We start from the raw sequence: 113068 nt of genomic DNA on the forward strand, positions 1-113068 counted from the left end.
CAGCACCGGAATCAGCACCGCGGTCAGCAGCACCAGCACCACCGCGATGCCGTCGACACCCAGGGTGTAGCCGGCACCGAACGCAGGGATCCACTGATGCTTTTCGACGAATTGGTAAGGCGCGCCACCGGTCTTGAACCCGACCGTGACGACGATGGCCGCCGCCAGGGTCAGGATGCCGAAGACCAGACCGGTCCACTTGGCGAGCTGTCGAAGTCCGGGCGGCATCAGGATGATCAGCACGGAGCCGGCCAGCGGCACCAGCCACAGCACGCTCAGCCATGGAACGCTATTCACCAGCGCCGCTCCCTTTCATCGCCTGCCACCGCGTCGTCGCCGGCACGAATCACCACAGCCGCACCGCCAGGATGAGCGCGACCACCAGCACCGCGCCCGTCAACATCGACAATGCGTAGTTGCGGGCGAAGCCGGTTTGCAACCCCCGCAGCCGATTTGACGTCGAGCTGACCAGCGCGGCCAGCGCGTTGACCGAGCCGTCGACACCCGCGTTGTCGACGTCGACGAGCGCGCGAGTCAGTTGCGCACCGGGGCGCATGAAGACCTCCTCGTTGAAGGCGTCGCCGTAGAAGTCGCTGCGTACCGCCGTCGTCAACGCCGACACCGACAGCGGGGCCACCCGCGGGATCGGTATCTTCGCGTACAGCCGATAGGCCACCGCGATGCCGATGATCACGACACCCAGCGCCAGCGCGGAGCTGACCCAGGCCGGGAACGCGTGGGTCACTTCCTCGTGCTTTCCGACGACCGGTTCCAGCCAGCTCTGCAGGGTGCCGCCCACCGCCAGCAGGCCACCGGAGAACACCGAGCCGACGGCGAGCAGGATCATCGGCCACGTCATCAGGGCCGGCGCCTCATGTGGATGGGCGCCTGGGCCCCAGCGCTTTTTGCCGAAGAAGGTCATCAGCATCACCCGGGTCATGTAGAACGCGGTGACGCCGGCGCCCAATAGCGCGGCGCCACCCAGCAGATAACCCTGGGTGCCACCGGCGGCCAGCGCCGCCTCGATGATGGCGTCCTTGGAGAAGTAGCCCGCGAAGGGCGGCACGCCGATGATCGCGAGATAGCCCAGGCCGAACGTGACGAACGTAATGGGCAGCGCCGCACGCAAACCGCCGTAGCGGCGCATGTCCTGTTCCTCGTGCATCGCGTGAATCACCGCGCCGGAGCCGAGGAACAAACCGGCCTTGAAGAAACCGTGGGTGAGCAGGTGCATGATCGCGAAGGCGTAGCCGGCCGGGCCCAGGCCGGCCGCCAGCACCATGTAGCCGATCTGGCTCATCGTCGACGCGGCCAGCGCCCGCTTGATGTCGTCCTTGGCGCAGCCGATGAAAGCTCCGAGCAGCAGCGTGACCGCACCCACGATGACCACGGCCAGTCGCGCGTCCGGGGACAGGTTGTACAGCGGGTTGGACCGGACGATCAGATACACACCTGCGGTCACCATGGTGGCGGCGTGGATCAGCGCCGACACCGGGGTGGGACCCTCCATGGCGTCACCCAGCCAGGCCTGCAGCGGGACTTGGGCGGATTTGGCGCACGCGCCCAGCAGCAACAGCAAACCCATGGCGGTCAGCGCGCCATGATCGGCTGCCGGCGCGCCGGCGAACACGCCGGCATAGGACAGCGTGCCGAAAGTGCTGAACATCAAGAACATTCCGAGGGCCAGCCCGGCGTCGCCGACCCGGTTCATCACGAACGCCTTCTTGGCCGCGGTGGCCGCCGTCGGCTTGTGGTACCAGAATCCGATCAGCAGGTAGGAGGCCAGGCCCACGCCCTCCCAGCCGACGTAGAGCACCACGTAGTTGTCGGCGACGACCAGCAGCAGCATCGATGCCAGGAACAGGTTGAGGTAACCGAAAAACCTTCGACGGTCTACGTCTTCAGCCATATAGGCGACCGAATAGATGTGGATCAGTGACCCGACCCCGGAGATCAGCAGCACGAAACACACCGACAGCTGGTCGATCTGCAGCCCGAGGTCCACTTGGAGCTGGCCGACGGGAATCCAGCTGAACACCTTCTGGTGGATGACGCGGTCGTCGGCGGCGCGGCCGAGCAGCTCGCTGAGCAGGCTCAGGCCCACCCCGAACGCCGCGAGGGCGGTGGCGCAGCCCAGCCAATGCCCCCACCGGTCGGTGCGTCGCCCGCCGAACAGCAGGATCGCGGCGCCGGCCAATGGCAGCGCCACCAGCAACCAGGTGTATTGAGTCATCTTGGCGTCGTCAGCCTTTGAGTAGGTTCGCGTCGTCGACGGATGCCGATTTGCGGGTACGGAAGATGGTCATGATGATGGCCAGGCCGATGACCACCTCGCAGGCGGCGACCACCATCGTGAAGAACGCGATCATCTGCCCGTCCAGATGCCCGTGCATCCGCGCGAACGTCACGAAGGCGAGGTTGACCGCGTTGAGCATCAGCTCGACGCACATGAACATGACGATGGCGTTGCGGCGCAACAACACACCGGAGGCCCCGATGGTGAACAGCAGTGCCGAAAGGTACAGGTAATTAGCCGGATTCATGACGTACCGCCTTGGGAGAGAGTCGGGCTCGGCTCGGTGGACGGAGTCCGCTTGCCGTCGGCGCCGCGACTCCGCAGCAGCGGCGACACCGAAAGCTTCGAGTACGAGCCGTCCGGCAGCAACGCGGCCACGTCGACGGCGTTGTGGCGTGCGTATACACCCGGGTTGGGCATCGGGGTGGGGTGCCCGCCCGCCTGGAATCGCTCCTGGGAGAGCTCGCGCTGTGTCTTGCGGCGCTCGAAGCGCTCGCGGTGTGCCAGCACCATCGCACCGACGGCCGCGGTGATCAGCAGCGCGCTGGTCAGCTCGAACGCCCACAGGTAGCGCGAAAAGATCAGTGCCGCCAGCCCTTCCACGTTGCCGTTGGCGTTGGCGGTGGTGAGTCCGGCGAATCCGCCGGTGCTCAGGTTGCCGATGGCGGCGATCAGCAGAATGCCGAACCCCATGCCCGCCGCCACCGCGGCGATCCGCTGACCGCGCAGCGTCTCCTTGAGCGATTCCGCCGAGTCCACCCCGATGAGCATCAGCACGAACAAGAACAGCATCATCACGGCGCCGGTGTAGACCACCACTTGAACCACGCCCAAGAACAGCGCGTCCTGAATCATGTAGAAGACCGCCAGGATGATCATGGTCATCGCCAGGAACATCGCCGAGTACACGGCGTTGACGGCGGTGACCACCCCGATCGCGCCGAGCACCGCCAGGACGCCGAGCACCCAGAAGGCGACCGCCTCGCCGGTGGACGTGCGGACGATGGTGTCCGGCGCGAAATTCGATGCCACGACGACGGCGTGGTCGGCCAATCCGGTCACCGGGATTCTCCGGCCTGCTGGGTTTCCCGCAACCCGTGCGCGGTCACATTGCCCTGGTAGTAATCCTTGTCGGTGGCGCCGGCGGTCCTGGGGTGCGGCGGCGCGAGCATGTCTTGCAGCAGTGGCGCCAAGAGCCGGTCCTTCTCGTAGATGAGGTCCGCACGGTTGTCGTCGGCCATCTCGTAGTCATTGGTCATGGTCAGCGCCCGGGTGGGGCACGCCTCGACGCACAGTCCGCAGCCGATGCACCGCAGATAGTTGATCTGGTAGACCCGGCCGTAACGTTCCCCGGGCGAATACCGGAGTTCCTCGGTGTTGTCCGCTCCCTCGACATAGATGGCGTCGGCCGGGCAGGCCCAGGCGCACAATTCGCACCCGATGCATTTCTCCAGACCGTCCGGGTAGCGGTTGAGCTGGTGACGGCCGTGGTAGCGCGGCATGACGGGGCCCGGCTTCTCCGGATACTCCTCGGTGACGTTGCGTTTGAACATCGATCCGAACGTCACGCCGAATCCGGCAACGGCGTCCAAGAATTTAGCCACGTGCTTCCTCCTTGCTCGCCGCCGCCAGGGACTTCATCGGCAGCGGCGGTGTCGGGAATACCGGGGTGGGGCGTTCCGCGGCCGGCAGCTTCTTCGCCTCGCGGCGCATCTGTTTTTCGAGCGCGCGAATGCCCGGCGCGCTGAACGGCTTTCGCAGCAACAGCACCAGCGCGGTGGCGAACACGACGCTGCTCGCCACCAGGACCGGGGTCCAGTGCTGGAAGCCCTGGTTGCGCAGCGTGCGAATGACGGCGGCGATCAGCACCCAGACCAGCGAGGCCGGGATCAGCAGCTTCCAGCCCAGCCCCATGAACTGGTCGTAGCGCAGCCGGGGCAGCGAGGCCCGCAGCCAGAAGTAGATGAACAGGAAGGTCCACATCTTCGCGGTGAACCACAGCACCGGCCACCAGCCGGTGTTGGCGCCCGCCCACATGTTCAGCGGCCACGGCGCGTGCCACCCACCGAAGAACAACACGGTGGCCAGCGACGACACCGTCATCATGTTGACGTACTCGGCCAGCATGAACATCGCGAACTTCAGCGACGAGTACTCGGTGTGGAATCCCGCGACCAGCTCACCCTCGGCCTCGGGCAAATCGAAAGGCGCCCGGTTGGTTTCGCCGACCATCGAGATCAGGTAGATCACGAACGAGGGCAAGAGCAGGAACACGTACCAGACCCGGTCCTGGGCTGCGACGATCTGCGACGTCGACATCGAGCCGGCGTAGAGGAAGACCGCCGCGAAGGAAAGCCCCATCGCCACTTCGTAGGAAATCACCTGGGCCGTGGAGCGCACCCCGCCCAGCAGCGGGTAGGTGGACCCGGAAGCCCAGCCGCCCAGCACGATTCCGTACACACCGATCGCCGACAGCCCCAGGATAAACAGCACCGCCACCGGCAGGTCGGTCAGCTGCAGCGGTGTGCGGTGCCCGAACACCGACACGACCGGACCGAACGGGATGAACGCGAACGCGGTGAAGGCCGGGATCGTGGAGATGACCGGCGCCGCGAAGTAGACGAACTTGTCGACGCCGCCCGGGGTGATGGTTTCCTTGAGCGCCAACTTGATTCCGTCGGCCAGGCTCTGCAACGCACCCCACGGTCCGACCCGGTTGGGCCCGGGTCGCAGCTGCATCCAGCCGAGGATCTTGCGTTCGAGCAGAATCGCCACCAGCACGTTCAACATGAGGAACGCGAAGATCGCCAGCGCCTTACCGAGCACCAACCACCAGGTGTCGTGCCCGAACGCGGTCAACGCTGTCATGAGCCGACTCCGATCTTGACTGTGCTACCGACCGATACGCCGAGTTGGCGGTGCACCGCCGAACCGGGTGAGTTCACCGGAAGCCACACCACCCGGTCGGGCATGTCGGTGATCACCAGCGGCAGGCTGATGGATCCGTGCGAGGTGCTGACGGTGACGGCGTCGCCCTCGGCAGCGCCGATCTCGGCCGCCGTATCGGCGGACAGCCGGGCGACGGATGCGCGCGCGGTTCCCGCCAGATGCGGCTCGCCGTCTTGTAAACGGCCGTTGTCCAACAGCATTCGCCACCCCGCCAACACCGCCTCGCCCGCCGCGGGTTGGGCCGCCTCGGCGGCCGCGACGTCCGGGCTCGCGGCGCGCTTGCCGTCCCACCCTCGCAGCGCGGCCAGTTCTTCGCGGGCGCTGGCGGCGGTGGACATGCCCAGGTACACGCCCATTTCGTCGGCAAGCGTGTCGAGCACCTGGTGGTCGGATTGGCTGGCGTCCTGAGTGGTGCGCAGCGCGGCCTCGAACGGCCGGAAGCGGCCCTCCCAGTTGACGAATGCGCCGGCCTTCTGCGTCGTCGACGCGACCGGGAACACGACGTCCGCGCGTTCGGTGACCGCGCTGTGCCGCAACTCCAAGCTGACCACGAAGCCGACGCCGTCCAGCGCCGCCAGCACCGCTTGGGGGTCGGCGAAGTCGTTGGGCTCGACACCGCCTACGAGCAGGGCCCCCAGCGTGCCGTCGGCGGCGGCGGCGACGATTGCGTCGGCGTCACGTCCACTGCCGGAGGGCAATTCGGAGACGTGCCATGCCTGGGCGATTTGCGCCCGGGCGGTGTCGTCGTCGACCGGCCGGCCACCGGGCAGCAGCCCCGGCAGCGCACCGGCTTCCAGGGCGCCCCGCTCGCCTGCGCGACGCGGCACCCAGACCAGGCGGGCGCCGGTGGTGTCGGCGAGCCGGGCCGCGGCCGACAGTGCGCCCGGCGCCGTGGCCAGCCGTTCGCCGACCATGATGACCGCCCCCGCGGTGGAGAGCAGCTCGCCCACCTCGCCGCCGGCCAACCCGTCCAGTGCCGAAGCTTCGGCGCCGGGAACGGTTTTGATCAGCCGCCCGGACATCTTGGTCAGCGCGCGGGTGGCGAAAGGTGCGATGGCGTAGACCGGCAGCCCGTGCTTGCGGGCCGCCTTGCGCAACCGCAGGAAGACGATGGGCGACTCGTCTTCGGGCTCGAATCCGGCCAGCACGACGACCGGCGCCCGCTCCAGATCGGCGTAGCTGACGGAAATCGGTTGGCCGGCGATCCGGGCGGCCAGGAAGTCGGCCTCCTCGGCCGAGCTCGGACGCGCGCGAAAGTCGATGTCGTTGCTGTCCAACACGATTCGCGTGAACTTGGAGTAGGCGTAGGCGTCCTCCAAGGTCGCCCGGCCGCCGACCAGGACGCCCGTGCGGCCACGCGCCGCTTCGAGGCCCTTCGTCGCGACGGCGATCGCGTGCGACCACGACGCCGGTTGCAGCGAGCCGTCGGCGTCGCGGATCAGCGGAGTGGTGAGCACGTCGGCCTGGGTCGCGTAGGTGAACGCCCACCGGCCCTTGTCGCAGTTCCACTCCTCGTTGACTTCGGGGTCGTCGCCGGCCAACCGGCGCAGCACCTTGCCGCGGCGGTGGTCGGTGCGCTGCGCGCATCCGGAAGCGCAGTGCTCGCAGACGCTTGGGCTGGAGACCAAGTCGAACGGACGGGCCCGGAACCGGTACGACGATCCGGTCAGCGCGCCCACCGGGCAGATTTGCACGGTGTTGCCCGAGAAGTAGGAGTCGAAGGGTTCGTTCGCGTAGATGCCGACCTGCTGCAGGGCGCCTCGTTCCTGCATGTCGATGAAGATGTCGCCGGCGATCTGCTCAGAGAACCGGGTGCAGCGCGCGCACAGGATGCAGCGCTCCCGGTCCAGCAGGACCTGCGACGAGATGTTGATCGGCTTGGCGAACGTGCGCTTGACGTCGGTGAAGCGAGAATCGGCGCGGCCGTTGGACATTGCCTGGTTCTGCAGGGGGCACTCGCCGCCCTTGTCGCACATCGGGCAGTCCAGCGGGTGGTTGATGAGCAGCAACTCCATCACACCGTGCTGCGCCTTGTCCGCGGCCTCGGAGGTGAGCTGGGTGCGTACCACCATGTCGTCGGTGGCGACGGTGGTGCACGACGCCATCGGCTTGCGCTGACCTTCGACCTCGACCAGGCACTGCCGGCACGCGCCGACCGGTTCCAGCAGCGGGTGGTCGCAGAACCGAGGGATCTGAATGCCCATCAGTTCGGCGGCCCGGATCACCAGAGTTCCCTTGGGAACGCTGATCTCGTTGCCGTCGATGGTCAGCGTCACCATTTCCGGCGGACGCACCTCGTCGCCGGTTTCGGTTTTGGCCGCGCTAGTCATCGAGTCCTAACCTTTCGCGCCGTCGCGCTCCGCCGTCAGCATGGAGTTCCGTGGATCGAAGGGGCACCCGCCGCCCTCGACGTGCGCGACGTATTCGTCGCGGAAGAACTTGATCGACGACATCACCGGGCTGGCGGCCCCATCGCCCAAGGCGCAGAACGACTTCCCCAGGATGGTGTCGGAGATGTCCAACAGCTTTTGGATGTCTTCGTCGGTACCCTTGCCGGTTTCCAGCCGCTCGTAGATCTGGTCCAGCCAGAAGGTGCCCTCGCGGCACGGCGTGCATTTGCCGCACGATTCGTGCTTGTAGAAGTAGGTCCAGCGCCGCACGGCACGCACCACGCAGGTGGTCTCGTCGAAGATCTCCAGCGCCTTCGTGCCCAGCATCGAGCCGACGCCGCCGACACCCTCGTAGTCCAGCGGCACATCGAGGTGCTCGTCGGTCAGCAGCGGGGTGGACGACCCGCCGGGTGTCCAGAACTTGAGCCGATGCCCGGCCCGCACGCCGCCGGCGTAGGCGAGTAACTCCCGCAACGTGATTCCCAGCGGGGCCTCGTACTGACCGGGCCGGGCGACATGGCCGGACAGCGAATACAGCGTGAAGCCCGGGGATTTCTCGGTGCCCATCGAGCGGAACCAGTCCACGCCGTTGCCGATGATCGACGGCACGCTCGCAATGGTCTCGACATTGTTGATCACCGTCGGGCAGCCGTAGAGTCCGGCCACGGCCGGGAACGGCGGGCGCAGCCGCGGCTGACCGCGGCGGCCTTCCAGCGAATCCAGCAGCGCGGTTTCCTCGCCGCAGATATAGGCGCCGGCACCCGCGTGCACCACCAGCTCCAAATCGAAGCCCGAGCCGTTGATGTCACGGCCCAGGTAGCCGGCGGCGTAGGCCTCGGCCACCGCGTTCTGCAGGCGGCGCAGGACCGGCAGCACCTCCCCGCGCACATAGATGAACGCATGACTGGCCCGGATCGCGTACGAGGCGATGATGACGCCCTCGACGAGGACGTGGGGCGTCGCCAGCATCAGCGGAATGTCTTTGCACGTACCGGGTTCCGACTCGTCGGCGTTGACCACCAGGTAATGGGGTTTGGCGGCCGCGCCGGTGTCGCCCTGCGGGATGAACGACCACTTCGTCCCCGTCGAGAATCCCGCGCCGCCGCGCCCGCGCAGCCCGGAGTCCTTCACCATCCCGATCACCGCGTCGGGCTCCATCGCCAGCGCCTTCTTCATCGCCTCGTAGCCGCCGTGGCGGTGGTAGGTCTCGAGGGTCCAGGATTCGGGATCGTCCCAGAACCGGCTGATGACCGGAGTCAGCGGCGTCGCCTGATTGTCAGAAGTCGTTGTCATTACTGGCCTTCCGGCGCGCTGGGCGCCTCCATGCCGAGTTCCTGGGCGACCTTCAGGCCGGCCAGGGTGGCCGCGCCGGCGCCGCCCTGGCCCTGGTCGGGGCGTTCGTCGGGCAGGCCGGCCAGGATGCGCGATGTCTCGCGGAAGACGCACAGCGGGGAGCCCCGAGTGGGCGACTTCGGCTCACCGGAACGCAGCGAGTCGACGAGTTCGCGCGCCGACTCCGGCGTTTGGTTGTCGTAGAACTCCCAGTTCACCATCACCACGGGCGCGTAGTCGCAGGCGGCGTTGCACTCGATGTGCTGCAGCGTGACCGAGCCGTCGGCGGTGGTCTCGTCGTTGCCGACGCCCAGATGTTCCTTCAGGGCATCGAAGATGGCATCGCCACCCATGATGGCGCACAACGTGTTTGTGCAGACACCCACCAGGTATTCGCCGGTGGGGCCGCGCCGATACATGGTGTAGAAGCTCGCAACCGCGGACACCTCTGCCCCGGTGAGCCCCAGCTGCTCACCGCAGAAATCCAGGCCCGCGGGTGTGAGATAGGAATCCTGGGCTTGCACCAAGTGCAGCAACGGCAACAGCGCCGAACGCTTGTCGGGGTAGCGGCCCATGATCTCTTTGGCGTCGACCTCCAGCCGGGCCCGCACCTCGGGCGGATACGTCTTGGGCGCGCCCTCGACGACGAACGCGTTGGGCTCCTCGGGCGGTGGGCCGAGCCGGATGAAGACCGGCTGCCCCTGCGGCCCGGTCATCGGTCCACCCCGCCCATCACCGGGTCGATGCTGGCGACCGCGGTGATCAGGTCGGCGACCATTCCACCTTCGCACATCGCCGCGACCGCCTGCAGATTGGTGAACGAGGGGTCTCGGTAGTGCACTCGGTAGGGCCGCGTGCCGCCGTCGCTGACCATGTGCACGCCCAGCTCCCCGCGCGGCGATTCGACCGCCGTGTAGACCTGGCCTGCCGGGACCCTGATGCCCTCGGTGACCAGTTTGAAATGGTGAATCAACGCCTCCATGGAGCCGCCCATGATCTTGGCGATGTGTTCCGGCGAGTTGCCCAAGCCGTCGGGCCCCACCTTCAGGTCGGCCGGCCAGGCGATCTTGCGGTCCTCGACCATGGTCGGGCCGGGCTTCAGCTTGTCCAGACACTGCTCGACGATCTTGATCGACTCCCACATCTCGTTGACGCGAATCATGTAGCGCCCGTAAGCATCACACGTGTCTTCGGTGATTACGTCGAATTCGTAGTTTTCGTATCCGCAGTACGGTTCGCTCTTGCGCAGATCGTGGGGCAGTCCGGTGGCGCGCAGGATGGGGCCGGTGATGCCCAACGCCATGCAACCGGTCAGATCCAGATATCCGACGTCCTGGGTGCGGGCCTTCCAGATGGCGTTCTCGTTGAGCAGACCGCCCATGTCGCGCAGCACCTGCCTGAGTTCCTTGAGACCTTCGACGATCTCGGCTTCCGCGTTGGGCGGCAAGTCCTGCGCCACACCCCCGGGGCGGACGTAGGCGCTGTTCATTCGCAGGCCGGTGATCGATTCGAACAGGGTCAGGACGATCTCGCGTCCCCGGAATCCGACGAACATCGGCGTCATGGCGCCCAGTTCCATGCCGCCGGTGGCCAATGCCACCAGATGCGACGAGATCCGGTTGAGCTCCATCATCATCACGCGGATGACGTTGACCCGCTCCGGAATCTGATCGGTGATACCGAGCAGCTTCTCCACACCCAGGCAGTAGGCCGTCTCGTTGAAAAACGGTGCGAGATAATCCATTCGGGTCACGAACGTGACACCCTGGGTCCAGTAGCGGTATTCGAGGTTCTTTTCGATGCCGGTGTGCAAATAGCCGATGCCGCACCGGGCGTCGGTGACCGTCTCGCCCTCGATCTCCAGGATCAGCCGCAACACCCCGTGCGTGGAGGGATGCTGGGGCCCCATGTTGACGATGATGCGTTCGCCGGGATCGACAGCGCGGGCGGCTTCGACGACCTTGTCCCAGTCCTGGCCGCCGGCGACCACGAAGGTCTCGCCGGCGCCGTCGTGCGTCGCTTCGGTGGTAGTGCTCATCAGTTGTACGCTCTCCGCTCGTCGGGCGGGGGTATCTGCGCGCCTTTGTATTCGACGGGAATCCCACCGAGGGGGTAGTCCTTGCGCTGGGGATGCCCGTGCCAGTCGTCCGGCATCTCGATGCGGGTCAGCGACGGGTGCCCGTCGAAGATGATGCCGAAGAAGTCGTAGGTCTCCCGCTCGTGCCAGTCGGTGGTCGGATAAATCCCGAACAGCGAGGGAATGTGCGGATCACCGTCGGGCGCAGACACTTCCAGGCGGACGCGGCGATTGTGCGTGATCGACTGCAACGGATATACCGCGTGAAGTTCGCGTCCCGTCTCGTGCGGGTAGTGCACCCCGCTGACGCCCAGGCACATCTCGAAGCGCAGTCGCGGGTCGTCGCGCAGCCGGTGGGCGACCTGCTCCAGCGCTTCGCGCCGGACGTGCAGGGTCAGTTCGTCGCGGTACACCACCACTTTTTCGATGGCGTCGGTGAATTCGACGTTGTCCTTGCTCAGCGCGGCGGCCAGTGTGTCGACCACCTCGTCGAAGTAGCCGCCGTACGGTCGTGGGCTGCTGCCCGGGAGCAGGACTTCGCGCACCAGCCGCCCGTATCCGGACGTGTCACCGGAGCCCTTGACGCCGAACATGCCGCGGCGCACGTCGATGACTTCTTCGTCGGTGCGGCTGAGTGCTTCTTTGGGGTCTTGGTCAGGTGAGCTCATCGCAGCAGTCCGCGCATCTCGATCGTGGGCCGGGCCGACAGCGCCGCCTGCTCGGCTTCGGCGATGGCGGTTTCGCGGTTGACGCCCAGCGGCATCTCCTGAATCTTCTCGTGCAGCTTCAGGATTGCGTACAGCAGCATTTCGGGTCGCGGCGGGCAGCCGGGCAGGTAGATGTCCACGGGAACCACGTGATCGACGCCCTGCACCACCGCGTAGTTGTTGAACATCCCGCCGGATGATGCGCACACGCCCATGGCCAGCACCCATTTCGGCTCGGCCATCTGGTCGTAGATCTGACGTAGCACCGGAGCCATCTTCTGGCTGACCCGCCCGGCGACGATCATCAGGTCGGCCTGCCGGGGCGTTGCCGAGAATCGCTCCATGCCGAACCGGGCGAGGTCGAATCTTGGCCCGGCCGTTGCCATCATCTCGATGGCGCAGCAGGCCAACCCGAATGTCGCCGGCCACAGTGAGTTCTTGCGGACGTAGCCCGCGACCTTCTCGACAGTGGACAGCAGAATCCCGCCGGGCAGCTGTTCCTCAAGACCCACGTCCTACCTCAATCCCACGTCAGGCCGCCGCGGCGCCACACGTAGGCGTAGGCCACGAAAACCGTCAGCATGAAAATCACCATTTCGACCAGAGCGAAGGTGCCCAGCGCGTCATAGCTGACGGCCCACGGATACAGGAACACGATTTCGATGTCGAAGACGATGAAGAGCATCGCGGTGAGGTAGTACTTCACCGGAAAGCGCTGCCCGGCCGTCGCATGCGGGCCGCTCACCGACGTCTCGGTGGGTTCGATTCCACACTCGTACGCCGACATCTTCGACTTGTTGAAACGTGACGGGCCGGCCAGGCTCGCGATCGCCACCGAGCCCACGGCAAAGGCAGTGGCAATGGCGCCTAGCACCAGGATGGGTATGTAGACGTTCAACTCGCTCCATGATCCGTCGTACGAGCCGCCTGCAGCGGCCAGGCGGTAACCGGGCTGCTGTGACGAACCGGGCCGCAGGCCCGTCACAGTGATTTACAACATAGCGGCGCGGGCCGCGGCGCGCTTGCCCGGGGTACGCGTTTCCAGCATCGGCGGCGCAGTGTCGCGCTGTGCCGCGCAAACTCGATAGCCGTTGCAACCAACCCTCGCCGCCGCACTCGAGCTGCCGCACCGGCTGCTCGGTCAACACCAGCAAAGGCGCCGCTGCGCCGATCGCTGCGGCGGTCAAGATCAACGGCGTCGCCAGCGCGGATGGCCCGTCGTCAGCAACGTCGCACCGGCGACGGTCGGCTGGTCGATTGGGGCCGGTTATGTCAGCACTGCCGCCTTGAACGGGCGGAAGTGAACGCCCGCGGCAAAGACGCGGCGTCGACTAAATCAGCGAACCGGGGCCCGCAGCAGGTTCAATACCGTGCGGCCCAGCAGGATGGGGTCGATGGGATGCGGCACAGCGCCCTCGGCGCGCGACCAGGAGGCCAGCCACGCATCGTCGGGCCGCCCGGTCAGCACCACCACGGGTGGGCAGGTCTCGAGTTCGTCTTTGAGCTGCTTCGCGATTCCCATGCCGCCGGTCGGGGTGGCCTCGCCGTCCAGGATGGCCAAGTCGATGCCGCCCTTGTCCATCGTCGCAATCACCATGGGCCCGGTAGCCACCTCGACATAGCTCAGCTCGGGCAGATCGGGGTGCAGTTGCTTGCCCAGCGCCCGCATCACCCGTTCGCGGGTTTGCACATTGCTGCTGTAGACGAGGATCCGCAGGGCGACGGTGGAGTCGGACACGGTGCAGATGCTACTGGTGTCATACCGGGTTCAGCGGGGTGCCCGCAGAAATGTTCATTGCGATACCCGCACGAAGATGGCATCCGCCGCGACCGTCGCCGTCGAGCTCATCATGCCGGCCCGGTTCCAACCCAGGCCGAACCGGTCCCGATCGAGCTTTGTTTCGCCGGTGATTCGGATCGAGCCGTCGTCGAGTTCGGAGATCGTGACGGGCAGGGGGATCTCCGCGGTGACGCCCTTGATCGTGAAGGTGGTGTGAAGGTCGGCGGACTTGCCCTTCGTCGGGTGCACGGCGGTGACGACGACGCTGATCTCCTTGAAGCGTTCGACGTCGAAGAAGTCGGCCGAGCGCAGGTGCTTGTCGCGACGGCCGATGCCGCTGTTGAGCGAAGCCGCCCGGATGTCCACGCGGCCGAAAACCGCTCCCTGGCCGCTCAGTTCGCCCTCGCCGGTGAAGTCGGTGAAGCGGCCTTTGACGTTCACCAGGCCCCACATGTTCCTGATCTTGAACGTGATGGCCGAGCGATCCGGGGCCAACTTCCACACGCCGGCCATGTCGGGATCGTGAAGCAGTGTCTCCAACGTCGTCATCGTCACCCCCAATGTGTCGTGGCGAATGTAGCGCTAGTTCATCAGCGGCGCGATCCCGGCGGGATCGAAGTATTCGTCGATCCGCTCGATCAGGCCGTCCGCGCCCACCCGGATCACGATGCAGACCCGCAGCGAGATCGACTGCCCGGCATGCCCGGTGGCATGCAGGATGTGCTGCTGAACGAAGCCCCGAACGGATCCGTCGTCGAAAAGCTGCCGGTCCAGGATCTCGTAGCGACGCTGCGTGGTCGCGCCGATGAACCAGTCGATCACCCGCATCGCGCGGGCCTTGTCGTCGTCGCGCCGCGAGCCGACCCGCCACACCGCGATGTCGTCGCTCCACATCGCGTCAACCGCGGCGACATCGCCTCGCTCGATCGCCGTGAACAGCCGGTTGGCCGCATCGAGGACCGTCTCGGTGCTGGAAGCGGGCATGTCTGGCTCCTATCTGATCGCCGAGCTATTCGCTGTCGTATCCGGGGTGGGCGACGGCCAGCCGGCGTCGCACCAGGATGCGCAGGCAGGCGGTGACCTGCTCCGCTCGCCCGTCCATGTCGCCGGCCCGGATCGCGGCGGCCAGCTGTTCCTCGTCGGCGAAACCCATGGCGGCCAGCGCCGCGCGGGACTCCGCCTCGCTGTCGTCGAGGAGCTCACGCTCGACGATGCGCAGTGCGTTGGCCGCGACCCGGGCGTGGAAACTGACCTGCCCTTCGGTCGCACCGCGCACGTCGTTTTCGAGGAATTCGGCGACCGCGGCAACGAGTTCGGCGGCCAGCGGGCGGCCGTATGCGCCTTTCACGGGGCCGCCCGGCCCCGATTGCCCGCCTCCTCCTCGCGCCGCCGCGCGGCGCGCATCGTCGGCGGGCGCGAGCAGGTTGAGCAGGTCCCACTCGGTCTCGCAGACGCGACGTCCGATGGTGGCCAACTCGACCGAGCGGTTATGCCCGCTCAGGTGCCGTTCGGCCTGGAAGCGGCAGATGACACCCCAGCGCAAGGTGGACAGCACCAGCCACCAGTGAAACGCCACTCGGTCGACCGTAGTCGCGCTGGCCTGCTCGTAGGCTCGCAGGAAGCTTTCGATGCTGCCCAGGCCGCCGGCGCCGAGGCCGGCCGGTGCGCCGAATCGCCAGGCGCGGATGCAGAACCACGCCAGGTCTTCGTACGCCTGTCCGACGTGCACCAGCTCCCAGTCCAGCACCGCGGCCAGGTTGGATCCGTCGACGATGAGGTTGCCCATCCGAAAGTCCCCGTGTACCAACACCGTCGGCAATGGTTTTGGACGGTGGGCGGCCAGCCAGCGGAACCCCCATTCGAATGTTGCGGTGGTGTCGCCCATGTCGTCGAGGCGTTGACGCCATTCGTCGAGTTGGTCTTCGTGGGTCAGGTCCGGAATGCCTGTGTCGGCGCGGTGAATGGCGGCCACCGCCTGCGCGCACTGCTGCAGCAGGCGCGCGCGGGCCGGGTGTCCGCCGGCGGCGTCGAGCTGACGCTGGATGCGCCGCACGATGGTCTCGCCCTTGATCTCGTCACAGATCAAGTACGGGTTACCCAGTGCGGCAGGGGAATTGTCGGCGATCAGCACGTGGGGGACCGGCGCCCCGGCGGCAGCCGCGGCGGCCTGCGTCCTGGCTTCCAGCTCCATGCCGGCGTGTACATCGTCGGGTGGGCCGGTGCGCAGGATCAGTGCGCGACGCTGCGCGTCGGTGACGGCCTCGAAGGCCCAGGTGGTCCGGCTGGCGCCACCGGTCAACGCGCGTAGGTTCTCGACGGCGGTGTCGGCGCCGAGGGCCCCGGTGAGCACGGTGGCCAGTTTGGCGCCCAGTTCCGCCGAGTCGGTGTCCATCACTTGTTGCCGAATTTGAACAGGCGTTGCGCCACCCGGCGGATCTGAATCTCCTCCGCTCCCTCGGTGATCCGGTAGCGACGGTGATGGCGGTAAATGTGTTCGAACTGCTCGTGGCGGCTGTAGCCGAGGCCGCCGTAGACCTGCATCGCCCGGTCGGCGGCGTCGCAGACCAGCCGGTTGGCGCGGTAGTTCGCCATCGAAACTTTGTCGGAGACCTCCATGTGGTGGTCGCGGTCCAGATGCCAGGCGGCGTACTGCACCAGCAGCCGCACCATCTGTGCTTCCGTCGCCAACTCGGCCAGCGGCCACTGCACGGCCTGATTGACCGACAGCGGCTTGCCGAACACCTTTCGGCCTGCGGCGTATTCCGCGGCGCGGTCGATGCAGTACTGTGCCGCGCCCAGGCTGCTCGCCGCCTGCCGAATCCGGTTCTCGTGCAGGAAGGTTTGCGCGACCTCCAGGCCCTGATCCACCTCGCCGAGCACCGCGTCGGCGGGAATGCGAACGTCGGTCAGCTCGACTTCGCCGTGGTCGGTGGGCATGTTGAAGGTCCACCAGTAGTAGGGGACGTTGAATCCGGGCGAATCGGTCGGCACCAGGAACGCGGTGATGCCCCGCGCGGCTCCAGGTTCGCCGGAGGTGCGTGCGAAGACCAGGTCGTGGGTCGCGCGGTGCACTCCGGTGTTGAACCGCTTGGAGCCGTTGATCACCCAGCTGTCGCCGTCGCGTTCGGCGTGCGTCTCCAGCCAGGTCGCATCCGATCCGTGCTGCGGCTCGGTCAGGCCGAACGCCATGGACCGTTTCCCGGTGATCAACGCTTCCGACCACTGCTCGCGCTGCTCCTCGGTGCCGAACCGCTCCATCATGATCACCTGCGGGAAGTTCCCGACGATCGACGATTCGTTCTGCAGGTCGTTGTGCAGGCCAAGGCCCTTGTGCGCCAGGTGCTCCCGGATGACGGCCATGTCGACGTTGGTGCCGTCGCGGCCACCGAGTGACGCCGGCAATCCGTAGCGCAGCCAGCCGGCCTTGTCGGCTCGCCTGCGCATCTCGGCGAGCAGATCCTCCCACTCGCGCGTCGGGATGCCGTCGTTCTCCCAGTCGGTGCGCGCGTGCTCGCGACGCTGATCGAAGTACTGCATATTCTCGCGTTCCAGCGGCTTGATCTCGGCCTCGATGAACTCATCCATCTCGGCAAGCAGTCCGGGAAGGTGCTCTGGCAAAGTGAAATCCACGGTTATCTCCTCGCGATTCTCGCGTTACGCACCATAGACAGTCTTCTTCCACACCGTCGATAGCGTGGCGATGGCGTCTTCGTCGCTGATCTCCATGCCGAGGCCCGACTGCCCGACGAAGACGGTGGTGAAGTTCTCGAACAGCAGCGCGATGGCCGCCGCCGTGTGTTGCGGGTTGAGCTCGGCGCCATAACCCTGTTCCTGCGCGTGGCGAACCGATGCGGCCACGATGTCCACTCCGAAGCGCCGAAACTCGTTCTGCACGGCGGCGAACCGCTGTTGGGTGGCGGCCAGCTGGGCCACCGCGATCATGATGCCGATGTTCTGCTTGAACATGTTCCAATAGCCGGTGACCACCGAGGTGAAGAACGCGTCGTCGTCGGGCGAGTCCGGCAGGTGCACGCTCAATCCGGACGGCGTCACCACCTCGTGCAGGAACGATTCGGCCAGGGCGGCCAGCAGGTCTTCCTTGTCGGTGAAGTATCGGTAGAAGACCGCCGGCGACTTTCCCGCGGCCGAGGTGATGTCGGCCAGGGTGGTGCCGTGAAAGCCCCGTTCGGCGAACAGCTTCCGGGCGGCCTGCTCGATGGCCTGCCTGGTCTGGCGGCCTTTGGCGGTCAGCTCGCGATTCGCCTCCGGGGCGGACATCAGTTCCGCATCCGGTCACCGGCACGCAGCAGGGCGCTCGGCAGGTCGTGTCCCACCAGCGACTTCGCCACCTCGGCCGCGCCGATGGCGGCCTGCAGGTCGACGTCCACGTCGAAACCGCTGTCGCGCAGCAGGTATACGAGGTCCTCGGTGGCGATGTTGCCGGTGGCGCCGGGGGCGAAGGGGCACCCGCCCAGGCCGCCGACCGAGGCGTCCAGCCGCGTCACCCCGGAGTTGACCGCGGCGTAGGCACTGGCCAGACCCGAGCCGCGAGTGTTGTGGAAATGCCCGCCCAGCGGGAGGTCGCCGAGCACCGGAAGGAGTTGTGCGACAAGCGAACTCACTCGACCCGGGGTGGTGGTGCCGATGGTGTCGGCGATCGACAGGCGGTCGGCGCCGCGGTCGCGGGCGGCCGCGGCGATCTCGAGCACCCGCTGCGGCGGGGTGGGCCCTTCGAAGGGCGAGTCCCAGGCGGTGGCGATGACGACCTCGACGGTGACGCCGCTGTCGTGTGCGATCGCGACGATCTGGTCGATCTGGTCGGCGGCCTCGGTGCTGGTGCGCCCGACGTTGGCCTTGCTGAAGGTGTCGTCGGCGGCCACCACGTATTCGATGGAGCGCAATCCCGCGGCGACGGCCCGCTTGGCGCCATTCGGGCTGGCCACCAGCGCCGAGAATGCGATGTCGGGGTAGTCATGCAGATGAGCGGCCAGCTCGGCGGCGTCAGCCATCGACGGCACCTTGGTGGGGGAGACGAACGCGGTGACCTCCACCTCGCGAACGCCGGTTGCCGCCACCGCGGCCAGCAGTTCGAGCTTGCCAGACAACGGGATTGGCGCCTCGATCTGCAGACCGTCGCGCAGGGCCACTTCTCGAATCTCGATGTGTGTCACAGCACCTCCTCGGCGCGCAGCTCTTCGAGCTCCTCGGCGGTCTTGCCCAGCAGCCCGATGTAGACGTCGTCGTTGTGCTGGCCCGGCCGCGCGGGACCGGCATTGCGGACTCGGCCCGGCGATTCCGAAAGCACCGGCACGATGCCCGGTCCCAACACGTTGCGCTGCACGCGCTCGTCATAGTGCTCCACCAGCATGCCGCGCGCCCGCAGCTGCGGGTCGTTGACCACTTCGGCGACCGTGTTGATGGGGCCCGCGATCACCCCTGCGGCGGAGAGGATTTCGATGATCTCGCCGGGCTGGCGTTCCGCGGCCCACGCCCCGATGATGTTGTCGAGTTCGTCTTGATTGCGACCCCGGGCGACGTGTGTGGCGAACCTGTCATCGGTGGCCAGCTCCGGGCGGCCCATCGCCTTGCACAGCCGGGCGAAGACCGTGTCCTGGTTTGCGGCGATCACCACCCAAGAGCCGTCGCCGCTGCGGTAGATGTTGGACGGGGCGATGCCCTCCAGCCGGGTGCCCGAGGGTCCGCGCACCACCCCGCCGGCGTCGTAGTCGGGAATGGTGGATTCCTGTACGGCCAAACACGATTCGGTCAACGCGACGTCGACCACCTGGCCGCGCCCGGTGACGCTGCGTCGGTACAGCGCGGCCAGCGCGCCCTGCGCGCCGAACATGCCGGCCAGGCTGTCACCGAGCGACAGGGCCAGCCGGGGCGGCGGTCCGCCGGGAAACCCGTTGAGGTGCCGCAACCCGCTGGCCGCTTCGGCGACCGAGGCGTAGCCGGCCTTGGTGGCGTCGGGACCGGTCTGCCCGTAGCCGGACACCCGGACCAGGATGATGCCCGGATTGCGTTCGGACAATACGTCGTAGCCCAGGTTCCACTTCTCCAGGGTGCCCGGACGGAAGTTCTCCACCACGATGTCGGATTTCTCGACGAGATCGCAGAACAGTTCGCGGCCGCGGGGATGGCGCAGATCCAGCGTGATCGCCTTCTTGTTCCGCGCGTGCACCGTCCAGAAGACGTGCTGCCCGTCGATTTCGGCTTGACCCCAGGTGCGCAACGGGTCCGGCGCTTTGGGCAATTCCACCTTGATGACGTCGGCGCCCATGTCGCCGAGGAGCCGGCCGGCGAAGGGCCCGGCGATCAGGGTGCCCAGTTCGAGCACCCGAACGCCGTCCAGCGGACCGGCTACATCGATGCGCCGCTCCTCTCCCCCGCAAGCGGGAGGTACCCCCACATCGCTGCGCTCTGCATCGTCGCCGGCGGAAGTCATTCTTGGTCCGCGAAATCGTGCCGGATCAGCCAGTCGGTGACAATAGTGACTGCGGCCCGCAGCGCTTCGCGCTGGTCCGGGCCCGCGTAATAGTGTGTGGCGCCGGGGATTTCGTGCATCTCCTTATCGTCGTGTCCGATCGCCTCGAACAGCCGCCGGGTGTGGCTGGGCGTGCAGGCGTCATCCGCGAGGTTACCGATCACCAGCGCGGGGATCGCGATATCGGGCCCGCAGGCCACCGCGTCGCCGCGGGCGTCGTCGTAGCTCCACTGCGACAGCCAGCCGCGCAGCGTGGAGAACCGGGCCAGCCCGACCGGACTCATGTTCACCACCTGAGGATCCCCCAGGTAGCAGGTGCCGGGTTTGCGTTCGTTGGGATCGACGGCCGGATCCAGCCAGCGTGGGTCGGCCATGGTGCCGTGCACGACGAAACCGAACTCGTCGTCGGGGCGGCCGGCGGCTTTCAACTCGCCCAGCTTGCCCTTGACCCATGCGGTGATGCGGCGGTTGCGGTCGATCTGCGCCTGCCGGTAACGGTCCAGGAATTCTTGGCTGTAGGGCGGCTGATTGGGGTTGTCGGGGTTGTACAGGTCCAGCTCGGGATCGCGCTTGGTGGGGTCGGTTTCGTCGAGGATCGACGCGTCCAGCCATTCGGTCAGCGTGCTGTGGCGGCTGATGTGCGCGGCCAGCAGCATGATGCCGTCGGCCGCGGGCAGGTCGAGCTTGGTCAGGTCGGGTCCGTCGCCGGTCGGGCTGGATGTGATGGTCGGGTTCTGCGCCTGCTGCTGGTAGAACACCGACAGCGAACCGCCTCCACTCCATCCCGCCAGCACCACCTTCTGGTAGCCGAGCCGCTTCTTGGCGTCCTTGATGCACTCGCCGAGATCCTCGACGACCTTCTCCATCAGCAGTGCCGAGTCGGTGCCGCGGAAGCGGCTGTTGCAGTAGATGACGTGATGGCCGGCCCGCGCCAGCGCGTTGATCATCGGTAGGTAGGCGCCGCCGCCGATGGGATGCATGAAGACCAGCACGGTGTCCGACGGCTTGTCCTTGGGCTTGAGCAGGTAGCTCTCCAGCACGGTGATCTCGGCCAGGCCGCCGTAGACGTCTCGTACACCGGAATTGTTCTGAAAGGCAACGAGATAGGGGATTCGCTCGTATTCGTGCTTCATCAGTGTTGTCCTAGGTCGTGGGCGAGCACTTCGGCCGACGGGGTCAGTCGCCGGCGAGTGTCGATGGCGATCACCTGCCAGTCGACGCGGGAGTAGTCGTCGAATTTGCGACGCGCCCGTTCTCGCGCCTTCTCCGGCGCGCCGTGATGAACTCCTTGCGGCGCATGCGAAATCAAACCGGGCGGCATCGGGATGCCGTAGAGCGAGCCGCCATGGAAGAAGGCGATCTCGTCGTAGTCGACGTTGCGGTGATACCACGGCGTGCGTTCGGTGCCGGGGATCCCCTCGGCCGGCTTGGGCAGGAAGTTCATCACGTAGACACCGGTGGCCTGCATGAAAAGGTGGACCGTCGGCGGCAGGTGAACACTGTCGGAGGTGACCACGTTGTAGTCGGCGATGTTGAAAGTGAACGCGAAGTTGTCGCCGCGCCAGCCCTCGACATCGAGCGGATTGTGTTGGTAGAAGAGCGTTGTCGGGCCGCCCTGGTGGATGAGCCGGACCTCGAAGTCGCCGTCGGCGTCGTCGGCCGGCGCCGGCTCGGGGATGACGATTTGCGACGGGTCGAAGGGGAAGTGGCGACCCAGCGCGCCGGGCGGCGGCACCCGGAATTCGTCGGTGGCCTCGATCATCAGCATCGTCGTCGCACTGTCGGGGAATTGGCGCCAGGTGCATGCCTTCGGGATGTACAGCCAGTCGCCCTCCCGATAGCGCAGCGGCCCGAATTCGGTCTCGGCCAGGCCGCTGCCCTGATGCACGAAGCACAGCAGGTCGCCGTCGACGTGACGGACGAAGAACGGCATCGGCTCGTGGCGACGGCTCAACAGGATTCGGCAGTCGTCGTTGCTGAACATCAGCAGCGGCCCGCCGTCGGCTTCGGTGGCATCGCTGGGCTTGAGCTCGCTGGATAGCACGTCGATGGGACGCAGCGGCCCGACCGATCGATAGGCGGTGGGGTCGTGGCGCCGGTAGAGGTTGGCGGTGCGGCCGGTGAATCCGCCCCGGCCCAACTCGTCGTCCTTGAGGCCGTCGAGGTCGGCGTGCAGGCGGCGCGGCGTTCGGCCTTTTCGCAGGTGCACAAAGGATTCCATGGACGGTTCCTCCGATGGGGACCACTGGGTGGCGATCTTGGTCGACAAAACTGAAAGTGACATTACTTTCTCTTTTTGACAGGCACAAGGCCCGACGGGCGGGCGCCTACCGTCTCCCGTTACGCGTTCGTCACAAGCGCCATACGCGCCTCCGCCGGACGGGGCATGCGGTGCGCCCACCTCGCAGCGACAACACCCAAGCGCACGTATCCGAGACAAGACAGTCGCTACGAGGCGGGCAAACGGTCGAGTGCCTCGCGGCGAAACCGCTGTGGCGGCTGGGACGAAGCGCGGCGGCTAACCCCGGACGCGCAGCACGACCTTTCCCTTGGCGCTGCGGTTCTCCAGCGAGGCGACCGCGGTCGCGGCTTGCTCCAGCGGGTAGGTGATCGGCTCGGGCGGGGCCAGCTCCCCGGAGGTGAGCAATCGCTCGAGTCCGGCCCACTGCTCGTCCAGCGCGCCGGGATGCGTCCCCGCCCAGGCGCCCCAACCCACGCCAACCACGTCAACATTGTTGAGCAGCAATCGATTTACCTTGACAGTGGGTATCTCGCCGCCGGTGAAGCCCACGACCAGCAGGCGCCCGCCGGGAGTAAGCGAGCGCAGGGAATCGGTGAACCGGTCACCGCCGACCGGGTCGACGACGATGTCGACGCCACGGCCATGGGTCAACTCCTTCACCGCGTCCTTGAAACCGTCGGCCAGCACCACATCGGTCGCGCCGGCCGCCGTGGCGATGTCGGCCTTGTCCTGCGTGCTGACCACGGCGATCGTGCGGGCCGCGCCCAGCGCCGGCGCCAGTCGCAGCGCCGAGGTCCCGATGCCGCCGGCCGCGCCGTGCACCAGAACCGTCTCGCCGCGCTGCAGCCGACCCCGGACGGTCAGCGCGAAGTACACCGTCAGGTCGTTGAACAGCAGGCCGGCGCCGGCCTCGAAGCTGACATTGTCGGGCAGCTTGAACACCCGGTCGGGGGCCAATACCGCGACCTCGGCCATGCCGCCCGACAGCATCGTGAGGCCGACGACCCGGTCTCCCTCGCGCACGTTCGCGCCATCGGGTGCCGACCGGACCACGCCGGCGATCTCGGCGCCGAGCACGAACGGCAATTCCGGGCGGTATTGGTAGAGGCCGCGGGTGAGAAGGGCGTCGGGGAAGGCCACCCCGGCGGCGTGCACGTCGACGACCACCCCCTCGCCCGACGGTTCGTCGATCTCGGTCAGCTCGACCGCGTCTGGGCCATCGAGCCGAGTCACCTGTACCGCGCGCATGCCACGAGAGCCTACTGGCCGCTCAAAATCCGCCGGCGACCCGCACCACGGCCCGGCCGGAGAATTTGCCGGCGCGCACTTGATCGATGACTTCGACGACGTCCTTCACGTCGACCTCGCTGACCAGCGAGTCCAGGTGAGGTGGCCGCAAGGAATCGCCGAGCCGGGCCCACAATTCGCGGCGCGGTCCGATCGGCATCAGCACCGAGTCCATGCCCAGCAGCGCGACCCCGCGCAGGATGAACGGCAGCACCGTGGTGTGCAGGGCAGGACCGCCGGTGAGGCCGCTGGCCGCCACGGCCCCGCCGTAATCGACGTTGCTGAGCACGTCGGCCAGCGTCGCACCGCCCACACAGTCCACTGCGCCGGCCCACCGCGCCTTCCCGAGCGGTCGTGGCTTGGCGTCGGGATCGGCGGGCAACCGGCCGATAACCTCAGCGGCGCCAAGGGCTTTGAGCCGGTCGGCCGCCTCGGCCTTGCCGCTCGACGCGACCACCTGATAGCCGGCGGCCGCTAGCAGGTCCACGCTGACCGAGCCGACGCCGCCGGTGGCTCCGGTGACGACAACGGGACCGGCGTCGGCCGCGATGCCCCAGTCGATCAACGCCTGAACGCTCATCGCGGCGGTGAAGCCGGCGGTCCCGATGGCGGCGCCCTCATGCGGACTCAGCGCGCCGAGCGAGACCACCTGGTCGGCCGGCAGTCGCACGTATTCGGCGTAGCCGCCGTGGTGACCGGTGCCGATCGCATACCCGTGCGCCAGAACCCCATCGCCCACGGCGAAGTCGGGAGACGTCGAGTTCACGACCTCACCGGTCAGGTCGATGCCCGGCACCACCGGGTAGTCGCGCACCACGCCGCCACCGGGCGTCAATGCCAGCGCGTCCTTGTAGTTGACGCTCGAATACAGGACCCGGATGGTCACCTCGCCGGGGGGCAGGTCGTCAGGACGAAGCGTCTCGACCGACGCGGTTATCCGGTCACCATCTTGTCGCGCGACGAGCGCCTGAAAAGTGTCCATCTTTCGACGCTAACCCGACCGCCGACCAATGCGGCACCACCCACCCTCGCCGAACGTGTACTCACGGCGAGAAATCAGCAGAAATCTCGCCCTGGTTACACGTTCGGCGCGGAACGCGGAAGCTCGCGAGTCACTTGAGCTCGGATGAAGACAGCCCCAGCAGGCGGCGGGCGACCACCAGCTGCTGAATCTGTTGAGTGCCTTCGAAAATGTCCAGGATCTTCGAGTCGCGCGCCCACTTCTCCAGCAGCAACTGCTCGGAATAGCCTGCTGTGCCTGCCAATTCGACGGACTTGAGCGTGACGTCGGTGACCATCCGGCCGGCCTTGGCCTTGCTCATCGAAGCCTCTTTGGAGTTCGGGATCTTGTTGTCGGCCTGCCACGCCGCCCGCAGGGACAGCAGGTAGGCGGCCTCCCAATCGGCTTCCATGCGGATGAACTCCGCCGCGGCGGCGCTCTGGGTGTGTGAAGGCTTGTCGTAGGAGATCTCCACGCCGGCCTCGGTGAGGATCTTGCGGATCTCCTCCAGGGCGGCGCGGCCGACACCGACGGCCATGGCGGCAACGATGGGCCGGGTGTTGTCGAAGGTCTCCATCACTCCGGAAAAGCCCTTGCCCACCTCGATTTCGGGGTTGCCGAGCAGGTTTTCCTTGGGAATGCGGGCATTGTCGAACCGGATGACCGCGGTGTCGGAACCCTTGATGCCGAGCTTGTGCTCGAGCCGTTCGACCGTGACACCCGGGTGCTCGCGCGGCACGACGAACGACTTGATCGCCGCGCGGCCCGCCGCCTTGTCCAGCGTCGCCCACACCACGATGTGGGTGGCGCGCGATCCGGCGGTGACGAAGATCTTCTCGCCGTTGATCACGTACTCGTCGCCGTCCAGGGTGGCGGTCGTGGACACCGCCGCCGAGTCCGATCCGAAGCCCGGTTCGGTGATGGCCATCGCCGCCCACACCTTGCCCAGGCGTTGCAGCTGTTCCTCGTTAGCGACGGCGGAGATGGCCGCGTTGCCCAGTCCCTGATAGGGGACCGACAACATCATCGCCAGGTCGCCCCAGCTGGCCTCCAGCGTTTGCAGCAGCGCGGCCATGTTGGCGCCGTTGTGGTTTTTGTCCCGCTCTTCGTCCTCGCCGCCCAGCGCGTTCGCTCCGGCGAATTCGATTGACTCCGAGGCGCCTTCGAAGAGGCTGAATAGCGTGTCCAGCTCGACCGGGTAGGCGTGCTCCTTGAGGTCGTACTTGCGGGCGATCGGGCGCATCAACTCCGCGGCGCCCTGGTGCGTCTTCGTCGTCACCGCCTGCATCTTGCGGGGAAGTTCCAGATTGATTGCCATGATTGAACTTTCAGCTCGAATTGAATAACGACTCAGATGACGACGACACCCTCGGCAACGCCGATGGCCCGCAGGTCCCGGTACCAGCGTTCGACCGGGTGCTCTTTGGTGTAGCCGTGGCCGCCGAGCAGCTGAACGCCGTCGAGGCCGATCTGCATGCCCTTGTCGGCGCCGAGCCGCTTGGCCAGCGCCGCCTCGCGGACGAACGGCAGACCTTGCTCGGCACGCGCGGCGCCGCGCCAGGTGATCAGCCGCAGCCCGTCCAATTCGATGGCGATGTTGGCGCACATGAAGGCGACCGCCTGGCGGTGGGCGATCGGCTCACCGAAGGCCTCGCGTTCCTTCACGTACGGGACGACGTAGTCGAGCACCGCGTGCGAGGTGCCGACGGTAAGTGCGGCCCAGCCCAGTCGGGCCAGCGCGATCGCCTCGGAGTAATCCTCGTCGGTCGCCTCGTCCTCACCGAGCCGCGCGCTCAGCGGCACCGTCACCCCGGAGAGTTCGACCTGGCCCAGGGCAGCCGCACGAATCCCCATGCTCGGATCCGCCTTCACGGTAAGGCCTTTCGTCGACGACTCGACGATGAACAAGGCCGGTTTGCCGTCCAGCTGCGCGCCGACGATGAAGAGCTCGGCATCGGCAGCGGCCGGGACCAACGACTTCACCCCGTCCAGGCGGTAGCCGCTCGGTGTGCGCACCGCGGTGGTCTTCAGCCGGGTGGGGTCGAAGAGCGGTTGCGGCTCGGCGATGGCCACGCACGCCTGGGGCACGTTCTCACCGGCGAACTCGGGAAGGTACGTGGCCTGCTGGTCGGCGCTGCCCCAATGGGTCAGCGCCGAGGCCACGCCGCCCGGGGCCAGCAGCGGTAACGCCAGACCCATGTCGCCGTAGGCCAGCGCCTCGGCGACCAGCACATTGGTCACGCTGGACCGGTGTGCGGCGATGCCGTCGAAATCCTCGGGGATGTTGATCGCCGTGATGCCCAGCTCGGCGGCCTTGGCGATCAGCTCGTGCGGGTAGGTGATCGCTTCGTCTGCGTCGTGCGCGGCGGGCCGCAGCACTTCCTCGGCGAACTCGTCGACAGTTTCGACGATCATCTTCTGCTCGTCGTCAGGCGTCAGGTCGAAGTAGTCCTTGCCGCTGGACTTGAGCCGGGTTGGTCCGCCGCGCAGGTTCTGGATGCGCTTGAACTCCCGAGACGAGGTGGCGGCGGTGGAGAAGACAGTCTTCGTCCCGTAGCGCAGCGCGCGGTTCAGCGGGTCACGCAGCTGATATTTGTCCAGGAACTCCTGACCGACGAGCGGGGTGATCAGCGCGATCGCGATGTCGACGCCAGTGCGTTTGTGCGTTTGCAGGCCGACAGCGGACTTATGGTCGCGCCGTTTGGCGCGGGAGCGGGTGGATGTCTGTTTGGAACCGGAACCGGTCATTTTCAGCAGCCTCAGGTCGTTGGGCGTTGCGGATACCGCCGATCTTACTCCGGAGTAAGATCGGAGAGAACACTTGTTAACTAATTCACAGCGAGGCTGTCGAGCACCTGCTGCTGCAGCAGGCCGTTGGTGGCCACGGCGCTGCCGTGATGCGGTCCCGCGGTGCCGTCCAGGGCCGTCAGCGTCCCGCCCGCCTCGCGCACCAGGATGTCGAGCGCAGCGAGATCCCACACCGACACCTCCGGTTCTGCGGCGATGTCGACCGCGCCTTCCGCGAGCAGGCAATAGGACAGAAAGTCACCGAAGGCGCGCACCCTCCAGACGGTGTCGGTCAGCGCGATGAATCGATCCCGAACGCCCAGCTGGGCCCACCCGGACAGGCTGGAGAACGAGAGACTCGCCGAATTCAGTTGTGCCACTGAGGAAACCGAGAGCCGGCGCGGAGGAGCATCGTTGACCGCGACGAAAGCGCCCCGGGCGTGCGCGGCCCACCACCGCCGCTGCAATGCCGGGGCGCTCACGGCGCCGACGACGGGAACACCGTCTTGGAGCAATGCGATCAAAGTGGCCCACACCGGCACCCCGCGGACAAAATTCTTGGTGCCATCGATCGGGTCGATGATCCACTGACGGCCGGTGAAGGTGGTGTCCCCGCCGAACTCCTCGCCGACGATGCTGTCGTCCGGCCGTTCGCGCCCGAGCTCCTCGCGCAGCTCGGTCTCCACTGCGCGGTCGGCGTCCGTCACCGGCGTCAGGTCGGGTTTGGTGTCGACGCGCAGGTCCAGCGCGCCGAATCGCGCCGAAGTCAACGTATCTGCGCGGTCGGCCAGCGTCAGTGCCAGCGCCAGGTCGTCCTGGCTTATCTGCACCGCTCCTCCTCATCGCTTCGTTCTGCATCGTCGTCGGTGCGGCTCATGACGCAGTCTTATCACGGCCCTACCATGGCCCCGTGTGGGAATTCGGACTGTTGCTCTTGCTGATGGCCGTGCTGGCCGTGTTTCTCGTTCAGCGGTTCGTCCCACGCGGCCCGCGGGGCGAGGTGCTGAGCGGCACGTTGCTGGTGACCGGCATAAGCCCCCGCCCCGACGCCACCGGCGAGCAGTTCGTCACCATCGCCGGCGTGATCAATGGGCCCACCGTCAACGAGCACGCCGTGTATCAACGCCTGGCCGTCGACGTGAATCAATGGCCGACCATCGGCCAGCTGTTCCCGGTGGTGTATTCGCCGAAGAATCCGGACAACTGGCGATTCGCTCCCGCGGAACCGCCTGCCGCGCCCGGGCCGCCCGCGCCACCCGAATCGCCGCAGCCGCCCGCCCGTTAGCGGTCAGCCGGCCGCGGGCGGGCGAGTCGTCACCATGATCCGCCTGCCGTAGCGGGGGACCACAAGCGTCGCCCGCCTGGCGGTCCCTCCCGGTACCCCGGGTATGCCGGGCGTCCCGGACCCAGATCGGGCCGCCGCTTCGGTCGTCGCCAGGCCGGACACGCCGTTGCCCGGCGATGCCGCGACGGGGTTGCCGGTCGCGGCGGCCCAGCCGGCGGGCACCGACATCGAGCCGATCCGTCCGGCACGGGCGAGCACCGCGCTGACGTTGCCAACCCCCGACGGGGCGCCGCTGAGCGCAGGCGCCTTGGGAAGCGCGGACGGGACCGCCGCGACGTTCGGCAAGATGCCCAAGTTCTTGTCGGCCTGGATGATTCCGGCAGCGGTCCCCTCCGAAGTGAAAAGGGATCTGAACGCCGTTGAGGTCCCCTGGATGGTGTCAAAGATCCGGAACAGTTGGTCTTGCCTCGAGAGAACAATTCCCCCAGGCGATCCCGACGTCGCGCTCGAGCCCGAGGCGTTGGCGGTGGCTCGAGCGACGGCGTCTCGCTGAGCCCTTTCCCCATCCAGAGTGGTGGTTTGGCGCGGGGCGACGAACGGCGAAACTTGGGCCGCCGCGGCTGAACTGGCGGAATAGCCGTACATCGCAGCGGCGTCCTGAGCCCAGTATTCGGCGTACTGGGCTTCGGTGGCCGCGATGGCCGCGGTGTTCTGGCCGAAGAAGTTCGTTGCGACCAGCGTCGCCAGTTGGGTGCGGTTGGCCGCGACCGCGGACGGGGGCACGGTTATGGCGAAAGCGAGCTCGTAGGCCGCCGCCGCCATCCGCGCCTGCATGGCCGTCTGTTGTGCACGTTCGGCGGTCGCATGCAGCCACGCCACATAGGGGGCGGCGCCGGCCGCCATCGCGTGGGCTGCGGGTCCCTGCCAGGACAAGCCGGTCAGGCCGGACAGCACCGATTCGTATACCGCGGCGGTGGTGCCCAACTCGGCCGAGATCGAGTCCCAACTTGTCGCGGCGGCCAGCAGCGGGCCCGACCCTGGGCCTGCGTACATCCGGCCCTAGTTCACCTCTGGCGGAAGAAAGCCGAAATCCATTGTCCTACAGCTTCATGGGCTGCGTGTAGCGAAGCTGCCGGCGACGAAGGGTCAGTCCTGTGGCCGACGGCAGTTGGTGGGCTGGTGGCACGTCACCCGGCGGCTGGCGGGCGTGGCATCACCGTGAGCCGCACGCCGTAGCGGGGTGGGGCACCCGCCCCGGCCGATCGGGCGGCGCCGCCGCCTGGCATGCCGGGGTAACCGGGATACCCGGAAGCCATCGGCTCTTCGGTCCCCGGCAACGTGGTGAAGCCGGCGGGTTCCAGCGGCGAGATATGGGTGCTCGTGGGTGCGGACCAACTCGCGGGCACCGACATCGGCCCGATTCTGCCGGCGTGCGAGAGAGCCGCGGTGACATTGCCCAGGCCACCGCCGAGTCCCGACGTGGCGCCGCGGAGCGCGGGCGCTGCGAGCGCGGGAGCGAGATTGGCCGCGGCCGCGCCGGGCTTGGCGAGAATGCCCAAATTGTTCTCAGCCCCGATGATGCCGGACACGAATTGCTCCATGTTGTACGGAGCGCTGAAACCCAGGCCCGTTCCCTGAATGGCGTCAAGGACCGCAAAAGCGGGCCGCCCGCCCCCGGCCGCTCCCAGATTCGGCGCCGCTTGCACCTGCGGCTGCTGGGGAGAAACCGGTGAAAACGCTTGTGTGGCAGCCTTAGTCGCGCCAGAGTTGGCGTTGGCCGTGGCCACGGCGGCGTTCTGCGCGCCCACCCCGGACTCGTTGATGGACTTGTGCGCGGTCGCGAACCGGGGCAACTGGGTCGTCGCCGACGTCGACGCCACGGAGTAGCCGGCCATGGCAGCCGCGTCCCGAGCCCAGAAGTCGGCGTACTGCGCCTCGGTGTCCGCGATGGCGGCGGTGTTCTGACCCACGATGTTCGTCGCCACCAGCGCTGCCAACAGCGTGCGGTTGGCGGCGATCAGCGGCGGGGGCACCGTCATCGCATACGCCTGCTCGTAGGCCGCCGCGGCCGTCCGCGCCTGCATGGCTGTCTGTTTCGTCTGCTCGGCGGTCGCTTGCAGCCAGCCCACGTACCGGGCGGCCGAGTACGCCATCGACTCGGAGGCGGGGCCGCGCCACTGTAGGTCTAGGCCCGCGAGCACGGATTGGTACGCCTCGGCGGTGGAGGCCAGTTCGGCCGACAGCGCATCCCAGCTTCCGGCCGCGGCCAGTAGCGAGGCCAATCCGGGGCCGGTATACATTCGGGCCGAATTGATTTCGGGTGGAAGAAAAGTCCACTCCATGTGTGATACATCCCCTCGAAGTGTGGATTTCGGGCAAACGCCACCGACGCCGGCGCCAGCCGCATCGGCGTGTCTGGAAGATATTTGGGCCGCCCGCTGATTCGCATGTGCGCCTGCGGCGCACGGCTCACCCCGCGTCAGGTGAGACGGCAGCCCAGCGCGATCGCACCACGCCCGCTGGGCGGGCAGCGTGGCACTTATCGGGTCGGGGGAGCGTGCGCGCAGGGCATTGCGAAGACTTTCGTTTTTTGGGCCCTTCAAAAGTCGCAAATGCGGCCGATGCCGGCGGGGTTTTGCTTATTTCACGAAGCGGGCTAGGTAAAATTCATCTTTTGTTAACCTTTTGTTAACCTCAGTCCAGAACCCGTCTCGCACCGGTCGTACAGCGAAAGCGGTTGCCATGCTTGGCGTTCCGGCGCCGTCGGCCAGGCGTCTGAACAGATGCTCTCGTGATCACCCGCGATGGTTGAGGTTGTCGACCACGCCCTGCAGCATCTCGGGATGCCGCAGGAACGGGGTGATGATGTCGACGGGCAGCGGGAAGACGACGGTCGAGTTTTGATCCGCCCCCAGCTCCAGCAGCGTCTGCAGGTAACGCAACTGCAGCGATGCCGGGCTCTTCGACAGGGTCTCCGCGGCTTCGCGCAGCTCCTCGGATGCCTGCAGCTCGCCACGGGCGTTGATGACCTTCGCGCGGCGTTCGCGCTCGGCTTCGGCCTCGCGGGCCATCGCCCGCTGCATCGACTCGGGGATCTCGACGTCCTTGATCTCCACGACGCGCACCTGGATGCCCCAGGGCTCGGTCTGTTTCTCGATGATCGTGCGCAGATCGCTGTTGAGATCCTCCCGGTGGGCCAGCAGCGTGTCCAAGTCAGCCCGGCCGAGCAGCGAACGCAGTGTCGTCTGAGCGATCTGCGACGTCGCCACCGCGTAGTTTTCCACTGCCAGAATCGCTTTCAGGGGTTCCATCACCTGGAACATCACGACGGCGTTGACGCGCGCGGGCACGTTGTCCCGGGTGATCACCTCTTGCGGCGGTATGGTCAGCGTCACCAGGCGCTGGTCGACCCGGATCATCTTGTCCACCAGCGGAATCAGGAACCGCAAGCCGGGGCCATACAGTGGGCGCGCGTGTCCCATCCGGAAAACGACTCCGCGTTCGTACTCACGCAGCACTGCCAGCGACCACGTCGCCAACACGGCAAGCAAAACTATGCCGGCGACGATCAGGCCGACGATGGGGGCAGTCATGTCGTGTTGTCCTCCTTGCTTTTCCAGCCGCCCCACCGAGTGGAGTACCGGTCGATTGCGGCGGCCACCTGGTCTTCGATCGCGGTGCGGTGCGGCAGGTGTTCGGGCGCGTTGGACGGGGTGTTCCAGAGGTGGCGGGCGAGCGGCGCTCCGAGCAGCGCGACCACCAGCACGCTTGCCGTGAGGACCAGCATGTCGGAGGCCGAGTGGTTGGCTACCAACGTCGCCAGCGGCAACACGATCCCCAGTCCGGCCACGGCGCAGGCGATTCCGCGGTGAAACCGTCCGGCGTCCGAATGTGGCCAGGGATCGACCTCGCGGCTTATCTCACGACCGTGCTTGGAGGTGGTGCAGTCGGATTTGACGGGACAGCTGTTACAGACCACCGGCAGTGCGCGATACCGCATGACCCGATGCTTCGGGTCGAAGGAGGTCGGCCACAACCAATGATTCTGCGGGCATACCCATGCATCATGGTCGGGCCGGTAGGTGAATCGGCCTGTGCGCCAGCGGGCTGCGTGCGCCGAAGCCCGTCGGGCCATTGCGTCGAAACTCCAGCCGACGGCCAGCAAGGCGAGTGAATACCCGGCGATCATCCACACCGAGGTCGTCGGCGCGGTCACCGGTCAATCCCTCGCCGGCACCGCGGCACCGGTTTCCGGCTCGGTCGGAGCCTGCGAGTACAGCGGGTTTTCCGGCAATTCGTCGACAGTCGTACCCGACCGGAAATTGCGCAGCGCGGTCCAGGCGATCCAGACAAACGGCACCACGCCGCCGACGATGAGGATGACGTCGCCCGGTAGCCGGAGCCACTCCAGTACGGCGTTGCCGGGCTTCGTGATGTAGCCGAGCGAGCGCGCCTCGAAGTAGCCGTCGTTGACCGAGTGGAAGAGTTGCAGCACCCCCAGCGGCAGCAAGGTGGCGAATACCATCCACGCCAGGCCGATGTTCATGCACCAGAACGAGATTCGTGCCAGCTTCTCGGGCCACTTGTCGGGTGGGATCACGTAGCGGAAGGCGAACATGGCCAGGCCGACTGCGAGCATGCCGTAAACGCCCATCATCGCCGCGTGCGCGTGGTTGGCCGTCAACGCGGTGCCGATCTGGTAGTAGGACACCACCGGCAGGTTGATCAGGAATCCAAAAATGCCTGCCCCCAAGAAGTTCCAGAATCCCACCGCGACCAGGAACATGACCGCCCAGCGGTGTGGGAACGGATTGGCGTCGCCGGTCTGTTGGCGCGCACCGAGTTGCAGGAAGGCCCACGCCTCTACGGTCAGGAAGGTCAGCGGAATGACTTCGGCCGCCGAGAAGAACGCGCCCAGCGCCATGTGCTCCACCGGTGTCCCAGAGAAGTACAGGTGATGCATGGTGCCGATGACACCGCCAGCGGAGTACAGGATGACGTCGAGGAAGATCACGCCCAGCGCGATCCGCTCCCTTACCACGCCGAGCAGCACGAACATGTAGGCCACCATCACGGTGGTGAACAGCTCGAGGAAGTCCTCGACCCACAGGTGCACGACCCAGAACCGCCAGAAGTCGGCGACGGTGTAGTGGGTGTCGCTGCCGGCCAGCAGGCCCACCGCGTAGAAGCCCGGGATGGCCAGGCCGGAGAAGAAGAACAGCCAGGGCATGTTCATCTTCGACTCACCCTTGAGCCTGCTGCGGATGCCGCGCCAGATGATGGCAATCCACAGGAACATGCCGATGATGAGCAGGATCTGCCACAGGCGCGGCAGGTCAAGGTACTCCCACTGCTGGGAGAACAGCCCGCCCGCGGGGATCACGCCGTAGATGGACAGTGCCTCGCACGTCAGCGACCCGAACACCACCACGGCGACCGCACCCAAAAGCACGTACGCCAATAACGCTTGGCGTTTGGGCTCGCGACGGGCGATGAACGGCACCAAGAAGATGCCACCGGCCAGGAAGGCCGCTGCCGTCCAGAACAGCGACAGTTGCAGGTGCCAGGTGCGGGCCAGGTTGTAAGGCAGCACGCGGGCCAAATCCAGCCCGAAGAAGTTGGACAGATCGGCCCGGTAATGCTCGGCCGCGGCCCCCAGCAGCGTTTGGGCCAGGAACAGCACCGACACGATCGCGAAGAACCAGATGCAGGCGCGCTGCGCCGGCGTCAGGCTCACCTCACCGGGCTGGCGGAAGGACAGGGTGGACGACTCGGCGCTGTGCCAGCCGACCTTCTGGCTCCAGCGGCCATAGACCGCGAACATGATCCCGATGCCACCCAGCAACGCGATCAGCGATAGCGCCGACCAGACGATCACCGCGGCGGTGGGACCGTTGTCGACGCGCGGTTCGGCCGGCCAATTGTTGGTGTAGGTGTACTTGTGGCCGGGACGTTCGGCCGCCGCGGCCCAGGCCGTCCAGGCGAAGAACGCGGTAAGGTCGCGGATCTGCGCCTGATCGGTGATCATGTGGGGCAGCAGCCCGTACTTGGTTGAGTTCTCGCCGAAGTAAGCGGCGTACTGGCTCTGGATGTGGTCGAACGCCACGACTTGGCGATCGGTGAACACCAACGTCTTGGAGTCGGGGTTATAGCGGTTGGTGCGGAATTCGGTGACCACGCGCTCGTGTGAATCGGTGACGCCCTGCGCGCGGAGTTGACTGGCCACGTCGTCGGTTGCCGTGCGCAGGTATTGGGCCGTGTAGTCCGGCCCCAGATACGCGCCGTGGCCGAGTACCGACCCGTATTCCATCAGTCCGCGCGCCTGGTAGAGCTCTTGGCCCTTGGTGATGTCGTTGCCGGTGAACAGGACCTGCCCCGATTCGGTGACCACCTTGTCCGGCATCGGCATTGACGCCGTGTAGGTCCGGTACGCCAGAATCCCCATCACCAGAAAACCGAATATCATCACCAGGGCGACGCCCTGGAGCCAGCCTTTCCCGATCAGCGGTTGCGACGATGGGGACCTCGGCGACGACGAAATCTGTTGAGCAGTCATCCGAGATCTCCTGTCCAGGCGATGGGCGGTACCGCCGGGCGTCTAGCGAGACGCCACTTAAACATCAATTGGTCTTGTGCCGCGGTGGCAATTGTAGGGTCCACCATTTCGGGTTCAAAGGGTGTTTTCGTAGGGACCAAAGTCCCCGATCCGGGGACCAATGCCTCTGGGGAAGGGGGGCCGCCGGCCAATACCGTGTCAGGTAAAGCGACGAACAGTTGCCCCGCTCAAGCAGAGGAGAAGGCGATGAGCAGCATTCAGTCAGCCCCGGCCGTCGTCGTCGGTGTCGACGGATCAAGGGCGGCAATACATGCGGCGTTGTGGGCCGTCGACGAGGCGATCAGCCGAGACATCCCGCTGCGTTTGGTCTACGTCATCGACGCGCTTCACGCGTCCGGTACTTCCGAAAGCCTGCACAGCATCGCCCGCAACGCTCTGTATGACGCCTATCGGGCCGTCGATGCCACCGGGAAACAGGTCAAGATCGAATCCGAGGTGCTGTGGGGCCGCCCGCTCACCAAGCTGATGCAGGAGTCCAGGTCGGCGGCGATGATCTGCGTCGGTTCGATCGGGCTCAACCACGCCTGCCGCACCGGGGGTACCGTCGCGGCCGTTCTGGCCGGATCGGCCCTATGCCCGGTCGCGGTGATTCACCGGGCCCCGGGCGGCCCGGCGAGCCTCCGGATCACCGGGGTCGCCGCAAAAGTGGACAATGGCATGGTGCTGCGACATGCGTTCGAGGAGGCGAGGCTGCGGTCTGTTCCCCTGCACGTCATCGCCGCGCACGCCGCCGAGGCACCCGATGACCTCGACGACGGGAATCGTTTGGCGCAAAGGCAACTGGATCGCCGGTTGGCCCGTTGGACGCCGCTGTACCCGGACGTCCGGGCCGAGTCGACCGTCATCCGCGAAAGCGTCTCCCGCTATCTGACCGGTAAGGCGGACCGCGGTCTCTTGTTTGTCACCGACTCGCATACCGCCGACGAGGTGTGCGGTGCCTACAGCGCGGGTTGCTCGGTGCTGACGGTGCGGTGCGGCAACTTGTAAGGGAGTGGGCTTGGTAAAGATCTTCCTGGTCGACGATCACGAGGTGGTGCGGCGTGGGCTGATTGATCTGCTCGGCGCCGATTCCGAACTTGAGGTTGTCGGTGAAGCGGGCTCGGTCGCCGAGGCGATGGCCCGTATTCCGGCGGCGTGCCCGGACGTGGCGGTGCTCGACGTTCGGTTGCCCGACGGCAACGGCATCGAGTTGTGCCGAGATCTATTGTCGCGCATGCCGGATCTGCGCTGCTTGATCCTGACGTCGTACACGTCCGACGAGGCGATGCTGGACGCGATCCTGGCCGGCGCCAGCGGATATGTCGTCAAGGACATCAAGGGAATGGAATTGGCGCGCGCGGTCAAAGATGTCGGCGCGGGCCGATCCCTGCTCGACAATCGCGCCGCGGCCGCGCTGATGGCGAAACTGCGCGGGGCCACCGAGAAGCACGACCCGTTGTCCGTGCTCACCGAGCAGGAACGGACGCTGCTGGGCCTGCTCAGCGAGGGCTTGACCAACAAGCAGATCGCCGACCGGATGTTTCTTGCCGAAAAGACGGTAAAAAACTACGTGTCTCGGTTGCTGGCCAAGCTGGGCATGGAGCGCCGCACCCAAGCCGCGGTATTCGCAACCGAATTGAAGCGCTCGCACCCAGCCGGTGGATGACGTGGCGGGCGTGGCAGAACAAGGTGGCCAAGGGATGCGGCCGCTGCGCGACACGCTATCCCAGCTACGCCTTCGTGAGCTCTTGATCGAAGTCCAGGATCGCGTCGGACAGATCGTCGAAGGCCGTGACCGTCTCGACGGTCTGCTGGAAGCCATGCTGGTGGTCACCTCCGGGCTCGAGCTCGACGCCACGCTGCGTTCGATCGTGCAATCGGCGACCAATCTGGTCGACGCCCGCTACGGTGCCCTGGAAGTCCACGGCCGGGACAACCGGGTGCTGCATTTCGTTTACGAGGGCATCGACGAGGACACCGTGCGGCGCATCGACCACCTGCCCCAAGGGCTGGGCATCATTGGCCTGCTCATTGATGAACCCAAACCGCTACGGCTGGAAGATATTTCACGCCACCCCGCCTCGGTCGGTTTTCCGCCGCACCACCCGCCGATGCGGACTTTTCTGGGCGTGCCGGTCCGCATGCGCGACGACGCGTTGGGCACCCTCTACCTGACCGACAAGACCACCGGGCAACCGTTCAGTGACGACGACGAGGTGCTGGTCCAGGCACTGGCCGCGGCCGCGGGCATCGCCATCGCCAATGCCCGGCTCTACCAGCAGGCCAAGGCCCGGCAGAACTGGATCGAGGCCACCCGTGACATCGCCACCGAGTTGCTTTCGGGCACCGAACCCACGACCGTGTTCCGCCTGGTGGCCGAGGAGGCGCTGAAGCTGACCGGGGCAGATGGGGCGCTGGTGGCCATTCCAGTCGACGAGAAGACGTCGGCGGCGGATGTGCTGGAACTGCTGGTCATCGAAACAGTCGGCGACGCTGGGGGTTTCGCTGTCGAGCGAACCATTCCGGTCGCGGGCAGCGCGCTGGGAGAGGTGTTCGTCAACGGCACTCCTCGCCGCGTCGACCGTATCGATTTGGACGGCCGGGAAAAGAGGGGGCCGGCGCTGGTGCTGCCGTTGCGGGCCGCCGAGGCCGTCGCCGGTGTCGTGGTCGTGCTGCGCTGGGACGGCTCGTTCAGCGACGAGCAATTCGAGATGATGGCCGCGTTCGCCGATCAGGCCGCGCTGGCCTGGCAGCTGGCCACCTCGCAGCGCCGGATGCGTGAACTCGACGTGCTCGCCGACCGCGACCGCATCGCGCGCGACCTCCATGATCATGTAATCCAGCGGCTCTTCGCCGTCGGCCTCTCGTTGCAGGGCACGGCTCCCCGGACCCGCGAACCCGAAGTGCAACAAAGGCTTTCGGAGGCAGCGGATGATCTGCAGGCCGTCATTCAGGAGATCCGGACCACCATCTTCGACCTGCATGGCGCCTCTCAAGGAATCACCCGGCTGCGGCAACGCATCGATGAGGTGGTGGCGCAATTCGCCGGTTCGGGATTGCGCAGCACCGTGCAATACTTCGGTCCTCTGTCGGTGGTCGACACGACGTTGGCCGACCACGCGGAGGCCGTGGTCCGTGAAGCGGTGAGCAACGCCGCGCGCCACGCGCAGGCCACCACGCTAAGCGTTCGGGTCAAGGTCGACGACGATTTGTGCATTGAGGTCAGCGACAACGGCCGGGGGATGCCCGACGAATTAACCGGTAGCGGGCTGACGAATCTGGCCCGGCGCGCCGAGCAGGCTGGCGGTGAGTTCACCGCCGAAAGCCTCCCCGCCTCCGGTGGAACCCGGCTGCGCTGGTCAGCCCCGCTGGTCCAGTAGCTGTTCGGACCACTCGATGACGCAGGAAAGTTGCCGCCGCGGAGTCGCCGGCAACGGATCGGCATTGATCGGGGCCCAGCCCACGCGCAACAGGATCTGCGGGTAGCCGCTGGCGCCGAAGACGTCGGCGCGGACAGCCTCGCGGGTTTCCCGGATCTCCAGCGGCTCGGTGATCGGGCAGCAGGCCAGCCCCATCGCCGTCGCGGTCAGCAGCACGACGCTGGTGGCCTCGCCGCCGCGCAACCGGGCCAGGCGGTCGTCGGTCTCGGTGCCCAGCGCCAACAGCACGGCATTGTCGTCGGCGGCCGAGGCCCCGGACGGCTGTGCCAGTCCGGGCCCGGCGAACACCCGGGCGGGGATTGGTGCAGCGGGTTCTGCGCGCGGTGTGTTGCGGGCCGGAACCCCGGCCACCGAACCGTACCGGCCGCTCCACATGGTGAGCTCACGCAGGTAGTCACCGTCGGCCATGTGGTTCGACATCGCTTGGGCCACAATGGTCCTCATTCGCTCCAGTGCGTCGATCTGGCGAAGCATCACCCCGCTCCGGGCCGCCCGTGCGGCCATCAGGGCGATGTCGCCGCCCGCCACCGGCAAACGGCTGTAGGTCCGCCGGTCGGTTCGCCGCCGCGGGATGGCGGCCACCAGTGCGATATCGGTTTGATCGGGAGTATGCGGGCAGACCTCGATGCTGGCCAGGTGCGCCGGGTTGTCGGGATCGGGCAGGCGATGCACCTTGGCTTGCCAGCCCATCGCCGCCAACGCGACGACGCAGTGGTGCAGCGCGATACCGCAGCTGAGGATCAGGTCACGCCCGTCCGGGTCGGTGCTGGGTAGCTGCATGTCCGGCTCCGAGTACAGGTCCAGGCTCGTTGCGCCCACCTGCCACCGCCATGGTTGCGTGTTGTAGATGGACGGCGCACGGGTGGCCAGGGTCAGCACCGTGCGCAGGGTCTCGGCGTCGGGGAACTGGCCGCTCATGACTGCTTCTCTGCTTCGACAAGCCGCACGGTCGATAACTGTGGTCATGCCATCAAGCATCCTGCGGTGACGACGGCCACGGCAGGGTAGGAAGCCCTGGCGGCGAAGGACTTTGGGCCCTGCCGCGCCCGTCGTCGGCGCGGGATAGTGGTACTGCGGGTTTCAGATAAGCCTTCGCTATACCTCAGAAAGGGCACCGATCATGAACCAGCTGACGACATTGGACGCAGGCTTTCTCAAGGCCGAAGACGCCGATCGGCGAGTCAGCCTGGCCATCGGGGGGCTCGCGGTCATCGAGGGTCCGGTGCCCGAGCAGGACGCGCTGTTGTCGGTATTTGCCGAGCGAATCCGCGCCTGCCCGCGCTTCGGCCAGCGGTTGCGGTTGCGCCCGTTCGACCTCGGCGCCCCGGAATGGGTGGACGATCCCGGCTTCGACATCGAGCGGCACGTACGGCGGGTGGCGCTGCCGCAGCCCGGCGACGACCGCGAGCTGCACCGGGTAATCGCCGATGTCATGGCGCGGCGTCTGGACCGGGATCGGCCGCTGTGGGAACTCTGGGTCATCGAGGGGCTCAGCGGCAATCGGTGGGCGATGCTGACCAAGGTCCACCACTGCATGGCCGATGGGATCGCGGCCACCCACATGCTGGCCGGGCTGTGCGATGACGGGATCAGCGACAGCTATGCGCACCAGATCCGGGCCGCCCGGCAGCTCAAGAAGGCCCCGCCGACCCCCTTCGGCGTGTTGGGTCTGCTGTGGAAGGCGCCGGCCTTCGTCACGGACGTCACGGCGGGCGTCGTGCGCGCGGCCCAGGGCGCCGGCGAAATGGCCGCCGGCCTACTGAGCCCGGCCCCGTCGCCGCTGACCGGGCCGCTGAGCAACCTGCGTCGCTATAGTGGGGCCCGTGTGCCGCTGGCCGACATCGAGCAGGTCTGCCAAACGTTCGACGTGACGATCAATGATGTTGCGCTGGCGGCGATTACCGAGAGTTACCGCAATGTCCTGGTCGAGCGCGGCGAGCGGCCGCTGCCGGATTCACTGCGGACATTGGTGCCGGTGTCCATACGGTCAGCCGATGCCTTCGGCGAGACCGATAACCGGGTCTCGGCGATGCTGCCCAACCTGCCGGTCGACGAGGAGAACCCGGTGCAACGACTGCGCACGGTGCACGCCCGGCTGGACCGGACCAAGGCCAGCGGCCAGCGCGAGGCCGGAAATGTGTTCATGTCGCTGGCTAATCGTGTTCCATTCGCCTTGACCGCCTGGGCCGCCGGCTTGGTGATGCGCTTGCCGCAGCGCGGGGTGGTAACCGTGGCGACCAACGTGCCGGGACCGCGACGTCCGTTGCGGTTGCTGGGCAGGCGGGTGCTCGGCGTGTTTCCGGTGCCGCCGCTGGCGATGCACCTGCGGACCGGGGTTGCGATGCTCAGCTACGCCGACGACCTGTTCTTCGGGGTTCTCGCCGATTACGACGTAGCGGCCGACGCCGATCAACTGGCCTGCGGAATCGAAGCCGCAGTGGCGCGCCTGGTGGCGATCAGCAAGCGGCGCAACGAGTCTCGCTCCCGCGGCCGACAACTATCACTGGTGGTGTGAGGATGAGCGCACCGGCTACCGACCTGGTTGACCGGACCGACGTGGAAGCGCTGCTATGGCGCTTCTACGGCCGGGTCTTCGACGACGAGGTTCTGGCCGGGCCGTTCGCCGACCTGCGGGAGAAGGGACTGACCGAGCACATCCCGACGATGTGCGATTTCTGGGAGACCGTGCTGTTTCGCGCCGGACGGTACCGTGGCAGCGCACTGGTGGCTCATAGAGTCGTGCACCGCCAGACGCCGCTGTCCGGTGGTCACTTCGTCCGCTGGCTGGGGATCTGGCAGGACACCATAGACGAGATGTTTCGGGGGCCGGCGGCCGAGCGGGCCAAGATCCAGGCGACCAGGATCGCGTGGGCGATGCACCGTCGGCTGACCGGAGTGGATGCCTGCGAACTCGATGCGCTGCTCGCGCAGTGATGCGCTTATGACGTGAACGCCGCGTCGGGGTCTGCCTCCGGGCCGAACCTGAACTGGCGGCCGGTGATGTCGGACGGAGTTATCCGGACGAAGTGAAGCTTGGGCGTCGCCGTCCACGAGATCAGTTGCGCGCGATCGGCTTCCGCGATCTCGGTGTCGGTACGCAGCAGCTTGGCCCGGCCCCGGAGGATCACGCTCCAGCCTTCGGCTGCGGTGTGGTCATCGGCCTCGAAGAGGACGGTGCTGCTGGCTACCGCAGAGAACAATTTTGTGCCCTCCGCGGTCCGAAACAGCACGGTCCGGCCCTGGACGACGTAGTTGACCGGGAAGATCTCGGGCTCACCGGCGAACGTGGTGACCAGTCGACCCAGTGCGACCGCGCCCAGTCGGCGCCAACTTTCGTCTCCGGACAGGATGGTAACCGGCTCGTCGCTCATGGCTCCTACCTTTCTAGGGCGCTCTCACGAATCTCTAGCACACTGGCCAATGGCCGCCGCGGTGTCGGCGGGGGAAGATTTTCCATCGGCGGGGTGATTCCCACCCGGATCACCACCTGTGGGTGGCCGCGACCGCCGATCAGCTCGCCCACGATGTCGCGACCCTGCGACGTCTCGATCAGGTGGGTCAACGGGGCAGGTGGCCAGGCCCGCCATGGTGCACTCGAGCAATACCGTCGACAGCGCCTCACCGCAGCGCAACACGTCGAGCCGGGTGTCCCCACGTGTGGACAGCACAAGGATTGTCGACCCGTCCGCGCTGATTTCGCCGCGTCGATCGTGGTGGCCGCGGACTGGAAAGTGCCGGGCCACATCGACGCGGAGTCCTTCGATATCTGATGCCAGTGCGCTCGGCGGCACACCTTGCGCCAGCGCGAATTGGCGAAGTCCACCATTGCAATTCGGCGTGATAGGACGAGTCGTCGCGCCGCAGGGCCTCGGTGAGCCGTGATGCCTCGACCAACCGCGGTCGTTGGTCATCGGAGAGCACGTCAAGCATCACCTCCTCAAAATCCTCGTCGATCGCGCGGCGCAGCAGGGGTTCGAAGAGTTGCCAGCAGACGGGGGACTCAAACGGAAGCCGGTCGGTTCGCCGCTGCAAGATCGCCGCGGCGCGGTTTTGCTGCACGCTGGTGACGTTGTCGATGGGGCCGAATCCGACTGTGGCCAAATGGTCGGGGTCTTTCGGGTCAGGGAACCGCGTGATACGCGCTCGTTGCCGCGCTGTCGTCGTCGCGATGCGAAGGTGATCGAGGACAGCGCCGCAGCTCAGGATCGTGTCCCGACCCGAATGGTCGGTGGCGGGCACCGTTCGCCGGCGATCGACGAACAAGTGCACGGTGCCACTTTCGCCGCCGGCGAGAACCCAATGCCAGGGCTGGCTGTTGTGTACCGAGGGCTCCCGGCAGGCCAGCAGGACTGCATTTTTGAGCGCCTGGACGTCCACGACATGCACGGTATGAGCACGTGATGCGCGCCGGTAGGGCCGTTGGTCCTGAAACCAAATCACTTGTGTCAGCGCTTACAGGACCGCCCGCGATGGCAGGTCGCGGCGGCGGTGGCGTCCAACGACTGGGCGACCGCAGCCGGCGCGGTGCGGGCGATCGCGCAGTCCGGGCTGTACCCAACGAACTGCCGGTTGCTGGACCCGGCCGAGGCGCTTTTGAATGCGGGCGCCGCGGTCGGCGGTGGGCTTCTGGTGCTCGCCTTCGAATCGGCGGATCATCCGAGAGACCCGTGGCTGGACCGGGCCGTCGAGATCGCCGCCCACCACGGTGGAATCGTGACCACCCGCCGTAGCCGCGAAACCGGAAGCGACACAACCGAAATTAACGACGCTTCCCAGAATTGACGTTCAGCGTTCCTGCGCATGCCCGATCAGCGCGACGCGCTGGCGCGCCGCGATGCCATTGCCGAGACCTTCGATACCGCCTGCACCTGGGACCGATCCGACCAGCTGCACACGGCGGTTACCGCGGCGGCAACCACGGCGATCGAGCGGGTCTGCGGGGCCGGCGTGGTGACCTGCCGCTTCACCCACGTCACCCAACGGGTCGGCGCGGTACTACGGAATCTACGCAAGCGGACGATGGGGCTCACTCGTCGCGCAGTGGGATGACATCAAAGCCGCTGTGTCCGAGGCGTTCAGCGCAAACGGCGGCACCATCACCCATCACCACGCGGTCGGTCGCGACCACCGCCTCTGGTATGACCGGCAGCGTCCGGCGGCCTTCCGCGCAGCCAAGTCCGCGCTCGACCCGGCGGGCACCCTCAAGCCCGGGTGTGCTGGTCGACCCGTGCTCAGCCGTGACTGACCTGCAGCAACTTGGCCAAACTCGGCAGCTTGACGCGGGGACGTCCGTGCGGTTCACCGGCCGCCCGCTCATGGGCATCGATGAGATCCCAGTGCGCCGAGGTCACCAGCTTGGGCTGGCGTGACGCCAGCCAGTCAGCCAACTGGGCGGCGTGGTCGTCCGGGAAATCGGCGATACCGTCGGCAGCGCAGAGATCGGCGAGCAGCGTGTCCACCGTGTCCTGCGAGTCCTTCTTATTGGTGCCGATCACGCCGGTGGGCCCGCGCTTGATCCACCCGACCACGTATTCGTTGCGGCTGCCTTCGACCCGCCCGCCGCTGTTGGGGATGGTCGCGGTCTTCTCGTCGAACGGCAGTCCCGGGGTGGGCAAACCGCGGTAGCCGACCGAACGCACCACCAGCTGAACCGGTACTTCCTCACGCTCGCCGGTGTCATTGGCCGACACCCGCCCACTGTCGTCGGTGACCAGCTCGTTGCGGCCGAGCACGATTGCCTCGACCCTCTCGTCGCCCTTGATCTCGATCGGGGAGGTCATGAAGCGCAGCACGATGCGGCGGTGGCCGGGTCGCGGGTCGCGCTTCGCGTAATCGCGCAGCACGTTGATGTTCTGCTTCGCCGTCTTGCCGGCCGCGGCCGCATCCTCGTCGCTGATGCCCTCCAGCTGGGCGGGATCGACGATCACGTCGACGTTTTCCAGGTCGCCCAACTCGCGGAGCTCGAGGGTGGTGAACGCGGTTTGCAGCGGGCCGCGCCGACCGATGACGACCACCTCGTCGACGCCGCACGGGCGCAGCGACTCCAGCGCGTGGTCCGCGATGTCGGTCAGCCCCAGCACGTCGGGGTCGGTGACCAGGATGCGTGCGACGTCGAGCGCGACGTTGCCGTTGCCGACGACCACAGCCCGCGCCCCGGAGAGATCGGGCGTGGCCGCCTCGAAATTCGGGTGCGCGTTGTACCAGCCCACGAAATCGACGGCGGCGATGCTGCCCCGCAGGTCCTCGCCCGGGATGTTCAGCGCACGGTCGGATTGCGCCCCGACCGCATAGACGACGGCGTCGTAGCGCTCGGCGAGTTCGCTCGCCTGGACGTGCTCGCCGACCGAGATGTTGCCGAAGAAGCGGAAGCGCGGATCCTGGGACGTCTTCTCGAATTGCTTGCTGATCGACTTGATCTTCGGGTGATCGGGCGCGACGCCGGAGCGCACCAGCCCCCACGGGGTGGGCAACATCTCCAGCATGTCTACGGCGACGTCGATGTCCTCGGACCCGTCGGCCGCCTTCAGCAAGGAGGATGCGGCGAAGAAGCCCGACGGTCCGGAGCCAACGATTGCAACGTGGTAAGGGCGCATTCTCGACCTTCTATTCGGGCCCGAATGCGCGCAGGGGCTGTCGCGCGCAAAGCGGGGCGCACATGATCGTGACTCGATGCTAAACGCATGACCGCTGGTCGTGACCTGGACACTCGCTGCGATCTGAGCCGCTTGGGGACCCCCGGGTAACGTTGTCGGCTGTGGAACCCGACCGTCAAGCCGATATCGCCGCACTCGACGCCACCCTGACCACGGTGGAGCGGGTGCTCGATGTGGACGGTCTGCGCACCCGCATCGAGAAGCTTGAACACGAGGCATCCGATCCCCAGTTGTGGGACGACCAAGCCCGTGCCCAGCAGGTGACCAGTGAGTTGTCGCACGCCCAGGGCGAGCTGCGCCGGGTCGAGGAGCTGCGTGGGCGGCTGGATGACCTGCCGGTGCTCTACGAGCTGGCCGCCGAGGAGGGCGAAGGCGCCGACGAGGCGCTCACCGAGGCCGATGCCGAGCTGAAGGCGCTGCGCGCGGACATCGAAGCCACCGAGGTGCGTACTTTGCTGTCGGGCGATTACGACGAACGCGAGGCCCTGGTCACCATTCGCTCCGGCGCCGGTGGAGTGGACGCCGCCGACTGGGCCGAGATGCTCATGCGGATGTACATCCGGTGGGCCGAGCAGCACAAGTATCCGGTGGAGATATTCGATACGTCCTACGCCGAAGAGGCCGGCATCAAGAGCGCGACGTTCGCCGTGCACGCCCCGTTCGCCTACGGCACGCTCTCCGTGGAGCAGGGCACGCACCGGCTGGTGCGAATCAGCCCGTTTGACAATCAAAGTCGGCGCCAGACTTCTTTCGCTGAAGTCGAGGTGCTTCCGGTGGTCGAGACCACCGACCACATCGATATACCGGAAGGCGATGTGCGCGTTGACGTTTACCGTTCGAGTGGGCCGGGAGGCCAGTCGGTCAACACCACCGACTCTGCGGTACGTTTAACCCACATCCCAACGGGTATCGTCGTGACTTGCCAGAACGAAAAATCGCAGTTGCAGAACAAGATCTCGGCGATGCGAGTGCTTCAGGCAAAGCTGTTGGAGCGCAAGCGTTCCGAAGAACGCGCTGAGTTAGACGCGTTAAAAGGCGAAGGTGGCAGTTCATGGGGCAACCAGATGCGCTCCTACGTTCTGCAGCCCTATCAGATGGTCAAGGACCTGCGGACCGCGTACGAGGTTGGCAATCCTGCGGCCGTCCTGGATGGAGACATCGACGGATTCCTGGAAGCGGGAATCCGTTGGCGCAACCGAAAAGATGACGAATAACACACACATTCTCGCCGCATCGATGACGCACCGCTGGCACGACTTCTGGCGGGGCGAGCTCGGTGAGTGGATCATCACCCGGGGTCTGCGGATCGTCATGGTCCTGATCGCCGCGATGCTGGCCGCCCGGTTCGTCAACTGGGTCGCGCAGCAGGTGACCCATCAGCTCAACCTGGGCTTCGCCGAGAGCGACGCGCTGGTGCGCTCGGAGGCGTCCAAGCACCGGCAGGCCCTGGCGTCGGTGATCTCCTGGGTTTCGGTCGTCATCATCGGCATCTGGGTCATCATGCAGATCGCCAACGTTCTGCAGTTTTCGGTCGGGGGTCTGGTAGCGCCGGCCACCGTGGTGGGCGCCGCGCTGGGTTTCGGCGCGCAACAGTTGGTCCGGGACCTGCTGTCCGGCTTCTTCATCCTGGTGGAGCGGCAATACGGGTTCGGCGACCTGGTCACTCTTACCGTCGTTTCCGCCACCGAAGCGACCGGGACGGTGGAGAACGTGACCTTGCGGGTGACGCGCCTGCGATCGCCGGACGGCGAAGTGCTGACGATTCCCAATGGGCAGATCGTCAAGGTGGTCAACCTGTCCAAGGATTGGGCGCGCGCGGTGGTGGACATCCCGGTGTCGACCAGCGCCGACCTCAACCGGGTCAACGAGGTCTTGCATCAGGAATGCGACCGCGCGATGAACAACCCGGTGCTGGGCCAGTTGCTACTGGACGCCCCCACCGTGATGGGGGTGGAGAGCATCGAGGTCGACACCGTCACCCTGCGCATGGTGGCACGCACCCTGCCCGGCAAGCAGTTCGAGGTCGGCCGGCAGCTACGGGTGCTGGTCATCCGGGCGCTGGCCCGAGTCGGGATCGTGACCGCGGCCGACGCGACGGTGGGCCTGGTGGAGGATCCGTCGATTCCGGCCGCCGAGGCCGCCGAGGCAGCCGGACAGCAAGCCGATGAAGTCCAGGGTGCGGGGCAGAAGCGGTGAAGTTCACCCTGAACATCCTTGAGAAGCGCGGCGACGACACGGATGCGGAGCATCGCTGGCCGAAGCACATCTTCGGCGGGCGGATGCGCACGTCGACCTTCGTGTTGATCGTCGCTTTCTTCGTGGTGTGGTGGGTCTACGACACCTACCGCCCGGAACCGGCCCCCAAGCCTCCGGCCCAGCAAGTGGTGCCGCCGGGCTTCGTACCCGACCCCAACTACACCTGGGTGCCGCGCAGCCGCGTGCAGGCACCGCCGACGACCGTCACCTATACACCGACCCCGACGAGCACGCCGCCGCCTCCGCCCCCGCCGCCCCCACCGGTGACGACGACGACAACGACCACGCCGCCGTTCCAGCTGCCACAGCTCCCTTGCGTCTTGCCGGCCCCGTTCTGCCCGCCCAGCTCGAGCCCCACCCCGTCGCCGCCGCCGCAACCGCAGCCCGGGCCCGGTCCGGTGCCGACTTCGCGGCCACCGGCCAGTTGACTTCGCCTGCCAGCGAAATTCACCGCTACACTGGCGTGCCGTGATGATCACCCTGGACCATGTCAGTAAGAAGTACAAAGCGTCGGCGCGCCCGGCGCTGGAGGACGTCAACGTCAAGATCGACAAGGGTGAATTCGTCTTCCTGATCGGCCCGTCGGGGTCGGGTAAGTCCACGTTCATGCGGCTGCTGCTCGGCGCGGAGAACCCGACCAGCGGTGACGTCCGGGTCTCGAAGTTCCACGTCAACAAGCTGCGCGGCCGTCACGTCCCGAAGCTGCGCCAGGTGATCGGCTGCGTTTTCCAGGACTTCCGCCTGCTCCAGCAAAAGACGGTCTACGAGAACGTCGCGTTCGCGCTGGAAGTGATCGGCAAACGAAGCGACGCGATCAACCGGGTGGTGCCGGAGGTGCTCGATACCGTCGGACTGTCCGGCAAAGCCAACCGGTTGCCCCACGAGTTGTCCGGCGGCGAGCAGCAGCGGGTGGCGATCGCCCGCGCGTTCGTCAACCGGCCGCTCGTCCTGCTGGCCGACGAGCCGACGGGCAACCTCGACCCAGATACCAGTAAGGACATCATGGATTTGTTGGAGCGGATCAACCGCACGGGGACGACGGTGTTGATGGCGACGCACGACCACCACATCGTCGACTCGATGCGCCAGCGCGTCGTCGAGCTGTCGCTGGGCAGGCTGGTTCGCGACGAGCAGCGCGGCATCTACGGGATGGACCGCTAAGTGCGCTTCGGTTTCCTACTCAACGAGGTCCTGACCGGCTTTCGTCGCAACGTCACGATGACGGCCGCGATGATCCTGACGACCGCGATCTCCATCGGCCTGTTCGGCGGCGGCCTGCTGGTGGTCCGGCTGGCCGACAACTCGCGCGAGATCTACCTCGACCGCGTCGAGACGCAGGTGTTTTTGACCGACGACATCTCGGCCAACGACACCACGTGTGCGTCCGCGCCGTGTAAAGGGTTGCGCGACAAGATCGATGCGCGGCAAGACGTCAAATCGATGCGCTTCGTCAATCGGCAGGACGCCTACAACGACGCCATCAAGAAGTTCCCGGAGTTCAAGGACGTGGCGGGTAAGGACTCGTTTCCCGCCTCGTTCATCGTCAAATTGAACAATCCCGAACAGCACGCGGAGTTCGATGCCGCGATGCAGGGCCAGCCCGGGGTGCGCAGCATCCTCAACGAGAAGGACCTCATCGACCGGCTGTTCGCCGTGCTGGACGGACTGCGCGATGCCGCGTTCGCCGTCGCCCTGGTGCAGGCCGTCGGAGCAATCCTGTTGATTGCCAACATGGTGCAGGTCGCCGCGTACACCCGTCGCACCGAGATCGGAATCATGCGGCTGGTGGGCGCCAGCCGGTGGTACACCCAGCTGCCGTTCCTGGTGGAGGCGATGCTCGCCGCGTCCGTCGGTGTGGCCATCGCCGTAGTCGGCCTCATGTTGGTCCGGGCTCTGTTCCTGGACAATGCGCTGAGCCAGTTCTATCAAGCACATCTGATCGCCAAGGTCGACTATGCCGACATCCTCTACATCTCGCCGTGGCTGTTCCTGCTCGGCGTGTCGATGGCTGCAGTGACGGGGTACGCGACCTTGCGCCTCTACATCCGGCGTTAGCTGTGGCCAAGGGTTCCGGCCGCGCAAAGGCGGCGGGCGGCAAAGGTGGCAGCAAACAAATCATCGCCACCAATCGCAAAGCGCGGCATAACTATTCGATCATCGAGTTGTTCGAGGCCGGAGTGTCTTTGCAGGGCACCGAGGTCAAAAGCCTTCGCCTGGGCCAAGCATCGTTGGCTGACGCGTTCGCAACGATCGACGACGGCGAAGTTTGGTTGCGCAATTTGTACATACCGGAGTATCAGCACGGTAGCTGGACTAATCATGAGCCACGTCGCAACCGAAAGTTGTTGTTACATAGGCAACAAATCGACAGGCTGGTGGGCAAGATACGAGATGGTAACCTCGCCTTGATGCCGCTGTCTCTGTACTTCTCGGAGGGCAAGGTCAAAGTCGAGCTCGCCCTTGCTCGCGGCAAAAGAGCTTATGACAAGCGCCAGGATATGGCGCAGCGTGATGCACAGCGTGAGGTGGTCCGTGAAATGGGGCGACGAGCAAAGGGCATGACCTGATCGGGGCGGCTTACGCCCAGCTGTCTGCCGTTACGTACGGCGTCAGCGATTTCGTGGGCGGCGTGGCAGCGCGGCGAGTGGCCGCGCTGCGTGTAATGCTGGTCGCTTATCCGATTGAAACGCTGATATTGGGCGTGATGGCCGTCTTCGTCGGCGGTCCTATCCATGTCGGCGCCGTTCTGTGGGGGTGCCTGTACGGCATCGGCATGGCCTTCGGCATGTGGGCGTTCTTCGCCGCACTTGGTTCCGGGCCGATTTCGGTCGTCTCGCCGTTGGCGGCCGTGCTCAACGCCGCGGTGCCGGTGGCGGTCGGCATGGCGCTCGGGGAGCGGGTCGGTCAGGCGGCCCTGGTGGGGGTCGTCCTGGCGCTGGCTGCCGTGATGCTCGTCAGCCGGGAGGCCCCCGTGGAGGGCACGCCGTATCGGTTCACGCCAAAAGTGGCCTGGCTCACAGTAGTTGCGGGCTCCGCGATGGGCTTGAACCTGGTGTTCCTGCACCAGGCGCCGCACGTGTGCAAACTCTGGCCGCTGGTCTTCGCTCGGGTGGCGGCCAGCCTGGTGGTTTTCGCCATGGCCAAAACCAGCCAGAACTTGGCGATGCCGCGCGGACGGCCGCTCAAACTGGCCGTGGCCGTCGCGTTGCTGGACATCTTCGCCAACATCACCATGCTGGCGGCGTTGCACACCTGGCTGCTGTCGTTGGCCAGCATCCTGATCTCGCTGTATCCCGCCGCGACGGTGGTGCTGGCGATGGTGGTGCTGCGCGAGCGGGTGACCCGCTTGCAAGGGATCGGCATGGTGCTGGCCATGGGCTCCGTGGCGATGATCGCCTCGGCCTGACGGCGCCATGCTTGATTGATCGGCCTACGATCGACGACCATGGCCGATCGCCCCGTCACCAGACTCGACAAGTCCACCGTTCTCTCCGGACTCTTCGCGGTGTGGGACGACATCGACGCGCTGCTGGCCGGGCTGTCCGAAGCGCAATGGCGAGCGGCCAGTCCGCTGCCGGGCTGGGACGTCAAGGCCCTGGTGGCGCACATGATCGGCACCGAGTCGTTTCTCGCCGGCATCGCCGCACCGCAGCCCGATATCGATGTCTCGACGCTGGAACACGTGCGCAACGACGTCGGGGTGATGAACGAGTGCTGGGTTCGCCATCTGAGCGCGCACGCCGACGCCGACGTTTTGGAGAGCTTCAGGGCGATCACCAACGATCGGCGCGAAGCGCTGACGGGCCTGTCCGATGAAGAGTGGGACGCGGTGACGATGACTCCCACGGGCCCGGACTCCTACGGCCGATTCATGCGGATCCGCGTATTCGACTGCTGGATGCATGAACAAGACATTCGGGTGGCGCTGGACCGGCCGCCGTCCGACGACGAACTGACCCGCCCCGCGGCGTCGCTCGCCGTGGATGAGATCGCCGCCACGATGGGCTACGTCGTGGGCAAGCTGGCCAAGGCGCCCGACGGTTCACGCATTCAGTTCGACCTCACCGGCCCGCTTGCCCGCACCATCCGGGTCAGCGTCGACGGCCGGGCCGCGGTGGTCGACGACTTCGCCGGCCAGGAACCGACCGCGACCATTCGTCTGGACGGGCTGCAGTTCACCAGGCTCACCGGCGGGCGCCCGATGTGTCCAACGCGTCCCCAGGACATCCAGCTCGGCGGCGACAGAGGTGTGGCCAACCAGATCGTGGAGCATCTCAACTTCGTGATCTGATCGCAGCCCGGCGGGAAGATAATCCCGTTGCCGCTGGTTGATAGCCAGGTACCATTGATATTCCTGCCGAAAGTCGGTGGGGTGCGAGGGGCTGAAAGGTTTCGACTTCGCGCATCGAATCAAGGGAAGCGTGCCGGTGCAGGCAACCGACCACCGCAAGCGTCGTTGCAAACAGATAAGCGCCGATTCACATCAGCGCGACTACGCTCTCGCTGCCTAAGCGACAGCTAGTCCGTCAGACCGGGAAAGCCCTCGACCCGGACCCTGGCGTCAGCTAGAGGGATCCACCGATGAGTTCGGTCGCGGGACTCATCGGGACACCAACAGCGACTGGGATCGTCATCCTGGCTTGTTCGCGTGACCAGGAGATCCGAGTAGAGGCATAGCGAACTGCGCACGGAGAAGTCTTGAGGGAATGCCGTAGGACCCGGGTTCGATTCCCGGCAGCTCCACTGAGAAGGGTCGCTCTTGAGCGGCCCATTTGCTCGGTACACGAAACGTCCGAGTGTTATACCCGGATACTCACCGGGCCGCTCTCGGTTCGGCGCGGCAGGAATCATTTACTCGTCTGAGTTGCCCGAACCGAACAGGTATCTGTCGGCGATCGCGTGCTCGTTCCGGATCGACATCTCCTGGGCGGTGTTCAGCCAGAGTCCGTCGAAGCCCGCCGAATGCATGCCGGCGTGAATGGCTCCGATGTTCTTCAAGTCCTGCGAGGGCAACTCGCCCCAGGCGTCGTGATCCTGCCATCGCTCGAACACTTGCCAATGTGTCTGGGGAACCTCTCCGGGTGCGAAATGCTCCAACGAGAACATTTCGAACGTGCACCGATTCGGATCTTCGGCATCCGGCAGCATGCGGTATCCGAGCAGGCAGGACTTCTCGACGAGGATGACCATGGTGGGAAACACATGCCAGTCGCCGTTGCCCGCGAAGTACTGCTCCATCGACATCTGCGGAAAGTCGACGCCTTCCGCGCGTGCGAGTTCCTCGCACAGCTGGTGATAGAGCACGAACGGCGGGACTTCGCTGGGCGCCTGCGTCGCCAGTTTTTGCGCGGCACGGTAGTCGCGTTCGGTGACCAGCGAGCCGACCTCTAGGTATTGGTATTGCATCGAATTTGCGAATACCTCCGGTCGCGCCGCCAGTTCCTGGCGCGCGCTGTCGCGACTGGCGTGTTCGGGACGCTGGGTGTACACGAACCGAGAGTGGTTGTTGTAGGTGATCGTTGGCGTGTAAGGCGCGTAGACGTACTCCTGCGGGGGGGCGGGCGCTGCCGATGGCCGCGGGCCCTCTGCGGATCGCATCGTTTGCGGGTGGGTGCCAGGAGTGTGGTAGCCCTCGATGAATGCGTCGACAACCGTTTTCCAGTTGGCATGCAGGAAGGTGCGTTTGCGCCAGCGGTAGCGCATGTCCTGCAACCGAAATGGCGCCAGCGCCGTAGGCAGCGGGTCCAGCCATTCGAGCAGATCCGGCGGGTTCTCCGCCATGCTCACGAACACCCACCCGCCCCAAGTGCCGGCGGCGACGGGCCGCAGGTTCCATTGTTCGCGTGGGCGGGAGGCGAATTCGTCACGGCAAGGAACGAACGACGACCGCCCGTCTAAGCCATAACGCCAACCGTGAAACCCACAGCGCAACTCCTTGTCCGGCGCACATCCGCTGTCGCGAACGATTTTCATCCCACGGTGCGCACAAGCGTTGTGAAACGCCTTGATCCCGCCATCTTTCTGGCGCACCACGGCGATGGATTGCCGGCCGATCATGTACTCGTAATAACAACCTGGCGAAGGGATTTCCTCTTCGCGACACGCCGGCTGCCAAACTTGGGTGAATAATCGATCCAACTCGAGTTGCAGGAACTCCGGATCAACATACCTACTCTTCGGCACGAACGTCTCACCGCAGGCGTATTTCTTGGGCACCCGCTCGGTGGCAAGCTCGGTCATGATCACCCTCTCCGTCTCAGCTGGCGGGTGGCTTGTCGAAGATATTGGGATACAGGACGGCTTCCTTGAACGATGTCTCGATCTCGGCGAAAGCAGTCGGGATATCCCAGGTTCCCGAGGTCGACACGATTTCGCGTTCGACGACCGGGTTGGACATCAGGCTGATGCGGCCGTTGCCGGCGAAGATGACGCGGCGGTTAAGCCAATCAGACTGCGCGCTGGCCAGATACACCACGGGCGGCACGCAGTTCTTGGGCGATAGGCGAACGTTGGAGTCCGAGTAGTCCATGCTCCCACCACCCTTGATGCCCTGGGTCATGCGGGTGCCGGCGATCGGGGCGATTGCGTTGCAACGCACCCCATAGTTGCGTAATGCGTTGGCGCACGAGAATGTCAGGCCAACTATTCCCATCTTGGCGGCAGCGTAGTTGGGCTGGCTGGGGGCGCCCTGCAGTCCCGACATCGACGTGAACGTGATCAGTCGGTACTGCCCGCCTCGGTTTTCGCGCCACCATGCCGCCGCGTGGCGGGTGACGTTGAAAGTGCCTTTGAGGTGTACCGAGACCACCGCGTCCCAGTCCTGCTCGCTCATCTTGAATACCATGCCGTCGCGCAGGATTCCCGCGGCGTTCACGACGACATCCAAGCCTCCGAGCGTTTCGGCGGCGCGGTCGATGAGATCCGCGCACGCAGCGAAGTCGGTGATGTCGGTGGTATCGGCGAACGCCTTACCGCCGCGGCTCGCGATCGCCGCGGCCACGCTTTCGGCCGGGCCCGCGTCATGGCCGATCCCATCGACGGTGACTCCGGCATCCGACACCAAGACCGTCGCACCCTCGGCTGCCAGCCCCTCGGCAACCGCAGCCCCAATTCCACGTCCCGCGCCGGTTACCAATGCAGTACGTCCGTCAAGCACACCCATCGTCATTCAGCTCCCCGTGCCGTTTGCCTCAGCATACAGAACACCAATACAAGATCTGTACAGGTGTCGCATTAGCGAAACTATTCGAATCCCCACTCGGAATAGCGGCGCTCGAGCTCGGCCATGGCCTCCCGGCCGCCGCGAGAGCTACGTTCCTTCATGAAGTTGAACTCGTCATCACGCCAGGACAGGTTGCTGAACACGGTGTGGCCCATCGGAACCCAGTCGCCGAACTGCGCCATTCCGACTGCGTGCCAGAACGCGATCAGCGCGTGCTTTCCCACCATCAACCCGTCGGCCGAGTGATGGGCTATAGCGTGCGCGTACCGCATGGCTTCGTGGCGCAACGACTCGGCGGGCACGACGGACGCGGCCACGCCCCATTCGCGTAACTCGGCCGCCGTCACCTTGCGGCCGGTGATCATCGCCTCGTAGCCGCGGTTAGGTCCTAACTTGAGCAGCGCCAACGGCATAGCTGTGGAGAATCCTGCGAAGCCGATGCGCGCCTGCGGGCGGGCGAGATACATGTCGTCGGAGACAACCAGAATGTCAGCGGCGAGAGCGAGGTTCATTCCGGCGCCCAGGGTCGCGCCCTGACAGGCCGCGATCACCGTCTTGGGAAACTCCAGCCAGTTCGTGAGGTGCCGGTGTAGTCGTCGCGCGTTGCCCAGACGTGCGGTCTGCGGCAACCGCTTCCCCTTGGTCAGCCCCGCCTGCTCCACTGGGAGCCGGCGCACATCGTCACCGCTGCAGAAATCCTTGCCCTCGGCCAGGAGGATGACGACTTTGACCTCATCGTCGTCTTCGGCGCGGGTCAGCCGCTCCTTGAACAAGTTGTGCATGTCGGGCGACAGGATTGCGTTGCGCCGGTCCGGCCGGTTGATGGTGATCTGGGCGATGTGCGGTTCGACGACTTCATAACGGACCGAGTCGTCATCCACCTCGTATTCGCCTTCGGCGGGGGCGTCGGCGCTCATATCACCCTCCTCGTGCACTCGGCAGTACATAGAAACAGTAGTCGATCAACTGTTCCATGGTGGTGGTACCTTCAGCGAATGCCATCGTTCACGGTCACCAAGCGGCTCGCGGCATCGCCGGACGCAGTTTGGGCAGTCCTGGCTGACTTCGGCAACGTCGATTGGATCCCCGGGCCCAGCGATGTCCGGGTCGAGGGCGAAGGACCGGGCATGCGACGGTTCATTGCCGCAAGCAGTGAGAAGCCGGTAATCGAGACACTCATCTGGATCAAACCGGACGAGCGCGCGCTATCCTACGAGATCGCCAATAATCCGATGCCGGTCAGCCGATTTGTGGCGGTGAACACCGTCTCCGAAAGCACGGATGCCGTTGGGGAATCGGTCGTTGTCTGGGACATCGACTATGAACCGATTGGTGACGATGCCGCCGCGCGCGATGCCATGGAGGGCGTCTACGGCTTGATGGCGGGCTGGGTGCAGGACTTCGCCAACGAGCGGATGCCCGGATAGAACACTTAGACATAATCTGTTTATTAGTCTAAAATGCATCAGGTGATTGATCCTCTCGATCTTGTGCTGATCAGCGTGGACGACCACACCGTCGAACCGCCCGACATGTTCGCTGGGCGGGTGCCACCCCGTTTCGCCGACGACGCTCCACGCATCGTCGAGGACGCCGACGGCGTGTGCTTTTGGGAGTATGACGGTCTGCAACTGCCCAACATCGGACTCAACGCGGTCGCGGGCCGGCCCAACGATGAGTGGGGATTTGAGCCCTCTCGATTCAGCGACATGCGGGCAGGCTGTTACGACGTCGACGCGCGGGTGAACGACATGAACGCGTCCGGCGTGTTGGCTTCGCTATGTTTTCCGTCGTTTCCCACCATCTCCGGCGCGCTGTTCACCTACCGGGGTGATCGTGCGGTCTCTGAGGTGATGGTCCGCGCCTACAACGACTGGCACATCGAGGACTGGTGCGGCCGTCATCCCGACCGCTTCATCCCGATGGGCATTCTGCCGCTGTGGGATCCGGCGCTGGCCGCAGCCGAGGTGCATCGGCTGGCGGGGCTGGGCTGCCGCGCGGTGACGGCGCCGCAGCACATCGGCAACTACGGCCAGCCGCCGTGGCAGGACCCGCACTGGGACCCGCTGTGGGAGGCGTTGTGTGAAGAGAACTCCGTGGTGAACATCCACATCGGCACGGGCGGCGGCATGCCCGTGCCGTCTGACCTGACCACCTACCTCGCGTACAACGCGATGATCCCCCTTGACACCCAGCGGTTCACGGCCGATCTGCTGTTCTCCCCGGTCCTCACGAAGTTTCCAACTATCAAGTTCTCCCTATCTGAGGGCGGGATCGGCTGGATCCCGTTCCTGTTAGAGCGATTCGAGGACATCTATTCCCGCCAGCGGGCGTGGACCGGAGACGATCTCGGTGATGGCCTGAGCCCCACCGACGTATTCCGGCGCAACTTCATGTCATGTTTCATCCGTGACCGCGTGGGCATCGAGATGCGCGACCGTATCGGGGTGGAGACCATCTGTTGGGAGATGGACTACCCGCACTCGGACAGTAGTTGGCCCGACGCGCCCGAGCAGCTCGCTACCCAGCTGCAGGGCTGCACCGCTGAGGAGGTCGAAGCGATCACGTGGCGTAACGCCGCCCGTGCTTTCGGCTACACGGGCGTTGAGCGACTCGGAAGAGCGAACTGCACCGTTGCAGCATTGCGCGGGAAGATCGCCGGCTTGGATCTGTCCGCCCCGAAGGTAGACGCCGGCCGCGCGCCGAAGGCAGGAGCCACGGCGATCACGTACGGGGACATGAAGGTGCGGATGGCCTCGATCCTTCGCGGTGGAGCGTGACCGAGCCGGACTATGGCGTCATCCTCGCTGACGCTGATCGCGAGTTCCGCGACGAGGTCCGCGCTTTTCTAGCATCAGCGCTGACGTCTGAGGTCCTGGGTCCCGGATCTAACGAGACCGACCCCCTGGACCGAATGCGGTTGTGGCAGAGACGGCTTTACGACGCCGGTCTGGCCGCGATCTCTTGGCCCGTGCAGTTCGGCGGCCGCGCCGCCACACCGGTGCAGCAGCTGATCTTCAACGCGGAGATGGCTGCCGCCCGCGCGCCCGAGCCTATCAATCGGAGCGCCGTCAATCAGTTGGGGCCCACCATCATTCAGTGGGGCAACGACCAGCAGCGCGCACGATATCTGCCCAAGATTCTGTCTGGGGAAGAGGTGTGGTGTCAGGGCTTCAGTGAGCCCGAGGCCGGCAGCGACTTGGCTGCGCTGAAGACAAAGGCCGATATCGACGGCGACGAATTGGTGATCACCGGTCAAAAGATCTGGACTTCGAAGGCCCAATACGCGGACTGGATCTACATTCTGGCGCGTACCGATCTGACAGCGGATAAGCACCATGGAATCAGTTACGTCCTGGTGCCGTTAGGAACCCCCGGAATAGCGGTGCGCCCGATACGGCAGATCACCGGTCAGTCGGAGTTCAATGAGGTGTTCTTCGATTCGGTGCGTGTGCCGCTCGTCAACGTTCTCGGGCCGTTGAACGGCGGTTGGAAGGTGGCCAAGTCCACACTGGGCTTCGAGCGTGTGGGCCAGAGTCGCACTCATCGCATCGAGCGGCGGCTTGCGATCCTGGTCAAAATGGCTCAGGAGGAGGATGCGCTGGCCCGCAACGGATTTAACGACAGCTATGTCGCCGATCGCATCGTCGGATTCGCGGCGCAGGTGGAGGCGATTCGACAGATTTCGGCACAGGCGACCGCCGCGGGCGTCCGTGGTGTCAGCCCCGGCCCGGAGGCGTCGGTGGCCAAGTTGCTGACCTCGGAGGTCGACCAGGCGATGGCGAATTTCGGGTTGGAACTCGCCGGCCCCGCAGGCACGTTGGAGCGCGGCTCGGTGGGGGCGGTCAAGGATGGCAATGTCGCGCAGAGCTACTTGTTGATGCGGGCCGCGACCTTCGGCGCGGGCACATCGGAAATCCAGCGCAATGTGATCGGCGAGAAGTTGCTGGGGCTGCCCCGTGACTGCTGACGCCCTGTCGTCGTTGACGGAGATCGCCGACACTGCAGCAGAACTGGCCCGGTTGCGCGAGTCGGCCGACGATATCCTGCGGCGGGCATGGTCGTTACAGGCATTCCGGAGCCTGCTCGACCGCCCTGGCCCGGCCTTCGACCCGGTGTTGTGGCAGACCATCGCCGAGTTGGGATGGCCCGATGTTTTGGTGAGCGATGCGGGCGGCGGGGGAGGCGAGGGTCTTCGTGAGTTGTGTGTGCTGGCCGAGGCGGCAGGCGCGGCGGCGGCCCCCGTCCCGCTGGGCGCAACGGCTGCCGCAGGCTGGTGCGAGGATCGGCGCGCGGACGGCATCAGCCTGGTGCTACCCGAGCGCGGTGAACTCACCGGCGCCGGCAACATCTCCGGAGTATGGCCGCTTGTGCCCTTCGCTGCGGTTGCGACCAGGCTCCTGGTCTGTGCCGGCACGAACGACCAGGCTGTTCTGGGTGTGGTCGACCCGACCGGCGCAGGCGTGTCATGTGAAGCGATCACCCCACTGGATCACAACCCTGCTGCCCGAATCTCGCTGCAGGAAGCACCGATTGACGTCATCGAGTCGGGTGACTCAGCCGAGGTCCGCTACTACGGCGCGACAATGCGTGCACGGGTCGCTCAGGTAGCCGAGCTGGTCGGCATCGCCTCGGCCGCCAACGAAGCGGCGATCGAATACGCCAAGCAGCGCACCGCGTTTGGCCACCCGATTGGTGCATTCCAGGCGGTCAAGCACCGCCTCGTCGACCAGCGGTGCGCGATCGAAGTCGGACGGGCCCTTGTCAACCGCGCCGCCGACGCGTGTCAGCACGGGCATCCCGACGCTGCGGCGCTGGCATCGCTAGCCGCATATTGGGGTATCGATTCGCTGCGCGCCGTCCCTGAGGGCGCGATCCAGGTGTTCGGCGGCATCGCCTACACCTGGGAGCACTACGCCCACGTTCACCTTCGCCGCGCGGCGAGTGTCGCGGCGACGTTGGGGGAGCGCGCCTATCACCGTGACGTCGTCACCCGTTGGCTCAGTGCCCGACACCCGTCCGTCGACAACGGAGATCGTTAAGCGTGAACACCGTCGAACACATTCGCTTCCTGTCGGGAATCACCGTGTTGCAGCTCGGCGACGGGATTGCCGGTTCGGCGGCGGCCGCACTGCTGGCGAGCTTGGGCGCCGACGTCACCAAAGTTGCCGCCGGCAAAGTGGCTGAGCGCACAGGTCCGAGGATCACAACTGCGGCGGGACCCGTTGCCGCCGTGGACGTTACCCTCGATCACGCCAAGCGGGTTGCCCCACCTGACACCGACCTCACGACAATGATCGGCGGACACGACATCGTGATCGTCGATGGTGCCCCCGGTGCGGCACCAGAGGCCGAGAATTGCGTCGTGGTCAGTGTCAGCCCATTCGGTCTGGACGGGCCCCGGTCAACACAGCCGGGCGGCGAGCTCGTCGCCCAAGCCGCCGGTGGGATGCTGGCCACCATCACCGGATCCGACGGCGCTCCGTTGCCTGCACCCGGGTATGTCGCCCTCAAGGCGGCGGGGGCGGTGACCGCGCTGGCGTCTCTGCACGGTCTGGACCGGCGCTACAGCACGCACGATTCAGTGAGCGTTGATGTTTCGGTGCAGGAGGCGGTGGTGTTCACGGCTTCTCTTCCCGAGTGCGCCCACGTCCTGTACTCGTGCCAGGGAAAGGCCGGCAGCGGCCGCTATCTCGCGCCGTCGGGTACGTTCGGCTGCCGCGACGGCTTGGTCCGGATCACCGCGGTGGAAAACCACCAGTGGCGCGGACTGCTAGCGGCGCTCGGCCATCCGGAGTGGGCGATGGGTCTCGACGAAAGGGCTGCCCGCATTGAGCAGGCCGATCTGATCAACCGGCATGTCGCCGAGTGGGCGGCGACGCACGACAAGGAAGCGTGTTCGGCACTGTTGCAGGCCAATGGCGTTCCGTCGACCCCGGTCAATGCACCGGCAGAAATCCTGACTTCACCGCAGTTCGCGTTCCGTGAGGCGCTGTCGTCAACACAGGTCGACGGTGTTGACGTTGCGGTCCTGGATGCCCCGTGGCTGACCACCGCCGGGGGGCGCTTCGATCGCGGCCGCACGGGTCGTCTGACCGATCTGCGCATCGTGGAATTGACCCACGTGTTGGCCGGACCGATCGTCGGCGCGCTGCTGGGCGGGATGGGGGCACGGGTGATGCGCCTGGAAGACCCCGATCGGCTTGATATCTACCGGCGCACTGGACCTTTCGCCGAAGGGAAGCCTGGCGTCGAGCGTGGGGCCTACTTTGCGGTGGCCAACCATTCGAAACAGAGCCTGCTGATCGAGCCTGGCCGCGCCGTTCTGGACGTCGCGACCGCGCTGGCTGACGCCGATGTCCTCATTGAAAATGTCGGTAAGTCACGACTGGCCCGGTTGGACGTGGATCCTGCGAAGATCGCCGGCTCGGGCGGGCTTGTCCTGAGCGTGTCCGGCTTCGGATCTAGCGGTCCCATTGCCGGATATAAGGTGTACGCCAATAATGTTCAGTCCTACGGCGGTCTGGCCGGACTGACCGCCGGCGCGGATGGATCGCCGGCACGACTGGGTACGGTCATCGCGGACCCGCTGTCGTCGGTGGTGGCCGCCACAGTCATAGCCGCGTGGGCCATCGGGCCAGCCCGTGACACCGGCGCTGTGATCGATCTGTCCATGGCCGAGGTCGTCGCCTCCACGGTGGCCGAATTCGTCGCCGCGGCCTCGGTCGACGACCGATCGGTCGCCGACACCGCCGCGCATCGCGAGGTTTACCACGCAGCCGACGGCCGTTGGGTGGCAGTCGAATTCGTAGAGCGCGACGACGGGCGGACCGACGAACTGCCTGCGATGATCGCCGGGACATCGGCTGACGAGGCGGCCGAGCGCTTGCGCGCGATGGGCGTGTCCGCCGCGGCGGTGCAGGCCGCCGAGGAATTGGTGGCCGACCCACATCTGGCCGCACGTGGATTCTTTCCCGAAATCGCCCATCCCGACCCCGACATAGGTACTGCCCGGCTGGTGGGCTTGCCATGGCGGTTCGTCGACCAGGGACCCATACCGCTGGCGCCACCACCGGCTCTGGGCAACGCAAACGTCAGTCAGGAAAGGATGAGCAGTGCCCGCTGACAAATCCACCGACACGACGGCGACCGTGTGGGCGTCGACCTTTGTACCGTCGAAGTCACCCATCCCCGGGTACGGCGAGCAAGGCTACAGTGTCGCCTGGGTAAACACTCCCGATGGTCGACTGCAGGTGCTGGTGTCCGGGCCGCGGCCCGCGCCCGGCACCGTAGGCCGGGTCGTCGAGAAGACCTTCGGTGAAACGAAAACCGCTCTGTTCGAGGCGGATCCGGAATGACGGGCGTCCATGTCGCGGGGATCGGGATAACGGCGTTCGGCAAGCATGGTGACACTGCGTTGGCCGACCTTGGGGTCGCGGCCGCCGAGCGGGCGCTCGCCGATGCCGAACTCGACTATGCCGCTGTCGGCGAGGTCTTCGCATCTTCCTCGATGGCACCGCCGCAGACTGCGCTGAAAGTGGCGCATCGTCTGGGCCGCACCGGAATTCCCGTGACCGCCATCGAAAGCGCCTCAGCGGGAGGCATGGTCGCGTTGCGGCACGCTGTCTGGGCGGTCGCGTCGGGCCGTTGCCGCACGGCGCTGGCGATCGGCTACGAGAAGACGACGGCTCTCGAACCCGGCGGGGTGGTACCGGCTGCGGTCGATTTCTGGGACCGCTTCCCGCCGCAGATTCACTATGCTATCGAGGCCAATCGGTGGCTCCACGAGGCCCAGTGCGGTCCGGACGCAATCGGTGCCGTCGCAGCCAAGTCGTACAACCAAGCACGGCTGAATCCGTTGGCGGCGCGCCGGACCAACGACGAGGTGACCGTCGAGCAGGTGATGTCTGCCCGCATGGTCGCCGAGCCGCTGACGAAGATGATGTGTCACGCCTCGATCGACGGCGGAGCCGCGATCTTGGTGACGGGCGGAGACCAAGCGCGATCGGTGGCGGTCAAGTCGATCGAGCAGACGAGCTGGCCGCAGGATCCGACGTGGCCCGTCACGGGTCCATGTGTCGGCCCTCCGTCTCAGATCACGATGACCGCTCAGCGGGCCTTCGATGCTGCGCAAGTTGTCCCGTCGGATATCGGGGTTGTCTCCCTGCACGACATGTGCGCCAGCGAGGAGATCACCGCGCTCATCGCGATGGGCCTCGCCGACGTCAAGGAAGTGGCTGAGTTCGCCCAATCAGGTGGTCTGGCGTCGGGCGGCCGTTTACCGACGAACACCGACGGCGGTTGCCTTGCTCGTGGCCACGCCTTCGGCGCAACCGGGCTGGCACAGGCCGCTGAGATTGTCAGTCAGCTTCGGGGAGAGGCGGATTCGCGGCAAGTCGCCGATCCTCGGATCGGGCTGGTGCAGGCAATGGGCGGTGGCGGGTCCTGCGTCGTCGCCGTGCTGGGCCGATGATCCCATGACGGTTCTTGATAATCCGGTCCGGTTCTTCGGCGCGGACGCGGTACGAGAACCCTATCCGTTGTATGACCAGATGCGTGCTGTGGCGCCGGTGCATCGCATCGGAAATTCGGCGTTCTACGCGGTGTGCGGTTGGGATGCCGTGATGGAGGCCGTCGAACGGGTCGACGATTTTTCTTCGAACCTCACGGCCACCATGGTCTATCACGACGACGGGACAGTCACACCATTCGAGCTGGGTGCGCCGGGAGATCAATCTCACGTGTTGGCCACCGCGGATGATCCGGTGCACGCGATGCACCGCAAAATCTTGCTACCGCACTTGTCCGCCAAGCGGGTCCGCATCATCGAGGAGTTCGCCGCCGATACCGCTGATCGTTTGTGGGACGAGCATCTGCGTGGCGGTCAAATTGAATGGATGAGCGCTGTGGCCAACCGGCTTCCAATGATGGTGGTGGCCAGGTTGCTAGGTCTGCCCGACGACGACGTCGACGACCTCATTCGCCTCGGCTACGCCACCACGACGTTGCTCGACGGGATTGTCACACCGGCACAGCTCGAGGCGGCGTGGGCTGGGGCAGGCGAACTGTCCACGTACGTGATGGAGCATTTCGATAAGGCGGCCGAGAATTCCGACCACGGTCTCATCAGTGACCTAGCCGCGCGCTGTTCGTCCGGAGAGCTCGAGCAAGCTCTAGCTCTCCGAATTATGCTGACCCTATTCAGCGCCGCCGGTGAATCGACGGCATCGCTTCTGGGGAGCGCGGCATGGATTCTCACCGACCGACCCGAAATCCAAAAGCGGGTTCGTGACAACCCCGAATCCTTAAGCGCCTTCATCGAAGAGGCGCTGCGCTATGAGGCGCCGTTTCGTGGCCACTACCGATACGTAATGCGCGACACCACGCTCGGCGGAGTCGAGGTAGCCGCCGATTCTCATCTGCTGCTGATGTGGGGAGCGGCTAATCGCGATCCGGCCCACTTCGACGCGCCGAATGAGTTTCGCCTCGACCGCGGTAACCCCAAAGGGCACGTGACCTTCGGCAAGGGGGTGCACTTCTGCGTGGGGGCCGCACTGGCGCGATTGGAGGCTCAGATCGTGTTCCGGATGCTGCTGGCGCGCACCAGCTGGATCGAGGCGGCCGACGTCGGCGAGTGGTTGCCCAGCATTCTGGTCCGGCGCCTGAACCGTCTTGAGTTGGCCGTCCGATAAGCCGCGCGGGTGGTCCGTCAGCCGATGGCGCCGCTGTCCTTGAGCGCGATGATCCGGTCCCAATCGTCACCGAGTTCGAGGATCAACTCCTCGGTGTGTTCGGCGAACTCCGGTGATGGACCGAGATGCAAAGGCGTCTCGTCGAACAGCACCGGACTGGCCACCAAATCGAACGGCTCGCCGTCGCGCTCGATTGTGACGATGCCGCCATTGGCGCGCACCTGCGGGTCAGTCGCCACCTCGGCCGTGTTGAGGACCGGGGCCCACTGGCCGTCGAAGTCCGCGAGCACTTTGCGCCAGTGCTCAAGGGGGTGTGTCGCGATGGCGATACGCAGCGCGTCGGTTGCCTCGTGGGCGTTCTCGGTCAGCAGTTCGTGGCTGGCGAATCGCTCGTCGGCGGCGAGTTCGGGAACTCCGACCCGCGCGCAAAAGTCGGCGAAGTACCGGAACGCCTGCAGCATAGACAATCCCAGGAACCGGTTGTCGCTGGTCCGGTAGAAGCCGGTTAGTGGATTGTGCGGCGCTACGTTGGCACCGGCCGGATTGGCCACCCACGGCTGGCCGCTGACAAGCGCGGCGTTGACGGCCACGCCCATCGCCCACACACCGACACCGAGCAGCGAGATGTCCACTGTGCGTGGTACGCCCGTCCGTTCGCGCTCGAATAGCGCTGCGGCGATGCCACCAGCGATCGTCATGCCGCCAAGCGAATCGCCGTACGCGGGGCCCGGTTGCGCGATTACTCCATTGAGGTCACTGGGCGTCGTGCTGGCGGCGCCGGCGGCGCGACTCCAGAATCCCGTCATGTCGTAGCCGCCCCTGGCGCCATCATCGCCGAGCGGACCGTAGGCGCTGCCACGGGCGTAGATGATCTTCGGGTTGACCGCCCGGACGTCGTCGACGTCGATCTTGAGCTTCTTGCGGGCGTCGGGCAGAAAATTGGTGAGAAATACATCGCTGGTCCGTGCAATATCCATCAGCAGCTCGTGCCCGTCCGGCGTTGAAACATCGAGCGCTATTGACCGTTTACCACGGTTGGCGTGCTCCATCACGGGATTGCGCCGGCCTTCCACGGTGATGTTGCCCAGCTGACGCAGGCCGCGCTGCGAGTCGCCGGTGCGAGGGTGCTCAACCTTCAACACATCGGCACCCCAGTCGGCCAGCACAGCACCCGCCGCAGGAACGAACGTCCACTGCGCGACCTCCAGGACGCGCACGCCGTCCATCGGTCCGCTCATCGATGCGCCTCTCAGCGGTAGTTCAGCACGACCGGCAGGTGATCGTGGGTGTGCACTAGCGCGGACGCCCGCGGCACACGCTCGCCGACCACGTGAATGCCGGTGGCGCGCTTGGCGATTTCGTCCAGCAAGAGGCGCGCCTCTCGTCGGGCGAGCGCGGCGCCCATGCAGAAATGTTCACCCACGCCGAATCCAAGGTGACTTGCAGCGTCGTCGCGGGTGATGTCGAACTGCTCGGCGGTCGGTCCCCAATGGTCCTGGTCGCGATTGGCCGATGCATACGCCAGCAACACGCCGTCGCCTTTCCTGACGGTCGCGCCGCGCAGGTTCACATCGTTGGCGGCCTGGCGGGCCATGCTCATCACCGGCGTCCAGTACCGTAGGACCTCCTCGACCGCGTTGGCGCTCAGACTTGGGTCTGCGAACAACTTCTCCGCTTGGTCGGGATGCCCGTCGAGGCAGTCTGCGATTCCCGCGATCAGGCTCTGCGTAGTTTCGCTGCCCGCCGCCAGCAGCGTCAGCGCGTAGATCATCACCTGCGTCTCGTTGAAAGGTTCTCCGTTGACCGTCACCTCCGACAACAGGGTGAGCAGATCGTCTTGTGGATTGTCCTTACGTTCGGCGACCAGACCTAGCAGGTACGGGCCGATGTGTTCGAAAATGAACGCGAGGTCATCGTCACTGGCCATTCCGCTGCCGACGTTCGCGATTGTGGTCGCCCAACCCGCGACCCTGGGCCAATCCTCCTCAGGTACTCCGAGCAGGTAGGCGAAAACATAGACAGGAATGGGCTCGGCGATCCGCTGGATCCAATCGAACTCACCATCCGGCAGGCCCTCGAGGACGTCGTTGACGACTTGGCGTACCCGCGCTTCCATCTTGGCGACCGCCGCCGGCGTGAAACGGACGCCGATGGCCTTGCGATGCTCGCGGTGTTCCGGAGGATCCATGAACATGATGCCGCGGCCCTGGTATCCCTGTGGGTCGCGGCCCTCCCGGTGCGCGATCAGATCCATCATGATGCCGATACGCTCGGACTTGAACTTCTCCGGACGCGCCGAGATGCCCTTGATGTCTTCGTATTTGGTAATAACCCAAAACTTGCCCTCCTCGTACCAGTGCACGGGGTCGGCTTCGCGCAACTGCGCAAATGTCGCGTTCGGGTCGCCGAGGTAGAACGCCGGCTCGTCGAACCGGGCGGCTGCGATCGTCACCATAGAGTGAACAATAGAACATTGAGTGTCAATCTGCGAGCACCGGCCACCTAACCACGCATGCACCCCGCCTGTTGGCAGAAGAACAAAATCTGTTTTATTGTTACACAGTGACCAGCGCCTTATCCCATCTTCGCGTGTGCGACCTGGGCGGCCAGCTGGCCGGGGCCGGTGCGACGAAAATTCTGGCGGCCTTCGGCGCCGAGGTGATTCGGGTCGAGGATCCGGTTACTCGCGGGATGTGGGACGCACTGCGCGGCGTGGGCCCGTTTGTCGACGATCGCAGGGGGGTCAACCTGGGCGGAGGTTTCAACAACCACAACGTGGGCAAGCTCGGCGTAACCATCAACCTGCGCGTCGACGCCGGTAAGGACCTGCTCCGCGAGCTGATCGCGGTGTCCGACATCGTGTGTGAGAATTTCGCGGCCGGCGTGCTGACCAGAATGGGCTTCGGCTACGACGAGCTGCGACGAATCAAACCGGACATCGTCTACGTGTCGAATTGCGGCTTCGGCCACACCGGTCCGTATCGAGATTTCAAGACCTGGGGCCCGATCGTGCAAGCCCTGAGCGGGCTCACGTTCACAGCCGGGCTGCCCGGCAGGGAACCCGCGGGATGGGGCTTCTCCTACATGGACCACATCGCGGCGTACTACATGGTCGTCGCGATTCTGGCGGCGGTACACCACCGCGAACGCACCGGCGAAGGCCGGCATGTCGATTTGGCGACGGTGCCGGCCGGCATCGCTATGCTGCCCACCGAGGTGCTCGACTGGACCGTGAACAAGCGGCGCGCACGCTCAACCGGGAGTCCCCACGGCAATCGCGCCGACTTTGGTGAGATGGCCCCGCACGGGATCTACCCGTGCCTGGGTGAGGACCGCTGGATCGCCATCGCTTGCCGCGACGATCGCGATGTCGCGGTGCTTGCCAAAGTCGTTGACAAACCGGAACTGACCGCCGACCGGTTCGCGACACTCGAGCAGCGGCTCCGCGCCGCCGACGAGCTCGATGAATTGCTCAGCGCGTGCACCCGGACGCGCGAGGCCCCTCTCCTGGCAAGCGAACTCACCGCTGCGGGAGTTCCCGCCAGCGTTGTCAAGTCGCCCCGTGAACGCATCGACGAAGATCCCGACCTAGCGGACTGGGGTCTCTTCCCGGCCGTGGAGCACCCAGAGATCGGGACGGTGCGGGTCGAGGGGCTGCCGCTGCGAATGTCGGCCTCGCCGTGGAATGTCACGCGGGCGGCGCCCTGCCTCGGCGAACACAACCGCGAGGTGCTGGGCGGATTGCTCGGTCACAGCGGTCAGGAACTGGACGAACTGACGAAGCAGGGTGTGATCTGAACGCACTAGCCGGAATTCGCGTCGTCGAGATCAGCGACCAGTTCACGCCCGTTGGTGGGCGGGTACTCGCCGAACTCGGCGCCGACGTGATTGTCGTTGAACCTCCGACCGGATCTCCACACCGGTCGCGGCCACCGTTTGCGCTCGAGGTTCCCGGGCCCGATGCCAGCCTGCGGTGGTGGGGCGGAAATGCCGGAAAGCGCTCGGTGACAATTGATCTCGACACTCCGCAGGGAGTAACTGCGCTGCAGCGCCTGATAGCAGGCGCCGACATTGCAATTTCGGGGGCCGGGCCGGTGGGCGATGGCCCGCTTGGCTACGTCAAGACCGCCGCCGATAACCCGTCGTTGATCTGGGTGGCGGTCAGCCCGTTCGGCCTGAACAGTGCGCGAGCCGACCAACCGGTCACCGACCTCACCATGCTCGCCGGAGGGGGTCCGGTGTGGAACTGCGGCTACGACGATCATTCGCTGCCACCGGTCCGCGGTGCCGGCGAGCAATCCGCAAACCTGGCCGGAATGTACTGCGCGATCGGAGCATTGGTTGCGCTTGCCCATCGCGACCAGACCGGAGAAGGGCAGCTGGTCGACGTCAGCGTCAACGCTGCCTGCAATGTCAGTTCCGAGCAGGTGACCTACCACTGGCTGGTCAACAACGAGACATGCGTCCGACAGACCGGTCGGCATGCATACTTCACACCGAGTCAGCGGACCCAAGTTCTGTGCGCAGACGGCGCGTACGCCACCACCGGCGTGCTGCCCCGGAAACCACACGAGTTCGCCAACCTGCTGGCGTGGCTCACCGAGCTCGATCTGCTCGACGAGTTGCCCGAGGCCGTGTTCCTGGAGCTGGCCGCCTCCCGCGACGCGCCGGTGGACATCGCGCAGATCGGCGCCGACGACGAAACCACCGCAATCCTGACGGCGGCCCGCGAGGCGCTCACCCTGATCGCGTCGCGATTGCCAGCCAAGGCGTACTTCCTGGAAAGCCAGCGCCGCGGGTTTCCGGCCGGAGCGCTGCTGTCACCTGACGAGGCATTCGAGGACGAACACGTCGCTGCCCGTGGGTTCAAGGTGCCGGTGCGCCACCCGGAGTTCGGGGAAACGTTCAATTACCCGGGCACACCGTATGTGTTCAGTGCCGCACCGACGACGGCCCTGACTCGCCCGCCTCTTGTTGGCGAACACAACGCACTGCTCGACGAAATTGTCGACGACGCCCCATGAGCGGCGGCCACCGACTCGCTCACATCGGACTATGTGTCAGTGACATTGGCCGGTCAGTCGGATTCTATTGCGAGGCTCTCGGATTCGATGAGGTCAGTCGAATGCACGTCGAAGGGCCTGAGACAGCACAACTGCTAGACGTGCCCGGACTGGTGCTTGACCTTGTTTACCTGCAGAGGGACGGATTCCGCCTCGAGTTGCTGAGTTACGCGGCGCCAGGGGTTCACGGCAATGTCGAGCCGCGGCAGATGAATGCGGTGGGATTCAGCCATCTGTCGTTTCGCGTCGACGACCCAGACGACCTCATCGCGCGGATCGAGCGCTCCGGGGGGCGGGCACGACCCGAACGGACGGTGACATTCGAAGGTGGCAACCGCGGCCTGATGGCCACCGACCCCGACGGCAACTGGCTGGAGTTGATTGAGCGCCGCCCTAGACAGTGATCAACTGATCACAAAACGTTCGATTGTTCAGCCAAATGATAGAGTCATGGCTGTGCCGGCCACCAGTGAGCTGATGTATTCGCCGTTCTCTAAGGCGATCTTCGACAATCCGTACCCCGTCTACCGGCGACTGCGCGACGAGGCACCGGTCTACCGGGATCCCGAGGACCGCTGGTGGGTGCTGTCCAGATTCGACGACGTCTCACGGGCACTCCGGGACTGGGAGACCTTCTCGTCCAAGCTTGGTCCGGCACCGGAGAATCCCGATAACGACGGCCGCAAATACTCCGTAATCTCGATGGACCCCCCTCGCCACGACCGTATTCGCGGCGTCCTCAAGGGCTTCTTCACACCAAAAGCGGTCGCCGCGATGGAGTCCGCCCTGCAATCGGTGGTCAACACTCATCTTGACCGGCTGCGCCCCGGAACCACCGTCGACGCCATGGAGGCCTTCGCGTTCTCGGTTCCCACCGACGTGATCGGCGACCTGCTCGGCGTGCCGCACGGCGATCGTGCGCGGCTGCGCGTCTGGTGGGAGGCCTTCCTGACGCGCGAGGAAGGCGAAGTGGTCATGCCGGCCAAGGCCATCGAAGCGAATCGGATGATCAGCCAGTACATCGGCGACCTCATCGAACGGCGCCGCACCGAACCCGGGGACGATTTGATCAGCATCATGCTGCAGGCCACCTTCGACGACCCCGAGGCCGGCGGTGAGCGCTCGTTGACCGCGCACGAGGTGCTCATGTTCTGCAACCTGCTTTCGGCCGCGGGGTCGGAAACCACTCAGAAATTGATCTCCAACGGCTTGGTCGCCCTCGCGGAGCATCCCGACCAGTGGCAGCGAATTATCAAAGACCGCAACCTTATTCCTGTCGCCGTCAACGAGGCACTTCGTTATGACACCCCGAGTCATTGGGTGGCCCGCACGCTGACGCGGCCCATCGAGCGGCACGGTGTCACCATGAACGCCGGAGACTGGGTGCTGCTGCTCCTGGGCAGCGCGAACCGGGATGAACGTCGATACAAAGACCCTGACCGTTTCATCATTGGGCGGCCTCGCGGCACCGACGTCTATTTCGGCTGGGGAATCCACATCTGTCTTGGGCAGTGGCTGGCGCGCCGGGAGGCGCAACTGGTGTTCGAGTACATCGCCAAGAAATTCCCGAACTACGGCATCGGGGCGCTCGAGCGGGTGCTCACCGCGACGGTGCGCGGCTACACCCGCGTGGAGATGACCCTGCGCTGACCATGGACATCGCGTTCACCGACGAGCAGCAACTGCTGCAGGACACCGCCACTCGGCTGGGGGAGAGCCTCGCCGTCACCGGCCCCGAACAACTACCTACCGATGCGGCGCTCGACGCACAGTGGCGCCAGGTTGTGGAACTTGGTGTGCCGACGCTGCGCTCGCCTGCCCTGTGCGGACTCGCGGCCAGCGGCGTGGAAACCGCCATCGTCATCGAGCAGCTGGCACGAGCCCTCAGCGCCGTACCGGTGATAGGCCAAGCGGTGCTGGCCACCGAGCTTTTAGAGGCTGCCAGTGCCGAGGACGAACTGCAGCTCGTCGCGGACGGAAGCCTGCGGGTGGCGCCGGTGCTGACGATGGACTTGGCGGGATTCGCAGCGGCGAATCAGCCTGGAGTGGCATTCGACGCGGCAGGTGCTACCCACGCACTACTATCGGTCCGAACGGATGGTCGACGCAAGCTCGTCTGCGCGCCGCTGGATGGTGATAAGGCGGCTGCCCTCGACCTGACCCGCGTGTTGCACCGCACGCCAGCCGATTTGGCGGCTTCGGCAGTCGCGACCGGGGAGCCCATCAGTGATGAGCGTTGGCTGCGGGTGGAGTCGCTGGCCATGACCGCGTTCGCCGCCGACCTTGTCGGCGTCATGCAAGGCGCGCTCGATGATGCGGTGCGCTACGCCGGCGAACGCGCGCAGTTCGGAGTCAAGATCGGCTCATTCCAGGCGGTGGGGCATCTGCTCGCGGATGCCCTGGTACAAGTGGAAGGCGCCCGCAGCTGTCTGTGGCACGCCGCGTGGGCGATCGACCAACTGCCGGTTGAGGAGGCGCGGTTGGCAGCGATGACGGCGAAGGCATACGCTGCCGCGGCGGGCCGCGAGGTGGTGGAGACGAACATTCAGGTGTTCGGCGGCATTGCGATCACGTGGGAGCACATCTCGCATCTGCGGCTGCGTCGTACGCTGCTGGACCGGCGCTTATTCGGTGACGAGGTGGTTCACTATGACGCCATCGCGGCGATGCGGTTGGCCAACCGGGAGTTGGCGTAGCGATGGACTTCAACGACAACGCGCCCGAAGCGCAGTTCCGCGCCGAGCTGAGGCAGTGGCTTTCCGAACACACCGCGGACGCTTCGATCCCCGAGGATCCCGCCGCCCGCGCCGATGCGCAAAATGCTTGGCATCAAACGCTTTACAAAGCCGGGTACATCGGGCTCTCCTTCCCCGTCGAGTACGGAGGGCACGGCAAGGCCCCCATCTACGAGGCGATACTCAACGACGAACTCGGCCGCGCCGGCGCCCCGCCCATAGAGGGGGTCGGCCACCTCAGCAACGCCTTGCGGTTGTTCGGTACGGACGAGCAACGAGACACCCTGCTGCCCGGACTGTTGTCCGGCCAGGTGCGGTGGTGTCAGGGATTCTCCGAACCCGAGGCTGGATCCGACCTCGCCGGCCTGAAGACCCGCGCCGCGTTGATCGAGATCGAGGGGCGTCAGAGCTTCCGCGTCAATGGCCGCAAGATCTGGACGAGCTTCGGGGCGGTCGCCGACTGGTGTTTCCTGCTGTGCCGCACCGAGTCCGAGGCCCCCAAGCACGCTGGCATCTCGGCGCTGTTGGTACCGATGTCGACGCCAGGGATCCAGGTCCGGCCGATTGTCAATGCCGCACGCAACCGGGAATTCACCGAGGTCACGTTCGACGACGTGGACGTACCCGTGGCCAATCTGCTAGGTGAGCGCGGCCAGGGCTGGTCCATCGCAAGCCAGCTGCTGGCCTACGAGCGCGGTCCTGGCGACATCAACTGGGTCAGCCGGCTCTCGACACAATTGCGGCGGCTCGAGAACGACATCCGGACCGGCTGGCTCCTCGACTCACCCGCGGCGCGGGCCCGGCTTGGACAGGCCTACGTGGAGTTACGCGCTCTCCAGGTCAAGGTTCAGCGCTCACTCACGGAGCGCCAACGCGGCAAACTTCCGGGTCCGGAGGGGTCGGTCGACAAGCTGCTCATGGCCCGTGCGGACCAGTACTTGGGCCACACCATGATGGATCTGTGCGCCAGCGGCCCTCTGCTCACCGAGGGCCTGGAATGGGACATCTACCTGTGGTCGCGCGCCGCCGGCATCTACGGGGGCACCGCGCAAATCCAGCGCAACATCGTCGCGCAGCGGGTGCTTGGGCTGCCACGCGCCTGAGCAGGTGCCGGTTAACCTGGCCCGGCCTCGGTCAGGTGTCTGTACGCCTCTTTGAGACCGTTGAGCCGCCTTTCGAGGATCTCGTCGCCCGCGTGGGCCCCGCTGAGTTTCGTGTCGACCTCGGCTATCTCCGCGGAGAGCCGTTCGGCCGCTTCACCCTTGGTGAGCAAATCTTGGTCGGCCCAGTCGTCATGGGGGATGCGTTCATGCGAGTCCATCGTCTCTCCTCAGTGCACCATTGGTTTGAGCCTAGGTGGAGATCGGCGTTATAGTCAGTTAGGCATAAAGTGTTTAGTTGTACTGTAACGCATGAATCGGAAGAGTTGAGGACTGGACGATGCCCCTGCAACCATCGATGAAGCTTCTGTCGGTCGACGATCACCTCATCGAGCCACCCCATGTCTGGATCGACAGGCTGCCGAAGAAGTACATCGATCAGGGTCCTCGCATCGTCGACTTCCCGCGCGAGGGTGCCCCGCCCATGCAGCAGTGGGTCTATGAGGGCCGACCGTATCCCAACATCGGGCTGAACGCGGTCGCGGGCAGGCCCCCGGAGGAGTTCGGCGTCGATCCGATTCGCTACGCCGACATGATCCCTGGATGTTATGACCCGAAGGCCCGTTTGGCCGATATGGACATCGACGGTGTCCACGGGATGTTGTGCTTTCCGTCGTTTCCCCGATTCTGCGGCACGGTCTTCCTCGAGGGGCAGGACAAGGAACTGGCGCTGCTGGGCGTCAAGGCGTGGAACGACTTCTCGCTCGATGAGTGGTGCGCTACGGATCCCGCCCGCTTCATCCCTATGGCGATCACTCCGCTGTGGGATCCAGCGCTCATCGTCGCCGAGATCGAGCGTGTGGCGGCCAAGGGAGCCCGGGCGATCGGCCTCCCGGATAACCCGACAAACCTCAAGCTGCCCAGTTATCACACCGCGTACTGGGAGTCGGTGTGGTCGGCGTTGGAAGAGACGAATCTGACGGCGGTGATGCACTTCGGCAGTGGCGGATTCCCGCCTCAGACGGCGCCGGAGGGGCCGTTCGCGGTGATGATCACGTTGATGGGCACCACGTCGATGGCCGCGGCCACCGAGCTCATCTTCTCGCCGGTGTTCCATAAGCATCCAAACCTCAAAGTGGCGTTCTCCGAAGGTGGCGTCGGCTGGATGCCTTACCTAGTCGAGCGCGCGGATTACGTCTGGCGCAAACACAAGTACTACCAGAACATTCACCCGACCGTGGCGCCGTCGAAGCTGTTCCGGCGCAACATCTCCGGATGCTTCATCGAAGACGAAGTCGGGATGGCTATGCGGCACCAGATCGGAATAGACAACATCACCTGGGAGTGCGACTATCCTCACTCCGACTCGTTCTGGCCTAAGAGCCGAGCGCGCGCCGAGGAGATGCTGGCCGATGTACCCGACGAGGAAGCTGCCAAGATCGTCGAGCTCAACACTCGGCGCTGGTACGCATTCCCGGAGGAGGGCTTCAAGTCCTGCACGGCGGACTCGGGGTGGCGCCCGAATGACGGCAACCCGGCCGACTATGACTACGACGAGGTCATGGCAAGTCATGGCGGGGTCGGCATGGAGGCCTTCATGAACAAGATGGAGGAGCAGAAGGCTCAGAAGGTTTGAGCCTGAAGCGTTCGGACAGGCTGCGTCTCTCACGGTGATGCCTGGTCGACGCCTGAACTCTTCAGCCAGTTCTCGACCATGACCAGTCGTCCCGATGATGCGAGCGTCATGAACAACGTGTGGCCATCGGGACTCAATGCGACATTGGTGGTCATCGGGTCGTCGGCGGTAATCGCGCCCAGCAGTTCGCCGGTCGGCGAGAAGACGCTGACACCACCTGTGCCGAGGGTTGCGACCAGGATGCGGCCCGTCGGGTCCACACACAGCCCGTCCGCTCCACCGACGTTCAGCGGGCCACCACTGGGCAGGGTGGCCAGTCCACGCGCCCGACCCACCACGCCGGGTTCGTCGAGTTCGAATTCCCAGATGCGGCGGGTGCGGGTTTCCGCCACGTACAACAGCGCGCCGTCGGGCGACAACGCGACGCCGTTGGGCATTTCGAGCGGGTAGACGATTTCGCGAAGGCCGCCGTCGACGGTGCCATAGAGCAGCCCAGTCATGGTGCGGTTGCGGTTTTGCACCACTCCGCCATCGGTGACATAGAAGCCGCCATGGCCGTCAACGCAGATATCGCTGGGCCGCGTCAACGGCAGCACGCTCCCCGAACGCGTGCTGAACTCGGTGGTGAGCGTGCTGACATAACCGCTTGGATCGACAAGCTGTAATGCCGGAACGACCGGCTCGTCAGGCGGGCCAACCGGCCGGAAAAGCGTTGCACAGCCGTCGAAGTCGTAAGGCCACGGGCCGAGCCCGAACGTAGAACCGCCATTCTGGCAGACCACCAGTCGGCCGTCCGCGAGTCGAGCCAATCCGTTGGGCCCGCCGCCGGTCTCGGCAACAGTCTCGGTGACCCCGTCCGGGCGAACGCGGGTGATCCTTCCCGCCGCCATCTCCGACACCACAACCGAACCGTCGTCGAGGGCGAGGGGGCTTTCGGGGAAGGCCAGCCCACCGACCAGACAGCGGCTCCCGCTCACCGCCGCTGTTCCTTGTCCGTCTCAGCGGCCGCGTTCGCCGTGCTCTGCCACCAAGCGGCGAACACCGGATCGGCCAGCGGCAGGTCCCCGACACCGGTTTGGTTTCGCGGCCACTCCGCTGCCTGTTGCGTCAGGGGCGACGTCTGACGGCTGACCCCGTAGCACAAGCGGTGCCGTCGATGCACGAAAAGCCAATGCCCGCCGTAGTATTCGTAGCTGTCTTCGTACTTGATGAGCTGTTCGATGAACCCGTCGGCGTGAGTCTGTGCGAAGCACTGGGCCCAGACCTGCCCGTGCGCGCGGTCTACGGCGTTGAGCTCGATGAGGTGGTTGGCGACGAGGATGACCGCGAATACGCTCGCGTCGACGCTGTGGGACATCAGCCGGCGCAGGCCCTCGCGGCCCTCACCGTGGTGGCCGAACCGCGCGTGTGGGACGAACAGGTCGGCCATCGCCTCGACATCCCGTGTTTCAATCGCCGCGCCGTAACGGTAGGGCAGTTGGCGAATCTCTTCGCGTGCCAACATGTCCCTCACTGGGTCGGCGTCTTCCATCGAATCCCCTTCCGCAGACCTCGTGGGGCCCTAGGGCGCCGGCGTCGACTGGCCGAGTATGTAGTGCCCGGATTGCGGGTGGTGGTACCAGCCGCCGGCCGCCGACGTTCCGCCATCGACATGCAGCGTCTGCCCGGTCACATATGCGCTGAGACCGCTGGCCAGAAAGACTGCTGCTCCGGCCATTTCGTCAACGTGACCGGCCCTGCCCATCGGCACCATGAGCTTGGCGTTCTCGGCGCCCGCGGGGGCCATCTTCGCCAGGCTCTCGGTCAGGGTGAAGTCGGGCGCCAGCCCGTTGACTCGGACACTGTGCGGAGCGAGTTCGAGCGCAGCGGTTTTCGTGAAGTTCACGACCCCCGCCTTGGCCGCGGCGTAGGCGGCAAACCCGGGTGCCGCCCGCACCGCCTCAATCGTGCTGACGTTGATAATGCTGCCGCCTTCGCCTGCTTCGATCATGGCACGCGCAACCCGTTGCGTGCACAGCAAGACCTGGGTCAGGTTGATGCGAATTAACGCGTCCCACCCGTTGGACGAGGTTTCGAGTAGGCCGGACCAGAAGACTCCGCCGGCGTTGTTAACCAAGACGGTTGGAGTCCCCAGCTTCTCGACGGTGGCGGCGAGGGCATCATCAACCTGCTCCTCGTCGCGAACGTCGGTGACGCATGCGAGGCCGCCGAGTTCCGCGGCCGCTGATGTTGCCGTCCGCGCGTTCCTCTCCCAAATCGAGACCTTCGCGCCGAATTCCGTGAACGCCGCGGCTACCGCGCGCCCAATCCCGGACCCGCCGCCCGTCACGACCGCTACGCGACCGTCCAGCGATGCGGCGTTTCGGTGCAGCGTCACTGGTTTTTCCTCATGCCGATCAGCCGGGTCGCAGGTATCCACCCGCGTGACAGATTAACACTGAGTGTTCTATTATCCAATAACGTCGGCGGGGTCGCGCCCGGGCGTTCGGTCGGCTGCCGTAGTCGGGGTGTGAGGTCGAGCCAGCCGGCTCATCGAATGACGGAGGAGCAGATGCAGCGTCTGAGCGGCAAAGTGGCCGTGATAACCGGAGCGGCGCGTGGACAGGGCCGCAGCCACGCGATTCACCTGGCCGACGAGGGCGCCGACATCATCGCGCTGGACATTTGCGCCGATATCGACACCAACGACTACCCCCTTGCCACCCGGGAGGACCTGGACGAAACCGTCAAGCTGGTCGAAAAGTCTGGTCGTCGCGCGGTCTCGGCGGTCGTCGACGTGCGGGACCGCGCCGCGCTGAAGAAGGCGATCGATGAGGCGGTCGCCGAGTTGGGCGGTCTTCATGTCGTGGTGGCGAACGCCGGAATCCTCCCGATGGGTATCAACATCCCGTCCCGCGGCTTCATGGATGCGTTCGACGTCGACTTCGTCGGCGTCGTCAACGCGGTGCACACTAGTTTCGAGCACTTGCGGGCGGGTGCATCGGTCATCGTCACCGGTTCCATTGCGGGGCTGGTTTCACAGAAGGACCTGGCCACCGGTGGCGGACCGCAGGGTCCCGGGGGTGCCGGTTACGGTCTCGCCAAGAAGATGCTGGGGGAGTACACCAAGGGGTTGGCTTTGACGCTGGCGCCAGAGCAGATCCGCATTAACATCGTGCACCCGACCAACGTCAATACCGGGATGTTGCATAACCTTCCGATGTACCGCACGTTTCGTCCGGACCTCGCCGAACCGAGTCGCGAGGACGCAGAGCTTGTCTTCCCGTTGCTGCAAGCGATGCCCGTCCCATGGATCGAGCCGGAGGACATCTCCCACCTGGTGGTGTACCTGGCCTCCGACGAGTCCCGTTACGTCACCGGTCAACAGATATTCGTCGACGCCGGCGCGGGTATGAAACTGGGCCTTTAGCAGTCCATTCGCCAAGCGGTCGTCAGCGGCCACGGAAGTCGGGGTCGCGTCGCTCAACGAAGGCGGCCATGCCCTCTGCGACGTCGTCTGTCCCGGCTACCTGTTCCACGAGCAGGGCCTCGGTACGAAACGCCGCATCGCGGTCGACGTCAAACGCTTGATTGAGCATCGCCTTGGCCGCCGCCAGCGCGCGTGTCGGTCCACTCGCAAGCCGACGGGCCCATGCGCGCGTCTCGTCCTCGAGGTCGCCATCGGCGACCACTTTGTTGACCAGGCCGATCCGGTAGGCCTCGGACGCTGACAGCTCCTCGCCGAAGAACAGCAGCTGCTTGGCGATATTGAAGGGCACCTTGCGGGCCAGCAGGTAGGCGGCACCGCCGTCGGGCGCAAGCCCGCGGCGTGTGAAAAGCGCCATGAGCCGAGCGCTTTCGGCGGCGACGATGAGATCGCAGGCGAGCACCATGCTGGCGCCCACCCCGGCGGCGACGCCGTTGAGCGCGCACAGCACCGGCTTTTCGCAATCGAGCAAAGCTGACACCACCGCCTGAGATCCGATACGCAGAATCCGGGCGGCATCGCCGGCGACCCTGTCTTTCTTCGGTTGCATGCCTGGATCGTGGAGATTGGGTCCGGTGCAGAAGTGCCGGTCGCCGCGACCGGTGAGCACCACCGCTCTGATCTCGGGATCGCTGGACGCGGCCTGGAGATTCTCAATCAGGCTTCGCTGCATGGCCCGCGTCACCGAATTGCCGGCGTCTGGTCGGTCCAATACCAACCAGCGGACCGCGTCCTCGGTCCGTGCCGTCAGATCGGGGATCACAGCCGAATCGGCACGCTGGCCGGGCCGCGCACCGAATTGGTGTGCACGTAGGTCACCGCCTCTTCATCCACGTCCCACGCCGGAAATCGCGCCAGTGTCTCTTCCAGCGCGACCCGGGCCTCCAGGCGCGCGAGTGCGGCACCGAGGCAGAAGTGCGAACCGTGACCGAAGCTGATGTGGCGGATTCCGGTTCGTTCGACGTCGAAGACGTCGGCATTCTCGTATTGGCGTTCGTCGCGGCCGGCCGAGCCGGTCAGCAGCGCCACCCGTGAACCCGCGGGGATGAGCGTTCCGTGATAGGTGACTTCGCGTGCTGTGTAACGGCCCTGTACGGGCGACGGGGCGTCGTAGCGCAGCAGTTCCTCGACGGCGTTGCCGATCAGTTCTGGGTTCGCGGCCAGTTTGGCCCGCTGCTCGGGGTAGCGCGCGAGCGTCAGCGCCGCCCAGCCCAGCAGCCGCGCCACTGTTTCGTTGCCGGCGACGTTGATTGTTGCGATGAACATCAACACCTCACCGTCATCGAGGCGACGCGACTCGCGGCCCGCTTGGACCAGGTCGGACCCCATCAGGTTGCCGACGATGTCGTCGCTCGGAACGATCCGGCGCTGCTGAATCTGGTCGGCGTAATAGCCCAGCAGCTTGGCGTTGGCTTGCTGGCCGTCTTCGCTCAGCTGAGTTGCCCCGTCTTCGCGGTGGAGCTGGGCATCTGACCATTCCCTCAGGTTGTCGTGGTCCTGCTCGGGAAACCCGAGCAGGGAACTGATGACCATCACCGGCAGCTTCATTGAAAAGTCGCGCACGTAGTCGAAGCCCTCGGTGCCGACGAACTTGCCCAGGTAGCCGCGGCACAGCGTGCGGACGCGGTCCTCGAGTTTGGCGACACTTGTGCGAAAGAAGGTGCGGTTGACCATCTTTCGCAGCGCAGTGTGGTCGGGCGGATCCATCATGATAATCGGCTTGGGCGATACCCACGGATCGTCGCCGATCGCGTCCAGCGTGACACCGTGCTCCGAGGAGAACGACTCGGTGTCCAGCGACGCCTCCATCACGTCGGAAAACCTGCTCAAGGCGTAGAAGTCGTACTCCGTGTTGTGGTAGACAGGCGCTTCGTCGCGCAACCGTTTCCAGGCCGCATACGGGTCCTTGTGCAGGGCGCGATCGAACGGATCCCAACGTAGGTCCGTTGTCGTCATCGGCACCGTCCTCCTCGTAAGGAACAGTAATACATTATCTGTATAGTTGCACTATTATGGTGGCGCGGGTCGCCCACCCCCTGCTGAGGAGGACGAAGGAACGTGGAAACCCGAGATCTCGAGCACGTCGTCTACGAGAAGGACGGCGCTATCGCGCGGATCATCCTGAACAATCCGGACGCCGCCAACGCCCAGACCTCTGAAATGGTCCATAGCGTCAACGCGGCCCTCGACGACGCGCAGTACGACTACGACATCAAAGTCGTGATCATCAAAGCCAATGGCAAGGGCTTCTGCTCTGGCCACGTCCCCACGGGTGCATACCCCGAATTCAAGGCCGAGCTGGAAGCATCGGGGAAAGTCTGGCGGTCTGCTGCCCAATTATTTCTGTGGCCGGTCCTCAAGCTGTGGGAGTTCCCCAAACCGGTGATCGCTCAGGTGCACGGCTATGCGATCGGCGGGGGCACGACATGGGCGCTGATTCCCGAAATCACCGTGTGTTCCGAGGACGCGTGGTTCCAGATGCCGCTGGTTCCCGGCTTTGGGCTCCCCGGCGCCGAAACGATGTTTGAGCCGTGGGTTTTCATGAATTATAAGCGCGCCGCCGAATACCTCTACACAGCCCAGCGGTTGACGGCCGCCGAGGCCTTGGAGTTCGGTCTGGTCAATCGGGTGGTGCCCGCCGATCAACTCGAAGCCACCGTCGAGGAGCTGGCCGCGCAGATCGCCAAGGCGCCCTTGATCACGCTGCAGGCAGTCAAGTCCGGCGTCATCCGGGCCTGGGAGACCATGGGGTTCCGCACCCATCAACAAGCCAGCAATGACCTTCAGGCGATGGTGACCGGCAGCAAGGAGTTCCAGCAGTTCATGGCGGAACTCATGAAGAAGGGCTCAAAGCCCAGTAAACGCATCTGAGCATGCCTCTCAAACCGATCATCCGGTTCGGCGCGGACGAGGAGACCGAGTCGCTGCGGGCTTCGGTCCGTGGCTGGCTTGCGGGCAACTTGCCGGATGAATTCCGCCGCACCGCGGCCAATCCCGACTACCTCCCCCGCGATGCGCACGACCGTGCGGTGGCGTTCTGCCAGGCGTTACACGACCAGGGCTGGTTCGTGCCGCACTGGCCCGCCCAGTACGGCGGGGGCGGCCGCGGCGTCGTCGAACAGGTGGTCATCCGGGAGGAGCTCGCGTACGCCGGGGCGCCGCTGGTCAACACCAACGGCGTCAACATGCTGGCGCCGGTGTTGTTCAAATACGGTACCTCCGAACAGAAGGCGGAGCACCTGCCGGCCATCGCCCGCTCAGAACGCATGTGGGCACAGGGGTATTCGGAACCTGAGGCCGGCTCGGATCTGGCGGCACTGCGCATGACCGCTCATCAGGACGGCGACCATTACGTCCTGGACGGGCAGAAGACATGGACGAGCAACGGCGTGCTCGCCGATTGGATCTTCGTCTTGGCCCGCACCTCGCCGGTTGCCGACAAGCGCCAGGCGGGAATCTCGTTCTTCCTCGTCGACCTTGAGACACCGGGAATCACCCGCCGGCCCATCCGCTCGATGACCGGATATCCGACCTTCGCCGAGGAGTTCTTCGACAGTGTGCGCGTGCCGGCGGCCAATCTCGTTGGGGCAGAGGGCGAGGGGTGGACGGTCGGAAAGGCGCTGTTGGAGGTCGAACGATCGAATATCACCAGGGCCGCGCAGGCCCAGCGCTATCTTGATGAGTTGATCGACTGGTGCCACGCGCAGAAAGGCTCGCCGCATGATCCGCTGGCTGAACCGACTACCCGCATCGCGCTAGCCCGCGCCGTCGAACGCGTAGAGGCCGGCCGCGCCCTGTCCTATCGCGTAGCGCACCTGCAGGCCGCGGGTGCTTTGGATCCCGCGTTGCCGTCGTTGTCGAAGCTGTACCACTCCGAGCTGACCGCCGAATTACGGACGCTTGGCGCCCAGATCCTCGGTCCCGCTGGTGAACTCATGCCGAATGATCCGGATTCAATCCTGCATGGGCACTTCTCCGAGGGGCTCCTGTTGTCGCTGCTGCATGCGATCGGCGGAGGTACTAGCGAGATTCAGCGAGATCTGATATCTACGGTCGGCTTGGGCATGCCGCGCTGAGATGATCGCTTAGGAGAAGGCGGTGCGGCCCTCAACCGCAGCCGAGCGCTGCTGCGCAACGGTGGCCATCGCCAGTTCGAGCGGATGGAACGCGGCGAGCTGAGCGCTTTCGGCCGAATTGATCAGCCGCTTGGTCATTTCCACCGCTCCGGCATCGGCTTGTGCCAGCTCGCTGGCGATGGCCAGCGCCCGGTCGATCGCCGATCCGGGATCGACAACGTCGGTCACCAGTCCCACCTGCTGGGCTTCGAAGCCCGACATCCGTGTCCCGCGCAACAGGAACGACGCCGCACGGTGCCGGCCCAACTGCTGAGTCAGGCGCCAAGCGAGCCCACCGTCGGGCACCACCGCGCGCGCCACGAACGGCGCAGCAAAAAAGGCGTCGGAAGCGCACACAACCAGATCGCATGACAGTGCCAGGCTCCAGCCAAGGCCGACGGCCGCGCCCTCGACTGCCGCGATGGTCGGTACCGGCAGTGCTTTGAGTTGTTCCATCACTCGTTGGGCGTGTTCGACACGGCCGGCGGGGCTCAGCGGACCGTTCCCGTGTGCCGGCCCGGTCTTCAAATCTCCTCCGGCGCAGAAGAATCCGTCTGCACCGGCCAAAACTACGCCGCGGTCGCCGTAGGCGACGATGCCACCGAGTGCGATCGATAGCTCGGTCCACGATTCGTAGCACAAGGCATTACGCTGGCGCGGCCGGTCCAATAAGAGCACAGCGATGCCGTCTCGCTCTTCGTAACGGACTAGCTGAGCATCGGCGTCGGCGACCATTGGACCACCCCTACCGGTTCAGGAACTTGTCGATAGCAGCCCGGTGCTCGGGTGTGGTGAAACACTCCGTCTCGGCGGATATCCCGTACTCGAGGATGCCAGTGATCGCGCGTTGGGCATGCAGATTCAACGTTCTTTTCGTGTCCTGCACCGCGCGCGGCGGCAGCGCGGCCAGGCGGTGGGCCACTGCCAGGCCCTCCTGTTTGATCTGTCCGTGCGGTACCACGCGGTTGGCCAAGCCCAGCTCGACCGCCTTTTCCGCTTTGATGCGTTCGCCGAGCATCAGGTACTCTTTGGCTTTCAGCAGGCTCATCAGCAGAGGCCACAGGACCGAGCCGCCGTCACCGGCAACCAGTCCGCTCGCTACGTGAGTGTCGGCGAAGAACGCCCGGTCTGACATCAAGACGATGTCGCATAACACTGCGATGCTGCACCCGAAGCCGACTGCGGGGCCGTTGACAGCCGCGACTACCGGCAGTGGAAAGTCGATCATGTCGCGCACGATGCGTCGGGCGTCTCGCATTCCGGCGCGGCGAGTGACCGGGTTGTTGACATGGGTTTCCAGCCATTCCACCAGGTTTCCGCCGGCGGAGAAGTAATCGCCGGTGCCGGTGATCAGCACCGCCCGGGCGTCGGGGTCGTCGGCCAGCGTGCCCCACAACCGGGTGAAGGCGGTGTGCATCCGGTTGTTGACCGCGTTCGCGTTGTCGGGGTTGCTCAACGTCACGATACGCACGGGACCGTCTGCGGCCACGAGGATCTCGTCGCACCCGGTCAGTTCCGGTGTGCCCTCCGGTACGTCCGTCATCGGCGTTCAGCCCTCGTCTCTTGCAGTCAGCCATTCCGGCCGACGAGTCTCCACGAAGGCCTCGCGGTCGTGGCTGACAGGCCATTCCGGGGATCGCTTCTGCAGGAACGCGGTAAAGGCCTCGATCTGCTCGGTGGTGCCGATGGACGACCAGTAGCCCGTGACGTCCACGGGCGGCAGCGCACGCGCCATCTCACGTTTCATCGCGGCGCGAGCGACCGGGCCGGTCTTTCGGACTCGTTCTAGCAGGGCGTCGACTTCCAACAGCAAGGAGTCGTGCGGCACGACTTTACCGACCAGGCCGAGGCGCTCGGCCTCGGGTGCGTCGATCCAATCGTTGCCGTAGATAAGGTGATTGGCCCTCAGTGTGCCCAGCCGTTGCGGCAGCCGAGCGGCGACGAACGCTTCGTATACGCCGCGGGTGAGGTCGGGGACGCGGAATCGGGCTCGATCGGATGCGACGACCAGATCCGCGAACAGGGTCATCACCAAACCACCGCCAAGGGCAATCCCGTTAACCGCGCAGACAACAATTTTCGGTATCTTGCCGAGCGTTTCGAACGGCGTCCCGTCGTATGATTCGGTGAATGCATCCCACGTCCGGTCCGGGTTGCCCACCGCGTTCATGTCCCCACCCGCGCAGAATGCCTCGCCGGATCCGGTGATTACCAGGAAGCTCAAACGCGGCTCGTCGGCGACAATCATCGCTGCCCGCTTGATGCCGTGATAGCCGTCCGCGGTGACGGCATTCTTCTTCTCGGGACGGCTGATCGTGACGGTCAATGTGTCGCCCTGGATACGCCCGATTAGCTCTGGGGTGCCGAGGTCGACGTCGACCGATTCGGGGAGCGCGGTCACTGTTCCCCGATCACTGCGAGAAGTTCACCGACACTGTAGGTTTCGCCCGCACTGACCTTCCAGGCGACCACTCCGCTGGCCGGCGCTTCGATGTCCATTTCGACCTTGTCCGTGGCGATCTGATAAAGCGGGTCACCCTCGGAAACGTGGTCACCGTCCGCTACATAGAACTCGATCAATTCCGCTTCGGTGATCGCATCACCAGGTTTGGGCATCCGCACCTCGATCACACGATTCTCCTGACGGTTTCGACGAGTTGCGCGGCGTCCGGACGGCAAGCCGCTTCGAGGGTGGCCGCGCGCGGCACCGGCGTATACGTGCCGGCCACGCGTTGAATGGGGCTCACCAGCACACCGAACAGCTCGGTGCCCACGGCGGCGGCGATTTCGGCCCCCGGTCCGCAGAATCCGACCGACTCGTGGGCCACCACCAGGCGCCGGGTCTTGCGGACCGATTCGATCACCGCCGCCAGATCCAGCGGCACCAGCGTCCGCAGATCTACGACTTCAACCGAAACGCCCTCAATGTCAAGCTGGTTGGCTGCATCGAGCGCGGCATGGACCATGGTGCCGTACGTACAGATCGTCACATCGGTGCCGACCCGTTTGATGTCGGCCTGCCCGAGCGGGATCACATAGTCGGCGGTGGGCACGGGCCCCTTACCGCCGCCGTAGAAGAGCTTCATCGACTCGACGAACAGGCACGGATCGTCTTCTGCCAGGCATGCATTGAGCAGGCCCACGGCGTCGGCTGCGGTGCTGGGCCAGACGACCTTGATTCCGGGTGTGTGCATCGCCCAGGCCTCGAACGCTTGCGAGTGTTGCGGGCCTGCGGCTGTGCCCACCATGGCGCGGATGACGATCGGTGCGCCCTGCCGGCCGCCTGACATGTAGCGGATCTTCGCGGCGTGGTTGGCGATCTGATCCATGGCCACACCCAGGAAGTCCATGAACATGAGTTCCGCCACCGGCCGCAGCCCGCCTAGTGCCGCACCGACGGCGGCGCCGATGATGGACGACTCGGCGATCGGGGTGTCGCGCACCCGGTCGGTGCCGTACTTGGTGGAAAGTCCCGCGGTGATCTTGAACATGCCGCCCGCCGGATCGGCGATGTCCTCGCCGAGCAGCACGATTGAATCATCGGCGGCCATGGCGCGATCCAGCGTGCGGTGAATCGCCTGCACGAGACCGAGATTCTCGGTTTCTCCTTCGGGCGCCTTCGCACGCTGCGTTACGGGTGCCGCTAGTTCGGTGCCATGCGCGGCGAACACGTCGCGAGTGAGTTCCGTTACGGCGGGTGGCTCGGCCTCGCGGGCTGAGGCGAAGGCCGAGTCGATTTCTGCCATCAGTTCGGCGTCAATGCGGTCGAGCTCGTCCTCAGTGGCCAGACCGTCGTCGATGAGGCGCTGCCGGTACCGCGCGAAGGGTGGGTCGGCGCGCTTGGCCGCCAGCTCGTCAGGGTCCGCGTAGGGCATCTGGTCGCCAAAGTAGTGGCCCTGCAGGCGATATGCCACCGCTTCGACGAACGATGGGCCGCCGCCGGACCGCGCACGCTCGACGGCCTCGGCCACGGCGTGAAACACCGCGTGCGGATCCGTGCCGTCGACAGTGATCCCGGGCATCGCGTAGCCGGCGGCCCGGTCGGACAACCGGGTCGAGCGGGTGTAGCCCGCCACGGGCGTGCATTCGGCCCATGCATTGTTCTGGCAGAAGAACACCACTGGAAGCGACCACAGCGTCGCCATGTTCATGGCCTCGTGGACGTAGCCGATGCTCGTCGCACCGTCGCCGAAGCTCACCAGCACCACGCGATCACTGCCCTTGACGGCCTCTGCCAGCGCGATCCCGTTCGCGATCAGGGGGCCGGCACCCACGATGCCGGTGGTCCACGCGACCCCGTGCTCGGGGTCGAAAATGCCCATTGCCCCGGCTTTGCCCTTTGACAAACCGGTGCTTCGGCCGAGGATTTCGGCGAAGTACTTGGGTAGGTCGATGCCCTTGGCCACCACATCACCGAGACCGCGATAGGTGGTGACCAGCTGATCGTTATCGGAGAGGGCAAGGGCCGCGCCGGCCGACATCGCCTCCTGTCCCTCGACTGGCCAATAGCTCATGGCGATCTCGCCGGAGGACAGGCCTTTTCGGACGCGCTGGTCGCTGTGGTGCACCTTGCTCATCAAGCGGTATAACTCGACGGCACGGTCGCTGCTCAGGACCCGGGTTCCCATGTCTACTTGCGTGGCCATCACCACTCCTTCGCGATGCGCACTCCGTCGACGAGCATACAATACAATATGACGATATTTGTTTAGTCGTCCGATGGGCGGCTCAGACGCCCAGTTGAGGAGAACTTCGACCGCGATGCCCGAGCGACTAGCCCTGCGAGCCGGTGAGGGTCTGCCGACCCATGTGCACGGTGCCGCCGACCCTCGATTTGCCTGCGCAGTGAGAACCTTCGCCGCGCTCTTTCCCGGCCCACGGTATGGCGGTGGGGCGCTGTCTGTGTATGTCGACGGGGAACCCGTCGTCGACGTGTGGACCGGCTGGTCCGATCGCGAGGGGCGCGTGCCCTGGTCCGCGGACACCGGCGCGATGGTCTTCTCCGCGGGTAAGGGCGTGGCATCGACGGTCCTGCACCGCCTCGCCGACCGTGGGTTGCTGTCCTACGACGACCGCATCGCGCAGTACTGGCCCGAGTTCAGCGCCAACGGTAAGTCCGACATCACCGTGCGTGACATGTTGCGTCACACGACGGGCCTGTCCCGGCTCGGGACCATCACCACCGAACAGTTGCTCGATCACCGGTTCATGGAAGAGCGGCTGGCCGCGGCGCCCGTTGACCGCCTCGCCGGCCGGGCGGCATATCACGCGTTCACATTCGGATGGTTGGCATCCGGATTGGCCCGCGCGATCACCGGCAAGGGTATGCGGGAGCTATTCCGCACGGAGATCGCGCGACCACTGGACACCGACGGTATCCACCTAGGGCGGCCGCCGGCCGACGGGTCCACGAAGGCCGCACAGACCATGTTCCCGCAACGCTTCTCGGGCGGGCCGGGGGTCGGCCAGCTGATCTCGCTGATGGCCAAACTGCCGATTCCAGGCCCGCTCGGTGCGACCTACGTACCCGGTATCACCTCCCTGGTCCAGGGCGACATGGCGCTGCTGGACAGCGAGATTCCCGCGGTGAATGCGGTGGTGACTGCGCGGGGGCTCGCCAAGATGTACGGAGCGCTCGCCAACGGCGGAAGTATCGATGGGCAGCGATTCCTCTCGGAGGAATTGGTCGGGTCGCTGACAGGCAGGCGCAGCTTTCGGCCGGACCTGAACGTCTTCTTCCCGATGTCATTTCACCTGGGCTACCACGGATCACCGGTGCCGGGCCTACTGCGGGGCTTCGGGCATGCCGGACTGGGCGGGACCATCGGCTGGGCCGACCCGATCACCAAAAGCTCATTCGGCTTCGTACACAACCGGCTGCTGACACCGATGGTCGCCGACCAACTGCTGTTCGTGCCGCTGCTGATACCGCTGCAGCGTGGCGTCAACGAGACACACGACAGTGACCTCGTCCCCGTGCCAAGCTTCGGCGCACGAACCTCCGACGAGGCGCGCACCGAAACCGCCGGGCGCTGACCCGACAAGCTCAGGCGGTATCGTCTACGGGTCTCTATCCGGCCGGCACGGGAAGCAGATGGATATCTCGCGGGCACTTCCCCATGCGGAACTTGAAGCGCTGTCCCGCAGGTATGCGGCGGCGGTCGATCGCCGAGATCGCGACGCGCTTCTGGCGGTGTTCGCCCCCGACGCGTCCATGCTCGTCGAAAGGCCCGGGCGCGAACCGGGAACGCTGACCGGTCACGGCGAGATTCAACGGATAATCGGCATCGTCGCGCGGTGGCCACGCACCTCTCACCTCGTTGCACAGGGCCTGTATGTCGTCGAGGGGAGTCGGCCGTCGGCGAAATCTACTGCACTGCCAATCACTTTCGTGGTGGTGAGCCGGACGGGCAGAACCACGTCATGCACATCCGCTACCTGGACAAGTATTCGCTCGAAGGCGGTCTGCGGTGGCGGATCGCGCACCGCAGGGTCGTCGTCGATGCCACCGAGGACCGGGCCGCGTCGATCGGAGGACTCAGTTGATGGTCCCGCTACAGCTCTCGATGGGGATTCCGTCGTTTTCCGCAGCGGCACCGCCGGATTGGGAACACCTGACGGATTGGGCGCAACTGTTGGAGGGCGCTGGATTCGACCGCCTGCTGGTCTCGGAACACGTCGCGTTCGGCATGAACATGGACGCGTACGCGGATCCACGGACGGGCGGAACAATAGGTGGTCGCCAACCGACCGGTCCGGACGGGCACTGGCTGGAACCGCTCACGACGCTGACCTACCTGGCGGCAAAGACCGAGCGAATCCGGCTGGGCACAAACATTTTGCTCGCCGCGCTGCGTCCGGCCGCGGTCCTTGCGAAAACCCTTGCGACCATGGACGTTCTGTCCGGTGGCCGCGTCGATGTCGGGGTGGGCGTCGGCTGGCAGCGTGAGGAATACGACGCGGCCGGAGTGGACTTCGACCGACGCGGGGCGATCCTGGACCAGACGCTCGAAGTATGCCAGCGGCTATGGCGGGAGAACGAGGTGAGCTATCACTCAGCCGGTTTGAGTTTTGAGCGGATTCACCAGATGCCCAAACCAGTGCAGCCCGGCGGAGTACCGGTCTGGGTGAGCGGGACGGTGAACCGAGCGGTCGCTCGCCGGCTCGCTCGCTTTGGACGGGGGTGGATCCCGTGGGGTCCGGATGCGCGGGATGTCGCCGCGGGAATTAGTCGAATGCGCGCCGCGGTCGAGCGCGCCGGCGGCGACCCGGACGGGTTCGGTGTTGCCGGGACGCTGCGCATGCAGACGAGTGCCGATGGCCGGCTCGACCTCACCGCGGTCGCCGCGGGAGCGACCTCGCTGGCGAACGCCGGCGTGACCGACCTGCGAATGACGCACTGGCCCTTGCCTGGCGCGAATCGGGATCGCGACATCCCCGCACTCGTCCAGGCGGTCCGTGACGCTGTCGATGGCTAGGGCGTGCGGATCGACTCGAGTTGCGCAGCGAGCAGCATCCGGTCGAAATAACAGCGTTCCAGGACGAGATCGGGCCCGCGGAAGCCGAAGAGGTTAACGCTCAACATGTCGAGCGGTGTGCCGGGTGCGGTCGTTCGGGTCTCCACGACCAGACCGTTGTCCCCGTGGTAGATCGCCTCCGCGGCATATCGCAGCATGGGGAGATCCGCCCACTGCTGCAACAACATTGCGCGGACCGCCTCGCCACCATCGAAAACGGTTCCCGTAGGGATGATCTCGTAGCGCGGATGGGTGAAGGTGGCCATCGCCGCGTCCAGGTCGCGCGCATTCTCGGCCGCGACGTGCCGGAGCACGACCTCTTCGCGGACGCGCCGCAGCGCGGTATCAGGACTCACTTCGTTTCGAAGACAGCGAGATTGCGGCCGTCCTCGAGCGGCACCCACGCCACGGTGACACGGTCACCAACCGTGGGAGGGGGACCGAACACGTTCGACATCATGCGGACACCTTCGTCCAGATCGACGAGCACCACGGAGTACGGCACCTTGTCGGCAAGGGCGGGGAGCGCGGCGCGGTGGTGCACGCTGACCGCGTAAACGACCCCGTCGCCGCTCAACTTTTCCCACTGCAGCGACGACCCGCCGCAGTGCGGACAGACGAACCGCGGGTACCAGACGAGCCGCGAGCACGATTCGCATCGTTGGACCGTCAGCTCGCGACGCCGGGTCGCGTCCCAGAAGGGCGCGGATGCCGGGCTGGGCGGGGGGACGGGCAGCGTATCGGTCACAGCGTCGCCTCCGTTCCCAGAATCACCGTCGAGGTGGCTGAGAGCACCCCGCCGGTGCCATGTGCGACAGCCGTTTTCGCTTCTGGGACCTGGCGTTCGCCGCATTCACCGCGCAACTGGCGCGTGGCCTCGACGAGCAGGAAGGCCCCGAACGCCCCGGGGTGGGTGTAGGCGAGCCCGCCGCCGGAGGTCTGACCGGGCAGCGTACCTCCGGGTCCCAACGCGCCGTCCGCGACAAACGAACCCCCTTCGCCCTTCGGGCAGAAGCCCAAGTCTTCGAGCGCCAGCAGCACCGTGATGGTGAACGAGTCGTAGAGCTCGACCACATCGATGTCGGCCGGGTTGAGGCCAGCTGCACGGAAGGCGGCTGGCCCCGAAAGGCCACCTGGGGTGACGGTGAGGTCAGGCATTTGGGAGATCATCGCGTGCGAGGCCGCCGACGCCGCACCCAGGACGAAGGCCGGCGGCTTGGCGAGGTTGCGGGCGCGCTCGGCGCTCGTGACCACCAGTGCCGCGGCGCCGTCGGTGACTAGGCAGCACTCGAGCTTGTGTAGCGGTTCGGCAATGAAGCCGGAGTCCAGGACGTCATTCACGGTGATCGCCTCGCGCAGGTGAGCGCGCGGATTCATTACCGCCCAACGCCGGGTGTCGACGGCGATCTGAGCGAGCTGAGCGGCGGTGGTCCCGAAAGTGGCCATGTGGCGGTTGGCGGCCAGCGCGTAGGCACTGATCGGGAGCATCACGCCAAACGGGTTCTCCCACTCGAGCCGCTCGGGGGTGGCGAAGACGCCAAGACCTTTTTCGCCTCGCTTTCGGGCGGCACGCGGTGTGGATGCATAGACGACCACTACCGTCTCGGCTTCACCGGCGGCGATCGCCGCGGCGGCATGCTCGACGTACAGCCCGTAGCTGGCACCCCCGGTTTGAGTGGCATCGGTGAATCGTGGTGTTATTCCCAGGTATTCGGCCAGTTCGACCGAATGCATGAGCGCTCCGCCGGTACAGGTGCACAGGCCATCGACGTCCCGCAGCGACAACCCGGCATCGGCCAACGCCGCGGTGATGACGCGCGCTTCCAATTCCCGCAGCGGAACGTCAATCACACCGGTCGGCGAAACCTCGTCGGCTACACCGACGACGGCCGCCGCCCCTCGGAGGTCGATTGTCAACTCCGCACCTCTTCGAATAATTCACGCACGCCGGGCTGGCTGACCTTGAGCGAGGGCGTCCGTGGCAACTCATCGACGATGACCAGACGGGCCGGAACCTGGTAGCGACTGACTCGTTCGCGCACATAGGCCAGAAGATCCTCCGATGTGACCTGACCACCGTGGACCAACTCGACTGCTGCGACCGGCACGTGGCCGAGCCGCTCGTCGGGCAGACCGGCCACACCGGCGTCGCGTACCGCCGGATGGCTGCGCAGGACCTCGACGATTTCGGCGGGCGTGACCTTGAAGCCACCGCGGATGATGACGTCGTCGATGCGCCCATCGATGAACACGAAGCCGTCGTCATCGACACGGCCGAGGTCGGTGGTCCGCACCCAGGCGCCCCCGAAGGTACGGACCTCGATGCGACCCTGTTCACCGGCCGGCATCTCGCTGTCGTCTTCTATGGACATGACGCGGATTTCCCGGCCCTGCTGGGGCCGTCCTACGCTGCCGCGTTTGGCCGCGGCCCACTCCCGATGTAAGGCAAGGTTCCAGCCCGCCACGCCGCCCGCGAATTCCGTTGCGCCGTAGGATGGCAAGACCGCAACGCCGTAGCGCTGCTCGAACTCCTCTTGTATATCGACGGGCAGATGCGCGGTGCCCGAGGTCACCACCTCCACGCTGGAGAACACCTCAGGCGCCACCCCGGCGTCTAGCACCATTGACAGCGCCGACGGCACCAGGCCCACGGCGCGTGGCCGATGCCGGACCACCAATTCCACGAAATCGGGCACCCGGAATCGCTCCATTAGTGCGATCTTTCGGCCCTCGCAGACATTGAGCAGCGTGCGAAACAGTCCCGACATGTGCACCAGCGGCGAGCCGACGATCGCGACGCCGGAACGCAGTCTGAGTTCCGGCCTGTGCCCCGAACTGTAATGTGCGCTCGCCGCGGCGACTGTGTGCTCGAACGTGCTGTAGGACAGCGGGATTCGCTTCGGGGGACCGGTAGTGCCGCTGGTCAGCATCTCGACGGCGATACCAGCGGTCTTGTTTCGGAACGGGCCGGATCCAGGATCTTCGAGGCCGGCAACGGTAGCGCAGTCGGCGGGCTCGGTCATCACCTGCAGCCCCATCGCCCCAGCGGCGGCGCGGATGACTCCGGTGCGCTGCCAGTCGGTCGGCACTGCGATCAACGCGGGCAACCTCAACCCACGGATGTCCGATGCGAGTCCGGCGTCGCCGTGTGACGGGTTGATCGTGACGATGCAACCGTTGGCCAATAACACGCCCAGCATCGCCCCGACCATCGCGGGGTGGTTACGCAGCACCAGGCCGACAGCAGACTTCTCGTCCAAACCTACTGCTGTCAGCTGGCTTTCAACTCCAGAAGCGATGTCTGCCAGCGCCTGCCAAGTCGTCCAAGAACCCTGGTACTCGATGGCGGGTGCCCCGGGGTCGATCGCCAGAACCGCCCGGATGCGGTCGGTCAGCTGCTGGCTCAAGCCGCCGCTGCCGCGAGCTCGGTGGCCGCTGGGATCACCTCTTGGGCGAACAGCTTCATCGACTCATAAACCTTTGCGCGATCCATCGCCCCGCCTCGCGACATGCGCAATATGATGTTGCGCCAACCCATGTCGATGACAGTACGCATTTTCTCCACGATGCGCTCCGGATTACCCATCAGCGTCAGGTGTGAATTCAGCACCTGCTCGTAGCTCTGCTTGTCGTGCTTCTCGAACCAGTCCGAGTAGGCCTTATAGTCGGCCGGTATCTCGCCGCCCGGCTCAAAGGGGCTTGAATACTTGCGGTGCGTCTGGATGGACAGTTCGACACTCTCGCGCGGATAGCTGCGTGCGAATGCGTCATCCTCGTGGCAGAACGCGTTGAGCAGCGCCCACACGTTACCGGTGGCTGCTTCGAGTCCCTTCTCGGACTGCACCTTCAAGTAAATATCCAGCGCCCCCTGTAGGTCCGGGTCGACCTGGTAGGGGTTACCGATGATCGCACCGAAGCCCTTCTCGGCGAGCCACTCGAAGCTTGACGGCGTCTTCATCACCGTGCCCCACACCGGAATCGTTTGCTGCGCCGGTCGCGGATAGATGGTCACGTCCTCGAGCTGGAAGTACTTGCCGTCATAGCTGACGTTTTCCTCCGTCAATAGCCGGCTGACGATGTCCACGCACTCCTGGTAGCGGCTGGTGGCCTCGTCCATCGAGAGGCCGAAACCCTTGAACTCGTGCGCCTGGTAGCCGCGGCCGAAGCCGGCGTCGAAGCGTCCGCCGGACAAAACGTCGACCATCGCTATGCGTTCTGCCAGTTGGATCGGATTGTGGAAGGGCGCGACCATGCAAGCGGTTCCGATGCGGATGCGTTCGGTCTGCGCAGCGATCGCCGTAGCCACCTGCGGAAGGTCGGGGAGCATCCCGTATGGAGAGAAGTGGTGCTCGGCCAGCCAGACCTCGTCGTAGCCGAGCTCCTCTGCCCAGCGCGCTTCCTCCAGCACGTTGGCCAGCACCTCTCGCTCGCTGAGGTGGTTGGGCTTGTCGCCGAGGATGAACACGCCGAACTTCATATCGGTCCTTCCTTCTGACCCCATTAAGATAGTTGCAGTTACTGCCACTATATTGCACGATTGAACATATATCGTCAATCCGTTCAATCCAAGGAGGTGCCGTGACCCTCTCCGACTCCGTGGTCGGAACCGCTCTGAGGCCGGCGTCATTCACGTGGGATCAGACCGACGTGATCCTCTACGCGTTGGGGGTTGGCGCCCGCCCACCCGCCGAGTTGGCACTGCTCAATGAGGCTTGCGGTCCTGCGGTGTTGCCGACCTTTGCCCTCATCGCCAACTGGTGGGCAGTCAAGGATCTCCGCAGTGTTCTCGACCTCGGTACGTTTCCGATCGTCCACTCGGCCCAGTCGCTGGAGTTGCATCGGCCGATCACCGCCAGCGGCGACCTGTCAGTGCAGGCTCGGGTGTCGTCGGTATGGGACAAGGGCAAACACGCCGCCGTCGAATTGACCAGCCGCGGGGTCGACGCGGACGGAACCGTCTTTGTGGCCCTGTCGCAGACCATGGTCCTTGGAGCCGGGGGATTCGGTGGCGAGCGGGGACCCTCGGCCGAGCCAGATCCGGATGGGCCGCCGGACGAAGTCTTCGACGACGTGATCCGGCCGGAACAGGCTGCGATCTATCGACTGTCTGGCGACCGCAACCAGCTCCACATCGACCCGGCTGCGGCCCGCAAGTTTGGCTTCGGCGACGTGTTCCTGCACGGGCTGTGCACCCTCGGATTCGCCGCACGGGCGGTGATCAACGGAATCGGCCACGGCGATCCACAGTCGTTGACATCCTTGAGTTGCCGCTTTGCCAAGCCGGTCGGACTCGATGCTTCGCTGCGCACTGAGATGTGGCGAACTGGAGATTCCGTGCGTTTCCGGACACTGCAAGGTGACATCGTCGCGTTGAGTTCGGGAACTGCGACGCTGGCAGGGGGATGACCATGGACCAACGGCGGGCCCGCGGATTGCGTAACCGACACGCACTCATCAACGCGGCGATCGAGCTCTTCGCCACCCAGAGCTACGAAACGACCACAATCGAGCAGATCTCGACCGCTGCAGGTGTCGCGCCGCGCACGTTCTTTCACCACTTCGCCACCAAGGACGACATACTGTTCGACGGCTACGCCGATCGGCTCCAGGAGGCCGCCCGCCGGTTTCGTGCCGCACGGTCGAACTCCTTGTGGGACGCACTTGCCGAAACCTCGTCCGCGGTGGCGGAGGCGATCATCGAACAGCCCGAGATCTTCCTGGTCCGCGCCACCATGTACCACAACGTGCCATCGCTGCGCGCAACGATGCTGCGGATCAACGAAGATTGGATCGATCAGCTCACCGCCGAAGTGGCGCGGTGGCTGAACAGCAATAAAGAGATGGACTTGAGGCCTCGCCTCGCCGCCACGCTGACCAACAGCGCCAACCGCGCGGCCATCGATGTGTGGGTGGCCGGCGGTGGTCGGGGAAATCTGCCAGAGCTGATGGCCGAAGCCGTTGAATTCGTGCGGCCATCCATCGTTGCGATCGAGCGCGCGGCAGCGACGAGAGGGGGACAGCGTGTCGGTTGAATCTCGTCCGCTGGCGGTCGTTACGGGGGGAGTGCGTGGCATCGGTGAGGCCATCGTCGCCGAGTTGATTTCCGCCGGTCATCGCGTGGCCGCGGTTGACATCAACACGAAAGCCATTGCCCGAGCCCAGGTTTGCGACGCGGCGCACTCGGGCGATCTTATCCCCATGAACCTCTCGATTACGGATCGTGGCGCCGTGGAGGATGCGCTGGGCAACCTCGCCGAGGAGTACGGACCCATTCGTGCATTGGTGAACAACGCCGGGATGACGCTGCCCGGAACGTTTCTCGAGCAGAGCGACGAGGACTGGGATCGCATCGTGGAAGTCAACCTCAAGGGTACGTTCATCATGGCGCAGGTTGCGGCCCGGCAGATGGTAGCCGAAGGCGGCGGGGCGATCGTCAACATCAGCTCGGTCTCGGCCCACGGCGTGCGCACCGGTCCGCCGGCCTATGCCGCCGCAAAGGCGGGCGTGGAGGGACTGAGCCGGCTGATGGCCGTCCAGTTGGGCGAGCACGGGGTGCGGGTCAACACGGTTGTTGTCGGCACCACGGCGACGCCCTGGCTAGTCGGGCGCAAGACCGAGGAAGAGCTGGCGCAGATGCGCCGGAGCACTGTGACCGGGCAGTTGGGCGAACCGGCGGACGTTGCCGGTGTGGTCGCATTCCTGTGCTCGCCGGCAGCCAAACACCTGACAGGCCAGCTGATTTCGGTGTCCGGGGGCCAGTGGATGCCATAAAAGTCTCGAATGAGACGATAAGACAAATTCTGCTATAGTGTTTAGCTGCTACAGATCGATGCCAGGGGACGCCGTGGAACTGAAGAGAATCCTGTTCGAAGTCAGCGAGCACGTCGCCACGATCACCATCAACCGCCCGGAGCGGCTCAACGCTACCGACGATCTGACCCGCACCGAGCTCGGCAATGCGTGGGCGCGCGTCCGCGACGATCCCAACGTTCGAGTGGCCATCATCACCGGAGCGGGGGACCGCGCGTTTTCCGCGGGCCAGGACATTCGGGCAACGGCAGAGGGCGGCATCCGCAACAAGATTCCCGGTTCTCGGCTTCACCACAACGTATGGAAGCCGGTCATCTGCGCTCTCAACGGGATGGCGGTCGGAGGCGCTCTGCATCAGGTCGCCGACTCCGACCTGATCATCGCAGCCGAACATGCCGAACTGATCGACACACACTTGGCAGTCGGCAACGTGTTCGCGCTCGAACCCGCGGTGCTATTGCGCCGAATGCCACTGTCGATGGTGATGCAGTTGGGGCTGATGACCAAGCAAGGGCGTATCAGCGCACAACGAGGTTACGAGATCGGCTTGATAAATGAGGTGGTACCCGCTGACCGACTGCAGCAGCGCGCCAGGGAAATCGCTTTGGAAATCGCGAAACTCTCCCCGGCAACTGTGCAGGCGTCCATCAAGGCGATGTGGGCCAGCCTGGATGTCGGGCTGCGCGCGGCCAATGACGTTGCCTACCGCTACGTGCTGCAACACCAGCTGACCCATCCTGACTACCGGGAAGGGATGCTCGCGTTCGCCGAAAAGCGTGAACCGCGCTGGGTGGTGGAATGACTGTCGCGCCATGAGTCAGTCCGCACGGAAGTTCAGCTATGACCCGTTGCCGTACGCACCGGTGCTGCCGGCGATGCTGGCCAGTCTGGTTGCTGACTATGGCGACAGCGACTTCATCGTTTCCTCGGTCGGTGACGGCATCGTCGAGCGGATTACCTACGCGGAAGCCGATTCCAGGTCGGCTGAGATGGCCCGGCGACTGGTTGCGGCGGGAGTGACCAAAGGTGTCCGCGTCGGAGTGATCGCACCGAATGGGCCCGATTTCGTGGTCGCGTTCCTGGCAGCCACCCGCATCGGTGCGGTCGCGGTGCCCATCAACACTTTCTTTCAGCCGCCGGAGTTGAGGTGGCTGCTTCGCGACGCCGACATCCACACCCTGTTATCGGTCGACTCACTGCTCGGCAAGGACATGCTGGCGCGGGTCACCGAGGCCACGGCTGAGGTCGCGGTCATGGGCGCGCCGCTGACTCTGGAACGGCTGCCACAGTTGCGCAACATTTTTGGGCTCGGCGGCACCGAGCGCTCCTGGCCTAGTGAGTGGCCGGACCCGGTGCCCGAAGCGTTTCTGCGCGCGTGCGAATCTACCGTCCGCCCATCCGACGATTTGGTCGTCATCTACACATCGGGAAGCACGTCGGACCCCAAGGGCGTCATCCATACGCACGGCACCGCGATCACACACTCTCGCTTCGTCTCCACTCAGCACGAGTGGAAGCCCGACGACCGGGTCTACATCCCGATGGTGTTCTTCTGGGTTGCCGGGTTGGTATTCGGTCTGCTCGGTCCGATGCAGACCGGCGCCACCATTCTCACCGAACACAAGTTCGACGCCGGCGACGTGCTGCGCCTGCTCGAATCCGAACGAGCCACTTACGCAACGGGATTCCCACATGTGGGCCGCGCACTGGCGAATCATCCCGAATTTGCGTCGATCGATCTGTCAAGTCTGCGCGCGGGGTACCACCAGGTCCTGCTACCGCCGGAACTGCGCGCGGCTGATCCATCACTGCTGGTCACACAGTTGGGAATGACCGAAACGTGCAGTTCCCACACCTGGTGGCCACCGCACGAACCGGTGCCCGATAGCAAGCGCGGTTCGCTCGGGGTCTCCGCACCCGGCTACGAGCACAAAATCGTCGATGAATCCGGAGCGGAGGTCCCCAACGGCACCATCGGGGAAATCTGTGTGCGGGGAGTGGCGATGATGCGCGGCATGGTAGGACGGCAGCACAGCGACCTGTTCGACGCCGACGGCTGGTATCACACCAAGGACGCCGGATACCTGGACGACGACGGATTCCTGTTCTTCACCGGACGCACCGACGACATGATCAAGACCTCGGGCGCCAACGTCGCGCCCGTTGAGGTCGAAGCGGTGATCACTAGCGTCGACGGCGTCCGAATCGCCTATGTCGTCGGCGTTCCGGACGCGGAAAAAGGCGCGGTCGTCTGCGCCGTGGTCGTGCTCAATCAAGGGCGCCGCATGTCGCAAGACGAACTCGTCGCCGCATGCCGAACAGAACTCGCGGCCTACAAGATCCCGAAGAGATGGGTGATCCTTCCCGACGCCGATCGGCTGCCGTACACCACCACCAACAAGATCGACAAGAACCGGTTGGCGCAGCTACTGGAGTCCGGGGAGTTGGCGTGACGGACTTAGAAACGCGCGTCGCCCGGTTGGAGGCCATCGACGAGATCCGGCAACTAGCCGCCAAGTATGCGGTGGCTTTGGACATGCGCGACTTCGATTCCTTGGCAAACCTTTTCGTGGACGACATCGGCGTGCCGGGCAAGGGTCGCGGCCGCGCGGCGATGCGGGAGTGGTACGACGCCCAGATCCGGCGCTCGTTGTTGGGCAGCGCACATGGTGTTCTCGGCCACATCATCGACGTGCACGACGCCGACAACGCCAGTGGACTCGTCTATTCACGCAACGACTTAGAGACGGAGTCGAACTGGGTCATCGAGCTGCTGGCCTATCTGGACAGCTATGAACGGCGGGACGGCCATTGGTATTTCGCCCGCCGGACACCGCTGTTCTGGTATCAGAGCGACATAACCGACCCGCCGGTCGGGCCACGCAAGATGCGCTGGCCCGGTACCCCGCATCACGACGGCGCATTCCACGACGCCTTCCCATCGTGGGAGGCGTTCTGGACCGCCGATCCCGGACGCTTCGACGCGCCGGTCCCGGCCCCGGCCGTCGTCGGCGAGTGGTTGCGCACCCTGCGCCGAGGTGTTGCCGTCCCTCGCGTCGACCCCACCGGCCGTGGCGCAACGGAGACTTGAAATGCCCGGCAATCCTACGAGTTTCGCGTTCACCGATGAGCAGAACGAACTGCGCAATACCGTGCGCTCATTCCTAATGAGCAAGGCCAACGAGGCCGAGGTGCGTCGGCAGATGGAATCGCCGAGGGGCTACGACTCGAATGTGTGGGCTCAGATGTCTGACCAGATGGGCCTGGTGGGGCTGGCCATCCCCGAGGAATTCGGCGGCCAGGGCTTCAGCTTCGTCGAACTCGGAATTGTCACCGAGGAAATGGGCCGGGCACTGCTTCCTTCGCCCTATTTCGCGTCGGTCGTGCTGGCGGGCAACCTGATCATGCATTCCGGCGACGACGCCGCCAAGAAGCGATATCTGCCAAACATCGCGTCCGGCGGCACCGTCGCGACGGTGGCGGTCACCGAAGAGTCGGGCCGCTGGGAAGTCGGCGCGATCCGGACGCGGGCACGCAGCACAGACGACGGTTGGGTGTTGGACGGAACCAAAGCGTATGTGCTCGACGGTAGTAGTGCCGATGTAATTTTCGTTGCGGCCCACACCGATGCGGGCTTGTCGCTCTTCGCAGTTGACCGCTTTGACAGTGTTGTTCGCCGGCCGCTGTCGACCTTGGACCAGACCCGCAAGCAGGCGCGCATCGAGTTCAACGCAGCGCCGGCGTCGCTGATCGGCCGCGAAGGTGAGGCGTGGCCGGTGCTGATGCGGACCCTGGCGCTCGGCTGTGCCGCGCTGGCGACCGAACAGGTCGGGGGCGCACAGCGCTGCCTCGAACTGGCCGTCGACTACGCCAAGATGCGCAGACAATTCGGCAAGCCGATCGGATCTTTTCAAGCCATCCGCCACAAGTGCGCCGACGTCTTGCTAGACGTCGAATGTGCCCGCGGCGTAGCACATTACGCGGTGCGCGCAGCAGCGCAACTCTCCGACGAGCTGTCGGCGGTGGCATCGTTGGCCAAGGCGTGCAGCTCAGATGCGTATGCACGCGCCGCCGCGGTCAACATCCAGATTCACGGGGGGATCGGCTTTACCTGGGAGCACCCCGCGCACCTGTACTACAAGAGAGCAAAATCCTCCGGCCACCTGCTGGGCGATCCCACATTCCACCGGGGACTGCTCGCCGGTGAGATCGGAATCTGAGGTCGGCAAGCGCGAGCGCCTCAGAAGTCCGTGCCCCCGTCGATGTTGATGGCCGCGCCAGTCATGAAGGCTGCGCGCTCGCCGAGCAGGAAGGCGATCAGCTCGCCCGCCTCGGCGGGGCGGCCTCCTCGGCGAAGGGCGACCCGCATATTCCAGTCCGGATTGCTCGCCAAGTGCGTGTAGATCGCGTCCTCGAGTGGCACGTCGTATTCCGCCGCGCGCTGCGCGCGAATGAAGTCGTTCACCTCGGTGTCGAACAGCCCCGGGCATACGGTGTTCACTCTGATGCCGTCGGGACCGTGCGTTTTGGCCAGGATTTTTGACAAGGTCAGCACCGCCGCTTTCAGCGCGTTGTAGGGCGGTATCAGGATCTTAGGCGCCCGTACCGAGTACGCGGCGGTGGTCACTATCGTCCCGCCGCCGTTGCGCTGCAGGTGGGGGATGGCAGCGCGGCAAGAGCGGACGGTAGCCATCAGGATCAGCTGGTAGTACCAGTCCCACGAGTCGTCGCCGTGTTCGAGGAACGGTCCCTGCTGGTTCATCGGGCCCGCCGTAATGGCCAAACCACGAAGGGGGCCCAGGCTTGCGGCCGCGTGATCGATAGCCTGGTCGACGCCGTCGCCGGTTGCGGCGGCGTCAACGGCGATTCCGACCGCACGGACGCCATGCTCGGCGCTCAGTTGCTCGGCGCGATCGCGGGCCCGGTTACCGTCGCGAGCCAAAAGCGCGACGTTGGCTCCGTTTTCGGCGAGTTGCTGGGCGGTGGCGAAACCCATCCCGGTGGTCCCGCCGACGAGAACGAAATTGCGCCCCGCCACGCCTAGGTCCAAGCCCCCGCCCCTTCCGTGCGATCGAACCCTGACGCAAGGCGTCCGGCAAAGGCCCATACTAAACAAAAGTACGGGAAATGTAGAAATGACCACTAATCTGCTTGCCAGAAGCGCGATCATGGGCATGGATTGAACATAAAGGGCATATTTGTCGCGTAAGATGGCTGTTTCGGGTGGGGCGGCTATCACGGCAGAGGAGCGAAATGTCGACGGAACGGGCCACTGCCGAGCTGGACTCGGCCGAGGAGTTCGATCGCCGGGACCAAATTCTGGGGGCGGCGAACGAATGCTTCACCCAGCTCGGGATCGCGCGCACCAGCGTGCAGGATGTCGCGCGGACGGCCAATGTGTCGCGGGGCACGGTGTACCGCTACTTTGAGGACCGCAACGTGCTCATCGAGGCCGCCATCGAGTTCGGGGCACAGCGGTTCTATCGCGAAGTCGCGGTGGCGATGGCCGCGAAGGCGACGCTGGCCGAACAGGTTGGCGCGATGGCCGAAACCCACGCGAAGATACTGATTGACCACCGCACTCGAAACCGATTGATGGCCGACGACGCCGAGCTGATGCGACACATGATCTCCGATGGAGACACCGCAGTGCGCCGCACGACGGCATTTCTGATGCCATACGTTCGCGACGCCCGGGAACGCGGCGAGATCGGCGCCGGTGTCGATGTGACGGCCGCCAGCGAATGGCTGGCGCGCATCATCTACTCGTTCTCCACAGTCAACGAGGCGCAGACATTCGACATGTCCAAGCCGGCGACTGTGCGGCGCTACGTCGAAACTTTCGCGATCAACGGTCTCCGCTGATCTACGTCCTGCGCAGACGGGCTTTGGCGCAAGTGAACAACATATGTACTAGTGTTCCCCGAAGGCGGATGCGGCCTGACCCGCGAACGTGAGAAGAGGGCGCCATGAGTGAGCGGACTTTGGCCGGCAAGCGCGTCGTGGTCGTGGGCGCATCGGCCGGGATTGGGCGGGCTTTCGCGGTGCGTGCGGGTAAGGAGGGCGCGGAGCTGCTCATCGCCGCACGCCGACGGGATCGGTTGGAAGAGGTTGCCACCGAGGCCGGCTGCGGCAGCGCCGTGATCGCAGATGTGCGCAGCACGGAGGATTGCGCGCGTCTCGCCGATGTCGCGCGAGACGCCCTGGGGGGCATCGACTTGCTTTTCATATCGGTGGGTTATGCCCCGCTGCGCATGTTCGCCGATACCTCCGCCGATGACTGGCTGGACGTAATGCGTACCAACGTCATCAGCGTTCATCAAGTGATCAAGTCATGCGTGCCGGTGCTTGCGCCCTCTGCAATCGTCAGCGCCCTGTCCTCCGAAACAGTGGGTCAGCCGAGGACCGCCCTCGGTGCCTATTCATCCAGTAAGGCCGCGCTGTCGGAGAGCCTTAACGCTTGGCGCACCGAGCATCCGAGTTTCCGGTTCTGCTGCATTACGGTGGGAGGAACCGTGCCCACGGAGTTCACCGCGGCCTTTGACCCCGATCTACTGGGGGTTGTCGTCCAGGATTGGATCGCGCGCGGTCTGCTTCAGGAGGAGCTGATGACGCCCGAAGACGTTGCCGACGTGCTGGCAGGCGTTTTCGCGAGTGCACTGAACTCTCCCGCCGTGGGCCTCGAGCAGCTCGTCGTCCGTCCGCCGTCGTCGATGCGTAGGGCCGTGACGGCATGACAGCGCAAGTCCAATCAGCGTGGCCCGATCACCCCGAATACCGAATCGAAGCAATCCCGTGCCCTCATACCGGTCAGGTGTGGTTCGGCGATGTACTTGTCGCCGAAAGTGACCGTTGCCTCGTGGTCACCGAGACCGACCACGACGACCGGCTGTACTTCCCCGAAGCTGATGTGCGGTGGGAACTCTTCGCGCCGTCGGACCACACTACCGTGTGCCCCTTCAAAGGCCGAGCAAGTTACTGGACGTTGTCAAGTGCTGACCCCGCAATCGAAAACGTGGTGTGGACATACCGCACCCCGTTGCCTGAAGTGGCCGCGATCGCGGGGCACGTCTCCTTCTATGACGACGGATTGCGTGTCGTCGTCGTCGAACACTGGCCTGACGGCTCGAAGGTTCCTGTCACGTTCCCACTTTGGGGAGACGCAATTGAGCTGCAGAGGCTGATCGATGTTCAGCCTGTGCAGAACGGCTGTTTCGTTGGGGCGGCTCACGGACCCACCCGCCGCAACGTTGTCGAGGGTGGACAACTCCTCGCCGAGGCCATCGTCGCCGCATCGAAAGTGCTTCCAGAGCAGAGAGTTACGTCGGCATCGATGGTCTTCACCAAGGCGGCGTCGTTCGATGCACCGGTGGACCTGACCGTCGATGTTCTCCGCCGCGGCAGAACATTCTCGTCGGCCGAAGTGCGGGTGTGTCAACATAGCGTGCTACGCAGTGCAGGAATCATTCTCGCGGACTCTGGTGCCGGCGAGGTAATGCGGGACACTGAGCGGATGCCGGACGTGCCGGGACCCGATGCGGCGGTGGCTTTTCCGGGCTTCGGGATGACCGGGCGCGAAATCCGTGTGGTCGACGGGGCCTATGATCCCGACCCCGAGCGGGTCGGACCGCCGGTGATCAATGCGTGGCTCCGATTTCGCGAGGCGCCGCGTGAACGCTATTTAATGGCCGCGTTGCTTGCTCAGTCGACGACGCATTGGACCATCGCGGCCGGCATGCTTCCCCACCGGGGACTAGGTGAAGCTCGCGCGCACGTCAGCCTTTCGACGGGGATCATCAAGGCCACCATCGCGTTTCACGACGAGGTCGATATTGACGACTGGTTGCTGTACACCAACCACGCTTTTTGGTCGGGGCGCGGGCTGGTGCAGGGCGACGGGCGGGTGTTCAGCCAAGACGGTCGGCTGGCCGCGTCGTACACGATCCAGGCGATGGTCCGTGAATTCGCGGCCGATCCCGCCGCCATGGGGCACGACAGCCGAACGGCTATGTGATCGGCATAGGGATCGTCGCCCGTAGGCGTCCGGGTACGCGTCGATGCGCCACAGCCGTTTTGGTGCGTGGCGGGGTGAGCTGCTGAGTATGCCTTCCCTCAGCGCAGGCCGTTGATGGCAAATTTCTCTACATAGTCGCGGACCGTTTTTGGCTTCGTCATATCGAAGCTCAGTCCCTGATTGACCGTCGAAAAGGAATAAATAATGCGCGCGAGCCACTCGCTGGCCGCCGTGATGTTAATTCCTGATCCGACCTCACCGCGTTTTTGCGCGTCGCGCACGTAGGGTTCGAGAAACTTTGTCGTGCGCCGGACCGCACTGTCGCCGTCGGAGACCATGTGTCGCATGAGCTCGGCGTCATCGGCCATGAGTCGATTGCGGGTTCGGTGTTCCAGGAGGATCTTTGCGTTCGTTTCGGCCATAGCGCCGAGCTTTTCAGCGAGCGTGGTCTTCTTTTCCATCGCCGCGGCGACCTCACGGTAAAAGCGTTGAGCTCCATGCTCGATCGCCGCCTCGATGAGCACGTCGCGGTCGACGAAGTACCGATAGATGGTGCCCCGGGAGACCCTGGCCATCCGCGCTACGTCCTGCACGCTGGTGCGCTGGATGCCCAGTTGTGTAAAGCACTCATTGGCGGCGTCGAGAATCTGTTCGCGTCGATCGAACTCGTCGGCGACCTCTGTTTCGGCAATTGCTCGGTCAGTCGACATGTCGTTCCTCCGCGTGCGGTGCCTATATTCCCAGCTCTTTATGCTACGTGACACCCGGTGTCGGGCTCCTGAAGCGCGCCAATCGCGCTAACGACACGCAGAGCAAAACTCACCCAAGAAAGGTGGTCTTGGTGTCGAGGTACTCCATAATTCCTGCGCGCCCGTTTTCGCGGCCCAAACCCGACTGCTTCATCCCCCCAAACGGGGCGTGCGGTTGCAGCGTCCAGGTGTTGACACCGACGTTGCCTGCCCGCAGGGCGCGGCTCACTCGAAGCGCTCGGCCGACGTCGCGGGTGTAGACCGCGGCTGCCAGTCCGTAGGTGGTGTCGTTCGCCAGCCGAATGGCCTCGTCCTCGTCGCCGAACGGGATCACGCACAACACGGGTCCGAAGATTTCGTCTCGGGCCACGGCCATCGAGTTTTCCACATTGACCAGCACCGTTGGGGCGACGAAATTGCCGGCCGTTGGGGCGCCTTCGGCGCGGCCCCCGCCTGCCGCGACTTCAGCGCCCTCACTGATTGCGCTGTGGATGTGGCCGAGCACCCGGTCCATGTGCTGAGGGCTGATCATCGGTGCCGCCGAGACCGCGGGGTCGAACGGGTCACCGAATGTCGCGGCCGACGCGAAGCCGATTAGCGTGTTCACGACGTCGTCGTACACGTCGCGGTGCACCAAGATCCGAGACTGACACACGCACACCTGGCCCGACAGTCCGAGAAATGCGTTGCCCGCGGCGATCCCGACAGCCATGCCCAGGTCCGCGTCGGGGAAGATCACTGCCGGGCTTTTACCACCCAGCTCTAACGAGACTCGCCCAATTCGGGCGGCCACGGTGGCCGCGATCGCACCACCCACTGCCCGGCTGCCGGTGAATGACACCTTGTCAACTCGAGGATCGTTGACCAGCGCCGTACCTACTGGGTCGCCGGGACCGGTCACCACGTTGAACACTCCCGCCGGGAGATCGGCTTGAGCAATCAGTTCCGCAATGCGCAAGCTGACCAGCGGGGACAGCTCCGAGGGCTTGGCGACCAACGTGCAGCCCGCCGCCAATGCCGGGGCCACCTTCTGGGCGAACAGGCTCATCGGGGCATTCCACGGTGTGACGATCCCAGCGACTCCGATGGGTTCGTGCGTTGTGAAAGTGAACGGTTGAGTGGGTTCCCATTGTGGGTACGTTTCGCCGGTGACCTTGTCCACCCATCCCGCGTAAGTGTCGAACAGGTCTGCCGGATACTCGGCTCCCATTTGGTAGAAGCCAGAGAACGAACTCGGCGTCGCATTGTCCAGGGAGAGCAGGGTATTCAAGTTCGCGGCGTCAGTACGGATGAGGTCGGCGATCTTACGCAAATACCGCGCGCGATCCTTGCCCATCATTCGCGGCCAGACACCGTCGTCGAACGCCGAACGCGCTGCCGTCACCGCCGCGTTAACCGCGGACCTGTCGGCGTGTGGTGCCTGGAAGACCATCTCGCCGGTCGCCGGGTGAATGTGGGGGATCGGATCGGCGGCTCCGTCCAGCCACGAACCGTTGACGAACATTTGGGATGGCGGCAGCGTCGCGGAAGACAGATATGGCAGGACGGAGATTGCGGTCACAGAACTAAACAGTAATACATCATATGTATTGTTGTATATTCCCGAAAACCAGGTGGCCGCATGGGGTCCGCCGCGGCCGCGAACTTGCGCTCTTGGCGGTGGAGGCTCTGGTGCGCCGATGCGGCGGCGTCGCCGACGCAAATCGGTAATCAGCGCTGTTACAAGCGAACTGGCCGCTAGTCAGTGTGTAGCGCCAACGCCATCTTGGGGCAGATGGCGGCCGCTTCACGAACAGCGGCTTCGCGGGCAGGTGGAACTCTCCTACGGGAACCTGGGCCAGAACGTCATCACTCATGTCCCTCCTGCTACGGGTTCCGTGATCGCACCAACTACGACAGCCGCTTGGACCCAGCCCCACTAGGCACGGCGGCGAGGATCTGCAATTATTGAATAATAGAACGTCTGATGTTCCATTGTTACATAGCGGCAAGGAGTGGTTTTGTCTCGTTTGGAGGACAGATACGCGCTGGTCACGGGCGGGGCTCAGGGGTTGGGAGGAGCGATTGCTGAGGAGCTTGCCGGTCTGGGCGCCCATGTCACTATCGTCGATTTGAACGAAGAGAAGGGTCAGGAGCGCGTAGAGCGGATTCGTGCCGACCAGGGGCGGGCCTCCTTCATCAAGGCCAATGTGGCCCACCGGGAAGCGATTGAAGCCGCGGTGCATCAGGTGGCTGATACCGGGGACGGCCGGATCGACGTCTTGGTCAACGCGGCCCAGTTCTTCGCCATGCCCAAGGCGCTGGAACTTGTTACCGATAAGGATTGGGAACTCTCAGAGGCCACCGGGCCCAAGGCGACCTTCCGGTTCATGCAGCTCTGCTTTCCGTTCCTCCGTGAGTCCGGACGGGCTTCAGTGATCAACTTCGTGTCAGGGTCTGCTCTGGCCGGCATTGCCTACACCGCCCCCTACTCGGCGGCCAAAGGCGCGGTAGCCGCGCTGACCAAGGTCGCCGCGAACGAGTGGGCTCGCCACCGCATCCGAGTAAATGCGGTGTGCCCGTTTGCCCTGACCGAGGCCCAGCAAAAGATGATCGGCACCGAATGGGACAACTACACGCGGACGGCAGCCGCCTCGCCGATGAAACGCGGCGCTGATCCCGTTGAGATTGCGCCGGCCGTGGCTTTTTTGGCGGGAGACGACGCAGCATTCGTGACAGGCACGATACTGCAGGTCGATGGTGGCATGACCGAGCTATCCACGGTGGACTACTCGCAATCGCCGGGAGTCTTTGGTTAACAGGCTGATTCGCCCGACAACACATGACGCACATGCCAGAAGCTCACCGTCCCGCTCCTGCGCTTACCGCGCTGAATCGGCCCTTCTGGACCTCGGGCGCGGACGGAGTGCTGCGCATGCAACGCTGCACCTCCTGCAGGCGGCTCTGTCAGCCGCCCTCGCTGTTGTGCCCTCATGACCATGCGGCGACCGAATACGTCGAACTCAGCGGCCGGGGGTTTGTCGAATCCTGGACGGTGAATCGTCATCAATGGTTCCCCGGGTTCCCGCCGCCATACCTCATCGCGTTCGTAAATCCGGTCGAGGACGAACGGGTGCGGCTGCTGACCAACCTGGTGCACGTCGAACCTGACGACGTCACCCAGAACATGCCGGTGCGCGTCATCTTCGATCGATGTGTAGATGGTGACGACGAGGTGTTCATTCCGTTGTTCGAACCGGAGCGCTGATGACTAAGGCGTTGACCGAGCGGACCGTCATCAGCGGCATCGGTCAGTCGGCAATCGGTCGTCGACTGGGGCGGGATCCGCTGGAGCTCACCGCCGAAGCATGTCTGGCCGCAGTTGCCGACGCCGGTCTGACGTTGGCCGACATCGATGGCCTTACAACGTATCCCGGTAGTTCCCAACCGGGCCTCGGGTTCTCTGGGGCGTCACTGCGTGACATCCATGACGCATTGGGAATCGAGCCGAATTGGGTCGCAGGGGGGGTGGAGTCCCCGGGTCAGCTCGGCGCGGTGGTCGACGCCATGCTCGCTGTGGCGGGCGGGTTGGCCAACCATGTGCTCTGCTGGCGCAGCATCTGGGAGGGCACCGCGCAAGGCGCCGGCCGACGCAAAGGATACGGTTCCGGGGGCGGCCGTCCAGGCGGAATGCTGGCCTGGCAGATTCCTTTTGGTGCCACGGCGGCTAACTTGGCGGCCCTGCAGATCCGCGCGCGGATGCTGCGATACGGGCTTACTCGCGAGCAGCTCGCGTCGATCGCCATAACGCAACGGAGTCACGCCGCTCGCAACCCGTCGGCGGTCTACCGCGATCCGCTCGACCTCGAGACCTATCTCAACGCGCGAATGGTCTCCGACCCGCTGTGCATGTTCGACTGCGACATCGCCTGTGACGGCGCCACCGCATTCGTCGTCTCTTGCGCCGAGCATGCTGAGGGGCTGGACCACCCGGCGGTGACCGTCGAGGCGGTCGACTGTGCTCACCACGACCGCTTCACGTGGGAGGGCGGTCAAGACATCACCCGGATCAGCTCACGATGGTCCACGATCTGGGAGCGGACCGACTTCACCGCCGCCGATGTCGACGTCGCCTCGCTGTATGACGGGTTCAGTGTCTTCGTGCTCTGCTGGCTCGAGGACTTTGGTTTCTGTCCCGTCGGAGAATCCGGCGAATGGGTTTCGGACCCTCACCGCATTTCGCTCGGCGGAGAGTTGCCCCTTAACACCGGCGGAGGGCAGCTATCGGGAGGACGCCTGCACGGCTTCGGGCATCTGCACGAAGCGTGTTTGCAGATTCGTGGCCAGGCTGGAGAGCGACAGGTCCACGGTGCCAAGCTGGCTGCGGTAGGCGTGGGAGCAGCCAACAGCGGCACGACGGCGATGTTGCTGCGCCAGGTGTAAGAATGCGAATAGCCACACGGTCATCAAGTCCGAGGAGGAATGTCGATGGCTGAGACTCATGCACCCAAGTTGGGGTTCATCGGCCTAGGGAATTTGGGTGCGCCGATGGCCAGGCGGCTCGTCGAGTGGCCCGGCGGCCTGGTTGTTTTCGACGTAAGAGCCGACGCCACAACGCCGTTCGCCGAAGCCGGTGCCGAGGTGGCCCGGACCACGAGCGACGTGGCGGTCGCCGACATCATCAGTGTCATGGTGCTCAACGACGAGCAAGTCCGCGACGTGGTGGCCGACCTCACCGCTCACGCTCAACCGGATACCGTCATCGCGATACATTCTACGATCAACCACAACACCGCGTCCGAATTGGCAGAAGAACTCCAAGTCAAGGGCATTCAGCTCATCGACGCACCGGTCAGCGGTGGTGTGGAGGCCGTCAAGACGGGTGAACTCGCTGTCATGGTGGGCGCAGACCGGGAGACCTACGAGCGCGTCAAGCCGGCGTTCAAACAGTGGGCGTCGATGGTCGTCCATGCCGGCGAGCCGGGCGCCGGCACGCGAATGAAACTGGCGCGCAACATGCTGACCTTCACTTCCTTCGCGGCCGCTTGCGAGGCGATGCAACTGGCCGAACGTGCAGGCCTCGATGTTCAAGCGTTGGGCCGAATTGTGCGTCATACAGACACACATAGCGGTGGCGCCGGCGCCATGATGTTTCGCGACGACATGAGCCGCCCACTCGACCCGGATCATTTCCTCTACCAACCGTTCACCCACACCTGCGCGCTGGGCGAGAAGGATCTCAGTCTGGCGCTGCGGCTTGGCAGGGAACTGGACGTCGATCTACCCCTGGCCGAAATCGCCTTACAGAATTTGGCGGAAGGACTCGGAGTTCCACACTCGACTGTCGCGGATTCTCCCTGAACCGGTGACGCGCTCAATACGTTTGTCGCAGATGAGAATAACGAGTGGTGGCGCCTGGACTTCACTCGTCGCGAAGCAACACCGTCGCCGGGGAGAGCGGGCCGGCGCGGGATTGACCTAGCCTGCATGTCTGTCCCGTTCGGAGTCACTTTCAGGTGATCGGGTCAGCGCGTCGAGAGGCCATTCATCAATGCGTCTATTAGCCCGTCATAACGTCTGATCGCCTCGCCTGCGGTCGATGTGACGCTGAGCATGCGATATAGCGTGGCTCCAATCAATGCGTCAGCGGCAGCCTCGATGTCGGCGTCGACGCGAATTTGACCCAACGAGATGCCGGTGTGCAACCGCTGCATCACCGCGGCGTGGAAGCGGCTAGTGAGTTGTTGGTACAAGGTGTCGCGGTCTCGAAGGTTCTCAGCGGCGGCAGCGGCCAGAGCGCGGACGAGTGCGATGTTCTCAGGGGCGGCACTGAGCGCGGCGGATTCGTGCATCCAGGTCCTCAGATCTTCGACCGTGTCTCCCGTATCTGGAAGTGTGAAGTCGGCTTGCGCATAGGCCTGCATTACCGCTTCGGCCACCAAAGGAGCTTTCGACGGCCACCGTCTATAAACCGTTTGCGTTCCCACTCCGGCATTGGCAGCGACCTTGTCCATAGACACTCCGCTGTACCCGACTTCGACCAGAAGGGTGCGCGTGGCGTCGAGGATGGCCTCATGCACGGCCGCGCTACGCGGTCGCCCTCGGCGGGGTTGGCTCACGTGACGACCCTAAAACAAATCTTGGGCGTCCTGACTCTTCTACGTCTGGGCGAGGCGGCCATGTACATCGGCAGCACAATGTGTCACTATTTACGAGAAAAAACATCTCGTAAATAATGGGGGGCCCGGCCAGCCAGGCGTTAGACCGTGACCGAGCGGGGATGGGTTCGCCTCGAAGTGGGACTTCCCGCCGAGCGGAAAGGTCGCGAATGCGCGAACTGTGCGTAATCACCGGAGGCGCGGGTGGCATCGGCCTCGCCGCGGCGAAGATCGTTGGACGCGACCACTCGGTCGTCATCTGCGATGTCAGTCCAACCCGCCTCGACGTGGCCACAACGGAGCTGCGGGACCTCGGCGTCGAGTGCAAGCCCGTCGTGGCTGACCTCACCAACCGTGACTCAGTCGCCGAGTTAGTCTGCGAATCAAAAGCATTCGGTACCGTTGGCTCGGTCATCCACACCGCTGGGGTGAGTCCCAGCATGGCTTCGGCCGAGCAAATCATCCGGATCAATGCGCTGGGCACGGTCAACGTGAACGAAGCCTTCTACCGACTCGTGGAGGAAGGCTTTGCGATCGTCAACGTTGCGTCGATGGCGGCGCACACCTTTCCGCGAGTCTTAATACCCAAAAGGCGTTTCAAGCACGCGCTGCGTGACCAGGACGTCTTCGTGAAGAAGATGACATCGGCGTGCAACGTCGTGCCCACCAAGATGCGGCCAGGGTTCGCGTATTCGATCAGCAAGAACTTCGTAACGTGGTACTGCTCCTCACAGGCAGCCAGGTTCGGCCAGCGCGGCGGAAGAATCATCTCGGTATCTCCTGGCGCCATCGACACGCCCATGGGCAGGTTGGAGGAACGAGCCGGCTCGGGGGCGATGTTGAACTACGCCGCGTTGAAGCGGTTCGGCAGACCCGAGGAAGTCGCAGAACTATTGGCATTCTGCGCGGACACCAAGGCCAGCTATATGACTGGCGTCGATATCGCCTGCGACGGCGGCGTTCTCGCAGCGTTCACGATGAGAGACATGATCGCCGTCGCTCGGAACACCCCGCAACTTCAATGACCGACACAACTACTCGTCGTTCGGGAAGAGGCCGCGAACACCGCGTCGCGGTCATCGTCACCGTTGTCGGTGTCGCGCACTTTCTCGTTCCACGGTTCTTCGACCCCATCAACCGCGTCGGCTTTGGCGAACACGCGCGCATGTTCACCTACATCAACGGTGCCATCGAAACGACGATCGGGGTCATGATGGCGAATCCTCGAATGAGTCGGCAGTTGACCATC

General features: G+C 65.2%; 111 protein-coding genes, 1 other RNA gene and 4 pseudogenes (1 of these 116 cut by a window edge). 53 read left to right on the forward strand and 63 right to left on the reverse strand.

The window, feature by feature from the left end; all coding sequences use genetic code 11:
• The 28 genes and pseudogenes from AC5Y30_RS16970 to hisN all read right to left on the reverse strand — a co-directional run.
• A pseudogene (locus AC5Y30_RS16970) lies at window positions 1–297 on the reverse strand (NADH-quinone oxidoreductase subunit M); the annotation flags it as partial.
• Window positions 298–346: 49 nt separating this feature from the next.
• Window positions 347–2233 (reverse strand): NADH-quinone oxidoreductase subunit L, encoded by a 1887-nt coding sequence (gene nuoL / locus AC5Y30_RS16975; protein WP_499919855.1) that lies wholly within the window; start codon window positions 2231–2233, stop codon window positions 347–349.
• Between the two features lie 10 nt (window positions 2234–2243).
• Window positions 2244–2543, reverse strand: coding sequence for an NADH-quinone oxidoreductase subunit NuoK (gene nuoK, locus AC5Y30_RS16980; RefSeq protein ID WP_007772892.1), 300 nt, complete (start codon window positions 2541–2543; stop codon window positions 2244–2246).
• On the reverse strand, window positions 2540–3328 hold the full coding sequence (locus AC5Y30_RS16985; protein WP_499920195.1) for an NADH-quinone oxidoreductase subunit J: 789 nt from the start codon (window positions 3326–3328) through the stop codon (window positions 2540–2542). Before AC5Y30_RS16985 ends, nuoK begins: the two co-directional genes overlap by 4 nt.
• A 26-nt stretch (window positions 3329–3354) precedes the next feature.
• On the reverse strand, window positions 3355–3900 hold the full coding sequence (gene nuoI, locus AC5Y30_RS16990) for an NADH-quinone oxidoreductase subunit NuoI (protein WP_499919856.1): 546 nt from the start codon (window positions 3898–3900) through the stop codon (window positions 3355–3357).
• The gene (nuoH, locus tag AC5Y30_RS16995; RefSeq protein ID WP_499920196.1) at window positions 3893–5155 is read right to left on the reverse strand and encodes an NADH-quinone oxidoreductase subunit NuoH; all 1263 of its coding nucleotides are present in this window, start codon (window positions 5153–5155) and stop codon (window positions 3893–3895) included. The genes nuoI and nuoH overlap by 8 nt, the downstream gene beginning before the upstream one ends.
• A 5-nt stretch (window positions 5156–5160) precedes the next feature.
• The gene (locus AC5Y30_RS17000; protein WP_499919857.1) at window positions 5161–7575 is read right to left on the reverse strand and encodes an NADH-quinone oxidoreductase subunit G; all 2415 of its coding nucleotides are present in this window, start codon (window positions 7573–7575) and stop codon (window positions 5161–5163) included.
• A 6-nt stretch (window positions 7576–7581) separates the two neighbouring features.
• Entirely contained in the window at window positions 7582–8928 is a 1347-nt protein-coding gene (nuoF, locus tag AC5Y30_RS17005; RefSeq protein ID WP_499919858.1) for an NADH-quinone oxidoreductase subunit NuoF, read from the reverse strand.
• Window positions 8928–9683, reverse strand: coding sequence for an NADH-quinone oxidoreductase subunit NuoE (nuoE, locus tag AC5Y30_RS17010; protein ID WP_499919859.1), 756 nt, complete (start codon window positions 9681–9683; stop codon window positions 8928–8930). The genes nuoF and nuoE overlap by 1 nt, the downstream gene beginning before the upstream one ends.
• On the reverse strand, window positions 9680–11005 hold the full coding sequence (gene nuoD / locus AC5Y30_RS17015) for an NADH dehydrogenase (quinone) subunit D (protein ID WP_499919860.1): 1326 nt from the start codon (window positions 11003–11005) through the stop codon (window positions 9680–9682). The genes nuoE and nuoD overlap by 4 nt, the downstream gene beginning before the upstream one ends.
• The gene (locus AC5Y30_RS17020) at window positions 11005–11712 is read right to left on the reverse strand and encodes an NADH-quinone oxidoreductase subunit C (protein WP_499919861.1); all 708 of its coding nucleotides are present in this window, start codon (window positions 11710–11712) and stop codon (window positions 11005–11007) included. Before AC5Y30_RS17020 ends, nuoD begins: the two co-directional genes overlap by 1 nt.
• Window positions 11709–12263: a NuoB/complex I 20 kDa subunit family protein gene (locus AC5Y30_RS17025; protein ID WP_067126301.1), complete on the reverse strand. Its 555-nt coding sequence runs from the start codon at window positions 12261–12263 to the stop codon at window positions 11709–11711. The genes AC5Y30_RS17020 and AC5Y30_RS17025 overlap by 4 nt, the downstream gene beginning before the upstream one ends.
• 8 nt (window positions 12264–12271) lie before the next feature.
• Window positions 12272–12649, reverse strand: coding sequence for an NADH-quinone oxidoreductase subunit A (locus AC5Y30_RS17030; RefSeq protein WP_007772880.1), 378 nt, complete (start codon window positions 12647–12649; stop codon window positions 12272–12274).
• A 438-nt stretch (window positions 12650–13087) separates the two neighbouring features.
• On the reverse strand, window positions 13088–13489 hold the full coding sequence (locus tag AC5Y30_RS17035; RefSeq protein WP_499919862.1) for an Rv3143 family two-component system response regulator: 402 nt from the start codon (window positions 13487–13489) through the stop codon (window positions 13088–13090).
• 54 nt (window positions 13490–13543) lie between these two features.
• Window positions 13544–14080: a YceI family protein gene (locus AC5Y30_RS17040; protein WP_499919863.1), complete on the reverse strand. Its 537-nt coding sequence runs from the start codon at window positions 14078–14080 to the stop codon at window positions 13544–13546.
• A gap of 33 nt (window positions 14081–14113) precedes the next feature.
• Entirely contained in the window at window positions 14114–14515 is a 402-nt protein-coding gene (locus AC5Y30_RS17045; RefSeq protein WP_499919864.1) for a nuclear transport factor 2 family protein, read from the reverse strand.
• A 25-nt stretch (window positions 14516–14540) separates the two neighbouring features.
• Window positions 14541–15923, reverse strand: a complete 1383-nt coding sequence (locus AC5Y30_RS17050; RefSeq protein WP_499920197.1) for a phosphotransferase family protein — start codon at window positions 15921–15923, stop codon at window positions 14541–14543.
• On the reverse strand, window positions 15923–17161 hold the full coding sequence (locus AC5Y30_RS17055) for an acyl-CoA dehydrogenase family protein (protein ID WP_499919865.1): 1239 nt from the start codon (window positions 17159–17161) through the stop codon (window positions 15923–15925). Before AC5Y30_RS17055 ends, AC5Y30_RS17050 begins: the two co-directional genes overlap by 1 nt.
• Before the next feature lie 24 nt (window positions 17162–17185).
• Entirely contained in the window at window positions 17186–17809 is a 624-nt protein-coding gene (locus AC5Y30_RS17060) for a TetR/AcrR family transcriptional regulator (RefSeq protein WP_499919866.1), read from the reverse strand.
• Window positions 17809–18693: a hydroxymethylglutaryl-CoA lyase gene (locus tag AC5Y30_RS17065; RefSeq protein ID WP_499920198.1), complete on the reverse strand. Its 885-nt coding sequence runs from the start codon at window positions 18691–18693 to the stop codon at window positions 17809–17811. The genes AC5Y30_RS17060 and AC5Y30_RS17065 overlap by 1 nt, the downstream gene beginning before the upstream one ends.
• 5 nt (window positions 18694–18698) lie before the next feature.
• Window positions 18699–19904 carry a CaiB/BaiF CoA transferase family protein gene (locus AC5Y30_RS17070; RefSeq protein WP_499920199.1) on the reverse strand — a complete coding sequence of 402 codons (1206 nt, stop codon included), beginning with the start codon at window positions 19902–19904 and terminating at the stop codon, window positions 18699–18701.
• 71 nt (window positions 19905–19975) lie between these two features.
• Window positions 19976–21151: an alpha/beta hydrolase family protein gene (locus AC5Y30_RS17075; RefSeq protein WP_499919867.1), complete on the reverse strand. Its 1176-nt coding sequence runs from the start codon at window positions 21149–21151 to the stop codon at window positions 19976–19978.
• Window positions 21151–22239, reverse strand: a complete 1089-nt coding sequence (locus AC5Y30_RS17080) for a homogentisate 1,2-dioxygenase (protein WP_499920200.1) — start codon at window positions 22237–22239, stop codon at window positions 21151–21153. Before AC5Y30_RS17080 ends, AC5Y30_RS17075 begins: the two co-directional genes overlap by 1 nt.
• A gap of 297 nt (window positions 22240–22536) precedes the next feature.
• Entirely contained in the window at window positions 22537–23508 is a 972-nt protein-coding gene (locus tag AC5Y30_RS17085) for an NADPH:quinone oxidoreductase family protein (RefSeq protein ID WP_499919868.1), read from the reverse strand.
• Window positions 23509–23530: 22 nt separating this feature from the next.
• Window positions 23531–24529, reverse strand: coding sequence for an acrylyl-CoA reductase family protein (locus AC5Y30_RS17090; RefSeq protein WP_499919869.1), 999 nt, complete (start codon window positions 24527–24529; stop codon window positions 23531–23533).
• A gap of 130 nt (window positions 24530–24659) precedes the next feature.
• Window positions 24660–25865: an acyl-CoA dehydrogenase family protein gene (locus AC5Y30_RS17095; RefSeq protein ID WP_499919870.1), complete on the reverse strand. Its 1206-nt coding sequence runs from the start codon at window positions 25863–25865 to the stop codon at window positions 24660–24662.
• A gap of 32 nt (window positions 25866–25897) precedes the next feature.
• A complete protein-coding gene (locus tag AC5Y30_RS17100) occupies window positions 25898–27295 on the reverse strand; it encodes an acyl-CoA dehydrogenase family protein (RefSeq protein WP_499919871.1) in 1398 nt (465 codons plus the stop codon).
• Window positions 27296–27375: 80 nt separating this feature from the next.
• A complete protein-coding gene (hisN, locus tag AC5Y30_RS17105) occupies window positions 27376–28158 on the reverse strand; it encodes a histidinol-phosphatase (protein ID WP_499920201.1) in 783 nt (260 codons plus the stop codon).
• A gap of 116 nt (window positions 28159–28274) precedes the next feature.
• On the opposite strand from hisN, the gene AC5Y30_RS17110 reads away from it, so the two are divergent.
• Entirely contained in the window at window positions 28275–28619 is a 345-nt protein-coding gene (locus AC5Y30_RS17110; RefSeq protein ID WP_499920202.1) for a hypothetical protein, read from the forward strand.
• A 3-nt stretch (window positions 28620–28622) separates the two neighbouring features.
• Here the strand turns inward: AC5Y30_RS17110 and AC5Y30_RS17115 are convergent, their stop codons facing one another.
• The 5 genes from AC5Y30_RS17115 to AC5Y30_RS17135 all read right to left on the reverse strand — a co-directional run bounded on the left by AC5Y30_RS17115 (window position 28623) and on the right by AC5Y30_RS17135 (window position 35175).
• Window positions 28623–29672, reverse strand: a complete 1050-nt coding sequence (locus AC5Y30_RS17115; protein WP_499919872.1) for a PPE family protein — start codon at window positions 29670–29672, stop codon at window positions 28623–28625.
• Window positions 29673–29806: 134 nt separating this feature from the next.
• Window positions 29807–30961, reverse strand: coding sequence for a PPE family protein (locus AC5Y30_RS17120; protein ID WP_499919873.1), 1155 nt, complete (start codon window positions 30959–30961; stop codon window positions 29807–29809).
• Window positions 30962–31414: 453 nt separating this feature from the next.
• Window positions 31415–32212: a slipin family protein gene (locus tag AC5Y30_RS17125; protein WP_499919874.1), complete on the reverse strand. Its 798-nt coding sequence runs from the start codon at window positions 32210–32212 to the stop codon at window positions 31415–31417.
• Window positions 32209–32835 (reverse strand): hypothetical protein, encoded by a 627-nt coding sequence (locus tag AC5Y30_RS17130; RefSeq protein ID WP_499919875.1) that lies wholly within the window; start codon window positions 32833–32835, stop codon window positions 32209–32211. Before AC5Y30_RS17130 ends, AC5Y30_RS17125 begins: the two co-directional genes overlap by 4 nt.
• 3 nt (window positions 32836–32838) lie before the next feature.
• Complete coding sequence (locus tag AC5Y30_RS17135) at window positions 32839–35175, reverse strand: nitric-oxide reductase large subunit (RefSeq protein ID WP_499919876.1); 2337 nt, start codon at window positions 35173–35175, stop codon at window positions 32839–32841.
• A 246-nt stretch (window positions 35176–35421) separates the two neighbouring features.
• Here AC5Y30_RS17135 and AC5Y30_RS17140 point away from each other — a divergent pair, with 246 nt between their 5' ends.
• From AC5Y30_RS17140 to AC5Y30_RS17150, 3 genes are read left to right on the forward strand one after another with little or no spacing between them, the layout of a single operon-like run.
• The gene (locus AC5Y30_RS17140) at window positions 35422–36222 is read left to right on the forward strand and encodes a universal stress protein (RefSeq protein ID WP_499919877.1); all 801 of its coding nucleotides are present in this window, start codon (window positions 35422–35424) and stop codon (window positions 36220–36222) included.
• A gap of 10 nt (window positions 36223–36232) precedes the next feature.
• On the forward strand, window positions 36233–36880 hold the full coding sequence (gene dosR, locus AC5Y30_RS17145; protein WP_499920203.1) for a hypoxia response regulator transcription factor DosR/DevR: 648 nt from the start codon (window positions 36233–36235) through the stop codon (window positions 36878–36880).
• Between the two features lie 34 nt (window positions 36881–36914).
• On the forward strand, window positions 36915–38594 hold the full coding sequence (locus AC5Y30_RS17150; protein WP_499920204.1) for a GAF domain-containing sensor histidine kinase: 1680 nt from the start codon (window positions 36915–36917) through the stop codon (window positions 38592–38594).
• On the opposite strand, the gene AC5Y30_RS17155 is transcribed toward AC5Y30_RS17150, so the two are convergent.
• Window positions 38574–39572, reverse strand: a complete 999-nt coding sequence (locus AC5Y30_RS17155; RefSeq protein WP_499919878.1) for an Acg family FMN-binding oxidoreductase — start codon at window positions 39570–39572, stop codon at window positions 38574–38576. The two genes, AC5Y30_RS17150 and AC5Y30_RS17155, sit on opposite strands and share 21 nt — an antisense overlap.
• Window positions 39573–39774: 202 nt before the next feature.
• Here AC5Y30_RS17155 and AC5Y30_RS17160 point away from each other — a divergent pair, with 202 nt between their 5' ends.
• Both AC5Y30_RS17160 and AC5Y30_RS17165 read left to right on the forward strand, forming a co-directional pair.
• Complete coding sequence (locus AC5Y30_RS17160) at window positions 39775–41169, forward strand: WS/DGAT/MGAT family O-acyltransferase (RefSeq protein ID WP_499919879.1); 1395 nt, start codon at window positions 39775–39777, stop codon at window positions 41167–41169.
• Window positions 41170–41171: 2 nt separating this feature from the next.
• Window positions 41172–41588: a group III truncated hemoglobin gene (locus AC5Y30_RS17165; RefSeq protein ID WP_499919880.1), complete on the forward strand. Its 417-nt coding sequence runs from the start codon at window positions 41172–41174 to the stop codon at window positions 41586–41588.
• Between the two features lie 5 nt (window positions 41589–41593).
• On the opposite strand, the gene AC5Y30_RS17170 is transcribed toward AC5Y30_RS17165, so the two are convergent.
• Window positions 41594–42025, reverse strand: coding sequence for a pyridoxamine 5'-phosphate oxidase family protein (locus AC5Y30_RS17170; protein ID WP_499919881.1), 432 nt, complete (start codon window positions 42023–42025; stop codon window positions 41594–41596).
• A 5-nt stretch (window positions 42026–42030) separates the two neighbouring features.
• A pseudogene (locus AC5Y30_RS17175) lies at window positions 42031–43031 on the reverse strand (Acg family FMN-binding oxidoreductase).
• Between the two features lie 72 nt (window positions 43032–43103).
• On the opposite strand from AC5Y30_RS17175, the pseudogene AC5Y30_RS17180 reads away from it, so the two are divergent.
• Window positions 43104–43899, forward strand: a pseudogene (locus AC5Y30_RS17180) (FAD-linked oxidase C-terminal domain-containing protein); the annotation flags it as partial.
• Here the strand turns inward: AC5Y30_RS17180 and AC5Y30_RS17185 are convergent.
• Window positions 43886–45247 (reverse strand): FAD-dependent oxidoreductase, encoded by a 1362-nt coding sequence (locus tag AC5Y30_RS17185; RefSeq protein ID WP_499919882.1) that lies wholly within the window; start codon window positions 45245–45247, stop codon window positions 43886–43888. The pseudogene AC5Y30_RS17180 and the gene AC5Y30_RS17185 overlap by 14 nt on opposite strands.
• Before the next feature lie 161 nt (window positions 45248–45408).
• Here AC5Y30_RS17185 and prfB point away from each other — a divergent pair, with 161 nt between their 5' ends.
• The 9 genes from prfB (at window position 45409) to ssrA (ending at window position 52309) form a co-directional block, all read left to right on the forward strand.
• The gene (gene prfB, locus AC5Y30_RS17190) at window positions 45409–46521 is read left to right on the forward strand and encodes a peptide chain release factor 2 (protein ID WP_499919883.1); all 1113 of its coding nucleotides are present in this window, start codon (window positions 45409–45411) and stop codon (window positions 46519–46521) included.
• The gene (locus AC5Y30_RS17195) at window positions 46511–47503 is read left to right on the forward strand and encodes a mechanosensitive ion channel family protein (RefSeq protein ID WP_499919884.1); all 993 of its coding nucleotides are present in this window, start codon (window positions 46511–46513) and stop codon (window positions 47501–47503) included. Before prfB ends, AC5Y30_RS17195 begins: the two co-directional genes overlap by 11 nt.
• Complete coding sequence (locus tag AC5Y30_RS17200; RefSeq protein ID WP_499919885.1) at window positions 47500–47991, forward strand: Rv3103c family proline-rich protein; 492 nt, start codon at window positions 47500–47502, stop codon at window positions 47989–47991. The genes AC5Y30_RS17195 and AC5Y30_RS17200 overlap by 4 nt, the downstream gene beginning before the upstream one ends.
• Before the next feature lie 43 nt (window positions 47992–48034).
• The gene (gene ftsE, locus AC5Y30_RS17205; RefSeq protein ID WP_067938740.1) at window positions 48035–48724 is read left to right on the forward strand and encodes a cell division ATP-binding protein FtsE; all 690 of its coding nucleotides are present in this window, start codon (window positions 48035–48037) and stop codon (window positions 48722–48724) included.
• Window positions 48725–49618 (forward strand): permease-like cell division protein FtsX, encoded by an 894-nt coding sequence (ftsX, locus tag AC5Y30_RS17210; protein ID WP_499919886.1) that lies wholly within the window; start codon window positions 48725–48727, stop codon window positions 49616–49618.
• Between the two features lie 2 nt (window positions 49619–49620).
• Window positions 49621–50130, forward strand: coding sequence for an SsrA-binding protein SmpB (smpB, locus tag AC5Y30_RS17215; RefSeq protein ID WP_499919887.1), 510 nt, complete (start codon window positions 49621–49623; stop codon window positions 50128–50130).
• A complete protein-coding gene (locus AC5Y30_RS17220) occupies window positions 50127–50969 on the forward strand; it encodes an EamA family transporter (RefSeq protein ID WP_499920205.1) in 843 nt (280 codons plus the stop codon). The genes smpB and AC5Y30_RS17220 overlap by 4 nt, the downstream gene beginning before the upstream one ends.
• 39 nt (window positions 50970–51008) lie before the next feature.
• Window positions 51009–51854, forward strand: coding sequence for a maleylpyruvate isomerase family mycothiol-dependent enzyme (locus AC5Y30_RS17225; protein ID WP_499919888.1), 846 nt, complete (start codon window positions 51009–51011; stop codon window positions 51852–51854).
• Window positions 51855–51941: 87 nt separating this feature from the next.
• Window positions 51942–52309: a transfer-messenger RNA gene (ssrA, locus tag AC5Y30_RS17230) on the forward strand.
• Window positions 52310–52414: 105 nt separating this feature from the next.
• Here ssrA and AC5Y30_RS17235 read toward each other — a convergent pair.
• The 3 genes from AC5Y30_RS17235 to AC5Y30_RS17245 form a co-directional block, all read right to left on the reverse strand.
• Entirely contained in the window at window positions 52415–53803 is a 1389-nt protein-coding gene (locus AC5Y30_RS17235) for an aromatic ring-hydroxylating oxygenase subunit alpha (RefSeq protein ID WP_499919889.1), read from the reverse strand.
• A gap of 16 nt (window positions 53804–53819) precedes the next feature.
• On the reverse strand, window positions 53820–54731 hold the full coding sequence (locus tag AC5Y30_RS17240) for an SDR family NAD(P)-dependent oxidoreductase (protein WP_499919890.1): 912 nt from the start codon (window positions 54729–54731) through the stop codon (window positions 53820–53822).
• 74 nt (window positions 54732–54805) lie between these two features.
• Window positions 54806–55702: an enoyl-CoA hydratase/isomerase family protein gene (locus AC5Y30_RS17245; RefSeq protein WP_499919891.1), complete on the reverse strand. Its 897-nt coding sequence runs from the start codon at window positions 55700–55702 to the stop codon at window positions 54806–54808.
• A gap of 78 nt (window positions 55703–55780) precedes the next feature.
• On the opposite strand from AC5Y30_RS17245, the gene AC5Y30_RS17250 reads away from it, so the two are divergent.
• From AC5Y30_RS17250 to AC5Y30_RS17285, 8 genes are read left to right on the forward strand one after another with little or no spacing between them, the layout of a single operon-like run.
• Window positions 55781–56212, forward strand: a complete 432-nt coding sequence (locus tag AC5Y30_RS17250; RefSeq protein ID WP_499919892.1) for an SRPBCC family protein — start codon at window positions 55781–55783, stop codon at window positions 56210–56212.
• Between the two features lie 33 nt (window positions 56213–56245).
• Window positions 56246–57565, forward strand: a complete 1320-nt coding sequence (locus AC5Y30_RS17255) for an amidohydrolase family protein (RefSeq protein WP_499919893.1) — start codon at window positions 56246–56248, stop codon at window positions 57563–57565.
• Window positions 57562–58755 (forward strand): acyl-CoA dehydrogenase family protein, encoded by a 1194-nt coding sequence (locus tag AC5Y30_RS17260; protein ID WP_499919894.1) that lies wholly within the window; start codon window positions 57562–57564, stop codon window positions 58753–58755. Before AC5Y30_RS17255 ends, AC5Y30_RS17260 begins: the two co-directional genes overlap by 4 nt.
• Window positions 58745–59827 (forward strand): acyl-CoA dehydrogenase family protein, encoded by a 1083-nt coding sequence (locus AC5Y30_RS17265; protein WP_499919895.1) that lies wholly within the window; start codon window positions 58745–58747, stop codon window positions 59825–59827. The genes AC5Y30_RS17260 and AC5Y30_RS17265 overlap by 11 nt, the downstream gene beginning before the upstream one ends.
• 2 nt (window positions 59828–59829) lie before the next feature.
• Complete coding sequence (locus tag AC5Y30_RS17270) at window positions 59830–61911, forward strand: CoA transferase (RefSeq protein ID WP_499919896.1); 2082 nt, start codon at window positions 59830–59832, stop codon at window positions 61909–61911.
• On the forward strand, window positions 61901–62143 hold the full coding sequence (locus AC5Y30_RS17275; protein WP_499919897.1) for a hypothetical protein: 243 nt from the start codon (window positions 61901–61903) through the stop codon (window positions 62141–62143). Before AC5Y30_RS17270 ends, AC5Y30_RS17275 begins: the two co-directional genes overlap by 11 nt.
• Window positions 62140–63258, forward strand: a complete 1119-nt coding sequence (locus tag AC5Y30_RS17280; RefSeq protein ID WP_499919898.1) for a thiolase family protein — start codon at window positions 62140–62142, stop codon at window positions 63256–63258. Before AC5Y30_RS17275 ends, AC5Y30_RS17280 begins: the two co-directional genes overlap by 4 nt.
• A 4-nt stretch (window positions 63259–63262) precedes the next feature.
• A complete protein-coding gene (locus AC5Y30_RS17285; RefSeq protein ID WP_499919899.1) occupies window positions 63263–64477 on the forward strand; it encodes a cytochrome P450 in 1215 nt (404 codons plus the stop codon).
• A gap of 17 nt (window positions 64478–64494) precedes the next feature.
• Here the strand turns inward: AC5Y30_RS17285 and AC5Y30_RS17290 are convergent, their stop codons facing one another.
• Window positions 64495–65715: a CaiB/BaiF CoA transferase family protein gene (locus AC5Y30_RS17290; RefSeq protein WP_499919900.1), complete on the reverse strand. Its 1221-nt coding sequence runs from the start codon at window positions 65713–65715 to the stop codon at window positions 64495–64497.
• Window positions 65716–65726: 11 nt separating this feature from the next.
• Entirely contained in the window at window positions 65727–66932 is a 1206-nt protein-coding gene (locus AC5Y30_RS17295) for a cytochrome P450 (RefSeq protein ID WP_499919901.1), read from the reverse strand.
• Between the two features lie 107 nt (window positions 66933–67039).
• Between AC5Y30_RS17295 and AC5Y30_RS17300 the strand changes: the two genes are divergently transcribed.
• From AC5Y30_RS17300 to AC5Y30_RS17325, 6 genes are read left to right on the forward strand one after another with little or no spacing between them, the layout of a single operon-like run.
• Entirely contained in the window at window positions 67040–68275 is a 1236-nt protein-coding gene (locus AC5Y30_RS17300) for a CaiB/BaiF CoA transferase family protein (RefSeq protein ID WP_499919902.1), read from the forward strand.
• A 29-nt stretch (window positions 68276–68304) separates the two neighbouring features.
• Window positions 68305–69501: a CoA transferase gene (locus AC5Y30_RS17305; RefSeq protein ID WP_499920206.1), complete on the forward strand. Its 1197-nt coding sequence runs from the start codon at window positions 68305–68307 to the stop codon at window positions 69499–69501.
• Window positions 69498–69944, forward strand: coding sequence for a VOC family protein (locus tag AC5Y30_RS17310; protein ID WP_499919903.1), 447 nt, complete (start codon window positions 69498–69500; stop codon window positions 69942–69944). Before AC5Y30_RS17305 ends, AC5Y30_RS17310 begins: the two co-directional genes overlap by 4 nt.
• Before the next feature lie 46 nt (window positions 69945–69990).
• The gene (locus AC5Y30_RS17315; protein WP_499919904.1) at window positions 69991–71190 is read left to right on the forward strand and encodes a cytochrome P450; all 1200 of its coding nucleotides are present in this window, start codon (window positions 69991–69993) and stop codon (window positions 71188–71190) included.
• Window positions 71191–71192: 2 nt separating this feature from the next.
• Window positions 71193–72236, forward strand: a complete 1044-nt coding sequence (locus tag AC5Y30_RS17320) for an acyl-CoA dehydrogenase family protein (protein WP_499919905.1) — start codon at window positions 71193–71195, stop codon at window positions 72234–72236.
• 2 nt (window positions 72237–72238) lie between these two features.
• Window positions 72239–73378, forward strand: coding sequence for an acyl-CoA dehydrogenase family protein (locus AC5Y30_RS17325; RefSeq protein ID WP_499919906.1), 1140 nt, complete (start codon window positions 72239–72241; stop codon window positions 73376–73378).
• 11 nt (window positions 73379–73389) lie between these two features.
• On the opposite strand, the gene AC5Y30_RS17330 is transcribed toward AC5Y30_RS17325, so the two are convergent.
• The gene (locus tag AC5Y30_RS17330; protein WP_499919907.1) at window positions 73390–73596 is read right to left on the reverse strand and encodes a hypothetical protein; all 207 of its coding nucleotides are present in this window, start codon (window positions 73594–73596) and stop codon (window positions 73390–73392) included.
• A gap of 119 nt (window positions 73597–73715) precedes the next feature.
• Here AC5Y30_RS17330 and AC5Y30_RS17335 point away from each other — a divergent pair, with 119 nt between their 5' ends.
• Window positions 73716–75011, forward strand: a complete 1296-nt coding sequence (locus AC5Y30_RS17335; RefSeq protein WP_499919908.1) for an amidohydrolase family protein — start codon at window positions 73716–73718, stop codon at window positions 75009–75011.
• A gap of 29 nt (window positions 75012–75040) precedes the next feature.
• Here AC5Y30_RS17335 and AC5Y30_RS17340 read toward each other — a convergent pair whose 3' ends face one another.
• Genes AC5Y30_RS17340 through AC5Y30_RS17350 form a run of 3 tightly spaced genes read right to left on the reverse strand, consistent with a single transcriptional unit; the run spans window position 75041 to window position 77388 of the window.
• A complete protein-coding gene (locus tag AC5Y30_RS17340) occupies window positions 75041–75988 on the reverse strand; it encodes an SMP-30/gluconolactonase/LRE family protein (protein ID WP_499919909.1) in 948 nt (315 codons plus the stop codon).
• A complete protein-coding gene (locus AC5Y30_RS17345; RefSeq protein ID WP_499919910.1) occupies window positions 75985–76542 on the reverse strand; it encodes a nuclear transport factor 2 family protein in 558 nt (185 codons plus the stop codon). The genes AC5Y30_RS17340 and AC5Y30_RS17345 overlap by 4 nt, the downstream gene beginning before the upstream one ends.
• A gap of 30 nt (window positions 76543–76572) precedes the next feature.
• Window positions 76573–77388 carry an SDR family NAD(P)-dependent oxidoreductase gene (locus AC5Y30_RS17350; RefSeq protein ID WP_499919911.1) on the reverse strand — a complete coding sequence of 272 codons (816 nt, stop codon included), beginning with the start codon at window positions 77386–77388 and terminating at the stop codon, window positions 76573–76575.
• 174 nt (window positions 77389–77562) lie between these two features.
• Here AC5Y30_RS17350 and AC5Y30_RS17355 point away from each other — a divergent pair, with 174 nt between their 5' ends.
• Complete coding sequence (locus AC5Y30_RS17355) at window positions 77563–78420, forward strand: mycofactocin-coupled SDR family oxidoreductase (RefSeq protein WP_499919912.1); 858 nt, start codon at window positions 77563–77565, stop codon at window positions 78418–78420.
• A 22-nt stretch (window positions 78421–78442) separates the two neighbouring features.
• Here AC5Y30_RS17355 and AC5Y30_RS17360 read toward each other — a convergent pair whose 3' ends face one another.
• Together AC5Y30_RS17360 and AC5Y30_RS17365 are read right to left on the reverse strand one after the other, a co-directional pair.
• Entirely contained in the window at window positions 78443–79240 is a 798-nt protein-coding gene (locus tag AC5Y30_RS17360) for an enoyl-CoA hydratase/isomerase family protein (RefSeq protein WP_499919913.1), read from the reverse strand.
• Window positions 79237–80433: a cytochrome P450 gene (locus AC5Y30_RS17365; RefSeq protein WP_499919914.1), complete on the reverse strand. Its 1197-nt coding sequence runs from the start codon at window positions 80431–80433 to the stop codon at window positions 79237–79239. The genes AC5Y30_RS17360 and AC5Y30_RS17365 overlap by 4 nt, the downstream gene beginning before the upstream one ends.
• Before the next feature lie 102 nt (window positions 80434–80535).
• On the opposite strand from AC5Y30_RS17365, the gene AC5Y30_RS17370 reads away from it, so the two are divergent.
• Both AC5Y30_RS17370 and AC5Y30_RS17375 read left to right on the forward strand, forming a co-directional pair.
• A complete protein-coding gene (locus AC5Y30_RS17370; protein ID WP_499919915.1) occupies window positions 80536–81348 on the forward strand; it encodes an enoyl-CoA hydratase-related protein in 813 nt (270 codons plus the stop codon).
• A gap of 2 nt (window positions 81349–81350) precedes the next feature.
• Complete coding sequence (locus tag AC5Y30_RS17375) at window positions 81351–82553, forward strand: acyl-CoA dehydrogenase family protein (RefSeq protein WP_499919916.1); 1203 nt, start codon at window positions 81351–81353, stop codon at window positions 82551–82553.
• A 9-nt stretch (window positions 82554–82562) separates the two neighbouring features.
• Here AC5Y30_RS17375 and AC5Y30_RS17380 read toward each other — a convergent pair whose 3' ends face one another.
• From AC5Y30_RS17380 to AC5Y30_RS17400, 5 genes are read right to left on the reverse strand one after another with little or no spacing between them, the layout of a single operon-like run.
• The gene (locus tag AC5Y30_RS17380; RefSeq protein ID WP_499919917.1) at window positions 82563–83327 is read right to left on the reverse strand and encodes an enoyl-CoA hydratase/isomerase family protein; all 765 of its coding nucleotides are present in this window, start codon (window positions 83325–83327) and stop codon (window positions 82563–82565) included.
• Window positions 83328–83337: 10 nt separating this feature from the next.
• The gene (locus tag AC5Y30_RS17385; protein WP_499919918.1) at window positions 83338–84135 is read right to left on the reverse strand and encodes an enoyl-CoA hydratase/isomerase family protein; all 798 of its coding nucleotides are present in this window, start codon (window positions 84133–84135) and stop codon (window positions 83338–83340) included.
• 6 nt (window positions 84136–84141) lie between these two features.
• Entirely contained in the window at window positions 84142–84993 is an 852-nt protein-coding gene (locus AC5Y30_RS17390) for an enoyl-CoA hydratase/isomerase family protein (protein WP_499919919.1), read from the reverse strand.
• The gene (locus AC5Y30_RS17395; RefSeq protein ID WP_499919920.1) at window positions 84990–85223 is read right to left on the reverse strand and encodes a biotin/lipoyl-containing protein; all 234 of its coding nucleotides are present in this window, start codon (window positions 85221–85223) and stop codon (window positions 84990–84992) included. The genes AC5Y30_RS17390 and AC5Y30_RS17395 overlap by 4 nt, the downstream gene beginning before the upstream one ends.
• The gene (locus tag AC5Y30_RS17400) at window positions 85220–87238 is read right to left on the reverse strand and encodes an alpha-ketoacid dehydrogenase subunit alpha/beta (protein ID WP_499919921.1); all 2019 of its coding nucleotides are present in this window, start codon (window positions 87236–87238) and stop codon (window positions 85220–85222) included. Before AC5Y30_RS17400 ends, AC5Y30_RS17395 begins: the two co-directional genes overlap by 4 nt.
• Before the next feature lie 115 nt (window positions 87239–87353).
• On the opposite strand from AC5Y30_RS17400, the gene lipL reads away from it, so the two are divergent.
• The 4 genes and pseudogenes from lipL to AC5Y30_RS17420 all read left to right on the forward strand — a co-directional run bounded on the left by lipL (window position 87354) and on the right by AC5Y30_RS17420 (window position 90070).
• Window positions 87354–88628 (forward strand): esterase/beta-lactamase LipL, encoded by a 1275-nt coding sequence (gene lipL, locus AC5Y30_RS17405; protein ID WP_499919922.1) that lies wholly within the window; start codon window positions 87354–87356, stop codon window positions 88626–88628.
• 58 nt (window positions 88629–88686) lie between these two features.
• A pseudogene (locus AC5Y30_RS17410) lies at window positions 88687–88953 on the forward strand (nuclear transport factor 2 family protein); the annotation flags it as partial.
• Between the two features lie 62 nt (window positions 88954–89015).
• The gene (locus AC5Y30_RS17415) at window positions 89016–89138 is read left to right on the forward strand and encodes a hypothetical protein (protein WP_499919923.1); all 123 of its coding nucleotides are present in this window, start codon (window positions 89016–89018) and stop codon (window positions 89136–89138) included.
• Window positions 89138–90070, forward strand: a complete 933-nt coding sequence (locus tag AC5Y30_RS17420; RefSeq protein WP_499919924.1) for a TIGR03619 family F420-dependent LLM class oxidoreductase — start codon at window positions 89138–89140, stop codon at window positions 90068–90070. Before AC5Y30_RS17415 ends, AC5Y30_RS17420 begins: the two co-directional genes overlap by 1 nt.
• On the opposite strand, the gene AC5Y30_RS17425 is transcribed toward AC5Y30_RS17420, so the two are convergent.
• From AC5Y30_RS17425 to AC5Y30_RS17445, 5 genes are read right to left on the reverse strand one after another with little or no spacing between them, the layout of a single operon-like run.
• Window positions 90067–90465 carry a nuclear transport factor 2 family protein gene (locus tag AC5Y30_RS17425; protein ID WP_499919925.1) on the reverse strand — a complete coding sequence of 133 codons (399 nt, stop codon included), beginning with the start codon at window positions 90463–90465 and terminating at the stop codon, window positions 90067–90069. The genes AC5Y30_RS17420 and AC5Y30_RS17425 overlap by 4 nt on opposite strands.
• Window positions 90462–90857 (reverse strand): Zn-ribbon domain-containing OB-fold protein, encoded by a 396-nt coding sequence (locus AC5Y30_RS17430; RefSeq protein WP_499919926.1) that lies wholly within the window; start codon window positions 90855–90857, stop codon window positions 90462–90464. Before AC5Y30_RS17430 ends, AC5Y30_RS17425 begins: the two co-directional genes overlap by 4 nt.
• Window positions 90854–92026 (reverse strand): acetyl-CoA acetyltransferase, encoded by a 1173-nt coding sequence (locus AC5Y30_RS17435; RefSeq protein WP_499919927.1) that lies wholly within the window; start codon window positions 92024–92026, stop codon window positions 90854–90856. Before AC5Y30_RS17435 ends, AC5Y30_RS17430 begins: the two co-directional genes overlap by 4 nt.
• On the reverse strand, window positions 92023–93516 hold the full coding sequence (locus tag AC5Y30_RS17440; protein ID WP_499919928.1) for a class I adenylate-forming enzyme family protein: 1494 nt from the start codon (window positions 93514–93516) through the stop codon (window positions 92023–92025). The genes AC5Y30_RS17435 and AC5Y30_RS17440 overlap by 4 nt, the downstream gene beginning before the upstream one ends.
• On the reverse strand, window positions 93513–94586 hold the full coding sequence (locus tag AC5Y30_RS17445; RefSeq protein WP_499919929.1) for an LLM class flavin-dependent oxidoreductase: 1074 nt from the start codon (window positions 94584–94586) through the stop codon (window positions 93513–93515). The genes AC5Y30_RS17440 and AC5Y30_RS17445 overlap by 4 nt, the downstream gene beginning before the upstream one ends.
• A gap of 101 nt (window positions 94587–94687) precedes the next feature.
• Between AC5Y30_RS17445 and AC5Y30_RS17450 the strand changes: the two genes are divergently transcribed.
• The 7 genes from AC5Y30_RS17450 to AC5Y30_RS17480 all read left to right on the forward strand — a co-directional run bounded on the left by AC5Y30_RS17450 (window position 94688) and on the right by AC5Y30_RS17480 (window position 101139).
• Window positions 94688–95515, forward strand: a complete 828-nt coding sequence (locus AC5Y30_RS17450) for a MaoC/PaaZ C-terminal domain-containing protein (protein ID WP_499919930.1) — start codon at window positions 94688–94690, stop codon at window positions 95513–95515.
• Window positions 95512–96141, forward strand: a complete 630-nt coding sequence (locus AC5Y30_RS17455) for a TetR/AcrR family transcriptional regulator (RefSeq protein WP_499919931.1) — start codon at window positions 95512–95514, stop codon at window positions 96139–96141. The genes AC5Y30_RS17450 and AC5Y30_RS17455 overlap by 4 nt, the downstream gene beginning before the upstream one ends.
• Window positions 96131–96880, forward strand: coding sequence for an SDR family NAD(P)-dependent oxidoreductase (locus AC5Y30_RS17460; RefSeq protein WP_499919932.1), 750 nt, complete (start codon window positions 96131–96133; stop codon window positions 96878–96880). Before AC5Y30_RS17455 ends, AC5Y30_RS17460 begins: the two co-directional genes overlap by 11 nt.
• Before the next feature lie 73 nt (window positions 96881–96953).
• Window positions 96954–97721 carry an enoyl-CoA hydratase-related protein gene (locus AC5Y30_RS17465; protein ID WP_499919933.1) on the forward strand — a complete coding sequence of 256 codons (768 nt, stop codon included), beginning with the start codon at window positions 96954–96956 and terminating at the stop codon, window positions 97719–97721.
• Window positions 97722–97731: 10 nt separating this feature from the next.
• Entirely contained in the window at window positions 97732–99372 is a 1641-nt protein-coding gene (locus tag AC5Y30_RS17470) for a class I adenylate-forming enzyme family protein (RefSeq protein ID WP_499919934.1), read from the forward strand.
• Window positions 99369–100010 carry a nuclear transport factor 2 family protein gene (locus AC5Y30_RS17475; RefSeq protein ID WP_499919935.1) on the forward strand — a complete coding sequence of 214 codons (642 nt, stop codon included), beginning with the start codon at window positions 99369–99371 and terminating at the stop codon, window positions 100008–100010. Before AC5Y30_RS17470 ends, AC5Y30_RS17475 begins: the two co-directional genes overlap by 4 nt.
• Before the next feature lies 1 nt (window position 100011).
• A complete protein-coding gene (locus AC5Y30_RS17480) occupies window positions 100012–101139 on the forward strand; it encodes an acyl-CoA dehydrogenase family protein (RefSeq protein ID WP_499919936.1) in 1128 nt (375 codons plus the stop codon).
• 20 nt (window positions 101140–101159) lie between these two features.
• On the opposite strand, the gene AC5Y30_RS17485 is transcribed toward AC5Y30_RS17480, so the two are convergent.
• Window positions 101160–102095 carry an SDR family NAD(P)-dependent oxidoreductase gene (locus AC5Y30_RS17485; protein ID WP_499919937.1) on the reverse strand — a complete coding sequence of 312 codons (936 nt, stop codon included), beginning with the start codon at window positions 102093–102095 and terminating at the stop codon, window positions 101160–101162.
• 77 nt (window positions 102096–102172) lie between these two features.
• Here AC5Y30_RS17485 and AC5Y30_RS17490 point away from each other — a divergent pair, with 77 nt between their 5' ends.
• The 3 genes from AC5Y30_RS17490 to AC5Y30_RS17500 all read left to right on the forward strand — a co-directional run bounded on the left by AC5Y30_RS17490 (window position 102173) and on the right by AC5Y30_RS17500 (window position 104933).
• Complete coding sequence (locus tag AC5Y30_RS17490; RefSeq protein ID WP_068268263.1) at window positions 102173–102784, forward strand: TetR/AcrR family transcriptional regulator; 612 nt, start codon at window positions 102173–102175, stop codon at window positions 102782–102784.
• A gap of 119 nt (window positions 102785–102903) precedes the next feature.
• Window positions 102904–103656 carry an SDR family oxidoreductase gene (locus AC5Y30_RS17495; protein ID WP_499919938.1) on the forward strand — a complete coding sequence of 251 codons (753 nt, stop codon included), beginning with the start codon at window positions 102904–102906 and terminating at the stop codon, window positions 103654–103656.
• Window positions 103653–104933 (forward strand): DUF427 domain-containing protein, encoded by a 1281-nt coding sequence (locus AC5Y30_RS17500; RefSeq protein ID WP_499919939.1) that lies wholly within the window; start codon window positions 103653–103655, stop codon window positions 104931–104933. Before AC5Y30_RS17495 ends, AC5Y30_RS17500 begins: the two co-directional genes overlap by 4 nt.
• Before the next feature lie 98 nt (window positions 104934–105031).
• Here the strand turns inward: AC5Y30_RS17500 and AC5Y30_RS17505 are convergent, their stop codons facing one another.
• Together AC5Y30_RS17505 and AC5Y30_RS17510 are read right to left on the reverse strand one after the other, a co-directional pair.
• Window positions 105032–105643, reverse strand: coding sequence for a TetR/AcrR family transcriptional regulator (locus AC5Y30_RS17505; RefSeq protein ID WP_499919940.1), 612 nt, complete (start codon window positions 105641–105643; stop codon window positions 105032–105034).
• Window positions 105644–105752: 109 nt separating this feature from the next.
• Window positions 105753–107243 (reverse strand): aldehyde dehydrogenase family protein, encoded by a 1491-nt coding sequence (locus tag AC5Y30_RS17510; protein WP_499919941.1) that lies wholly within the window; start codon window positions 107241–107243, stop codon window positions 105753–105755.
• A gap of 439 nt (window positions 107244–107682) precedes the next feature.
• On the opposite strand from AC5Y30_RS17510, the gene AC5Y30_RS17515 reads away from it, so the two are divergent.
• The 4 genes from AC5Y30_RS17515 to AC5Y30_RS17530 are packed head-to-tail and all read left to right on the forward strand — an operon-like array spanning window position 107683 to window position 111022.
• Complete coding sequence (locus AC5Y30_RS17515; protein ID WP_499919942.1) at window positions 107683–108480, forward strand: SDR family NAD(P)-dependent oxidoreductase; 798 nt, start codon at window positions 107683–107685, stop codon at window positions 108478–108480.
• 32 nt (window positions 108481–108512) lie between these two features.
• On the forward strand, window positions 108513–108929 hold the full coding sequence (locus AC5Y30_RS17520) for a Zn-ribbon domain-containing OB-fold protein (protein WP_499919943.1): 417 nt from the start codon (window positions 108513–108515) through the stop codon (window positions 108927–108929).
• Window positions 108929–110104: a thiolase family protein gene (locus AC5Y30_RS17525; RefSeq protein ID WP_499919944.1), complete on the forward strand. Its 1176-nt coding sequence runs from the start codon at window positions 108929–108931 to the stop codon at window positions 110102–110104. The genes AC5Y30_RS17520 and AC5Y30_RS17525 overlap by 1 nt, the downstream gene beginning before the upstream one ends.
• A 45-nt stretch (window positions 110105–110149) precedes the next feature.
• Entirely contained in the window at window positions 110150–111022 is an 873-nt protein-coding gene (locus AC5Y30_RS17530; RefSeq protein ID WP_499919945.1) for an NAD(P)-dependent oxidoreductase, read from the forward strand.
• A gap of 164 nt (window positions 111023–111186) precedes the next feature.
• Here AC5Y30_RS17530 and AC5Y30_RS17535 read toward each other — a convergent pair whose 3' ends face one another.
• Window positions 111187–111780 carry a TetR/AcrR family transcriptional regulator gene (locus tag AC5Y30_RS17535; RefSeq protein ID WP_499919946.1) on the reverse strand — a complete coding sequence of 198 codons (594 nt, stop codon included), beginning with the start codon at window positions 111778–111780 and terminating at the stop codon, window positions 111187–111189.
• Window positions 111781–111989: 209 nt separating this feature from the next.
• Between AC5Y30_RS17535 and AC5Y30_RS17540 the strand changes: the two genes are divergently transcribed.
• Window positions 111990–112844: an SDR family oxidoreductase gene (locus AC5Y30_RS17540; protein WP_499919947.1), complete on the forward strand. Its 855-nt coding sequence runs from the start codon at window positions 111990–111992 to the stop codon at window positions 112842–112844.
• On the opposite strand, the gene AC5Y30_RS17545 is transcribed toward AC5Y30_RS17540, so the two are convergent.
• On the reverse strand, window positions 112838–113068 hold the 3' portion of the coding sequence (locus AC5Y30_RS17545) for a hypothetical protein (protein WP_499919948.1). 66 nt of this gene lie beyond the right edge of the window; only the last 231 of its 297 coding nucleotides appear in the window; its start codon lies beyond the right edge, outside the window; the stop codon is at window positions 112838–112840. The two genes, AC5Y30_RS17540 and AC5Y30_RS17545, sit on opposite strands and share 7 nt — an antisense overlap.

The organism is Mycobacterium sp. NGS27 (assembly GCF_059813005.1).

What these genes read in the sequence shown, in the direction of transcription:
- AC5Y30_RS17085 (WP_499919868.1), bottom strand. Translation starts at nt 23,508, where the DNA reads ATGCGCGCGGTACAGGTGACTCGGCTCGATGGCCCAGACGCGGTCGAG.
- AC5Y30_RS17480 (WP_499919936.1), top strand. Translation starts at nt 100,012, where the DNA reads ATGCCCGGCAATCCTACGAGTTTCGCGTTCACCGATGAGCAGAACGAA.
- AC5Y30_RS17285 (WP_499919899.1), top strand. Translation starts at nt 63,263, where the DNA reads ATGACGGTTCTTGATAATCCGGTCCGGTTCTTCGGCGCGGACGCGGTA.
- AC5Y30_RS17380 (WP_499919917.1), bottom strand. Translation starts at nt 83,327, where the DNA reads ATGGTCGCCGACGCCGATGCTCAGCTAGTCCGTTACGAAGAGCGAGAC.
- nuoD (WP_499919860.1), bottom strand. Translation starts at nt 11,005, where the DNA reads ATGAGCACTACCACCGAAGCGACGCACGACGGCGCCGGCGAGACCTTC.
- AC5Y30_RS17170 (WP_499919881.1), bottom strand. Translation starts at nt 42,025, where the DNA reads ATGAGCGACGAGCCGGTTACCATCCTGTCCGGAGACGAAAGTTGGCGC.
- AC5Y30_RS17195 (WP_499919884.1), top strand. Translation starts at nt 46,511, where the DNA reads ATGACGAATAACACACACATTCTCGCCGCATCGATGACGCACCGCTGG.
- AC5Y30_RS17040 (WP_499919863.1), bottom strand. Translation starts at nt 14,080, where the DNA reads ATGACGACGTTGGAGACACTGCTTCACGATCCCGACATGGCCGGCGTG.
- AC5Y30_RS17140 (WP_499919877.1), top strand. Translation starts at nt 35,422, where the DNA reads ATGAGCAGCATTCAGTCAGCCCCGGCCGTCGTCGTCGGTGTCGACGGA.
- AC5Y30_RS17520 (WP_499919943.1), top strand. Translation starts at nt 108,513, where the DNA reads ATGCCAGAAGCTCACCGTCCCGCTCCTGCGCTTACCGCGCTGAATCGG.
- AC5Y30_RS17060 (WP_499919866.1), bottom strand. Translation starts at nt 17,809, where the DNA reads ATGTCCGCCCCGGAGGCGAATCGCGAGCTGACCGCCAAAGGCCGCCAG.
- AC5Y30_RS17120 (WP_499919873.1), bottom strand. Translation starts at nt 30,961, where the DNA reads ATGGAGTGGACTTTTCTTCCACCCGAAATCAATTCGGCCCGAATGTAT.
- nuoK (WP_007772892.1), bottom strand. Translation starts at nt 2,543, where the DNA reads ATGAATCCGGCTAATTACCTGTACCTTTCGGCACTGCTGTTCACCATC.
- AC5Y30_RS17165 (WP_499919880.1), top strand. Translation starts at nt 41,172, where the DNA reads ATGAGCGCACCGGCTACCGACCTGGTTGACCGGACCGACGTGGAAGCG.
- nuoL (WP_499919855.1), bottom strand. Translation starts at nt 2,233, where the DNA reads ATGACTCAATACACCTGGTTGCTGGTGGCGCTGCCATTGGCCGGCGCC.
- AC5Y30_RS17125 (WP_499919874.1), bottom strand. Translation starts at nt 32,212, where the DNA reads ATGACTGCCCCCATCGTCGGCCTGATCGTCGCCGGCATAGTTTTGCTT.
- lipL (WP_499919922.1), top strand. Translation starts at nt 87,354, where the DNA reads ATGCCCGAGCGACTAGCCCTGCGAGCCGGTGAGGGTCTGCCGACCCAT.
- AC5Y30_RS17185 (WP_499919882.1), bottom strand. Translation starts at nt 45,247, where the DNA reads ATGCGCCCTTACCACGTTGCAATCGTTGGCTCCGGACCGTCGGGCTTC.
- AC5Y30_RS17330 (WP_499919907.1), bottom strand. Translation starts at nt 73,596, where the DNA reads ATGGACTCGCATGAACGCATCCCCCATGACGACTGGGCCGACCAAGAT.
- AC5Y30_RS17315 (WP_499919904.1), top strand. Translation starts at nt 69,991, where the DNA reads ATGGCTGTGCCGGCCACCAGTGAGCTGATGTATTCGCCGTTCTCTAAG.
- AC5Y30_RS17290 (WP_499919900.1), bottom strand. Translation starts at nt 65,715, where the DNA reads ATGAGCGGACCGATGGACGGCGTGCGCGTCCTGGAGGTCGCGCAGTGG.
- AC5Y30_RS17500 (WP_499919939.1), top strand. Translation starts at nt 103,653, where the DNA reads ATGACAGCGCAAGTCCAATCAGCGTGGCCCGATCACCCCGAATACCGA.
- AC5Y30_RS17345 (WP_499919910.1), bottom strand. Translation starts at nt 76,542, where the DNA reads ATGGAAGACGCCGACCCAGTGAGGGACATGTTGGCACGCGAAGAGATT.
- nuoE (WP_499919859.1), bottom strand. Translation starts at nt 9,683, where the DNA reads ATGACCGGGCCGCAGGGGCAGCCGGTCTTCATCCGGCTCGGCCCACCG.
- AC5Y30_RS17505 (WP_499919940.1), bottom strand. Translation starts at nt 105,643, where the DNA reads ATGTCGACTGACCGAGCAATTGCCGAAACAGAGGTCGCCGACGAGTTC.
- AC5Y30_RS17150 (WP_499920204.1), top strand. Translation starts at nt 36,915, where the DNA reads ATGCGGCCGCTGCGCGACACGCTATCCCAGCTACGCCTTCGTGAGCTC.
- AC5Y30_RS17245 (WP_499919891.1), bottom strand. Translation starts at nt 55,702, where the DNA reads ATGAGCGCCGACGCCCCCGCCGAAGGCGAATACGAGGTGGATGACGAC.
- AC5Y30_RS17000 (WP_499919857.1), bottom strand. Translation starts at nt 7,575, where the DNA reads ATGACTAGCGCGGCCAAAACCGAAACCGGCGACGAGGTGCGTCCGCCG.
- AC5Y30_RS17375 (WP_499919916.1), top strand. Translation starts at nt 81,351, where the DNA reads ATGCCTCTCAAACCGATCATCCGGTTCGGCGCGGACGAGGAGACCGAG.
- AC5Y30_RS17445 (WP_499919929.1), bottom strand. Translation starts at nt 94,586, where the DNA reads ATGAAGTTCGGCGTGTTCATCCTCGGCGACAAGCCCAACCACCTCAGC.
- AC5Y30_RS17540 (WP_499919947.1), top strand. Translation starts at nt 111,990, where the DNA reads ATGCGCGAACTGTGCGTAATCACCGGAGGCGCGGGTGGCATCGGCCTC.
- AC5Y30_RS17490 (WP_068268263.1), top strand. Translation starts at nt 102,173, where the DNA reads ATGTCGACGGAACGGGCCACTGCCGAGCTGGACTCGGCCGAGGAGTTC.
- nuoF (WP_499919858.1), bottom strand. Translation starts at nt 8,928, where the DNA reads ATGACAACGACTTCTGACAATCAGGCGACGCCGCTGACTCCGGTCATC.
- AC5Y30_RS17050 (WP_499920197.1), bottom strand. Translation starts at nt 15,923, where the DNA reads ATGGACACCGACTCGGCGGAACTGGGCGCCAAACTGGCCACCGTGCTC.
- AC5Y30_RS17115 (WP_499919872.1), bottom strand. Translation starts at nt 29,672, where the DNA reads ATGTACGCAGGCCCAGGGTCGGGCCCGCTGCTGGCCGCCGCGACAAGT.
- AC5Y30_RS17045 (WP_499919864.1), bottom strand. Translation starts at nt 14,515, where the DNA reads ATGCCCGCTTCCAGCACCGAGACGGTCCTCGATGCGGCCAACCGGCTG.
- AC5Y30_RS17400 (WP_499919921.1), bottom strand. Translation starts at nt 87,238, where the DNA reads ATGGCCACGCAAGTAGACATGGGAACCCGGGTCCTGAGCAGCGACCGT.
- AC5Y30_RS17090 (WP_499919869.1), bottom strand. Translation starts at nt 24,529, where the DNA reads ATGGACACTTTTCAGGCGCTCGTCGCGCGACAAGATGGTGACCGGATA.
- ftsE (WP_067938740.1), top strand. Translation starts at nt 48,035, where the DNA reads ATGATCACCCTGGACCATGTCAGTAAGAAGTACAAAGCGTCGGCGCGC.
- AC5Y30_RS17420 (WP_499919924.1), top strand. Translation starts at nt 89,138, where the DNA reads ATGGTCCCGCTACAGCTCTCGATGGGGATTCCGTCGTTTTCCGCAGCG.
- AC5Y30_RS17095 (WP_499919870.1), bottom strand. Translation starts at nt 25,865, where the DNA reads ATGGCAATCAATCTGGAACTTCCCCGCAAGATGCAGGCGGTGACGACG.
- AC5Y30_RS17160 (WP_499919879.1), top strand. Translation starts at nt 39,775, where the DNA reads ATGAACCAGCTGACGACATTGGACGCAGGCTTTCTCAAGGCCGAAGAC.
- AC5Y30_RS17020 (WP_499919861.1), bottom strand. Translation starts at nt 11,712, where the DNA reads ATGAGCTCACCTGACCAAGACCCCAAAGAAGCACTCAGCCGCACCGAC.
- AC5Y30_RS17155 (WP_499919878.1), bottom strand. Translation starts at nt 39,572, where the DNA reads ATGAGCGGCCAGTTCCCCGACGCCGAGACCCTGCGCACGGTGCTGACC.
- AC5Y30_RS17385 (WP_499919918.1), bottom strand. Translation starts at nt 84,135, where the DNA reads ATGACGGACGTACCGGAGGGCACACCGGAACTGACCGGGTGCGACGAG.
- AC5Y30_RS17080 (WP_499920200.1), bottom strand. Translation starts at nt 22,239, where the DNA reads ATGGAATCCTTTGTGCACCTGCGAAAAGGCCGAACGCCGCGCCGCCTG.
- AC5Y30_RS17355 (WP_499919912.1), top strand. Translation starts at nt 77,563, where the DNA reads ATGCAGCGTCTGAGCGGCAAAGTGGCCGTGATAACCGGAGCGGCGCGT.
- AC5Y30_RS17075 (WP_499919867.1), bottom strand. Translation starts at nt 21,151, where the DNA reads ATGAAGCACGAATACGAGCGAATCCCCTATCTCGTTGCCTTTCAGAAC.
- AC5Y30_RS17110 (WP_499920202.1), top strand. Translation starts at nt 28,275, where the DNA reads ATGGCCGTGCTGGCCGTGTTTCTCGTTCAGCGGTTCGTCCCACGCGGC.
- AC5Y30_RS17530 (WP_499919945.1), top strand. Translation starts at nt 110,150, where the DNA reads ATGGCTGAGACTCATGCACCCAAGTTGGGGTTCATCGGCCTAGGGAAT.
- AC5Y30_RS17310 (WP_499919903.1), top strand. Translation starts at nt 69,498, where the DNA reads ATGAGCGGCGGCCACCGACTCGCTCACATCGGACTATGTGTCAGTGAC.
- AC5Y30_RS17135 (WP_499919876.1), bottom strand. Translation starts at nt 35,175, where the DNA reads ATGACTGCTCAACAGATTTCGTCGTCGCCGAGGTCCCCATCGTCGCAA.
- AC5Y30_RS17240 (WP_499919890.1), bottom strand. Translation starts at nt 54,731, where the DNA reads ATGACGATGGGTGTGCTTGACGGACGTACTGCATTGGTAACCGGCGCG.
- AC5Y30_RS17225 (WP_499919888.1), top strand. Translation starts at nt 51,009, where the DNA reads ATGGCCGATCGCCCCGTCACCAGACTCGACAAGTCCACCGTTCTCTCC.
- AC5Y30_RS17320 (WP_499919905.1), top strand. Translation starts at nt 71,193, where the DNA reads ATGGACATCGCGTTCACCGACGAGCAGCAACTGCTGCAGGACACCGCC.
- AC5Y30_RS17280 (WP_499919898.1), top strand. Translation starts at nt 62,140, where the DNA reads ATGACGGGCGTCCATGTCGCGGGGATCGGGATAACGGCGTTCGGCAAG.
- AC5Y30_RS17295 (WP_499919901.1), bottom strand. Translation starts at nt 66,932, where the DNA reads ATGGTGACGATCGCAGCCGCCCGGTTCGACGAGCCGGCGTTCTACCTC.
- AC5Y30_RS17255 (WP_499919893.1), top strand. Translation starts at nt 56,246, where the DNA reads ATGCATCAGGTGATTGATCCTCTCGATCTTGTGCTGATCAGCGTGGAC.
- AC5Y30_RS17485 (WP_499919937.1), bottom strand. Translation starts at nt 102,095, where the DNA reads ATGCCCATGATCGCGCTTCTGGCAAGCAGATTAGTGGTCATTTCTACA.
- AC5Y30_RS17365 (WP_499919914.1), bottom strand. Translation starts at nt 80,433, where the DNA reads ATGACGACAACGGACCTACGTTGGGATCCGTTCGATCGCGCCCTGCAC.
- AC5Y30_RS17335 (WP_499919908.1), top strand. Translation starts at nt 73,716, where the DNA reads ATGCCCCTGCAACCATCGATGAAGCTTCTGTCGGTCGACGATCACCTC.
- AC5Y30_RS17455 (WP_499919931.1), top strand. Translation starts at nt 95,512, where the DNA reads ATGACCATGGACCAACGGCGGGCCCGCGGATTGCGTAACCGACACGCA.
- AC5Y30_RS17100 (WP_499919871.1), bottom strand. Translation starts at nt 27,295, where the DNA reads ATGACCGGTTCCGGTTCCAAACAGACATCCACCCGCTCCCGCGCCAAA.
- AC5Y30_RS17525 (WP_499919944.1), top strand. Translation starts at nt 108,929, where the DNA reads ATGACTAAGGCGTTGACCGAGCGGACCGTCATCAGCGGCATCGGTCAG.
- AC5Y30_RS17470 (WP_499919934.1), top strand. Translation starts at nt 97,732, where the DNA reads ATGAGTCAGTCCGCACGGAAGTTCAGCTATGACCCGTTGCCGTACGCA.
- AC5Y30_RS17415 (WP_499919923.1), top strand. Translation starts at nt 89,016, where the DNA reads ATGCACATCCGCTACCTGGACAAGTATTCGCTCGAAGGCGGTCTGCGG.
- AC5Y30_RS17325 (WP_499919906.1), top strand. Translation starts at nt 72,239, where the DNA reads ATGGACTTCAACGACAACGCGCCCGAAGCGCAGTTCCGCGCCGAGCTG.
- AC5Y30_RS17235 (WP_499919889.1), bottom strand. Translation starts at nt 53,803, where the DNA reads ATGACCGAGCTTGCCACCGAGCGGGTGCCCAAGAAATACGCCTGCGGT.
- AC5Y30_RS17250 (WP_499919892.1), top strand. Translation starts at nt 55,781, where the DNA reads ATGCCATCGTTCACGGTCACCAAGCGGCTCGCGGCATCGCCGGACGCA.